Annotated in this window: 84 protein-coding genes, 1 tRNA gene and 2 pseudogenes; 54 read left to right on the top strand and 33 right to left on the bottom strand. The window is 63.7% G+C overall.

All coding sequences use genetic code 11. From position 1 onward, the window contains the following. Window positions 1–534 precede the first annotated feature (534 nt). The 4 genes from NKI50_RS26660 to NKI50_RS26645 are packed head-to-tail and all read left to right on the top strand — an operon-like array spanning window position 535 to window position 4,920. On the top strand, window positions 535–2,040 hold the full coding sequence (locus NKI50_RS26660) for a COG4223 family protein (RefSeq protein WP_023721374.1): 1,506 nt from the start codon (window positions 535–537) through the stop codon (window positions 2,038–2,040). An 8-nt stretch (window positions 2,041–2,048) separates the two neighbouring features. Next, window positions 2,049–3,665, top strand: coding sequence for a heme biosynthesis protein HemY (locus NKI50_RS26655; RefSeq protein ID WP_352481013.1), 1,617 nt, complete (start codon window positions 2,049–2,051; stop codon window positions 3,663–3,665). 39 nt (window positions 3,666–3,704) lie between these two features. Further along, window positions 3,705–4,184, top strand: coding sequence for a tellurite resistance TerB family protein (locus tag NKI50_RS26650; RefSeq protein ID WP_352481012.1), 480 nt, complete (start codon window positions 3,705–3,707; stop codon window positions 4,182–4,184). Between the two features lie 19 nt (window positions 4,185–4,203). Further along, window positions 4,204–4,920 (top strand): glutamine amidotransferase, encoded by a 717-nt coding sequence (locus NKI50_RS26645; protein ID WP_352494083.1) that lies wholly within the window; start codon window positions 4,204–4,206, stop codon window positions 4,918–4,920. 82 nt (window positions 4,921–5,002) lie between these two features. Here NKI50_RS26645 and NKI50_RS26640 read toward each other — a convergent pair whose 3' ends face one another. The 6 genes from NKI50_RS26640 to NKI50_RS26615 all read right to left on the bottom strand — a co-directional run bounded on the left by NKI50_RS26640 (window position 5,003) and on the right by NKI50_RS26615 (window position 12,636). Next, window positions 5,003–6,244: an MFS transporter gene (locus NKI50_RS26640; protein WP_352641260.1), complete on the bottom strand. Its 1,242-nt coding sequence runs from the start codon at window positions 6,242–6,244 to the stop codon at window positions 5,003–5,005. Window positions 6,245–6,426: 182 nt separating this feature from the next. Then, a complete protein-coding gene (locus NKI50_RS26635) occupies window positions 6,427–6,891 on the bottom strand; it encodes a Ros/MucR family transcriptional regulator (protein ID WP_023721369.1) in 465 nt (154 codons plus the stop codon). 164 nt (window positions 6,892–7,055) lie between these two features. Next, on the bottom strand, window positions 7,056–7,760 hold the full coding sequence (locus NKI50_RS26630; protein WP_023721368.1) for an ROK family protein: 705 nt from the start codon (window positions 7,758–7,760) through the stop codon (window positions 7,056–7,058). A gap of 19 nt (window positions 7,761–7,779) precedes the next feature. Continuing rightward, window positions 7,780–9,156, bottom strand: a complete 1,377-nt coding sequence (gene zwf, locus NKI50_RS26625; RefSeq protein ID WP_023721367.1) for a glucose-6-phosphate dehydrogenase — start codon at window positions 9,154–9,156, stop codon at window positions 7,780–7,782. A 22-nt stretch (window positions 9,157–9,178) separates the two neighbouring features. Then, window positions 9,179–10,195: a phosphogluconate dehydrogenase (NAD(+)-dependent, decarboxylating) gene (gnd, locus tag NKI50_RS26620; protein WP_352588112.1), complete on the bottom strand. Its 1,017-nt coding sequence runs from the start codon at window positions 10,193–10,195 to the stop codon at window positions 9,179–9,181. A 14-nt stretch (window positions 10,196–10,209) separates the two neighbouring features. Next, complete coding sequence (locus NKI50_RS26615; protein WP_352718058.1) at window positions 10,210–12,636, bottom strand: glucan 1,4-alpha-glucosidase; 2,427 nt, start codon at window positions 12,634–12,636, stop codon at window positions 10,210–10,212. Window positions 12,637–12,854: 218 nt separating this feature from the next. Here NKI50_RS26615 and NKI50_RS26610 point away from each other — a divergent pair, with 218 nt between their 5' ends. The 5 genes from NKI50_RS26610 to NKI50_RS26590 all read left to right on the top strand — a co-directional run bounded on the left by NKI50_RS26610 (window position 12,855) and on the right by NKI50_RS26590 (window position 19,552). After that, on the top strand, window positions 12,855–13,868 hold the full coding sequence (locus tag NKI50_RS26610) for an ABC transporter substrate-binding protein (RefSeq protein ID WP_023721363.1): 1,014 nt from the start codon (window positions 12,855–12,857) through the stop codon (window positions 13,866–13,868). A 113-nt stretch (window positions 13,869–13,981) separates the two neighbouring features. Continuing rightward, window positions 13,982–15,436 (top strand): sugar ABC transporter ATP-binding protein, encoded by a 1,455-nt coding sequence (locus NKI50_RS26605; protein ID WP_352494087.1) that lies wholly within the window; start codon window positions 13,982–13,984, stop codon window positions 15,434–15,436. 1 nt (window position 15,437) lies between these two features. Next, a complete protein-coding gene (locus NKI50_RS26600; RefSeq protein ID WP_352494089.1) occupies window positions 15,438–16,412 on the top strand; it encodes an ABC transporter permease in 975 nt (324 codons plus the stop codon). Between the two features lie 2 nt (window positions 16,413–16,414). Continuing rightward, entirely contained in the window at window positions 16,415–17,362 is a 948-nt protein-coding gene (locus NKI50_RS26595; protein WP_352641265.1) for an ABC transporter permease, read from the top strand. A gap of 120 nt (window positions 17,363–17,482) precedes the next feature. Beyond that, window positions 17,483–19,552 (top strand): 3-hydroxyacyl-CoA dehydrogenase NAD-binding domain-containing protein, encoded by a 2,070-nt coding sequence (locus NKI50_RS26590; RefSeq protein WP_352718055.1) that lies wholly within the window; start codon window positions 17,483–17,485, stop codon window positions 19,550–19,552. Between the two features lie 8 nt (window positions 19,553–19,560). On the opposite strand, the gene NKI50_RS26585 is transcribed toward NKI50_RS26590, so the two are convergent. Beyond that, window positions 19,561–20,373 carry a response regulator transcription factor gene (locus NKI50_RS26585; protein ID WP_352481005.1) on the bottom strand — a complete coding sequence of 271 codons (813 nt, stop codon included), beginning with the start codon at window positions 20,371–20,373 and terminating at the stop codon, window positions 19,561–19,563. Between the two features lie 114 nt (window positions 20,374–20,487). Between NKI50_RS26585 and NKI50_RS26580 the strand changes: the two genes are divergently transcribed. From NKI50_RS26580 to NKI50_RS26535, 10 genes are all read left to right on the top strand, one after another. Then, on the top strand, window positions 20,488–21,618 hold the full coding sequence (locus NKI50_RS26580; RefSeq protein ID WP_023721357.1) for an ABC transporter ATP-binding protein: 1,131 nt from the start codon (window positions 20,488–20,490) through the stop codon (window positions 21,616–21,618). After that, window positions 21,599–22,762, top strand: coding sequence for an ABC transporter substrate-binding protein (locus NKI50_RS26575; RefSeq protein ID WP_023721356.1), 1,164 nt, complete (start codon window positions 21,599–21,601; stop codon window positions 22,760–22,762). The genes NKI50_RS26580 and NKI50_RS26575 overlap by 20 nt, the downstream gene beginning before the upstream one ends. Before the next feature lie 76 nt (window positions 22,763–22,838). After that, window positions 22,839–23,702, top strand: a complete 864-nt coding sequence (locus NKI50_RS26570; RefSeq protein WP_352481004.1) for an ABC transporter permease — start codon at window positions 22,839–22,841, stop codon at window positions 23,700–23,702. Continuing rightward, window positions 23,702–24,514 (top strand): ABC transporter permease, encoded by an 813-nt coding sequence (locus NKI50_RS26565; RefSeq protein ID WP_023721354.1) that lies wholly within the window; start codon window positions 23,702–23,704, stop codon window positions 24,512–24,514. The genes NKI50_RS26570 and NKI50_RS26565 overlap by 1 nt, the downstream gene beginning before the upstream one ends. An 11-nt stretch (window positions 24,515–24,525) precedes the next feature. Next, window positions 24,526–25,287, top strand: coding sequence for an SDR family NAD(P)-dependent oxidoreductase (locus NKI50_RS26560; RefSeq protein WP_023721353.1), 762 nt, complete (start codon window positions 24,526–24,528; stop codon window positions 25,285–25,287). A 140-nt stretch (window positions 25,288–25,427) separates the two neighbouring features. Further along, window positions 25,428–26,633 carry a 3-oxoadipyl-CoA thiolase gene (gene pcaF / locus NKI50_RS26555; RefSeq protein ID WP_352494090.1) on the top strand — a complete coding sequence of 402 codons (1,206 nt, stop codon included), beginning with the start codon at window positions 25,428–25,430 and terminating at the stop codon, window positions 26,631–26,633. Window positions 26,634–26,800: 167 nt separating this feature from the next. Further along, window positions 26,801–27,832, top strand: a complete 1,032-nt coding sequence (locus NKI50_RS26550) for a BMP family protein (protein ID WP_023721351.1) — start codon at window positions 26,801–26,803, stop codon at window positions 27,830–27,832. A gap of 183 nt (window positions 27,833–28,015) precedes the next feature. Continuing rightward, the gene (locus NKI50_RS26545; RefSeq protein WP_352857113.1) at window positions 28,016–29,521 is read left to right on the top strand and encodes an ABC transporter ATP-binding protein; all 1,506 of its coding nucleotides are present in this window, start codon (window positions 28,016–28,018) and stop codon (window positions 29,519–29,521) included. Then, window positions 29,521–30,576, top strand: coding sequence for an ABC transporter permease (locus tag NKI50_RS26540; protein ID WP_023721349.1), 1,056 nt, complete (start codon window positions 29,521–29,523; stop codon window positions 30,574–30,576). Before NKI50_RS26545 ends, NKI50_RS26540 begins: the two co-directional genes overlap by 1 nt. Beyond that, window positions 30,573–31,517: an ABC transporter permease gene (locus tag NKI50_RS26535; RefSeq protein ID WP_352480999.1), complete on the top strand. Its 945-nt coding sequence runs from the start codon at window positions 30,573–30,575 to the stop codon at window positions 31,515–31,517. Before NKI50_RS26540 ends, NKI50_RS26535 begins: the two co-directional genes overlap by 4 nt. Before the next feature lie 14 nt (window positions 31,518–31,531). Here the strand turns inward: NKI50_RS26535 and NKI50_RS26530 are convergent, their stop codons facing one another. Next, a complete protein-coding gene (locus NKI50_RS26530; protein ID WP_023721347.1) occupies window positions 31,532–32,299 on the bottom strand; it encodes an SDR family NAD(P)-dependent oxidoreductase in 768 nt (255 codons plus the stop codon). Between the two features lie 266 nt (window positions 32,300–32,565). On the opposite strand from NKI50_RS26530, the gene NKI50_RS26525 reads away from it, so the two are divergent. Both NKI50_RS26525 and NKI50_RS26520 read left to right on the top strand, forming a co-directional pair. Continuing rightward, entirely contained in the window at window positions 32,566–32,721 is a 156-nt protein-coding gene (locus tag NKI50_RS26525; RefSeq protein ID WP_023678176.1) for a hypothetical protein, read from the top strand. Window positions 32,722–32,851: 130 nt separating this feature from the next. Continuing rightward, a complete protein-coding gene (locus tag NKI50_RS26520) occupies window positions 32,852–33,799 on the top strand; it encodes an LLM class flavin-dependent oxidoreductase (RefSeq protein WP_023721346.1) in 948 nt (315 codons plus the stop codon). A 36-nt stretch (window positions 33,800–33,835) separates the two neighbouring features. Here the strand turns inward: NKI50_RS26520 and NKI50_RS26515 are convergent, their stop codons facing one another. From NKI50_RS26515 to NKI50_RS26505, 3 genes are read right to left on the bottom strand one after another with little or no spacing between them, the layout of a single operon-like run. Beyond that, window positions 33,836–34,786, bottom strand: coding sequence for a dihydrodipicolinate synthase family protein (locus tag NKI50_RS26515; protein ID WP_352718052.1), 951 nt, complete (start codon window positions 34,784–34,786; stop codon window positions 33,836–33,838). Beyond that, entirely contained in the window at window positions 34,776–35,771 is a 996-nt protein-coding gene (locus tag NKI50_RS26510) for a Gfo/Idh/MocA family protein (protein ID WP_352641274.1), read from the bottom strand. The genes NKI50_RS26515 and NKI50_RS26510 overlap by 11 nt, the downstream gene beginning before the upstream one ends. Next, entirely contained in the window at window positions 35,768–36,739 is a 972-nt protein-coding gene (locus NKI50_RS26505) for a Gfo/Idh/MocA family protein (RefSeq protein WP_352480996.1), read from the bottom strand. The genes NKI50_RS26510 and NKI50_RS26505 overlap by 4 nt, the downstream gene beginning before the upstream one ends. A gap of 97 nt (window positions 36,740–36,836) precedes the next feature. On the opposite strand from NKI50_RS26505, the gene NKI50_RS26500 reads away from it, so the two are divergent. From NKI50_RS26500 to NKI50_RS26470, 7 genes are all read left to right on the top strand, one after another. After that, window positions 36,837–37,550 (top strand): FadR/GntR family transcriptional regulator, encoded by a 714-nt coding sequence (locus tag NKI50_RS26500; RefSeq protein WP_031194640.1) that lies wholly within the window; start codon window positions 36,837–36,839, stop codon window positions 37,548–37,550. Window positions 37,551–37,582: 32 nt separating this feature from the next. Beyond that, the gene (locus NKI50_RS26495) at window positions 37,583–39,163 is read left to right on the top strand and encodes an ABC transporter substrate-binding protein (RefSeq protein ID WP_352494093.1); all 1,581 of its coding nucleotides are present in this window, start codon (window positions 37,583–37,585) and stop codon (window positions 39,161–39,163) included. Between the two features lie 66 nt (window positions 39,164–39,229). Further along, window positions 39,230–40,189: an ABC transporter permease gene (locus NKI50_RS26490; protein WP_352494094.1), complete on the top strand. Its 960-nt coding sequence runs from the start codon at window positions 39,230–39,232 to the stop codon at window positions 40,187–40,189. Beyond that, complete coding sequence (locus tag NKI50_RS26485; RefSeq protein WP_502900387.1) at window positions 40,186–41,091, top strand: ABC transporter permease; 906 nt, start codon at window positions 40,186–40,188, stop codon at window positions 41,089–41,091. The genes NKI50_RS26490 and NKI50_RS26485 overlap by 4 nt, the downstream gene beginning before the upstream one ends. A gap of 18 nt (window positions 41,092–41,109) precedes the next feature. Further along, window positions 41,110–42,027, top strand: a complete 918-nt coding sequence (locus NKI50_RS26480; RefSeq protein ID WP_352494095.1) for a dihydrodipicolinate synthase family protein — start codon at window positions 41,110–41,112, stop codon at window positions 42,025–42,027. Beyond that, a complete protein-coding gene (locus NKI50_RS26475) occupies window positions 42,024–43,034 on the top strand; it encodes an ABC transporter ATP-binding protein (RefSeq protein ID WP_352494231.1) in 1,011 nt (336 codons plus the stop codon). The genes NKI50_RS26480 and NKI50_RS26475 overlap by 4 nt, the downstream gene beginning before the upstream one ends. Continuing rightward, the gene (locus NKI50_RS26470) at window positions 43,034–44,002 is read left to right on the top strand and encodes an ABC transporter ATP-binding protein (RefSeq protein WP_352718049.1); all 969 of its coding nucleotides are present in this window, start codon (window positions 43,034–43,036) and stop codon (window positions 44,000–44,002) included. Before NKI50_RS26475 ends, NKI50_RS26470 begins: the two co-directional genes overlap by 1 nt. Window positions 44,003–44,018: 16 nt before the next feature. On the opposite strand, the gene NKI50_RS26465 is transcribed toward NKI50_RS26470, so the two are convergent. From NKI50_RS26465 to NKI50_RS26455, 3 genes are all read right to left on the bottom strand, one after another. Then, the gene (locus tag NKI50_RS26465; protein WP_023721334.1) at window positions 44,019–44,732 is read right to left on the bottom strand and encodes a haloacid dehalogenase type II; all 714 of its coding nucleotides are present in this window, start codon (window positions 44,730–44,732) and stop codon (window positions 44,019–44,021) included. A gap of 290 nt (window positions 44,733–45,022) precedes the next feature. After that, window positions 45,023–45,355: a DUF167 family protein gene (locus NKI50_RS26460; protein ID WP_352641282.1), complete on the bottom strand. Its 333-nt coding sequence runs from the start codon at window positions 45,353–45,355 to the stop codon at window positions 45,023–45,025. After that, window positions 45,352–45,654, bottom strand: coding sequence for a YggT family protein (locus NKI50_RS26455; protein WP_352718047.1), 303 nt, complete (start codon window positions 45,652–45,654; stop codon window positions 45,352–45,354). The genes NKI50_RS26460 and NKI50_RS26455 overlap by 4 nt, the downstream gene beginning before the upstream one ends. A 164-nt stretch (window positions 45,655–45,818) precedes the next feature. Between NKI50_RS26455 and NKI50_RS26450 the strand changes: the two genes are divergently transcribed. The 6 genes from NKI50_RS26450 to NKI50_RS26425 all read left to right on the top strand — a co-directional run bounded on the left by NKI50_RS26450 (window position 45,819) and on the right by NKI50_RS26425 (window position 49,910). Beyond that, window positions 45,819–45,894 (top strand) — tRNA-Ala (locus NKI50_RS26450). Between the two features lie 629 nt (window positions 45,895–46,523). After that, window positions 46,524–47,423, top strand: a complete 900-nt coding sequence (locus tag NKI50_RS26445) for a DMT family transporter (RefSeq protein WP_352718045.1) — start codon at window positions 46,524–46,526, stop codon at window positions 47,421–47,423. Continuing rightward, window positions 47,420–48,049: a LysE family transporter gene (locus tag NKI50_RS26440; protein ID WP_352480989.1), complete on the top strand. Its 630-nt coding sequence runs from the start codon at window positions 47,420–47,422 to the stop codon at window positions 48,047–48,049. The genes NKI50_RS26445 and NKI50_RS26440 overlap by 4 nt, the downstream gene beginning before the upstream one ends. A 66-nt stretch (window positions 48,050–48,115) precedes the next feature. Next, the gene (locus NKI50_RS26435) at window positions 48,116–48,847 is read left to right on the top strand and encodes a hypothetical protein (protein WP_352718043.1); all 732 of its coding nucleotides are present in this window, start codon (window positions 48,116–48,118) and stop codon (window positions 48,845–48,847) included. Between the two features lie 158 nt (window positions 48,848–49,005). After that, window positions 49,006–49,692 (top strand): LOG family protein, encoded by a 687-nt coding sequence (locus NKI50_RS26430; protein WP_084642899.1) that lies wholly within the window; start codon window positions 49,006–49,008, stop codon window positions 49,690–49,692. After that, window positions 49,689–49,910: a hypothetical protein gene (locus NKI50_RS26425; protein ID WP_023721327.1), complete on the top strand. Its 222-nt coding sequence runs from the start codon at window positions 49,689–49,691 to the stop codon at window positions 49,908–49,910. The genes NKI50_RS26430 and NKI50_RS26425 overlap by 4 nt, the downstream gene beginning before the upstream one ends. Here the strand turns inward: NKI50_RS26425 and NKI50_RS26420 are convergent. The 4 genes from NKI50_RS26420 to NKI50_RS26405 form a co-directional block, all read right to left on the bottom strand. Further along, the gene (locus NKI50_RS26420; protein WP_023721326.1) at window positions 49,907–51,961 is read right to left on the bottom strand and encodes a M3 family metallopeptidase; all 2,055 of its coding nucleotides are present in this window, start codon (window positions 51,959–51,961) and stop codon (window positions 49,907–49,909) included. The two genes, NKI50_RS26425 and NKI50_RS26420, sit on opposite strands and share 4 nt — an antisense overlap. Before the next feature lie 90 nt (window positions 51,962–52,051). After that, window positions 52,052–52,462, bottom strand: coding sequence for a hypothetical protein (locus tag NKI50_RS26415; RefSeq protein ID WP_023721325.1), 411 nt, complete (start codon window positions 52,460–52,462; stop codon window positions 52,052–52,054). An 11-nt stretch (window positions 52,463–52,473) separates the two neighbouring features. Next, window positions 52,474–53,118 (bottom strand): carbonic anhydrase, encoded by a 645-nt coding sequence (locus NKI50_RS26410; protein ID WP_023721324.1) that lies wholly within the window; start codon window positions 53,116–53,118, stop codon window positions 52,474–52,476. 155 nt (window positions 53,119–53,273) lie between these two features. Then, window positions 53,274–54,062, bottom strand: coding sequence for a 3-hydroxybutyrate dehydrogenase (locus tag NKI50_RS26405; RefSeq protein ID WP_352481115.1), 789 nt, complete (start codon window positions 54,060–54,062; stop codon window positions 53,274–53,276). A 211-nt stretch (window positions 54,063–54,273) separates the two neighbouring features. Here NKI50_RS26405 and NKI50_RS26400 point away from each other — a divergent pair, with 211 nt between their 5' ends. Both NKI50_RS26400 and NKI50_RS26395 read left to right on the top strand, forming a co-directional pair. After that, on the top strand, window positions 54,274–55,059 hold the full coding sequence (locus tag NKI50_RS26400; protein WP_352641288.1) for an acetoacetate decarboxylase: 786 nt from the start codon (window positions 54,274–54,276) through the stop codon (window positions 55,057–55,059). Then, window positions 55,052–56,208, top strand: a pseudogene (locus tag NKI50_RS26395) (patatin-like phospholipase family protein). Before NKI50_RS26400 ends, NKI50_RS26395 begins: the two are co-directional and overlap by 8 nt. Before the next feature lie 24 nt (window positions 56,209–56,232). On the opposite strand, the gene NKI50_RS26390 reads toward NKI50_RS26395, so the two are convergent. The 3 genes from NKI50_RS26390 to NKI50_RS26380 form a co-directional block, all read right to left on the bottom strand. Beyond that, complete coding sequence (locus NKI50_RS26390) at window positions 56,233–57,258, bottom strand: transporter (RefSeq protein WP_352641290.1); 1,026 nt, start codon at window positions 57,256–57,258, stop codon at window positions 56,233–56,235. A gap of 84 nt (window positions 57,259–57,342) precedes the next feature. Beyond that, window positions 57,343–58,953: an inorganic phosphate transporter gene (locus NKI50_RS26385; protein WP_352718040.1), complete on the bottom strand. Its 1,611-nt coding sequence runs from the start codon at window positions 58,951–58,953 to the stop codon at window positions 57,343–57,345. A gap of 113 nt (window positions 58,954–59,066) precedes the next feature. Further along, complete coding sequence (locus NKI50_RS26380) at window positions 59,067–59,603, bottom strand: TetR/AcrR family transcriptional regulator (protein ID WP_352641294.1); 537 nt, start codon at window positions 59,601–59,603, stop codon at window positions 59,067–59,069. A 150-nt stretch (window positions 59,604–59,753) separates the two neighbouring features. Between NKI50_RS26380 and NKI50_RS26375 the strand changes: the two genes are divergently transcribed. After that, on the top strand, window positions 59,754–61,031 hold the full coding sequence (locus NKI50_RS26375; RefSeq protein WP_502896878.1) for an efflux RND transporter periplasmic adaptor subunit: 1,278 nt from the start codon (window positions 59,754–59,756) through the stop codon (window positions 61,029–61,031). Further along, on the top strand, window positions 61,028–64,111 hold the full coding sequence (locus NKI50_RS26370; protein ID WP_352718038.1) for an efflux RND transporter permease subunit: 3,084 nt from the start codon (window positions 61,028–61,030) through the stop codon (window positions 64,109–64,111). The genes NKI50_RS26375 and NKI50_RS26370 overlap by 4 nt, the downstream gene beginning before the upstream one ends. Before the next feature lie 70 nt (window positions 64,112–64,181). Here the strand turns inward: NKI50_RS26370 and NKI50_RS26365 are convergent, their stop codons facing one another. After that, entirely contained in the window at window positions 64,182–64,646 is a 465-nt protein-coding gene (locus NKI50_RS26365) for a L,D-transpeptidase (protein WP_352641297.1), read from the bottom strand. Window positions 64,647–65,247: 601 nt separating this feature from the next. Here NKI50_RS26365 and NKI50_RS26360 point away from each other — a divergent pair. Next, window positions 65,248–65,415 carry a hypothetical protein gene (locus tag NKI50_RS26360; protein ID WP_352641299.1) on the top strand — a complete coding sequence of 56 codons (168 nt, stop codon included), beginning with the start codon at window positions 65,248–65,250 and terminating at the stop codon, window positions 65,413–65,415. A gap of 78 nt (window positions 65,416–65,493) precedes the next feature. Here NKI50_RS26360 and NKI50_RS26355 read toward each other — a convergent pair whose 3' ends face one another. After that, window positions 65,494–66,180 carry a winged helix-turn-helix domain-containing protein gene (locus NKI50_RS26355; protein ID WP_352588153.1) on the bottom strand — a complete coding sequence of 229 codons (687 nt, stop codon included), beginning with the start codon at window positions 66,178–66,180 and terminating at the stop codon, window positions 65,494–65,496. A 46-nt stretch (window positions 66,181–66,226) separates the two neighbouring features. Here NKI50_RS26355 and NKI50_RS26350 point away from each other — a divergent pair, with 46 nt between their 5' ends. Both NKI50_RS26350 and NKI50_RS26345 read left to right on the top strand, forming a co-directional pair. Further along, window positions 66,227–67,006: a response regulator gene (locus NKI50_RS26350; protein WP_198030534.1), complete on the top strand. Its 780-nt coding sequence runs from the start codon at window positions 66,227–66,229 to the stop codon at window positions 67,004–67,006. Between the two features lie 39 nt (window positions 67,007–67,045). Next, a complete protein-coding gene (locus NKI50_RS26345) occupies window positions 67,046–69,133 on the top strand; it encodes a PAS domain S-box protein (protein ID WP_031194628.1) in 2,088 nt (695 codons plus the stop codon). Between the two features lie 93 nt (window positions 69,134–69,226). On the opposite strand, the gene NKI50_RS26340 is transcribed toward NKI50_RS26345, so the two are convergent. Next, on the bottom strand, window positions 69,227–69,631 hold the full coding sequence (locus NKI50_RS26340; protein WP_352480982.1) for a hypothetical protein: 405 nt from the start codon (window positions 69,629–69,631) through the stop codon (window positions 69,227–69,229). A 420-nt stretch (window positions 69,632–70,051) separates the two neighbouring features. On the opposite strand from NKI50_RS26340, the pseudogene NKI50_RS26335 reads away from it, so the two are divergent. Next, window positions 70,052–71,255: pseudogene (locus NKI50_RS26335) on the top strand (aromatic ring-hydroxylating oxygenase subunit alpha). A gap of 10 nt (window positions 71,256–71,265) precedes the next feature. On the opposite strand, the gene NKI50_RS26330 reads toward NKI50_RS26335, so the two are convergent. The 3 genes from NKI50_RS26330 to NKI50_RS26320 all read right to left on the bottom strand — a co-directional run bounded on the left by NKI50_RS26330 (window position 71,266) and on the right by NKI50_RS26320 (window position 73,273). Then, window positions 71,266–72,018, bottom strand: coding sequence for a DUF429 domain-containing protein (locus tag NKI50_RS26330; protein WP_502895840.1), 753 nt, complete (start codon window positions 72,016–72,018; stop codon window positions 71,266–71,268). Between the two features lie 107 nt (window positions 72,019–72,125). Beyond that, on the bottom strand, window positions 72,126–73,010 hold the full coding sequence (gene pdxY, locus NKI50_RS26325; RefSeq protein ID WP_023721311.1) for a pyridoxal kinase PdxY: 885 nt from the start codon (window positions 73,008–73,010) through the stop codon (window positions 72,126–72,128). 11 nt (window positions 73,011–73,021) lie between these two features. Further along, entirely contained in the window at window positions 73,022–73,273 is a 252-nt protein-coding gene (locus NKI50_RS26320; RefSeq protein WP_023721310.1) for a hypothetical protein, read from the bottom strand. Between the two features lie 162 nt (window positions 73,274–73,435). On the opposite strand from NKI50_RS26320, the gene NKI50_RS26315 reads away from it, so the two are divergent. From NKI50_RS26315 to ppa, 6 genes are all read left to right on the top strand, one after another. After that, a complete protein-coding gene (locus NKI50_RS26315; RefSeq protein WP_023721309.1) occupies window positions 73,436–74,074 on the top strand; it encodes a LemA family protein in 639 nt (212 codons plus the stop codon). Between the two features lie 85 nt (window positions 74,075–74,159). Continuing rightward, the gene (locus NKI50_RS26310) at window positions 74,160–74,969 is read left to right on the top strand and encodes a TPM domain-containing protein (protein ID WP_502900386.1); all 810 of its coding nucleotides are present in this window, start codon (window positions 74,160–74,162) and stop codon (window positions 74,967–74,969) included. A gap of 52 nt (window positions 74,970–75,021) precedes the next feature. Next, window positions 75,022–75,864 carry a TPM domain-containing protein gene (locus NKI50_RS26305; protein WP_352588424.1) on the top strand — a complete coding sequence of 281 codons (843 nt, stop codon included), beginning with the start codon at window positions 75,022–75,024 and terminating at the stop codon, window positions 75,862–75,864. Window positions 75,865–75,874: 10 nt separating this feature from the next. Further along, window positions 75,875–76,513: a TPM domain-containing protein gene (locus NKI50_RS26300; protein ID WP_352480980.1), complete on the top strand. Its 639-nt coding sequence runs from the start codon at window positions 75,875–75,877 to the stop codon at window positions 76,511–76,513. A 117-nt stretch (window positions 76,514–76,630) separates the two neighbouring features. Further along, a complete protein-coding gene (locus tag NKI50_RS26295) occupies window positions 76,631–77,137 on the top strand; it encodes a GNAT family N-acetyltransferase (protein ID WP_023678138.1) in 507 nt (168 codons plus the stop codon). Between the two features lie 115 nt (window positions 77,138–77,252). Next, window positions 77,253–77,783, top strand: coding sequence for an inorganic diphosphatase (gene ppa / locus NKI50_RS26290; RefSeq protein ID WP_023721304.1), 531 nt, complete (start codon window positions 77,253–77,255; stop codon window positions 77,781–77,783). Between the two features lie 17 nt (window positions 77,784–77,800). Here the strand turns inward: ppa and NKI50_RS26285 are convergent, their stop codons facing one another. After that, window positions 77,801–78,391 (bottom strand): hypothetical protein, encoded by a 591-nt coding sequence (locus tag NKI50_RS26285; RefSeq protein ID WP_352641304.1) that lies wholly within the window; start codon window positions 78,389–78,391, stop codon window positions 77,801–77,803. 97 nt (window positions 78,392–78,488) lie between these two features. Next, window positions 78,489–79,094, bottom strand: a complete 606-nt coding sequence (locus tag NKI50_RS26280) for a TetR/AcrR family transcriptional regulator (RefSeq protein WP_352641306.1) — start codon at window positions 79,092–79,094, stop codon at window positions 78,489–78,491. Between the two features lie 82 nt (window positions 79,095–79,176). Here NKI50_RS26280 and NKI50_RS26275 point away from each other — a divergent pair, with 82 nt between their 5' ends. Both NKI50_RS26275 and NKI50_RS26270 read left to right on the top strand, forming a co-directional pair. Further along, window positions 79,177–80,460 carry an MFS transporter gene (locus NKI50_RS26275; protein WP_031194621.1) on the top strand — a complete coding sequence of 428 codons (1,284 nt, stop codon included), beginning with the start codon at window positions 79,177–79,179 and terminating at the stop codon, window positions 80,458–80,460. Window positions 80,461–80,825: 365 nt separating this feature from the next. Then, the gene (locus NKI50_RS26270) at window positions 80,826–82,400 is read left to right on the top strand and encodes an alkaline phosphatase D family protein (RefSeq protein ID WP_352641308.1); all 1,575 of its coding nucleotides are present in this window, start codon (window positions 80,826–80,828) and stop codon (window positions 82,398–82,400) included. Between the two features lie 46 nt (window positions 82,401–82,446). Here NKI50_RS26270 and NKI50_RS26265 read toward each other — a convergent pair whose 3' ends face one another. Further along, a complete protein-coding gene (locus NKI50_RS26265) occupies window positions 82,447–82,728 on the bottom strand; it encodes a hypothetical protein (RefSeq protein ID WP_023719739.1) in 282 nt (93 codons plus the stop codon). A gap of 198 nt (window positions 82,729–82,926) precedes the next feature. Between NKI50_RS26265 and typA the strand changes: the two genes are divergently transcribed. Then, window positions 82,927–84,756, top strand: coding sequence for a translational GTPase TypA (gene typA, locus NKI50_RS26260; protein ID WP_023719738.1), 1,830 nt, complete (start codon window positions 82,927–82,929; stop codon window positions 84,754–84,756). Window positions 84,757–84,813: 57 nt separating this feature from the next. Here the strand turns inward: typA and NKI50_RS26255 are convergent, their stop codons facing one another. Next, entirely contained in the window at window positions 84,814–85,440 is a 627-nt protein-coding gene (locus NKI50_RS26255; protein ID WP_352641310.1) for a DUF1062 domain-containing protein, read from the bottom strand. Between the two features lie 393 nt (window positions 85,441–85,833). Between NKI50_RS26255 and NKI50_RS26250 the strand changes: the two genes are divergently transcribed. Beyond that, a complete protein-coding gene (locus tag NKI50_RS26250; RefSeq protein ID WP_352480973.1) occupies window positions 85,834–86,448 on the top strand; it encodes a LysE family translocator in 615 nt (204 codons plus the stop codon). A 9-nt stretch (window positions 86,449–86,457) separates the two neighbouring features. Here NKI50_RS26250 and NKI50_RS26245 read toward each other — a convergent pair whose 3' ends face one another. Further along, window positions 86,458–86,781: a YciI family protein gene (locus NKI50_RS26245; protein ID WP_352494112.1), complete on the bottom strand. Its 324-nt coding sequence runs from the start codon at window positions 86,779–86,781 to the stop codon at window positions 86,458–86,460. Between the two features lie 123 nt (window positions 86,782–86,904). Then, a complete protein-coding gene (locus NKI50_RS26240; RefSeq protein ID WP_023719735.1) occupies window positions 86,905–87,468 on the bottom strand; it encodes a peroxidase-related enzyme in 564 nt (187 codons plus the stop codon). 134 nt (window positions 87,469–87,602) lie between these two features. On the opposite strand from NKI50_RS26240, the gene NKI50_RS26235 reads away from it, so the two are divergent. Both NKI50_RS26235 and NKI50_RS26230 read left to right on the top strand, forming a co-directional pair. Further along, entirely contained in the window at window positions 87,603–92,387 is a 4,785-nt protein-coding gene (locus NKI50_RS26235) for an NAD-glutamate dehydrogenase (protein WP_352641313.1), read from the top strand. Window positions 92,388–92,572: 185 nt separating this feature from the next. Next, entirely contained in the window at window positions 92,573–93,949 is a 1,377-nt protein-coding gene (locus NKI50_RS26230) for an MFS transporter (RefSeq protein ID WP_352480971.1), read from the top strand. Window positions 93,950–94,058 lie beyond the last annotated feature (109 nt).

Genomic DNA, 94,058 nt, shown 5'->3' with positions numbered 1-94,058 from the left:
CGCGCATTGCCCGCCTGCGCCCGCCGGTGGGCCCGCGGCGCCCAAAACCCGGGGGGCGGCGGGGCGGACACGCCGACGTCACAGCTACTGCCACGCCATTTTTGCCGAACTTGACGCACACAACTCCTGTCAGCCAATCGAGCCCTCCATTGCCGGTTGGGGGATGGGTTTAGGTAGACGTTGGTGCTCTGTCACACCCCCCTCTGGCCTGCCGGCCATCTCCCCCGCAAGGGGGGAGATCGGCAGCTTGGCGGGCAGCCACCAACCTGAGACAATTGCGCTCGGGCACATTTTGTTCTTGCTTTGTGCCGGCAGCTATGCTAATAATTTCAGCATGGTGCTGATTCGCCCCAACGACCCGCCGCCGAGGCGGGTTTTTCATTTCTGGTTCCGCATGCCGTGTCCCAAAACCGCTGCGGCGTTTTGCCAAAACTGAACTCCAAGCCGTGGCGTCATCACGCCGCCCCTTTTCACCGCTTGGTGATGTGCTAGACCCTTCAAACCATCCCGAAGCGAATTTTGCGGAGCCCGAGCATGGTCAAGACGCCGAAGATGCGGCATTCCAAGAGCCGCCGTGAGCCGGTGACCATCGATCTCGAGCCCGGCGCCGTCTCGCGAGTCGCCGACGAACAGGATGCCAGCTCGCAGCAGCCGGCCGCGGCGCAGACCTACGAGGCGCGGGCCGAGGAAGCGGCGAACGCATCGCAGCCGGAGCCGCCTGAGGAGCCGGTGCATGCCGACCAGACCGATCTCGAACCATGGGAACATGCCGACGCAGCCGCGCGGGCCGGCACGCAAGAGCCGACGGACGCAGGCGCCGATTCTGCCAGGGAAGCGGAAATCCCTTATCCGGCCGGTTCGGATGCGCCGGTCGGTCGCTTCACGGCTTCCGACTACAGTTTCGAAGATGCACCCAGCGGAACCGGGGCCAACGAACCGAGGATACCAGGTTCCGGCGAGAAGACAGCTGAGACGAGGGACGACCATATGGCAGCGCAGCCGAAGCGGAGCGGCATCAACGGCATCGCCGCCGGTATTGTCGGCGGCGTCATCGCGCTGGCCGCCGCCGGCGGGCTGCAATTTGCCGGCCTGCTCGGGGCGCCGGGGTCGGGCGGCGTGTCGCTCGACCCCGTCAATAGTGAGATCGCTTCGCTGAAACGCGAGGTCGCGGACCTCAGACAGGCCGACGCCAACAATGACGCATCAGCCAAGGTGGACGGGCTGTCGTCGGCGCTGGATCAGGTCAGGGCGGACGTCACGGCGCTCAAATCGGCGGTCGAGCAAGGCGGCGCCGGCGACAATGCCGGGCTGGCCGCACTTGGCGACAAGGTCCGGCAGATCGAGACGGCGGTCGCGGGCCTCGGCAAGGCCGGCGGCACGGCGCCGGTCGATCTCGAGCCGCTCAACGAAAGGCTGGCCGCGCTCGACGCGCTGGTGAAATCGGCCGGCGAGACGGCAAAGGCGCAGGAAGGCCGGCTTGCGGCGCTGGAACAGTCGGTTTCACAGCTCTCGGGCAAGGTCGATGCACAGGCTTCGCAGCCGAAGATCGCGCTGGCCATTGCCGCCTCGGCGCTCAAGGCAGCGCTCGACCGCGGTGCGCCGTTCGCGACCGAACTCGAAACCTTTGCCGCGATCTCACCCGATGCACCCGAGATCGCGACGCTGCGCGCCTATGCCGAAAAGGGCGTCCCAACGCGCGCCGAGATCGCCGCCGAAGCGGACGCCACCGCCAACGCCATGGTCGCTGCCGCGACGCCTGTCGACCAGAATGCCGGCATCCTGCAAAAGCTGCTGTCGAGCGCCGAATCGCTGGTCAAGGTCAGGCCGATCGGTGCGGTCGAGGGCGCCGGCGCCCCGGAAACCGTCGCCCGCATGGAGGTCGCCGTCAATCAGGGCGACTACGCCAAGGCGCTCAGCGAATACGAAACGCTGCCTGAAGCGGCCAAGGCCGCCGGCGCCGACTTTGCCGGCAAACTGAAAGCGCGGATGGAGGTCGAGACGCAGATCGATTCGCTCATCGCTGGCGCGATGAAGGCGTGAGGAACCCGATGATCCGCATCCTCGCCTTCCTTGCCGTCGTCTTTGCGCTCGGGCTCGGGTTCGCCTGGCTGGCCGACCGGCCGGGTGAAATGCTCGTCACCTTCAACGGCTATCAATACCAGGTCAGCCTGATGGTCGCGGCGGTGGCGATCGTTGCCGTGGTTGCCGCGGTGATGATCGTCTGGTGGCTGGTCAAGGCGCTGTGGACCAGCCCCTATACGATCTCGCGCTATTTCCGCGTGCGGCGCCGCGACCGCGGCTATCAGGCGCTGTCGACCGGCATGATCGCCGCCGGCGCCGGTGACGGCGCGCTCGCCCGCAAGAAGACCAAGGAAGCGGCAAAGCTGATCCGCTCCGACCAGGAGCCGCTGATCCAGCTGCTCGACGCGCAGGCCTCGCTGCTCGAAGGCGACCATGAGGGCGCCCGCGAAAAGTTCGAGACCATGCTCGACGATCCCGAAATGCGGCTGCTCGGCCTGCGCGGACTGTATCTCGAAGCCGAGCGGCTCGGCGACCGCAACGCAGCCCGCCACTATGCCGGCCGTGCGGCGGCGGTGGCGCCGCAGCTGGCCTGGGCGGCCGAATCGACGCTGGAAGATCTGACCGGGCGTGGCGACTGGGATGGTGCGCTGAAACTTGTCGACGCCCAGAAGTCAACGCGGCAGATCGAGCGCGACGCCGCTAACCGGCGCCGCGCTGTGCTGCTGACCGCCAAGGCGCAGGCGCTGATCGACAGCGATGCCAATGCCGCCCGGACGGCGGCTCTCGAAGCCAACCGGCTGCGGCCGGATTTCGCGCCGGCGGCGGTCGCCGCGGCGAAATTGCTGTTTCGGCTGAACGACGTGCGCAAGGGCTCGAAAATCCTCGAGGCGGCGTGGAAGGCCGAGCCGCACCCGGAGATCGCCGAGCTCTACACCCATGCCAGGCCCGGCGATGCCGTGCTCGACCGGCTGAACCGGGCAAAGAAGCTGCAGGACCTGAAGAAGAACCATGCCGAGGCCTCGCTTGCCGTGGCGCGCGCCGCGCTCGATGCGCAGGACTTTTCAACCGCCCGCCGCGAGGCCGAAGCCGCCATCCGCATCGATCGCCGCGAAGGCGCCTATCTGCTGCTGGCCGATATCGAGGAGGCTGAGACCGGCGACCAGGGCAAGGTGCGGCAGTTGCTGTCGAAGGCGGTGAGAGCGCCGCGCGACCCGGCCTGGGTCGCCGACGGCGTCGTCTCCGACCGCTGGGCTCCGGTATCGCCGATCACCGGCAGGCTCGATGCATTCGAATGGCGAGCGCCGATGGAGCGGCTCGGCCAGTTGATCGACAGCGATGAGGATACGCAGGAGGCATCGGTGCCGGCAATTGCGGCTTCAGCCAAGCCGGTACAGGAAACAGCCGAGGCGATCGAGCACACAGCGGTTGCTGCCGAGACACCGGGCACCGCGACCGAAGCAGAGACCGAAAACCGTGCCGGCGAGGATCATGTGACACCGGTCGCCGCGGCGGCGTTTGCCGCGGTGCCGGACGATGCCGAAGCCGTCGAGCCGGCGCAGGAGTTGACGCGGCTGCCCGACGACCCCGGCGTCGACCCCGACGACGAGGCGGGTAAATCGACGCGCCGGTTTCGTTTGTTCTGATCCGGGTCGAGTGGACCCGGTCTTATTGGGAATGATTTGATGTTCGAACGCGTTCTGTCGTTTCTAAGGGACCTGCCGTCCGGTAGTGGCGCCAGCGCCAGCGCCGACGATCCGCGCGTTGCCGCATCCGCCCTCCTTTTCCACGTGATGAACGCCGACGGCGTGCGCCAGGATACCGAATGGGAACGGTTCAAGAAGGTGCTGGCGGAAAGCTATTCTATCAGCGGCGACGAACTCGATGCGTTGGCGGCTGCCGGCGAGCGGGCCGACAATGAGGCGATCGACCTTTACGCCTTTACCAGCGTGCTCAAGCGCCATCTCGACGCCGAGGCGCGAAAGGCCTTTATCGGCCTGATGTGGGAGATCGTCTATGCCGATGGCGAGCTGCACGAACTCGAGGACAATACCGTCTGGCGGGTCGCCGAGCTGATCGGCGTCGAACGCCGCGACCGCGTCGAGGCGCGCCTCAAGGCGGCGGCCGCGGCTCCTGGTGCTGCCGGAACGTCAAGCGACGAATAGAACAGGATCCCGCCTTCCAATGCCGCCCAAGCCAAGCCCGAGACCAAAGATCCTGATCGTGCTGCATCAGGAGCATTCGAGCTCGGGTCGGGTCGGCCATATGCTTATCGAGGAAGGCTTCGATCTCGACATCCGCCGCCCGCCGCTCGGCGAGGCCTTGCCGCAGACGCTGGATGGCCATGCCGGCGCCGTGGTGTTCGGCGGGCCGATGAGCGCCAATGACGGCGACGAGTTCGTCCGCCGCGAGACCGACTGGCTCAAAATTCCACTCAACGAGAACCGGCCGCTGCTTGGCATCTGCCTCGGCGCGCAAATGCTGGTCAAGCATCTCGGCGGCAGGGTCGAGGGCCATGGCGAGGGCCTCGTCGAAATCGGCTGGTATCCGCTAAAGGCGACTGAAGCAGGCAGCAGGCTGATGCATTGGCCGGAGATGGTCTATCAGTTCCATCGTGAGGGCTTTTCGCTGCCGAAGGACGCAACACTTTTGGCGACGGCCGAAACCTATCCCAACCAGGCCTTCCGCTATGGCGACAATGCCTGGGGCATCCAGTTCCATGGCGAATTGACCCGGGCGATGATGCAGCGCTGGGTGGTGCGCGGCGCCCATCGCTTCGAATTGCCCGGCGCGCAGCCCGGCCGCGACCATCTCGGTGGCCGGCTGATCTGGGACATGCACCTCAAGCGCTGGCTCGGCGAGTTCCTGCCCATGATTTTTGGCAAGCCGGCGCTGCGGTGAAGTCGGTGCATGTCGCCCAAAAGTGTGCAGCGGTTTTGGGAAAACGACATGCACAAACAAACGAACTAAAGCGCGTCGCGCTTTAGTTTCGCCCCCTGAGATGACGCACCTTGCGCAGCTGTGGGAACAGCACCGCCCATAGACCGGCGACAGCGATCGCGCCGACGCCGCCGACCACCACGGCCGGAACCGTGCCGATCAGCGCGGCCATGGTGCCGGCGCGGAATTCGCCGAGCTCATTGGAGGCGCCGACAAACACCTGGTTGACGGCGTTGACGCGGCCGCGAACGTCGTCCGGCGTCCACAGCTGGATCAGCGTCTCGCGGATATAGACGCTGAACATGTCGGTGGCGCCGAGCAGGGCAAGGGCTGCGATCGACAGCCAGGTGATGGTCGAGAGGCCGAACAAGACGGTGAACGCGCCGAACAGCGCAACGAAGCCGAGCATGACAAGGCCGGCATGGTTGCGGATCGGGTGTCCGGCCAGCCAGATGGCGACGCAGATGGCGCCGACGCCGGGCGCCGAGCGCAACAGGCCGAGCCCCCATGGGCCGAGTTCGAGGATATCGCGCGCATAGACCGGCAGCAGCGCCGAGGCGCCGGACAGGAGCACCGCGAACAGATCGAGCGAAATCGCGCCTAGCACGATCTTTTCGCTCCAGATATAGCCGAAGCCGGCGAACAGGGTCCGTACCGTCGGTCTGTCGGTCCGGCTGCGCTGGGCGGGCTTCGGGATGGTGAAGATCAGCACGGCGGCGATGAGCATCAGCGCGGCCGCGGTGGTGTAGGCGGCTTCGGCCGAAAGCCCGTAGAGCAGACCGCCGGCGACCGGCCCGACGATGGTTGCCGTCTGCCAGGCGGACGAGTTCCAGGCGATGGCGTTGGCGAAATCCTCGGGCGGCACCAGATTGGCGAACAATGATGACGAGGCCGGCCCGAAGAAGGCGCGCGCGATGCCGAACATGGCGAGCACGATGAAGACCGGCATCGGCCCGGAGAGGCCGCGCAGCGTCAGCAACAGAAGCGCCAAAGCGCAGCCCGCCTCGACCAGCACCGCCAGCGCCATGATCAGGCGGCGTCCAAAACGGTCGGCAACGTCGCCAGTGACCAGCACCAGCAGCAGCGAAGGCAGGAACTGGACGATGCCGACAAGCCCAAGGTCGAACGGGTCGCGGGTCAGATCGTAGATCTGCCAGCCGACGGCGACCGACACGATCTGGGTGGAGAATGTCGAGAGGAAGCGCGCCGCCCAGTAGCTCAGGAACGGCCGATGGCGAAAGGCGGCATAACGCTGGTCAGGCGGTACTTGGGATTCTGTGGTCATGGATCAGGCCCCGTGGCGGCGATGTCGGCCGGCGGGGCACTTCCACGATGGGCGCTGGTCCGGCCAAGAGAGCCTTTAGCGCAGTTCAGCGCAGGGCGCGCGCAAAAATCCGGCCTGGATCAACAATTTCCGCTCCGCCGGGCGTTGCCGCTGGCGGAGCGACCGGACCTGCTCCGAACGCTTTAGGCCGTCGCCTTGGCCTTCCTGCCCCTGCCCTTGACGGGCGCGGGCGGGGCGGCCTTGCGGCCGAGACCGATTGCCTTGGCCAGCTGCGAACGCGAGGCCGCGTAGTTGGGGGCGACCATCGGGTAGTCGGACGGCAGGCCCCATTTGGCGCGATAGGCGTCGGGCGTCAGCCCGAAATGGACGCCGATATGGCGCTTCAAGGATTTGAACTTCTTGCCGTCCTCGAGACAGATGATGTAGTCCGGCGTCACCGATTTCTTGGGATTGACGGCAGGCGTCAGCGGCGCGGCGACCGGCACTGCCGGTTGCCCGAGCCCGCCTATGGAAGCGCTGACGCTGGCGATGAGATCGCCGAGGCCGGAAGCCGGCAAGCGGTTCTTCTCGACATATGCGGACACGATATGGGCGGTCAGCTCAAGCAGGTCGATGTCTTTGCGAGCGTTGTTGTTGTCGTCGGTCAATCTATTTCTCCGTCCGTGGGGGTCGCAGAAATTCCTAGTCGGCAAATCTGCGCAATGCAATGACGCCGCACCACGTCACACATTATTTTGAATAATAATACTAACGGCAGCGCGGGATTAACAACCCTGAGCCGGTGCTCGATAATATCAGACAATCAGCAATATCAGATAATCAGGGATTTGTCGCGCCACAGTCGAAATCCGCCCTCGAAGGCGCGTGTATTGTCGCCGCGTCTGCAATCGGCGGGCAAGTCGGCGAGTTCCTCGACATTGCCGCCGCCGATGACCACGTAATCCGGCTGCATGGCGGCGCGAAGCCGGTCGACCACGTCAAAGACGTGTTTGCGCCATTTCTTCTTGCCGCGCTTTTGCAGGCCGCGTTCGCCGACATAGTCTTCGAAACTGCCGCGCTTCTTGTAGGGAAGATGGGCAAGCTCCATCGGTTGGGCGACGTTGTCGACGATCATCGCGGCCCCGAGGCCGGTTCCGAGGCCGAGGAACAGCATGCGGCCGCCTTCATAGCTGCCGACGGCCTGCATCAGCGCATCGTTGACGACCTTCACCGGTTTGCCGAACTCAGCGGCGAAATCGCAGCCGACCCAGCCCTTGCCGAGATTGGCGGGTTCGGTGAGCGGCCGGTTGTGGTGCACCGGACCCGGATAGCCCATCGAGACGACATCGTATTGCAGCCCTTCGGCCAGCGTCTTCACCGCCGCGACCATCTGCTGCGGCGTCAGCTCCGGTCCGGAAGCGGTCTTGCGCTCGTCGCCGCCGGCGCTGGTGCGGATCTTGACGTGCGAGCCGCCGATATCGATCGCAAGCACGATCTTTTCGGCGTCGGGTGCCGGTCGCTTCACCGCTTTGGCCATCGCTTTCGCCTCCCAGAAATCATTTCGATGGATTGATCCAGCCGTTCGGCGGGCCGAATCCAGTCATCGCTTCGGTCGGCCCCCAGGTCTTTGGCGCGTAGATCGCGGGCGGCGTGGTGTCGCCGAGCACCGGGCCGACGATGCGCCAGGCGAGCTCGCTGGCGTCCTGGCGGGTGAACAGCTGGCCGTTGCCGTTCATAGCGTCGCCGATCAACCGCTCGTAAGGCGGCATGTCGCCCTTCGAATCGTCGAGCGCGGTGAGCTCGACCTGCTCGCCGACCATGTCGTCGCCGGGCGCCTTGCGCCGGGCTCCGATCGAGATCGCCACCTGCGGATCGATGCGGAAGCGCACGTGATTGCAGTCGCCGGGCTTGATTGGATCGAAGACGTCGAGCGGCGGCCGTTTCAGCCGCACGATGACCTCGGTGGCGTGCACCGGCAGGGATTTGCCGGCGCGGATGAAGAACGGCACATCTTGCCAGCGCCAGGTATCGACGAAAAAGCGCACCGCCGCGAAGGTCTCGACCGGCGAGTTCGGCGCCACGCCCGGCTCGTTGAGATAGCCGTCGAACTGGCCGCGCACGACATCGTCCCTGGTCAGCGTCCGGATCGCCCGCAGCACCTGCACCTTCTCGTCGATCAGATCGTCGGCCGAGCGGCCGACCGGCGGCTCCATGGCGAGCAGCAAGAGGATGTTGAGCAGATGGTTTTCGATGACGTCGCGGATGCAGCCGACCTCGTCATAGAAGCGGCCGCGGCCCTCGACACCGAAATCCTCGGCCATGGTGATCTGCACGCTCTCGACGAAGTTGCGGTTCCAGATCGGCTCGAGGAAGGAATTGGCGAAGCGGAAATAGAGCAAGTTCTGGATCGCCTCCTTGCCGAGATAATGGTCGATGCGGAAGATCGACTTTTCGTCGAAGACCAGATGCAGTACCCGGTTCAGCCAGCGCGCCGATTGCAGATCATGGCCGAACGGCTTTTCCACCATCAGGCGTGCGCCCTGGGCGGCGCCCGACTGCTCCAGTCCCTGGACGACGACCTCGAACATGGCGGGCGGCACCGCCAGATAGTGCAGCGGCCGCTGTGCGCTGCCGAGCGCGGTCTTCAGTTTATCGAAGGTCGCAGGCGCCCGGTAGTCGCCGCTGACATAGCGCAGCAGCGACGCGAGCCTTGCGAAGATCTTCTCGTCGATGCTGCCGATGGCGTTGACGATGCCGTCGCGGGCGCGCGCCTGCAGCTTGGCGATATCCCAAGGATCGAAGGCGACGCCGATCACCGGCTCGTTCAGCGTTCCCTTGGCCACCATGGCGTAGAGGGCGGGGAAGATCTTCTTGTGGGCGAGATCGCCGGTGGCGCCGAAAAGCACCAGCGTGTCCGATCGTTCCTGGCTCATGGGCGTGCCTCCCTGTCGCCCGTCACGAGCCGGCCTTGGGTTTTTCGACATGGCCGCCAAAGGCATAGCGCATGGCGGACAGAAGCTTGTCGGCGAATTCGGACTCGCCTTGCGAGGAGAACCTGTCGAACAGCGCCGACGACAGCACCGGCGCCGGCACGCCGGTGTCGATCGCCGCCTTCAGCGTCCAGCGGCCTTCGCCGGAATCCGAGACCCGCCCGCCGAACTGTGTCAGCGACGAATCGGCCTTCAGCACGCCGGCCGTCAGGTCGAGCAGCCACGAGCCGATGACGCTGCCGTGCCGCCAGACCTCTGCCACCTCAGCGATGTCGATGTCGAACTGGTAATATTGCGGGTTCTCGAGTGGACTGGTTTCGGCGTCGGCGGTGCGCTGCCGCTTGCCGGCGTTCGCCGATTTCAGGATGTTCATGCCCTCGGCATAGGCGGCCATGACGCCGTATTCGATGCCGTTATGGACCATCTTGACGAAATGGCCGGCGCCGCTTGGTCCGCAGTGGAGATAGCCGAAGGGAGCGGTTCCGGCGTCCTTGCCGGGCGCAGGCGAAGCGGCGTCGGCGCCGGGCGCCAGCGTTGCGAAGACTGGATCGAGATGCTGCACCGCGCTGTCGGGGCCGCCGATCATCAGGCAATAGCCGCGCTCGAGGCCCCAGACGCCGCCGCTGGTGCCGACATCGACATAGCTCAAGCCTTTCAAGGCCAGGCGTGCGGCGTGGTCGACGGCCTCATGATAATAGGAATTGCCGCCGTCGATGATGATGTCGCCCGGCTCCATCAAGGCGGCCACCTGGTCGACGATCCGGCCGGTGATCGCCGCCGGCAGCATCAGCCAGGCGCTGCGCGGCTTCGCCAGCTTGCCGACGAACTCCTCCATCGAGGGGGCTCCGACCGCGCCGGCGGTCACAAGCGCCGCGACGCTCGCCGGGTTGATATCGTAGACGACGCATTCGTGGCCATCACGCAGCAGGCGCCGAACCATGTTGGCGCCCATCCGGCCCAGTCCCATCATTCCTATCTGCATGGTCTCGTCCTGCCTTACTTGAGGGATCGATGATCTAGTGGCTGTGCGGCATCGTCGATGCCGACAGAAAAGTCAGCATTCTCCCAACGGCCGGCATCGGACCAGAAGAATGTGAAGACAATGCTATTGCCCGGAGCGGCGTCGGCAACCGGCAACTCTGCGAGATGGATACCGAAAAGGTTCGCAGCGGTCTCGCTGTCATGGACGGTGGCCCAATTGTCGCTGCTCCAATGAACCACCGCCCGAGCCAGAAGTTCGATGCGCAGCGCCTTGCCTGCCGGTATGGTACGGATCTTGTGGTTGAAGCGCCATGCCCTGAGGCGCGACACCGTCCTGCCCTCGATATAGCGCTTGACGCCTTGCGGCGGCATGTCGAACACGGCGCCGTCGCGCAGCGACCGCAGCAGCTTGATGTGCTCGGAATGCGCCCAGACCAGCGGCTTGGCGCTGCCGGAGGGGCCGCCATGCCGCAATTCGCGCTCCGGCATATCGGGACCATCCCAGACCTGCTCCGGCAGCAGGCCGCCCGGCCCGGCAGAGTTCTCGAACGTGTTGAGAAGGCTTGCCGCTCTGTCCTTGCGTCCCGCCGCCAACTCGTAATGGGCGCGCTCGCCGACCAGCAGCGGCCCGGGCCGGCCCGGGCCGGTTCCATCGAAGGGTGCGCCGTCGGCATGCTCGCCATAGCCGTCGCCATTGTAGCGGTACCAGAGCGGCCCCTGCGGCAGTTCGCAGCGTAATTGCGCGTCGATGACCTTGACCGTGTCGAGGATGCGCGGATCGTCGGCTGCCCTCAGGCCGAAGCGGACCAGCGCCAGCGCATCCGGGCTGACGATCGCTTCGGCTGGGCGGTCCGCATCACCGGGCGGGCGGTTCTTGATCGGCACAAAGCCGTCCTTCGGCGATGCGGCGCCGGCGGTGTCGGGCGGGGCGATGCGGACATAGTAGCCTTCGACGCCGGCTTCGTCGCATGCGGCGGTGCCGGCGACGTAGGTCCAGCGCTCGATCTGATCGTTCCAGATATCGGCGGTTTCGCGCAGATAGTTTGCCGGCTCTGTTTTGCCGGCGGCATCGAACATGTCCGCAGCCGCAAGCAGCGCGGCGATCTCGACGGCAAGCGTGAACGGGCTGTAGCCGGCGTCTTCCTCCCAGCGGTCCTCGCCGGTGACGGGGCCGTTGCGTACGACATAGGCGGCAGCGCGCTCGATCATCGGCATGAAGGAGGAGAGTACCGCAGGCGGCAAATGCCCGGCGCGGCGCAGCGCGTCGGCGAGCAGCAGCGGAAAGGCGCACTCGTCCATCTGGATGCCCGGCCAATAGACCGACCCGTCGAGCCAGGCGTTCTGCGGCCAATGGCCGTCCGGCTGCTGGATCGAGCGCAGATAGCCAAGGATGCGCAAGGCTTCCGCCGGGTCGCCGGCGGCGAGGAATCCGCCGGCGGTTTCGACCAGATCGCGCGGCCAGACCAGGTGATAGCCGCCGAGATCGTCGTCGCCCTTGTTGAAGCCCCACGGGATCGACAGGCTGGCCACGGCTGCTCCGGTCGACGAGCGGTGTGTCGCCAGCACCGCCGTGCTGAGGCGGTAGGGATTGAGGGCGGACACCGCATGCCGGTCCAGCGGCAGCAATCCGGCCTGCCATTGGCGCCATTTGTCGACGTAGGATCCGGCTGCGGGCCCAAAACCTTGGTTCAGGCTGGCGAAAGCAGTTTCCGCCGCCTGTTGCGGCGTCGTGCCGAAGCCCAGCGCCAGCAACATTTTTGGGTTCGCAGCCGAAAAGGCGATCTCACCGGTCAGCGCGACATTGCCGTCCTCGGCCCTGCGGCAGGCCGGATCGAGCCGGCCGCTTTGACGAAGCTGCTGCCAGCCGTCGGAGACGCCGACATAGCCGGCCGCGCACGCCTTCCACGGCCGCGACGAGGCGAGCGCCAGGCAGACGCCGCGTCCCGATGCAAACAGAACAGGCTGTCCTTCATGGTCGTCGATCCAGGCAGTGTTGCCCATGCCGGCATTGACGAGGTGCGGCGCCAGCAGCGCGTAGACGCGGTAGTCGCTGGCGGCACCCTTGAGCGACGTGAACATGATCTCCTGCAGCAAGACGGGACGTTCCGGATCGGTGAGGACGCGCTTCTCGATCCGGTAGCTTCCATCGGCTGCGGTGTTGACCAGCCGATAGGCAGGCACCCCGTCCTCGAGGGGTTCGATGCGATGTTCGGCGTCGCGCTTCTCTTCGGAGAAATAGCCGTCGGGTCCGGTGACGATCAGCCCCAGATCGCGGGTGCATGCGCTGTCGAGGCGGGAATAGTAGATCTCGTTGAGGATACCGTGGCTGATGGTGAACCAGATCGGGCAGGCCGGCGACAGCGCGGTGCCGACGCCGCTCTTGGCGCTCGACGTCCAGCGCGCCGGAATGCCGGGTGCACCCGGGGCAAGGTTCACTGCCATTTAATCGGTCTCCATCGCCATCCCTAGACCAGGAGTCGAACCGGTTTCAATGATTGCACCGCAAGTTGATCGTCGGCCATGGATTGATGTTGACAGCTTGCTGGCTATCTGCATTTGTCTGATAATAGATAAAAAACAGCATTGTGAGCGTATCAGCCATTAGCCACCAGCCAGCCATTAGCCACCAGTAAGACAGCAACTCACGGGAGGAGTATGACATGAAGAAAATATTCGTTTTGGGCGCCCTTGCAGCGATGCTTGCCGCAGGCACCGCGCTTGCCGATACCAGCGGCAAGAAGATCGCTTTCTCCAACAATTACGCCGGCAATTCGTGGCGGCAGGCAATGCTGGACAGCTACGGCATCGTCACCAAGAAGGCAGTCGCCGACAAGGTGGTCGGCGCCGCCGACGTCTTCACGACGGCCGACAAGGAAGTGCCGACGCAGGCAGCCCAGGTGCAGAACCTGATCCTGCAGGGCTATGACGCGATCGTCATCAACGCGGCATCTCCGGATGCCCTCAACGGCGCCATCAAGCAGGCCTGCGACGCCGGCATTGTCGTCGTCTCCTTCGATGGCATCGTCACCGAACCCTGCGCCTACCGCGTCGTCGTCGACTTCAAGGACATGGGCAAGCAGGAAGTCGAGCAGATGGCCAAGTTCCAGCCCAAGGGTGGCAATCTGCTGGAAATCCGTGGCCTTGCCGGCACTTCGATCGACGATGCCATCCATGCCGGCATCCTCGAAGGTGTCGCCGCCCATCCCGAGTTCAAGATCGTCGGCTCGGTGACCGGCGACTGGGACCAGACCACGGCACAGAAGGCCGTAGCGACGATCCTGCCGTCGCTGCCGGATGTGGTCGGTGTCGTCGACCAGGGCGGTGACGGCTACGGCGCGGCGCAGGCCTTTGCCGCCGCCGGCAAGCCGCGCCCGACCATCATCATGGGCAATCGCCAGGACGAGTTGCAATGGTGGAAAGAGCAGAAGGAAAAGGACGGTTACCAGACCTGGTCGGCTTCGATCGCGCCAGGCGTATCGACGCTTGCCTTCTGGGTGGCGCAGCAAGTGCTCGACGGCCGCACCGACGTGCCGCACGACCTGCTGGTTCCTTATCTCGCCTTCACACAGGACGATTTCGAGGCAGCGTTGCCGAAGATTCCGAAGGGCGGCGTCGCCAGCCACGAATACACGCAGGAAGACGCCGTCGCGGCGATCAAGGCCAACATCAAGTGAGCATGGCACTATTGTTGCCGCCACAGATAACCGGGTATCGTTGAGGGATGCCCGAGGCCAGTGCAGACATCATCAGGCCTGACGGCGCCGAAAAACATTTCGGTGCCGTCAGTATGGACATCATAAGACTGGGCGGCGCCGAAAAACATTTCGGTGCCGTCAGGGCGCTCGACGGTGTCGATTTCAGCGTTCGTGCCGGAGAATGCGTCGGTCTCGTCGGCCATAACGGCGCCGGAAAGTCGACGCTCATGCATATGGTGGCCGGCACGCTTACCCCCGACAGCGGGCAGATCGCGGTCCGCGGCGGCGTCGAGGCAAGTTATTCGGTGCCGCGCGCACAGCAGCTCGGCATACGTTGCGTTTTCCAGGAACTGTCGCTCTGCCCGAACCTCAGCGTCGCCGAGAATACGCGGATCAACCACGCCTCGCTTAATGGCTTCGGCTGGCGGCGCAAGGCCGCCCATCTGATTGCCGCCAAGCTCGACGAGATATTCCCCGGCCACAGCATCTCGGCATCCGACATCGTCGGCGATCTTTCCATCACCAGCCGGCAGATGGTGGAGGTGGCGCGCGCCTTCACGGTCACGCAGGAGCCGCTCGAACTGGTCATCCTCGACGAGCCGACATCCTCGCTCGATGCGCATACCGCCGGCCAGCTGCTGGCGTTCGTGCGCCGCTTCATCGCCGCCGGCAAGAGCTGCATCCTGATCTCGCATGTGCTGGGCGAAGTGCTCGGAAATGCCGATCGCATCGTGGTGATGCGCGACGGCAAGGTGGTCGCCGCCGGGCAGGCCGACGCCTTCGACCGCGACAGGCTGGTGACGGCGATGGGCGGAGCGGAGGCGCGCGAGAAGGCCGCCGCAGAGATTGCGAGCGGCAAGCCGGAGCCCGGTCCGCTGCGGGTCCGGGCGCGGCCGGCGCGACAGCAGGACGGCAATGAGCTCATCGCCCGTGCCGGTGAGATCATCGGCCTTGCCGGACTTGCCGGGCATGGCCAGACCGACCTGTTGCTGGCGATCTTTGCCGCGGCTTCCCGCGCCAAGACCGGCATCGAGGTCACCGCGCCGGTGGCGCTGGTTGCCGGCGACCGCCAGTCGGACGGGATTTTTCCGCAATGGTCGATCGCCGAGAACATCGGCATCCGTTCGCTGGCGCGATTGCGCAACGGCCTCTTGATCTCGCCGCAGCGCGAAGCCGAGCTCGCCCAGCTGTGGCAGCGGAAAATCGGCATCCGCACGCCCGACATGAACAACAACATCTTCTCGCTGTCCGGCGGCAACCAGCAGAAGGCCTTGTTCGCGCGGGCGCTCGGCTCCGACGCCAAGATCGTGCTGATGGACGATCCGATGCGCGGCGTCGATATCGGAACCAAGCTCGAAGTCTACGATCTCGTGCGCGAAGAAGCTCGCCATGGCCGCACATTCCTCTGGTACACCACCGAAACCGAAGAGCTCGACAATTGCGACCACATCTATGTGTTCAAGAACGGCCGGATCGTCGCCAACCTTCGTCGCGACGAACTGACGGAGGAAAAGATCATCCAGTCCTCGTTTGGCGACGCGGCCTGAGATGACGGCGGCATCCATCGAGAATGGGCTAAAATCGTCGGCTCGCGCCACGAGGCGGGCGCGCATGCTGCGCAGCCTGCTGCCGGCACTGTCGTTGGCGCTGGTGCTCATCGCTATCGCCTGGCTCAACCCGCGCGCCATCAGCTATTTCGGCTTCAGCCTGATGCTCAATCTGGCGATCCCGATCGCGCTGGCGACGATCGCGCAGATGTTCGTCATCGCCGGCAACGAGCTCGATTTGTCAATCGGCACCTTTGTCGGCTTCGTCGGCTGCGTCACGGCGACATGGCTGAAGGACGCGCCGTTGCTCGGCGTCGTCATCCTGCTCGGGTCGATCGGTGTCTACGCGCTGCTCGGCGCGCTGATCCATCTGCGCAACCTGCCCTCGATCGTGGTGACGCTCGGCATGAGCTTCGTCTGGCAGGGCCTGGCCATCCTGATCCTGCCAAAGCCCGGCGGCAAGGCGCCGGACTGGCTGCTGGCGCTGATGGCCTTCAAGCCACCCGTCATTCCGTTCCCGATCATCGCGGCATTGCTGATCGCGGCGGTCGTCCACTTTGGCCTGATGCGCACCTCCTATGGTGTCATCCTGCGTGGATCGGGCGGCAATTCAGCCGCACTCAAGCGCGCCGGCTGGTCGCTGCTCCGTACCAAAATCGCGCTGTTTGCGCTGACCGGCCTGTTCGGCGTTTTGTCCGGCATGGCGCTGATCGGCATCACCACCTCGGCCGATGCCAATATCGGCAATGGCTACACGTTGCTTTCGATCGCCGGCGTCATCCTCGGCGGCGGCGAGTTCGTCGGCGGCCGGGTGTCGCCGATCGGCGCCGTCATCGGCGCGTTGACGCTGGCGCTGGCCGCATCGCCACTGCTGACGTTCATGCACATTCCGCCCGACTGGCAGGTTGCCGCCAATGGCGCCATCCTGATCATCGTGCTGGCGGCCCGGGTGCTGATCAGCCGCAGGGAGAGGTGAGCATGGTCTCGCTGCGGACACTGCTCGCCAGACCCTGGATCTGGTCGTTCTTCGGGGCGCTGCTGGTGTGGTTGGCGACGATCGCCTTCACCGGCGGCTATGGCGGAGGCGGGATGATCACGGCGGCGCTGTCGCTCGCCGTCTTCACCGTCATCGTCGGCGTCGGGCAGATGTTCGTTATCACGCTCGGGCCGGGCAATGTCGACCTGTCGCTGCCGGCCAATATCGGCCTTGCCAGTGCTGTCGCCATGAAGGTCATGGACGGCAATGAGGCGATGATCGCGGTCGGGCTGCTGGCCGCGCTTGCCTGCGGCATGGCGATCGGTGCCGTCAACTACCTGCTGATATGGGCGCTGCGCATTCCGCCGATTATCGCGACGCTGTCGGCCAGCTTCGTCATCCAGTCAGTCGATATCAGCTATGGGCGCGGCTTGCAGATCAAGCCGCCGCCGGGCTTTGCCGATTTCACCAACTGGCAGGTGTTCGGTATCCCGGTGCTGGCGATCCTGACCGTGCTGTTCACCATCGGCGCCGGCATCGTTTTGCAGCGCATGATCTACGGACGCTCGGTGCTGGCGATCGGCCAGAACATCCGCGCCGCCTGGCTGGCAGGCGTCAATGTCGGCCGCACCCGCTTCCTCACCTACACGCTGTCGGGCGCGCTCGGCGGCCTCGACGGTGCACTGCTCGCCGGTTATTTCCGCGGCGCCAATGTCGATATCGGCAATGAGTATCTGCTGGCGTCGATCGCGGTCGTCGTCATCGGTGGCACGTCGGTAGCCGGCGGCAAGGCCAATGTGCCGGGGGTCTGGGGCGCGGCGCTGTTCCTCGTGCTGCTGTTGACCATGCTCAACACGTTCGGCGTAAGCGTCGGCGTGCGCCTGGTGCTGACCGGGCTGATCATCGTCGGCGTCATCACCGCGGCCGGCGGGCAGAAGGCGCTGCGCTAAGGCAAGGCCACCCGGCGGCGAGAGGATATCGATCCGGCCCGCAAACATGTGGTTCCCATCCGCATGCCAGCGCTGTAAATCCCGTCGGGCTCCTGGCCAACATCATTGTATGAGGTTTGCGTGCCCGATTTCGTCAGCACTACAAGGCACGGCAACGTCGCGCTGGTGACCATCGACAATCCGCCGGTCAACGCGCTGAGCTTCCATGTGCGCGAGCCGTTGATGCGGGCGCTCGTTTCCCTGCGGGACGAGCCGTCGGTGGGAGCAATCGTGATAGCCTGCGCCGGGCGGACCTTCGTCGCCGGCGCCGACATCACCGAATTCGGCAGACCGGCGCAGCAGCCGGAATTGCGCGCCATTGTCGCCGTGCTGGAAACCATCGCCAAGCCGACGGTCGCCGCCATTCACGGCACTGCGCTCGGCGGCGGCCTGGAACTGGCGCTCGGCTGCCATTTCCGTGTTGCCGACCGAGCGGCAAGGCTCGGCCTGCCGGAAGTCAAGCTCGGCCTGCTGCCGGGCGGCGGCGGCACGGTTCGCCTGCCGCGCTTGGTTGGTCCGCTGAAGGCACTCAGCATGATCGTTTCGGGAACGCCGATCAATGCGGCCGAGGCGCGCGCCGCCGGTCTGGTGGATGCCGTCTTCGATGGCGACCTGACCGCGCAAGCGGTGAGTTTCGCCAGCGAAACGGCCGCGAAAGGCGGTCCGTTCACGCCGGTGCGCGACCGCAACGATCGCCTCGACCAGGCCGACTTGCCGGCCTTCGACAAGGAGGCGGCAACGCTTGCGGGCAAAGCGCGCGGTCTCGAGGCGCCGATAGCCTGTGCGCAGTCGGTCCGCGACGCCCTCACGCTGCCCTTCGACGAAGCGCTGGCGGCCGAACGCGACCTGTTCGTCAAGCTTGTCGCCGGCGACCAATCACGCGCGCAGCGGCATTTGTTCTTCGCTGAACGTGAGGCGGCAAAGCTTGCCGGCAAGGATGTCGTCAGGCGCAAGATCGCCCGGGTCGGCGTCATCGGCGCCGGCACGATGGGCGGCGGCATCGCCATGGCGTTCGCCAATGGCGGTCTTCCCGTGACCTTGCTGGAAACAACGCAGGAAGCATTGCAACGCGGGCTGGCGACGATCGACAAGAACTATGCCGTTTCCGTCACCCGCGGGTCGCTGAGCGAAGACGCCAAGCGCCAGCGGCTGGCTTTGTTCAGGGGCAGCACCGACTATGCAGACCTCGCCGATTGCGACCTGATCGTCGAGGCTGTGTTCGAGGAAATGGCGGTCAAGAAGGAGGTATTCGGCAGGCTCGATGCGGTGGCCAAACCGGGCGCGATCCTTGCCACCAACACCTCTTATCTCGACGTCAACGAGATCGCCGCTTCGACGTCGCGGCCGCAAGATCTCCTTGGCATGCATTTCTTTTCGCCGGCTAACGTCATGAAGCTTCTGGAAATCGTCCGCGCCGACAAGACCTCGCCGGACGTGCTGACGACCATCGTCGATCTGGCGCGGCGGATCGGCAAGGTGCCGGTCGTCGTCGGCGTCTGCCACGGCTTCGTCGGCAACCGCATGCTGGCGGCGCGGGGTGCGGAACTGGAGGCGCTTCTGCTCGAGGGTGCAATGCCGCGCCAGGTCGACCAGGTGTTCACCGATTTCGGCTGGCCGATGGGGCCGTTCCAGATGAGCGATCTCGCCGGCCTCGACATAGGCTGGCGCAACCGCAAGGCGCGTGGCCAGACGGCTGACATCGCCGACACGTTGTGCGAACAGGGCCATTTCGGCCAGAAGACCGGCAGCGGCTTCTATCGCTATGAGAACGGTTCGCGCACGCCGCTGCCCGATCCGGAGGTCGAAGCGCTCATCCACAACAAGGCTGCTGAACGCGGCATTGCACCGCGGGCAATCGGCGCCGAGGAGATCATCGAGCGCACGCTCTATCCGATGATCAACGAGGGCGCCAAAATCCTCGAGGAACAGATTGCCGCCCGCGCGTCCGATATCGACGTCGTCTGGGTCAACGGCTATGGCTTCCCGGTCGGCAAGGGCGGGCCGATGTTCTGGGCAAGCCGCGAAGGCGTGGACAAGATCATCCGGCGGTTGGATCACTGGCACCAGCAGACCGGCGAGGACGTCTTCCGGGCGGCACCTCTGCTCAGGCAAATGGCCGAAACCGGTTCCTGGGACGGCGCTGCCGGCTGAACTTGGGACTACCGAATCCGTGCATCCATGATCTCGACAAAACGCGCGAATAGGCCCGCCTGCGATTTGATCTTGAGCTTGCGGTAGATGTTACGGCGATGGACTTTTACGGTTCCCGGCACGATGCGCATCGCCCTGGCGATTGATTCCGTGGAATGGCCCTGAAGCACCAGGTCGACGACATGCTGTTCGCGCGGCGTGAGCGAAAGGCTCTTCCAGATGTGAGCACGTTCGAACTCGCTGACTGGAGCAATCGTTTCGTCCTGCTTCGTCTCTGCCGGTTTGTCGGCCGGAAGATCATGCCAGCGCAGCCTGATGAGATTGATCACCGCAGGCGCCATGTCGCGCAGCAACCTCGCATCGGCGGTTCCGAAAGGTCCCGAAGCGCGCAATCGCATCAGCGAGAGCACCAGTGCGTCCTTTCCCGGCAGCGGCACAAAAAAGCCGACCTCCTCCGCAAGTCTGGTCTGGCTGTAATAGGAGCGGTAATATTCGCTGGCATAGAAGCGATCCGGCGCCAATTCGCGCATGCGCCAAAAGCCTTCCTTGCGCTCGACCGCAGCATGGTGGAACGGATCGAGCAGATAAGGCCCTTCCTGATAGAGCGCGACGAAGACGTGGCTGTCGGCCGGCGAGAATGTCTCGAACAGCAGCGGCGGGCGTAAGGCGCCGCGATAGCCGAAGATCACGCAATGATCGAAGCTGACATGCTGCCGGAGCCAGGCCACCATTGCCTTGCCGAAAAGCTCGCCGCTGGTCTCCCGCGTCGCTGCGATGAGCGCAGCGAGCCGGCTGTATTCATCGCTGCGCGAAACGCCCAATTCATACCCCTCCAGACGAGAAAATAGACAAAATATACCACCTGGGAGGTATATACTAGCCGCCATTGGCTCTGATAGCGTTTCGAGATCAACTAGCCGCTGGAGCCCGCAGCTTTGACCGCAGTGCCCGACATCGAGTTTCGCGGGGTCACCAAACGCTACGGCAGCGTGATCGCGGTCAGCGGCATCGATCTTGCCATCCCGCCGTCTGCCTTTGTCGCCTTGCTCGGGCCGTCCGGCTGCGGCAAGACAACCTGTTTGCGCATGATCGGCGGCTTCGAACAGCCAAGCGAAGGCGCGGTATTCATCCGTGGCCACGACATGGCCGGCACGCCGCCCTATCGGCGGCCGGTCAACATGGTGTTCCAGCAATATGCGTTGTTTCCGCATCTGGATGTCGAGGACAACATCGCCTATGGCCTGCGCCAGGCGCGGCCGCGCCTGTCGTCGCGCGAGATCAGCCTGAAAGCAGGCGAGGCGCTCGCCATGGTGCGGCTTGCCGGCTATGGACGCCGCAAGATCCATGAGCTTTCCGGCGGCCAGCAGCAGCGTGTCGCCCTGGCGCGGGCGCTGGTCAACAAACCGGCGGTGCTGCTGCTCGACGAGCCCCTGGCGGCGCTCGACAAGAAGCTGCGCACCGACATGCAGATAGAGCTGCAGAACCTGCAGCGCGAGATCGGCATCACCTTCGTCCTGGTCACCCACGATCAGGAAGAAGCACTGTCGATGAGCGATTTCGTCTGCGTCATGAATGGCGGGCGTATCGTCCAGCTTGGGCAGCCGAGCGAAATCTACGACGAACCCGCCGACCTCTTTGTCGCCGATTTCGTCGGCAAGACCAATCTGTTGAGCGGCAAGGTCGTCGGGCTCTCGGGCAAGCTCGTCGAGGTGGCGCTTGCCGATGGCACTGTCATTGCCGCGCGCAAGCGGACTTCGATGGCTCAGGGTGAAGCCGTTTCGGTCAGCCTGCGCCCTGAATCGCTAAGCCTCGGCGCGCCCGGAAGCGGCCGGCTGAACGGGCTTGTCCGCAACCGGATCTTTCTCGGTTCGACCGCGGAATATGCAATCGAGGTCCAGGGCATCGGGACGCTGCTCGCAAAGGCCGATCATCTGATTGGCGGTGGAAATCTCTTCAAGCCGGGTGAACCCGTTGCCATCGGCTTTGCAGCCGGAACGCCGCTGGCGTTTCCGGAGAATAACGGGACCAACCAGAGGGAAAACAAAAATGTCGAAATCATATCGTGACGGACTGCCGATAAGCCCTGAAAAGTTCGTCGATCAATTGATGCGCCTCAAGCGGGGTTCCATCGGCCGCCGCGAGTTCCTTGGCCTTACCGGCCTGGGCATCGCAACGGCGGTGATGGCCCGCGAGCTCGGCATCATGCCGACGCCGGCTTTCGCCCAGGAAGGTCTTGGCGACCGCATGTCGATTGCCACCTGGCCCAATTATCACGACCCGGCGACGTTCGAGAATTTCCAGGCCGAGACCGGCGTTGCCGTCGAGGTCAATGTGTTCGGCTCAAACGAGGAGATGCTGGCCAAGCTGCAGGCCGGCGCCTCGGGCTGGAGCCTTTTCGTTCCAACCAACTACACGATCTCGACTTACAAGAAGCTCGGCATCATCGAAGCGCTCGATATGGCCAAGCTTGCCAATTATGACGGCTCGCAAGAAGACCCGCGCTTCACTGGGGAAGGCACCATCGACGGCGTGACCTACGCTGTGCCGAAGAATTGGGGCACCACCGGCTTTGCCGTCAACACCAAGAAACTGGCCAAGCCGATGACGAGCTGGAAGGAATTCTGGGACACGGCGATGGCGGAGGGCGACGGCCGGACCATGGTTCATGATTACCAGCTGACCACGATCGGCAACGCGCTGAAATATTTCGGCTTCTCGTTCAACTCGCTGAAGCCGGACGAACTCGCCAAGGCGGAGGAATTGCTGCTGAAGGTCAAGCCGCATCTGTTCGCGGTCTCCAGCGACTACCAGCCGTCGATGCGTGCCGGCGACGCCTGGATGACGATGTGCTGGACCAATGACGGGGCGCAGCTCCACCGCGACATCCCCGAAATCGCCTACGTGCTTGGCAAGGAAGGCGGCGAGATCTGGACCGACTTCTACGCAATCCCCAAGGATGCGCCCAACAAGCCTGCGGGTTATGCCTTGCTCAACTATTTGATGAACCCGAAAGTCGCGGTCAGGGAGCACCTGGCCAACGGTGCGCCTTCCACCGATGCGCGGGTCAATGCGCTGCTGCCCAAGGAGGTGCTGGAAAATCCGATCCTCTATCCGGCGGCGGATCTGCTCAAGCCACTCGAATTCGGTGCAGCCGCGACCTTGACCGACCCGGGCCGGGCCGAATTGATGGCACGCTTCAAGTCGGCTTGAACCGGGCCGACCAAAGGTCCGATGCAGGCAACTCCCCCGGCGGACAGATGTCCGCCGGCATCGGGGCGATTTTTCAATGCGCAGCAATGTTCTTCGTCACAATCTCCTGACCGCCCTGCTGCTCGGTCCGGCGACCGCATGGCTGTTGGTGTTTTTAGTTTTGCCGTTCGTGGCGATCGCCGTTTTCAGCGTCGGCGAGCGGGCGCCGGAAGGCGGCTATCAGGCCGCTTTCACCTTGGCGCAGTATGCCAATCTTCCGGCGCGGGCGACCGCCTTCTGGAACACCATGGTGCTGGCGCCGGCCGGTGCACTGGCCTGTCTTCTCGTTGCCTATCCGGTCGCCTATTACCTCGCCTTGCGCGCGCCGGAGCGGTGGCGGCTGATCCTGCTTGCGCTTGTCGTCATCCCGTTCTGGACCAGCCTGCTGATGCGGACTTATGCCTGGATGTATGTGCTTGGCGGGCGCGGCGTCCCAGCTCTGCTGGCCTATGTCGGGATGGAGGATGTGCGGCTGATCAATACGCCGGGAGCGGTTCTGCTCGGCATCGTCTATGGTTATCTGCCGCTGATGATCCTGCCGATCTATGTCAGCCTCGAGCGGCTCGATCGCCGGCTGCTGGAGGCCTCCGCCGATCTCGGCGCGACGCCGATCTCGACATTCCTCGGCGTGACGCTGCGGCTGTCGCTGCCAGGTGTGATGACCGGCTTCTCGCTGGTCATGATCCTGTTGCTCGGCGAATATCTGATCCCAACGCTACTCGGCGGCGGCAAGGTCTTCTTCATCGGCAACGCGCTGGTCGATCTGTTCCTGCAATCGCGCAACTGGCCGTTCGGATCGGCAATCGCCATAACCCTTGTAGCGGTTTCCGTGGTCGTGCTGCTTGCCGCGAACCGCATTTCGACACGGCTTTCGGGTGCCCGCCGGGTGGACCTGATCTGATGCGTGCCTTCGTCGTTGCGGTCTTTGCCTTTCTCTACCTGCCGATCGCGCTGGTGGTGCTGTTCTCGTTCAACGCCGGCCACCACGCCAGCGAGTTCACTGGCTTCTCGGTGCAATGGTACGGCAAGGCACTGGCGAACCCGTTCCTGGTCGAAGCGCTGAAGAACAGCCTGTTAATCGCCACGACCAGCGCCTTGCTCGCGGCACTCTGCGGCACCGCGGCGGCGCTTGGCCTGGCGCGTGTCGGCGCGCGGACGCGAGCCGTCTTCGATGCGCTTTTGGGTGCTGCGATCGTCGTTCCTGGCGTCGTCATCGGCATCTCGACGCTGGTCGCGCTGGTCCAGCTATTCGGGGTGGTCAACCCGTTTGTCGCTTCGCTGTGGCCGAACGATCAGCCACCGCGCCTGGCGCTCGGCTATGGCTCGATCATCGCCGCGCACGGGCTGTTTTCGATGGCGCTGGTGGCGATGATCGTCGGCACGCGCCTCGGCAGCCTCGACCGCAATCTGGTCGAGGCTTCGAGCGATCTTTACGCCACCCCGCTGACGACGTTCCGCAGCATCGTGTTGCCGCAGATCATGCCGGCGGTGGTCGCCGGCTTCCTGCTCGCCTTCACATTCTCCTTCGACGATTTCATCGTCGCTTTTTTCGTCGCCGGCGCGCAGACGACATTGCCGATCTATGTCTTTGCCTCGATCCGGCGCGGGGTCACGCCGGAGATCAATGCCATCGCGACGATCGTGCTCGTCGCCTCCGTTCTGCTCGTGGTGCTCGCCCAATGGCAATTGCGCCAGCGAAAACCATCCCACTGAAAGACAAAAACATGATTCTGAAAGATCGCATCGCCGTGGTGACGGGCGCCGGGTCGGGGATCGGGCGTGCCGGCGCCATGATAATGGCCAGGGAAGGCGCGCTCGTGGTGATCGCCGACAGGGACCAGGCGGCGGGGGAAGCAACCGCTTCCGACATTCGTGCGTCCGGCGGTCGGGCCGAAGCCGTCGCCACCGATGTCGGCGACGATGCGGCGGTCGAGCAGCTCGTCGCAGGAACGCTGGGCCGGCATCGGCGGATCGACATCCTGCACAATCATGCCGGGATCCAGGTCGGCGGCACGCTGACCGAAGTCGGCGCCGACGGCATGGATGCCTCCTGGCGGATCAATGTGCGGGCGCAGTTCCTCGCGGCCAGGCTGGTCATGCCGTCGATGATCGCGCAAGGCGGCGGGGTGATCCTGAATACCGCCTCGAATTCGGGTGTGTTCTACGACCGCGAAATGATCGCCTACGCGACCTCAAAACATGCCGTGGTGGCGATGACCCGGCAGATGTCGCTCGACTATGCCCGGCACAATGTCCGCGTCAACGCGTTGTGCCCCGGCTGGGTCGACACGCCCTTCAACGAACCGTTTATCGCGCAGATGGGCGGGCGGGCGGCGATCGAAAACTATGTCCGCACCAAGATCCCCATGCAGCGCTGGGCCAGCGCCCAGGAAATCGCCGAAGCGATCCTGTTTCTCGTTTCCGACCGCTCGTCCTTCATGACCGGGCAGGCGTTGGTGATCGACGGCGGTGAAAGCATCGGCTGATCCGCAGCTCCCGGCGGGCGGGAGCTGAAATTCCCTTTGGCCTAACGGCCGGCGGCAAGATGTGCTTTCGTCTCAAGGAGAATGCGGCCAACATGGCTGGGCCGGGAGCAGAAATCGTCAGCGCAAAGGGAAGCTGCATAATGGCCGAGGCCTATATCTGCGACTATATCCGCACGCCGATCGGCCGCTTCGGCGGTTCGTTGTCGGCGGTGCGTGCCGACGATCTCGGCGCAATCCCGCTGAGGGCGCTGGTCGAGCGCAATCCCGGCATCGACTGGGCTGCCATCGACGACGTCGTCTATGGCTGCGCCAATCAGGCCGGTGAGGACAATCGCAATGTGGCGCGCATGGTACTGCTGCTGGCCGGCCTGCCGAAGGAGATTTCCGGCTCGACCGTCAATCGCCTCTGCGGTTCGGGCATGGATGCCGTCATCATCGCAGCGCGCGCGATCAAGGCCGGCGAGGCGGAGCTGATGATATCCGGCGGCGTCGAATCGATGTCGCGCGCACCGTTCGTGCTGCCGAAGGCCGAGACCGCGTTTTCGCGCAATGCCGAAGTTCACGATACCACGATCGGCTGGCGCTTCGTCAATCCACTGATGAAGAAGCAATACGGCGTCGATTCGATGCCGGAGACGGGCGAGAACGTGGCGGAAGAGTTCGCCGTCTCTCGCGCCGACCAGGATGCGTTTGCCGTGCGCAGCCAGGACAAGGCGGTCGCCGCACAAGCCAATGGCCGGCTGGCAAAGGAAATCACGCCGGTGACGATCGCGCAGCGCAAGGGTGACCCGATCGTCGTCTCGAAGGACGAACATCCGCGCTCGGGTACCACGATCGAGGCGCTGGCCAAATTGCCGACGCCGTTCCGGCAAGGCGGCACGGTTACGGCCGGCAACGCGTCGGGCGTTAACGATGGTGCCGCGGCGCTGATCGTCGCCTCGGAAACCGCCGTGAAAAGATACGGGTTGACGCCGATCGCCCGCATCCTCGGCGGTGCCACCGCCGGCGTGGCGCCGCGCATCATGGGCATTGGTCCGGTGCCGGCCACGCAGAAGCTATGCGCCCGGCTCGGCCTGGAGCCGCAACAATTCGATGTCATCGAGCTCAACGAGGCCTTCGCCTCGCAAGGCATCGCCGTGCTGCGCCAACTCGGCATTGCCGAGGATGCGGAGCACGTCAACCCGAATGGCGGCGCCATCGCGCTCGGCCATCCGCTCGGCATGTCCGGGGCGCGCATCACCGGCACGGCGGCATTGGAACTGCGCGAACGCGGCGGCCGCTACGGCCTCGCGACCATGTGCATCGGTGTCGGCCAGGGCATAGCGGTGGCGCTGGAGAGATTGTGAGCGAGCAACTCCGGCCGTTCTGAAGGTGCGGCTGCGCGAATTCCCACGTCGTTCCGCCCTTCAAATTTGACCATGTGGACAAAAGCCGGGCACCGTTCCATAGTTCCTTCGCTGATATTCCAGAGAAGAGAGCCGGCTCGACACGGCGCCAATCAGAGGGGCATGCAATGGACAACGGGAAGAGCAGAATCCAATCGAAACGCGAAGGGCTTTCGCGACGCAACGTGCTGGAGCTGGGCGCGCTCGGCCTTGCGGCGGCGATGCTGCCGGGCAGCGCCTTTGCTAAGACCAAGAAGCTGAAAGTGGCGGCGATCTTCGCCACGCCGATCGAGGAGCCGTGGGACAACCAGATCCACGTCGCCCTGCAGAAGGCCGAGAAGGAACTCGGCATCGAGTACAAATGGTCGGAGAAGGTGCAGACCGCCGATTTCAGCCGTGTCATGCGCGAATATGCGCAAGGCGGCTATGAGCTGGTGCTGGGCGATGCCTTCGCCGCCGAGCGCGAATCCCGCAGGACCGCCAAGCAGTTCCCGAAGACCGCCTTCCTGTTCGGCTCCGGCGCCGGGCCGGCCGAGCCGAACTTCGGCGTTTTCGACAACTGGATTCACGAGCCGGCCTATCTGTCCGGCATGATCGCCGGAAAGATGTCGAAATCGGGCACGATCGGCGCGGTCGCGGCTATGGGCATTCCGGAAGTGAACCGGCTGGTCAACGCCTTCTTTGCCGGCGCCAGGGAGGTCAATCCCAACATCAAGAAGAAGGTCGCCTTCATCGGCTCGTTCTTCGATCCGCCAAAGGCAAAGGAAGCGGCTGTTGCCCAGATCGACGCTGGCGTCGACGTCATCTATGCCGAGCGCTTCGGCGTCATCGAAGCGGCGGCGGAGAAGAAGATCCTCGCCATCTCCAACATGTCGGACCAGTCGAGCCTCGGCCCCGACACGGTGATCACCGGGCCGGTCTGGGACATGTATCCGACCGTCGAGCAGGCGATCAAGCTGGTCAAGGCCGGGGTCTTCACCGCGCAGGATTACGGCGATTTCTCGCGCATGGCCAAGGGCGGCTCCTACCTCGCGCCGTACCATAAATTCGACAAGACGCTGCCGGCCGAGGTCAAGGAATTGGTCGAGAGGAAGAAGGCCGAGATCCTCGACGGCAATTTCCGAGTCGACGTGGACGAGAATACGCCGGTCTCGGACTGAGTGCGCCCGCCCCTCCCCCTTGAGGGGAGGGTGGCCCGCAGGGCCGGGTGGGGTCCTCCGCGACGCGCTCCGTCTCTTAAGTCAAAAGTCGAGGCGGTTGAGGCGACCCCTCCCGCCTCGCTTCGCTCGGTACCTCCCCGCAAGGGGGAAGGGTATCCGCGCCATCTCTCACCAGGAGTGCCCTTGCCCGCCCCTCTCATCGAAATGCGCGGCATCACCAAGAGCTTCGGCGCCGTCAAGGCGAACGAGGCCGTCGATCTCAGCGTCGCGCCGGGTGAAATCCTCGGGTTGCTCGGCGAAAACGGCGCCGGCAAGACGACGCTGATGAACGTGCTGTTCGGCGCCTATGCGCCCGACGCCGGCGAGATCCTGGTGCAGGACCGGCCAGTGGCGATCAACAGCTCGGCCGATGCGCTGGCCGCCGGCATCGGCATGGTGCACCAGCATTTTCATCTCGCACCGCGACTTTCGGTGCTGGAGAACCTCTTGATCGGCATTCCCGGCAGATCGGGCCGGATCGACCGCGCCGGGGGGCTGGCGCGGCTCGCCGAGATCGGCCGCCAGCATGGGCTGGCGCTCGACCCGGACCTTCCCGTTTCGGCGCTGTCGGTCGGCGAGCAACAGCTGCTCGAAATCGTCAAGGCATTGTTTCGCGGCGCAAGGCTGCTGATCCTCGACGAGCCGACGGCGGTGCTGGCGCCAACCGAGGTCGACGGACTGTTTTCGGCGCTGCGCTCGATGGCGGCACAGGGGCTCGGCATCATCTTCATCTCGCACAAGCTCAACGAGGTGCGGGCGCTGACGCATCGCTGCGTCGTGCTCAGGCACGGGCGCGTTGCCGGCCGCGTCGATACGCCGGCCAGCACGATATCTTCGGAGATGGCGCGGCTGATGTGCGGCCACGAGATCGTGCCTCCGGCCAGGGGACCGTCGACACCGGGTCCGGCGGTGCTGACCCTCGATGGTATCTCGACATCGCATCATTCCGGCATGGCGCTGCGCGATGTGTCGCTGTCGGTACGCGGCGGCGAGATCCTCGGCATTGCCGGCGTCTCCGGCAACGGCCAGCGGGCGCTTGCCGAGGTCATCTCCGGCGTGCGAGCGCCCGATGCCGGCCGCATGACGATAGCCGGCAAAGCCGTTTCGCGGTTCTCGCCGAGCGCAGTGCAGGCGCTCGGCCTTGGCCGCATCCCAGAAGACCGTATGACGACCGGGCTGGTCACCAATCTGCCGCTTGCCGATTCGATGGTGCTGCCGCGCATCGGCACGGTGGCGTTCAGCCGCAACGGCCTGCTCAGACAGGATGCGATCCGCACCTTCGCCGAGGCGCAGATCAAGGCCTACGATATACGTTGCCCCGGGCCGATGACGCGCGCCGGGGCGCTGTCCGGCGGCAATCTGCAGAAGGCGCTTTTGGCGCGCGAACTCGCCTTCGACCCAAAGGTGCTGATCGTTTCGCAGCCGACACGCGGCCTCGATATTGGTGCCGCGCGCTTCATCCACGAAAAATTCCTCGACATGCGCGCCAAGGGCTGCGGCATTATCGTTATCGGCGAGGACCTGGAAGAGTTGCTGATGCTCTGCGACCGCATTGCCGTGATGTATGAGGGCCGCATCGTCGGCACGCTGAACAGCGCCGATGCCAGCGTCGCCAGACTCGGGTTGATGATGACCGGGGCGGAGGCCTGATGTTCCGTCTCGAGGCCCGCACCTCAACGCCCGCCTGGTTCAATCTGGCGCTGCCGCTGCTCGCCATCGGCGCGACGCTGATCCTGTGCAGCGGCCTCATTGCATTGGCCGGCGCCGGCGTCGTCGAGGCATATGGCGTGATGTTTTCGGCGTCGTTGGGCGACAGCTACGCCATCACCGAAACGCTGGTGCGTGCCGCGCCGATGATCTTCACCGGTCTTGCCGTGGCGGTCGCTTTCCGCGCCAAATTCTGGAACATCGGCGCCGAAGGGCAATTGCTGGCCGGTGCGGTGGCGAGCTGTGCCGTCGGCGCCATCCCGATGCCGGGGCCGCTCGCCATGTTGCTGATGGCGCTGGCGGGCGCCGCCGCCGGCGCGGCCGTCGCCCTGATCCCTGCCACACTGCGGGTAAAATTCAGGGTCGATGACGTGGTCAGCTCGCTGCTGCTCAATTCGGTCATTTTCTACGCGCTGATGGCGCTGATCGAGGGCCCATGGAAGGATAGTTTCAGCGGCTACCCGATCTCGCCGCCGATCGAGGATTCAGCGAATTTCCCAGTGCTGCTCGAAGGCACGCGACTGCATCTCGGCGTCGTCGCGGCGCTGGTCGCCGCACCGGTCATCTGGTTCGTGGTCGCGCGCACGACGCTTGGTTTCCGCATCAGGGTCACCGGCGAGAACCCGGAAGCCGCGCGCTATGGCGGCATCAATGTCGAGCGGGTGCTGATTTCGACGGCGCTGCTATCAGGCGCGCTGGCCGGCCTTGCCGGCGTCGGCGAGGTCGGCGGCGTGCATTTCCAGGTGATGAGCGACATCTCGCCGGGCTATGGCTATTCCGGCATCGTCGTCGCCATGCTGGCGAGGCTCAATCCGCTCGGCGTCGTGCCGGCGGCGATCTTCCTTGCTGCCGTCATGACCGGCGCCGAGGCGATGTCGCGGGCGACCGGCGTTCCGGCCTTCCTCAGCGATGTCATCCAGGGAACGGCGCTGCTCGCCATGCTGGTGGCGCTGCTGTTCACCGCCTATCGCATCCGTCGCGTGGGAATAGCCAAATGAGCGTGGTGCTGGAGCAGATATTCCAGGTCGGCTTCCTGGCCGCCATCATCCGCATCGCCACGCCGCTTGCCTTCGCGACGCTGGGCGAGATGTTTTCCGAGCGCGCCGGCGTGCTCAATCTCGGCATCGAAGGCATCATGCTGTTGTCGGCAATGACCGGCTTCACCGCGGCGAGCCTCAGCGGCAGCCTTTGGCTTGGCGTGCTCGCCGCCGTGCTGACCGGCGCGCTGATGGGCGCCGTGCATGCGCTGTTCACGGTGGCGCTCGGCCTCAGCCAGCATGTCTGCGGCATCGGCGTGACGCTGTTCAGTTCAGGCCTTGCCTATTTCCTCTACAGGCTGATCTTCGGCCAGCAATCGGTACCGCCGAACATCAAGGGGTTCGAGACGCTGCCGATCCCGATATTATCCGGTATTCCGGTGCTTGGGCCGGCGGTGTTCAACCAGTTTTCGCTGGTCTACATGGCAATGCTGTCTATTCCCCTGGCCGCCTTCGTGCTCTACCGCACGCCATGGGGCCTGTCGGTCCGCATGGTCGGTGAAAACCCGCGCGCCGCCGATTCGGCAGGCGTCAGCGTCATCGCGACGCGCTCCCAGGCGGTGATCCTCGGCGGCGCCTTGATGGGGCTTGCAGGCGCCTTCCTGTCGATGGCGCAATTCAACGCTTTCACCTTCGGCGTGGTTTCCGGGCGTGGCTGGGTGGCGATCGCACTCGTCGTCTTCGGCCGCTGGGATCCATGGCGCTCGGCAGGCGCCGCACTGCTGTTCGCCTTCGTCGACGCGCTGCAATTGCGCATGCAGGCAAGTGGGCTCGGCCACATTCCTTATGAGGCGTTCCTGATGCTGCCCTTCATCTTCACCATCGTCGCCATGGCGGTGATGTCGCGCAATGCGGTGGCTCCTTCGGCACTGCTCAAGCCGTTCCGGCGCGAAGAGCGGTAGCGGCGCGCCGTCGTTCACATCGCGGTAAAGCCGTTATCCACGAACAGATGGGCGCCGTTGACGAAGCTGGCCTCGTCGCTGGCCAGGAACAGGGCTGCCCTCGCCACCTCTTCCGGCTCGCCGATCCGGCCTTGCTGCGCGGCCATTGCCGCGTCTGAAACATCGACGCCAAGTTTGTCGAGATCGGCGACCTCGCGCAGGCCATGCGGTGTCCTGATGAAGCCGGGGCAGACCGCATTGCAGCGGACGTTGCGGTCGCGGAATTCGACGGCAATGGCACGCGCGAACATGTGGCAGGCACCCTTGGTGGTGTCGTAAAGCACCTCCATCGGCGTCGCCGCCACCGCCGAGATCGACGAGGTGCAGACGATGGAACCGCCGCCGGCGGCGATCATGCCGGGCAGCACGGCGCGCGTCATCAGGAACATCGAACGCACATTGACGGCATGCAGCCAGTCCCATTCCTGCAGCGTGGTCTCCAGGAAGGGTTTGATGACGATGGTGCCGGCATGGTTGAACAGAACCGTAACCGGGCCGAATTTTTCCATCACGCCCTTCACCGCCGCTTCGACCTGCCGCTCGTCCGATACGTCGGCGACCCAGTGCTCGGCGATATGGCCGCGTTGCCTGATTGCCGCTGCGGTGGCAGCCGCCGCTTCGCCGTTGCGGTCGACGATCGCCACCTTGGCGCCCTCGGCCGCGAAAAGCTCCGAGGCCGCACCGCCCATTCCCGTCGCGCCGCCCGAAATGATGGCGACCTTGCCGGCCAGTCTTGTGCCCATGTTTTGCTCCCTGCTGCCTTGCCGTGACGTCGCGGCTTCCGCTCAAGCAGCGATGCTATCCCGCATCCATTGGATGGCCAAGGAGCCACACACACATGGACCTGACGTTTTCTGCCGTCTTCCCCGGCACGCCCAAAAGCCAGCGCTAAGCAGCAAAAACACCAATTTGTCTGCGGTTTGGGGAAAATTGTTCTAAAGATCGCGCGAAAATAGCACTCGACAAAGTCTACTGATTTTATAGATTAAGCGCCGAGACGGAGGTCGATATGTCCTATAGCCAGAACGCTCAGACTGCCCGCAAAGGCCAAAGGCTGGGTTCCGACCAGGTGTGGCGGCCGGCCTATGCCGGCGCTTTCGCCTATCTCGTCTTTGCCCTTGCGTTCGTATTCACCGGGGCAGTGGTACTGGGGCTGATCCCCTGATTAGTAAGGCTCTGATCGTCGAGGCTTGCTCGGGATAGCGGCCTGCCGTTTGCAGAAATTCCGGAGTTGAATGAACCGAATGCCGGTGCGCTTTTGCGTGCCCTGATTCAACGTGATGGAGGAGATGGCAATGCCGATCGAGTTCACGCATGTTCCCGGTAAGATCCACGCTGCCGACGCCAGCTTTTTCTACGACTTTGTCGAGACCGCGACGAAGCTGTCGCTGATCGAGGATGCCGGATTCCAGAAGATCGTCATCGACGACCAGGCCGGGCTGCTGACCAATATGGACCTTGCCGCCCAGACGCTGGACCGGACCTCCTCCCTCGAGGTCGTGCTCACCCATTGGGCAGGCGTGATCGAACCAACCGTGGCGGCGCGGCAGCTCGCTGCCCTCGACGCGAGAAGCCGTGGCCGGCTGTCGCTCAGGATGCTCAGCGAGCCGCTGAACGACGACGATGCCGAGGCACGTCCGGCCGGCCATACGGTGGTCTGGCAACGCATCGACGAATATCTGGTGCTGCTGAAGCGGTTGTGGTCGAACGACAGGCCGTTCGACCATGAAGGCGCCTTTTACAGCGTCAACGGCGGCTATGTGCCGCGCAAGGGGCTGCATGGTGCCGACGTGACCATCCGCATGGGCGGACAGTCGGGCACGGCGCTCAGGGTCGCGGGCAGGCATGCGGATGTGTTCGAGCTGGCGCCCGGCTCGCTTGCAGAAATCCGACAGTCAATGGAGCGCGTGCGCGGCGCTGCCGCCGAACACGGTCGGGCCGGCAAGCTGCGTTTCGCGCTTCCCGTCCGAATCCGTTCGGCAGACAAACCTGCCGCTTCCTGCCAGAAGGCGGTCGAACTTGCCGGGCCGCCGGCGCAGGTCGCGCTGTCGCTGCTTTCCTACGCCGCTTTGGGGATCAAGGAGTTCATGATCGTCGGCGTCGACAGGCCGCGCGAGATTGCGACTGCCGGCCGCGAGGCGATCGCACTGCTGCGCAACTCACTGGCACGGCGCGAGGCGGATGCCCCTGCATCGGGGACGTTTGTGTCACGCGCGATACCGGGCCTGCGAGCCGAGTGCTGAAGAGCCGCCGTCGTCACGCACCTTGGCTGACGGATCCTACCACCATTCCGGGAAAGCCGCGTGAGCGGCCCTGGCCAGCGTCGGGATTTCCTGATCGGGAACGGAGCTGTAGGGCCAGAGCAGTCGCGGGCCGAGTGGCGCCCAGCCGCCGGCCGCCGCCATCGCCTTGTCGAGCGCTGCATCGCTGACATTGTAACGGGTGCGAAACGGTAGGACATGTGCGGCGAGGAAGGCCTGTATGCGGGCCTCGACCTCGGCAGCGGCGGCCATGTCGGTGCGGATCATCTGCCACCACTGTACCGCACCCTTCGGGTTGAGGCAGGCAACGTTGGAATAGCTGCCATGGGCTTCCCCAGCATAGCCTGTCGCCAGCGTGTGGCCGGGGACGAAGACGGAGAATCCGTCCAGTTTGTGGCGCATATCGGCATACCAGTCGGCGTCACCGCCCGGCAGTTTGGCGCCGACCAGCGACGGCACCGCCGCGCGCAGCCGGGCGATGCCTTCGAGTGTCAGGCGACGCTTGGCGTGCGGCGGGTTGTAGAGCACCAGCGGCGTTTCGGGCGCGGCCTCGCAGAGGCGGCCGACAAAACGCATGACCTCGTCGTCGCTGGGCGGCCACCAGTCGGGCAGTGTGAATTGCACCGCCGCCGGGCCAAACGCCGAGACCCGCGTCAGCCGCTCCAGTGCGACGCGCGGATTGGACTGGCTGATGCCGATCTGGAAAGGAAGGCGCGCGCCGCCGGCTGTTGCGGCGACCAGCCCACAAAGCCGGTCGAATTCGGGCTCGGTCTGGCAATGGAATTCGCAGGCCGTGCCATTGGAATAGACGCCGTCGACGCCTGACGCGCAAAGCCGCGCGATCGTCTCTTCCGTCGCCTGCCAGTCGATCGCTCCGCGATCGTCGATGGCCAGCATCACCGCGCCCCAGACGCCGCGCGGTGCGTGTGCGGGCAAGCGGGCCAGATGGTCGTCGAGGTCAGCGTGCACCGGCGATCTCCTGTTCGTGGCGGGTTTCGTTCGACGCGAAGGCAGCCTCGATAATGCCGATGATCTTGCGTGCATAGAGACCGTCGACCGGCACCGGCGTGTCGTCGGCAATGGCATCGCGCATCGCGCTCCATTCGCGCACCAGCGCGTTGTGCATCCAGTTCGGTTCGAATGAACCGGGCAACTCGGTCCAGACCGTATCGCGTCCAAGCATCGTGCCGCGATCCATGTCGATGCGCAGCGTTCCCTGCTCGCAGACCAGATCCATGGCGTAGGTGGTAGCGCCGGTGCGATAGCCGATGCTCTGCACCTGGCCGATGCCGCCGCCGGCGAAGCGCAGCCCAAGCAAGGCGCTGTCGTCTGCTTCCTGGTCATGGAACTTGGCGCCGAGCATGCCGCTCACCGACACGACATCGTCATCCATCAGCCAGACCAGGCGGTCGAGCGCGTGGATGCCGGCCGTCAACAGCATGCCGCCGCCGGTCGACTTGCGCAGATGCCAGTCGCGGCGATTGTGCTCCATCCATAGCTTGATGATCCAGCTCGATCCGATGAGCGGCCGGCCGAGCTCTCCTTGCTCCAGCTTCTGCCTGGCTGCCATGCAGGGCAGGGCGAAATGCATGAGATGGGCGACCATCAGCTTGACGCCGCTATCGGTTACGGCGGCGTTGATCGCGTCGCAGGCAGCCGCCGTCGGCGCCATCGGCTTTTCGAGCAGGATGTGCTTGCCGGCGTTTGCTGCGCCGATGGCCATTTCGGCATGGAGATGGTGCGGGGTGGCAATGAGGACCGCGTCGACCTCCTTGTCGTCCAGCAGCTTGCGCCAATCAGTGTAGCCGCAGCCGCCATATTCGGCGGTGAAGCGCTGCAGCGCATCGGCATTTCCACGAGAGGCGGCGACGAGACGAATGCCTCCCACCTCACGGATTGCCCGCGCATGGGCTGCGCCGAAATCGCCGGCGCCGATAATTCCTATCCCAATCATGATCCTGCCTTTTCATAAGCGGCGTCGATCAGAGACATCGCCGCAACATAATCCTCGATGGACACCGGCGGAGGCGCCTTTCTGGCCAGCCGGTCAAGCGTATCGCGCATGAACAGACGATAGCGCGTTGCCGGCAGTTCGACCGGCAAATCGGCAACGGCCGCATCGTCGAGCGTTGCGCAGGTGGCATGGTCGCCATGATCGATGAGGGTGGCATTGGCACTGACGATACGCCACTCGAAGTCACCGCCGGGGCGCATCGAGGCAAAGGTGTAACCGGCCTCGACGATGAACACCGCGCCGGCCTCGTCTTCCAGCACCAGCAGCGCATGGTCCTCGACCGGGCCGGGATGAATGCGGTTCGCGATCGAAACGCTTTTCAGGCCGAGCTTGCCGGTTGCGAGGCTGAGTGCCGCGTCGACGCCGTGTATGCCGAGATTCCTCAACGCACCCCCGCCGCCAACCGCCGGATCGACGACCCAGGCGACACCGTCGGCGATGTAGCGTTGCGGCGGGCCGTTGACCAGCCGGAACTGGCAATGCGCCACCGGCCCGGCGCGACCTTGCCGGCGCAGCCGTTCGAAGCCGGCAACGGCCGGCCCGAAACGGTTGGGCAGGGGAACAGCGACAAAAGCCTGGTGCTGCCTGGCAAGCTCGCGCAGCGCCATCAGTTCCCTCGTATGGCTGGCCGCCGGCTTCTCCAGGATCAACGGTATCCCTGCCGCGATGATCGCGCGTGCCCGCGCCGGCACCCTCGAAGGGTGCCCCATCAACAGGATCGCATCCGGCGGGCTGGAGAGTATCTCCGTGAAATCTTTGATAAACGGCAGATCGTGGTGCGCGGCGAACCCATGCGCTTGGCCAGGATCCTCGTCCCAGATGCCGGCGATCTCCGCACCGTAAAAGCGTGCGGCGTCGAGGTGCATTTCGGCGTGCCAGTGGCTCGAGCCGGCGAGGGTAATCTTCATTCGAAGGCAGCAGGTTTGTTATGGGCTTGCAGGATATCCTACAAGTAGCTATACGACAAGCGGGCAGGCTAATCCGGCGGATGATGAAAGCAGTGGGATGGCGGAACTGAAGTCGATCGAACCGTTGAGCAGACCGCCGCTTCTTCACGTCACCGTGCAGGAAAGCCTCAGGGCCTATATCGAAAGCAACCAGCTCAAGGCAGGCGATCCCTTGCCGCCGGAAACGTTCCTGGCGCAGCGGCTCGGCGTCGGCCGCAACTCCGTGCGGGAAGCCATCAAGGCGCTGGAATCGATCGGCATCCTGGAGACGCGGCGCGGCATCGGCGTCTTCGTCAAGGAGTTCTCGTTCAAGCCGCTGCTGGATAACCTGGCATACGGCTTGCAGGATTCGCTGCGCGATGTCGAAGAGCTGCGCGAAATCCGCCGCGTGCTGGAAACCGGCCTCATCGCCAAGACGATCGAGATGATCAGTGCCGAGGATATCGAGGCGCTGCGCCAGTTGACCGAGCGCATGCGGCAACGTGCCGAGCGCCATGAGAGCTTCGCCGAAGAGGACCAGCAATTCCACCAGCTGCTGTTCCGCTGCCAGAACAATCACATGCTGAGCGCACTGATCGACATCTTCTGGACGGCGTTCGACAAGGCCTCGAATTTCACCAATCTCGATAATCCGACGCCGCTGGCGACATGGCGCGACCATCACGAGATCGTCGAGGCTGTCGCCGCCAAGGATGTCGACCAGGCGCGTCGGCGGCTCGACGACCATTACCGGGGGATCCAGCAGGTTATCGCCAAAAACCGAGCAAGCTGAAGAACAACCTGAATATGCCAAGGGAGGAAACCATGCGCATCAGGACCATCGCATTCTCAGTCGCCGGGCTGCTGCTCGCCAGCATTGCCCCATTGACCAATGTCCAGGCACAAAGCGCCAAGACCATTGCGGGCGGCTTCGACGTCGGCCCGGGCGGTTTTCCCAAGAACTTCAACCCGCTGGTCGCGACCGGCGGCTACACCTGGCTCAGCACCTATTTCGAACCGCTGGTCATCTTCAATGCCGGGCTGACCGAGATCGAAGGCGACCTCGCCAAGGACTACAAGATCAGCGACGACCAGCTGAGCTATACGTTCAACCTGGTCAACGAGACCTGGCATGACGGCAAACCGTTCACCTCGAAGGACGTCAAGTTCACCCTCGAGCTTGCCAAGAACAAGGCCTCCGGCAGCCTGTTTGCCGCCCGCCTCGCCAACATCGCCTCGGTCGATGCACCGGATGACCACACCGCAGTGGTGAAGCTATCGAAACCGAACGGCTCGTTTCTATCCATCCTCTCGCAGCTAATGATCCTGCCGGAGCATGCCCTGGCCGCTCTGCCGCCGGAATCACTGGCGACAAGCACCTGGTGGTCGACCGCTCCGGTTGGCACCGGCCCGTTCAAGTTCAAGCGCTACGTGACCGACCAATATGTCGAACTGGCAGCCGATGACGACTATCGCAGCGGCAAGCCGAAGGTAGACGTGCTCATCAACCGCTATTTCGAGTCGCCGGCGGCGGCCGTCGCCGCGCTCCGCGCCGGCGAGATCCAGTTCACCTATGTCGAGCCCGACGATGCGGCATCCTTCAAGAGCGACAGCAATTTCAAGGTGATCGAAGGTGCCTCGTACGTGGTCAACTATATCGGCCTGAACCAGAAGGTCGACCTGTTTAGGGATATCCGTGTCCGCCAGGCGATTATGTATGCGATCGATCGCAACGCCATCATCGACAGCCTCTACGGCGGTGCCGCCAAGCCAGCCAATTGCGGCTATGTCGCGCCGCATCTCGTTCCGGCAGACCTCGAACCCTATGCCTACGATCCGGCAAAGGCCAAGGCGCTGCTGACCGAGGCGGGCTGGGACAAGATCAATGGCGACAAGCCGATCACCTTGCTGACCTATTACGGCTCGCCGCAAGCCGCCAACGTGATGGCCGCTGTCCAGTCGATGCTGGCCGAGGTCGGCATCAATGTGGTGCCGCGCGTCGTCGATACGCCGACCTACAATGGCATCGTCTACAAGCAAGGCACGCCGGACTGGAATGCATTTCCGATGGTTTATGCCGGCCTGCAGAACGGCCCCAACCCGGCCGGCCTCAATCCCGGCCTCAACAAGTCGCAGATTCCGCCGGCAGGCTTCAACACCATGCGCATCGAGTTCGACGACCTGAGCACCGCGTTGGACGCCGCGCTCGGCCAAACCGATCCGGCCAAGCTCGATCAATCCTGGCAGGAGGTCTGCAAGGTCATGAACAAGGAGCTACCCTGGGCGACGTTGTGGGTGGCCAACCGCTATGGCGTGGCCTCCAACAAGCTGCGTGACTTCGTCTGGACGCCGGCGCCGGGCGGCGGTCCTTATGCAGCTCACCCCGAGCGCTGGGACATCCAGTAAGAACTCCGCAACCAAGCGAGCAGGCGGAACCACTTTGGCGCCGCCTGCCACGGCCACGGAAAGCCCATGTTGAGCTTCATCGCCCGCCGCAGCGCCACAGGACTGCTGATGCTGGTCGCGCTCAGCGTCCTCATCTTCATCCTGCTGCGGCTGGCGCCGGGCGATCCGATCGACGCCTATATCAACCCGTCGGTCCCCATGTCGGCTTCCGACCTCGAGGGCCTGCGCGAACGGCTCGGGCTCGATCGGCCGCTTCCCGTGCAATATCTCGCCTGGCTGCGCGCGGCGCTGAGCGGTGACTTCGGCTATTCGATCCAGCGCAGCGGCGTTGCCGTGCTGCCACTGGTCATGGAACGCATCGGCCCGACGGCGCTGCTGATGGGCACGGGCCTGGCGATCGCCATCGTGCTCGGCATTTCCGCCGGCATTTTCAGCGCGGTGCGCCGTAACGAACCGTCCGACATCGCGCTGTCGGTGCTGTCGTTTATCGGTATCTCCAGCCCGGCTTTCCTGACGGCGCTGCTCGGTCTCTATTTCTTCTCAGTGCTGCTGCGCTGGGCGCCGTCCGGCGGCATGCACACGGCCGGCGCGCCGTTCTCGATGACGGATGTGCTAGCGCACCTCATCCTGCCCGCCTGCCTGCTGTCCATCGGCCATGCCGCGCTGATCATGCGCTACATGCGCGCTTCGCTGCTGGAAGTGCTCAACCAGGACTACGTGCGGACGGCGCGCGCCAAGGGCGTGCGCGAGTTCTGGGTGATCATCAAGCACGCCACCCGCAATGCGCTCTTGCCGGTCATTACCCTGATCGGCTCGACCGTCGGCATCGCCGTCGGCGGCGCCATCTTCCTGGAAAGCGTGTTCAACTGGCCGGGCATGGGACTGCTTCTGGTCAACGCCGTCGGCACCCGCGATTACCCGGTGATCATGGGCGCTACCCTGGTGATCGGCGTTTGCGTCATCCTGGTCAACCTCTTGACCGACGTCGTCTATGCCGTCGTCGACCCGCGCATTCAGGTGGCATGATGGCAATCACCGCGCCAGATCCTACAGTTGACCCGACAGCCGTGCCGCAAACCAAAGGCCCGCTTCGCCGCGCGTTCGACCGCTTTTTTGAAAACCGAGCGGCACGCGCCGGGCTTTTGATCGTCATCCCGATCCTGTTGGCGGTTTCGACCTATCCTCTGTGGTGGCCGTTCGGCCCGAACGCCATCGACCTCAGGGCGATGAACAAGGCGCCGTCCGCCATTCATTGGCTGGGCAGCGATGGCGTTGGGCGTGATGTCATGGCACGGTTGCTGCAAGGCGGGCGGATCTCACTGCTGGTTGCTATCTGTTCGGTTGCCATCTCGACCGTCATCGGCTTCCTGATCGGCGCCGTCGCCAGCTTTGGCGGGCGTCTCGTCGACGGAACGGTGATGCGCCTGGTCGATCTGGCGATGACGCTGCCGCCGGTGATCTTCCTGCTGGTGCTGGCTTCGATTGCCGGCACCGGCATCGCCCCGACCATCCTGGTGATCTCGCTGCTCTCCTGGCCAGTGCTGTCGCGCATGGTGCGCGCCCGGCTGCTCGAACTGCGCGAGCGCGATTTCGTCGTTGCGGCCCGGGGCATGGGCGCGGGGCTGCCGCATCTGCTGTTCCGGCATGGCCTGCCCAACTGCGTCGATATCCTGGTCGTCTACGCCACCTTGCAGATCGCCAACGCTATCCTGCTCGAAGCCGGCCTGTCCTTTCTCGGCCTTGGCATCGCACCGCCAGAAGCCAGCTGGGGCAACATGCTCAATCTCGCCCGCTCCACCGTCGTGCTGGAAAATTACCCGTGGCAATGGATGTTCCCGGGCGCCGCACTGGTGCTCACCGTCCTCGCCATCAATTTCATCGGCGACGGCTTGCGCGATGCATTCGATCCTCGCTCCGATCTCAACTGACCTCAAAGGTTCATCAAAATGCCCCTGTTTACCGGCGTCGTGCCACCTGTCGTCACCCCGCTCAATGCCGATTTCAGCATCGACTTCCCGTCGTTCACCCGCACCATCGAGAACCTGCTCGACGGCGGTGTCCACGGGCTGTTCGTGCTCGGCTCGACCAGCGAGGTGGTCTTCCACGACGAGGCAGGCCGCAGGGCCATCCTCGAGCATGCAGTCAAGGTCAATAACGGCCGGGTTCCGATCTTCGCTGGGGTCATCGACCCGACGACCGATCGTGTCATCAACCACGCACGCATCGCCAGATCGGCCGGCGTCGACGCTATTGTTGTCACCGCGCCGTTTTATACCCGCACCAGCCAGCCGGAGATCGGCGACCACTTCCGCTATATCAAGGATGCGATCGACATTCCCGTCATCGCCTACGACATCCCGGTCTGCGTTCACGTCAAGCTGGAGCGCAAGACCACGGTCGGCCTCGCCAGGGAAGGCGCCATCGCGGGCATCAAGGATTCCAGCGGCGATGACGGCAATCTGCGTTACGTGCTCAAGGATATGGCCGACGATCCGGGTTTCTTCGGCATGACCGGCTCCGAGATCCTGGTCGACAGTGTGCTGGCCATGGGCGCGCATGGCGTCGTGCCGGGCCTCGCCAATGTCGATCCGCACGGCTATGTCAGGCTGTGGAAGCTGATGCAGGCCGGCCAGCATGCCGAAGCTCGCCTGGAGCAGGAGCGGTTGTTGAAGCTGTTCGAGATCGTCTGGATATCGCTTGGCAGGACAAGTGCCGGCTCGGCCGGCGTCGGCGCCTTCAAGGCAGCGATGAAGAGCCTCGGCATCATCGCCTCGAACACCATGGCGCGGCCGCAACGCAGCCTGAACCAGGAGGAAACCGCGAAGATCGATATGATCCTTCGCGATGTGGGGCTGCTCCGCTGAGTGTCGCGCCGATCCTCTCGATTTCCGGCCTGCGCGCGGTGTTCCGCATTGCGGGGCGCGACATCGCGGCGGTAAGGGATGTCGACCTGACGATCGGCGCCGGCGAGACGGTGGCGCTCGTCGGCGAATCCGGATCCGGCAAATCCGTCACCAGCCTGTCGATCATCGGCCTGTTGCCAAAGAGGGTCGGACATATTGCCGAGGGGTCGATCGCGCTGCGGCGCAAGAACGGCACGGTCACCGAGTTGACCGGCCTCGATGCCGAGTCGCTGCGCAAGATACGTGGCAACGAGATCGGCATGGTGTTCCAGGAGCCGATGACCAGCCTCAACCCGGTCTACACGATCGGCGAGCAGATCGCCGAGCCGATCCGCATCCATCTCGGCAAATCGCACCGCGAGGCAGAGGCAGACGCGGTGCGGCTGCTGGAGCAGGTCGGCATTCCCGATCCGAAGCGGCGGGCGCGACAATATCCGCACGAACTTTCGGGCGGGATGCGCCAGCGCGCCACTATCGCCATGGCCCTGTCCTGCGATCCAGGCTTGCTGATTGCCGATGAGCCGACGACCGCGCTGGACGTCACAATCCAGGCCCAGATTCTCGATCTTTTGGCCGAGCTGCAGGCGCAGCGCGGCATGGGCATCCTGTTCGTCACCCACAATCTCGGCGTCGTCGCCGAAATCGCCGACCGGGTAGCGGTGATGTATGCCGGGCGTATCGTCGAAACAGGTCCGGTGAGCGAAGTGTTCACCCGCCCGCGTCATCCCTATACGGTGGGGTTGATGCGCTCGGTGCCGAGGCTCGGCGAGGCCACGGCGCTGAAGGTGGCGGGAACGCCGCTGCCGACCATTGCCGGAAATGTTCCGTCGCTCGCCTTGCTACCCAAAGGCTGTTCCTTCGCGCCGCGCTGCCCGATGGCTATCACTGCCTGCCGCGCCGCGGTCCCGCCACTATTTGCGGCGACGCCGACCCAGCAAAGCCGCTGCCTGCGCTGGGAGGAGCTCTGATGGACGGCGCCCCCTTCCTATCGGTCAAAAACCTGACCAAGCATTTTGCGCCGACCGCGTTTTCGCGCGGCCCCATCGTCAGGGCACTGGAGGATATTTCGTTCGAGGTCAGGCGTGGTCAGGTGGTCGGGCTGGTCGGCGAATCCGGCTCCGGCAAGACCACTATCGGCCGCTCGGTGCTGCGTCTGATCGAGCCGACATCCGGCCAGATCAGCTATGACGGCACCGACATCACCAGGCTGGGTGCCGCCCAGTTGCGCCGCCAGCGCCGCAAGATGCAGTATATTTTCCAGGATCCCTTCGCCAGCCTGTCGCCGCGCATGACGATCGGGCAGATCCTCACCGAAGGCTTGGACATTCAAGGCATTGGCAGGAAATCCGAGCGGCGGGCGAAGGCCGAGAATGCACTTGCCGCGGTCGAGTTGCCGGTCGACGCCTATGATCGCTACGCCCATGAATTCTCGGGCGGCCAGCGCCAGCGCATCGGCATCGCCCGGGCGCTGACGCTCGAGCCGGAATTCATTGTCGCCGACGAGCCGGTCTCGGCGCTCGACGTCTCGATCCAGGCCCAAATCATCAATTTGTTGCGCGACCTGCAGCTCCGGCTTGGGCTGACCATGCTGTTCATTTCGCACGATCTGGCCGTGGTCGAGTACATCTGCGACACGGTCATCGTGCTCTATCTCGGGCGCATCATGGAGGTTGCGCCGGCGGCCGAGCTCTATGCCCGGCCGCAGCATCCCTATACGCGCGCGCTGCTGTCGGCCATTCCGTCGCTCGATCCGTTGGCCAGGCAAGACCGGCAGGTGCTCAAGGGCGATATTCCCAGCCCGGCAAACCCGCCGTCGGGCTGTGTTTTCCGGACCCGTTGCCCGTTTGCGCTGGAGGCTTGCGCCGGGGCTGTGCCGCCGCTGAGGGCGACAGCCGAGGGTCATCTGAAGGCTTGCATCCGCGACGACATCGCTTAGGTTTTTTGCCCTGTGCCTACGCGAGAACTTGGGCGAGATGGACAAGGTCGTCGGCCACAAAGTCCCAGCTCTCAAGAGGCGAGAGATCGGTCGTCTGCGCCGGACCATGCTCTTTCGGCCGAGCAACAAAAGCGGTTCCGATACCGCACCTTCGTGCCGCAGCCAGGTCGTCGTTATGCGCGGCGACTAACACGGCCTCCGAAGGTCGCACCCCCAGGATCTCCACTGCGCGGAGATAAGCCTGTGGCGCAGGCTTGTAGGTGCCGAACACATCCGAGCCAAGGACGGTGTCCCAAGGCAGGCCGGCGCGCTTGGCAATATCCAGTAACAGCCGGGTATTGCCCCCGGACAACGGCGCGATGATGAAGCGTTCCCTCAGCCTCGCAAGGCCTTTCAGCGAATCGGGCCACGGCTCCAGCCGATGCCAGGCGAGATTGAGTTCCTCAACTTCGGCGGCCGGCAGCTCGGATGGGGTCAGCCCGAACTGGACGAGAGCGGCGTCCAGATTCTCCCGGTTTATCCCGTCGAGTGAAACGAAAGGCCGGTGCCCTGTCCGCACCGCTTCGGTCGAGGCGTCATAACGCAACGCCCATGCATCGGCGAATTCACCGGGATCGACCTGCTGTGCACCATTTCGCGCGAGGAAGGCGCCGGCCTCCCTTGCGATACCGCTGCGCCAGTCAACGACGGTTCCCAGAACATCGAAGAATAGGACTCGAATAGTGGTCATATTGAGCTTCCGGTCGGGGTTGCGGTGCGTGTCCTGCCGCATCGGTCGCGATAGGACGGATCGACCTCGTCGAGCTGCTGATCAGATAGTCGAAATGTTTAAAAGCCTGATCGCGAAGGTGGTTCCCCCAACCTCATTGAAACGTCATCGACGCCAACCCATATGCAATCGGCGTCGGATGTTTCCTCCCATTCGTCCGGCGCGTTCCCCTCTGAAGGTTTTCGACCTTCACATCTGGCCGGGCTTGCAGCCCGGCCTTTTTTCTGCCGGGCTCGGTGAGCGAGCCGAGATCATGGCGCAGGCGTGCCGGGCGTATCGATGCGTTTGGTCAGCGCCGCGGGATCGCCAAGCACGCGCAGCGTCTTCAGTCGCGCGGTGCCGCCGGCGACGACCGAGACGGCTGATGCGGGTACGTCAAGCGCCTTGGCGACCAGCCTTTCCAGCGCTCGATTGGCGGCCCCGTTTTCCGGCACGGCGCGGACACGGGCTTTTAAATAGCTTCGCCCATCCGCCGATGTCTCGATGCCTTCCAGCCTGTCCATCGCTGATTTCGGCGTCAGCCGGACGAACAGGTCGATGCCGTCGGCGCGAAGTCGAAAGAGACGGTTCGTCCCGTGACTCACATCGATCCGATACCGAATATCGGCTGAACCGTCGTGTCTAGGAAGACGCTGATAAATGTCAGCGCCAGCAACAGGATGATCGGCGAGATATCGATGCCGCCAAGGTCCGGGAGAATGCGGCGGATCGGCCGCAATGCCGGCTCGGTCAGTCGATAGAGCATGTTGCCGATCGAGTCGACAAGCTGGTTACGCGAATTGACGACGTTAAAGGCGTAAAGCCAAGAGAAGATAGCCGCGCCAATCACAATATACCAATAGATATTAATCGCGGCATGCAGCGTGTAAAAGACTGCGATCATCGGTTGCTCCTTGCGAACGCCCGACATGTAGCCACTGCAGGGGAAAGCGGCAAGAGCCGCCTCTGCCGCATGGCGAAGCCGGACCAGCGGCAGACGAGAATTCGGCGACACGCACAGCCTTGACAGGAAACCTCAGCGGCCGATAAAAGCCCCATCCGCTGGACGGGGCTGTAGCTCAGCTGGGAGAGCGCGTCGTTCGCAATGACGAGGTCAGGAGTTCGATCCTCCTCAGCTCCACCAGCGGATTTTTCGAATCCCCTTGCCTGGTTGCATGCCGAAGACAGCGGCCTTGGGCGCTGTTCCGCTTGCGCAAGCTTACTCGGGCAGGGGCGATTTCGCGACGCCGAGAGAAGGCCGCTCGCGACTTGCGGCCATCGACCGGCGTTTACGAACGCGTTAGGCATCGGGCGGCAAAGATCAGCCTCTCAGGTCGCTCGTCCGGCAGGCCAGAGGGCGTTGCCTCCTTCTCCAACCTTCCGAACGACCCCCTAACCTTGCTGCGCTGAGCGTCGCTTCGGCACCATGACCACCTCGAAAAACGCCCCGTAAGCCATCCGTAAGCCACGTTATCGGAACGTCACCCCGTCGATAAAAGTCGATTGCCGCAGGCCCTTCGCCTGTGTCCATCGATCAGGCGGCGGGGGTTTGAAATGGCGGCTACTTCAGCACTTCGAGACAAAATCCGCGACGCCGGACCGAGCGCGCAGAGCGGTTCCAAAGGTTCTCAGCGCAGCCGGCACACAGCACCACCGGCAGCCTGCAAGCGCAGTTCCAGCGCGTCTTCAGGGCGTGCCGCCCGAAGCCCGCCAGGCTCTCGCAAACAGCTTGAATCGGCACATGCCTGCAATCGGCTCTAGGGGGAAGAGCCGATGTCGAAGCTTCACGCCAACCTGCTTCTCCTGCTTGCCGCCGCTTTGTGGGGTTTCGGCAATGTCTCGCAGAAGACTGTGCTCGGATATCTCGACCCGCTGAGCGCGGCCGGCATGCGCTGCCTGATCGCCGGACTTCTGGTGCTGCCGCTGATGATTGGAGAAAGCCGGGTAGCGAAGACCAAAGGTTTTCGCGCCAGCTTGGCAAGGGTCGGCGCGCTATTCGCCATTTCGATCGTTCTGCAGCAGATTGCCTATCTCGGCACCTCGGTCACCAATGCCAGCTTCCTGATCAGCACCGCAACCGTGATGACGCCGGTTGCAGCGTGGGTTCTGGTCGGGGAGCGGCTGACCGCGACGGTCGGGTTTGCCGCCGGCATGACCCTGATCGGCGCGCTGCTATTGCCTGGCGGCATCGCCGGCTTCAATGGCAGCGACACGACGGTGGTGCTGTCGGCCGCATGCTATGCATTGTGGACGGTCGAGCTCGGCCGCCACATGCAAACCCATGGGCGCCCGTTTGCCACCATGGCGGCGCAGTTCCTCGGCACTGCGGCGGTCACCCTGCCGCTAGCCCTCTCGCATGGCAATTTGTCGGTCGCGACGGCACTCGATGCCTGGCCGCAACTGCTTGTGCTCGGCGTGTTCTCGACTGCCGCCGGCTTCGGCATCCAGACCGTTGCCCAGCGCTTTACCTCTGCCAGCCACGCAGCGGTGATCGTCAGCGCCGAAAGCCTGTTCGGCGCGACTGGCGCCGCCCTTTTTCTCGGTGAGCGGATCTCGCCCATGGGGGCTCTCGGCGCGATGATGATGCTCGGCACCATCCTCTATCTCGTCACCTCGCCCGGGCCGGCGAATCCGGCCGATCCCGTCATATCATCGCTGGAGGGAGCTCCATGAGCTTTGCCGACGCGAGCGGATTCCAGGCTGGGCTTGCGCTCGGCATGGCCTCGATGGCCTCGATAGGGCCGAACAACCTGATGATGATCAGGGAAGGCTTGCTGCGCGGGCGGGTGATGTTCGTGGCGAGCCTGGTGTGGGCGACCTATGTCGCCCTGATCGCCATCTCCTATATGCTCGGCAGCTCGATCGCCGGCCTCGATCCCTCACTCGGAACGGCGCTCTCCTGGCTTGGCCTGGCGGCGGTCTCCTGGTTTGCGGTGAAATCCTTTCGTGCAGCATTGGCCGTCGGCGAGGCCGAGGACCGCTCCGGCAAGGCCGAGACCAGCCGCTCCTGCGTAGCCCGCGTCATGGGCGTGGTCGGGATGAACCCGCTGACCTACGTCGAGCGGCTGTTCGTGCCGGCGGCGTTCGGCCAGTCTTTCGCTGCGAGTGGTACGCAGCTCGAATTCATGGTGACGCTGATCCTGATGTCGGCGCTCGGCTGTTACGGCTATGCGCTCGGCGGCGGCCTCTTGGCGCCGCTGCTGCGCAGCCGTGCCAGCCTGCGCATCTTCGATCTCATCTCCGGGCTCATCCTGTCCACCGTCGCATTGGTCATGGCCGTGGGGCTCGTCTCGCCATGACCGCCCGTAGCAAACGCCCGCTCATCGTGCCGTCAAATGCCACCGCAGCTGAAAAGGAGGATCCAAATGCAATTCGACAACGACCGTGCGCCGTTCGGCCGGCATTTCGCGCTTTCAATCTGGAACGACGCGCCGGCCAGCTGGCGTGATGCCTCCGGGCTGGTCGATCGCCTCTCCTTCGAGCCGTCGATTATCGACTTAAAACCGAAATCTGCCGGCCCCAGTCGGACCGCCCGGGCGGTGTCGCGATTTGCGGCTGCCATCCGGGCGCGCATTTCCGGTCCGGGCGGCTACTACAATCTTGGCAACGCGCTGGGGCTGGCAATGGGCGTGGCGATGCAGCTCGCCACCGGCCCTGAATGGGGTGCCGGCACCCTGTTCGACTATTTTGCCGGCAGCGGCAGCGCCGTGGCGTTGACGCTGGCGACGTCGATCTTCTTCTGCAGCGGCGAAGTCTATCACCGCGCCTGGGCTGGCCGCGATGTCCCCGATCCGGCGCTTAACCGGCGCGCCGATCTCCTGTCGGGGCTCGGCGCGATCGGGCTCGGCGTAGCGCTGTTCCTGCTCGGCCAACCGGTGCTGGCTGCGACTGCCGGACTGCTGCATGCGTTGGGAAAATTCGGCAGCGCCGTGTCCGGCATGATTGTGCCCGGTTGGCCGGCCAGGTGGCCCGATCCGTTCCGCAGCGCAGTGTTGGCCAGCCGCCTGCCTGCGGCATTGGCGGCAGCCCTTTCGGCCGGCTCCGCCGTGCCTGAAGTGTGGTCGGGGGCCTCACCCGCCCTGTCACCGCGCCGCTGACATTGCTCGCCTGCTACGCGCTGTGGGCGAGGGCCGACCTTCTGCTGTTTGCCGACGCCGGCGAAAGCCCACCAACCCGTTCCGCCGCGGCGGGGCAGGGCGACTAGAGCCGCGCCCGCAGGACCATCGTTCAACTGAAGCCAAATGGAGACAGAGCCATGTTCGGAATTTTCAATGACGACGATGCGCCTTCCCTGGAGGGGCTGTTCTATCCGACGCAGACCCGTATCGGCACCGTCTGCGTGTTCGGCGGCGCCCGCGCCGGCAACGACCGGCGCCTCGCGCAAGCGGCCGCGGCGCTGGGCCGCGAAATCGGCAGTGCCGGCATCCGCCTCGTCTATGGCGGCGGCGGTGAAGGGTTGATGGGCGCCGTGGCTTCCGCGGCGGCAGACGCCGGCGGCGAGGTGATCGCGATTGCGCCGCACTTCCTTCTGGAGCGGATGCGGATGCCGCGCGGCGTCGCCCAAATCATAGCGGTTCCGTACATGCACATGCGCAAGCGGCTGATGTTCGACTATGCGGATGCATTTGTAGCGCTGCCGGGCGGAATCGGCACCATCGAGGAACTGGCCGAAGTGATGACCTGGCGCAAGCTCGACCGGCACGACAAGCCGATCCGGGTCGCCGACTTCTTCGGTTTCTGGTCGCCCTGGCTCGACCTGCTCGATCATCTCGAGGAGCCGGGGTTTCTCAGCGGCCACGTGTCGACGGCATGTCTTGTTGCCGACGTGCCGGCGGCAATCCTGCCGATGCTGCAGCGCGGCGTCTGCTTCACGCAAACGCAGCAAGGCGCGAGTACCGTCGGGCGCACCGCTCAATCTCTGGCACCCGTGGCGACACCATGACCGGAGCTGTCGATATGAAGGACCGCTTCGAAGCCATAGCGAACCCAAGCTGCCGGTTCGATATCTGGGACAATGAGAGCGGCGAGCCCGTGGTCCATCGCGGCCGATTGCTCTCCTTTGCCACGACCAAGACGGCGGAGCGGATCGCCGGCTTCCTCAACGAGACAGCCGCGGCCGGTGAGGCCGAGCCGGCCCGAGAAGGGCCGGGCAAGGCTTAGACCAGTCCGCGCTTGGCCATCATTGCTTCCGGTGAAGGCATCTTGCCGCGGAAGGCGGTGTAGAGTTCTTCGGGGTCCTTCGAGCCGCCGGCGGCGTAGATGTTCTTGCGCAGCCGCTCGGCCAGCGCCGGGTTGAACGGATCGCCTGCTTCCTCGAAGGCGGCGAAGGCGTCGGCGTCGAGCACTTCCGACCACATGTAGGAATAATAGCCGGCCGAATAGCCATCGCCGGCAAAGATATGGCCGAAATGCGGAGTGCGGTGACGCATCGCGATGGTGTCCGGCATATTGAGCCTTTCGAGCGTTTCGGCTTCGAAACGAAGCGGCTCTTGCGGCGCCTCCGGGCGCGCATGGTAGGCCATGTCGACCAAGGCCGAGGCGGTGAACTCGACCGTGGCGAAGCCGGCGCCGAAGGTGCGCGCCGCCAGCATCTTGTCGACCAGCGCCTTTGGCATCGGCTTGCCGGTCTTGACATGCAGCGCATGTTTTTCCAGCACCGCCGGTACCGTCAGCCAGTGTTCGTAGAGCTGCGAGGGCAGCTCGACGAAATCGCGGCTGACCGAGGTGCCAGCGACCGATGGCCAGGTGACGTCGGTCAGCATACCGTGCAGGGCATGACCGAATTCGTGGAACAGCGTCTTGGCTTCATCGACCGACAGCAAGGCGGCCTCGCCGGCCGGCGGCTTGGCGAAATTCATGATATTGTAGATGACCGGCTTCGAGCCAGGACCAAGCTTATAGCCGGATTTGAGTGCACTCATCCAAGCGCCGGAGCGTTTCGAGGGTCGCGCGAAATAATCGGCGAGGAAAAGGCCGCGCTCGCTGCCGTCGGCATTCTTCACGACGAAAACACGTGCGTCCGGATGCCAGGTGGCAATGCCCTTCTTTTCCTCGAAAGAAATGCCGAACAATCGTGTCGCCACGTCGAAACAGGCGTCGATGATGCGGTCGAGCTGCAGATACGGCTTCAGTTCGGCCTCGTCGAAAGCGAATTTCTCGGCGCGCAGCTTCTCCTGATAGAAGCGCCAGTCCCAGGCGGCGAATTTTTCATTGCTGCCGGCCTCGGCCGCCAGCCGCTGCAATTCGGCCTGGTCGGCGGCGGCCTTCTCCAATGCCTTTTTCCAAACCGGGTCGAGCAGCGTATGCACCGCCTCCGGCGTCTTGGCCATTGTGTCGTCGAGCTTCAACGCGGCATATGATTCGTAGCCGAGCAGCTTCGCCTTTTCGGCGCGCAGGCGCAGCATGTCGCGCACTACGTCCGTGTTGTCGGTGGCGCCGCCATTCTGGCCACGCATGATGAAGGCGCGGAACGCCGTCTCGCGCAGGTCTCGGCGTTCTGAGAAGGTCGAGAACGGCTCGTAGATCGAACGCGACAAGGTGACGGCGTAGCGGCCCTTCTGGCCGCGCATCTCGGCGGCTTCCGCCATCGAGCTTTTCAGGAATTCCGGCAGGCCGGCAAGGTCAGCCTCGTCGAGGAACAGCGCCCAGTCGCGCTCGTCGGCAAGCAGGTTCTGGCCGAAATTGGTGCCGAGCGACGACAATTCCTCGTTGATCGACGCCAGCCGCTTCTTGCCTTCGGCGTCGAGCTTGGCACCGGAGCGGACGAAGTTTTTCCAGGTCTTTTCCAGTACGCGCAGCGTTTCGGCATCGAGCTTCAGAGTCTCGCGGCGTTGATAGAGATCGTCGATGCGGGCAAAGAGGCGCTCGTTCATCGAGATCGCCGAGAAATGCCGCGACATCTTCGGCGAAATGTCGCGCTCCAGCGCCTGGATTGCCTCGTTGGTGTGGGCGCCAGCGCGGCACCAGAAGATCGACGAGACATGGTCGAGAGCCTCGCCGGCGAGTTCGAGCGCGGCAAGTGTATTGTCGATGGTCGGCGTCCCGGTGTTGCCGGCAATCGCCTCGATCTCGGCCTCATGCGTCTTCAGGGCGGCGTCGAACACCGGAGAAAAATCACCGTCGCCAATGCGCGTGAAATCGGGCAGGCCGAGCGGCCCTTGCCATTCAGTCAGCGGATGGGCGGCGAGGTCGACGGCGGACGGCATGGGCAAACTTTCGCTGGATGGCGGGAGGAGGCGGATCGTCACCGATGTAGGACGCCGGCCGGCTCCACGCAACAGCACGCCCCGTTCATGATTTCCTCAGTAGCCGTCGCAGTTTTCCGCGATCGCGGCTTGCGAACTGGCGGTGATCTGGTCGTTGGCGACCGCAAAGGTCTCCTGCATCAGCATGTCGTTGCTGGGAAAATCATAGCAGGCGATCACAGTGGTGACGCCGCCCTCGGTCTTCTCGATCCGGTGGCGGATTTCGGCGCCGGCGACGGCGCCTTGCCACTCGGCGATCGAAGCGATGAATTCCTGCTTGCTTTGCACGACGCCGAGGTCGTCGAGCTTGATGCGGACGTCGTCGGCGAGCAGGTCCGACAATTCGGTGCGGTCGGCGACGAGCAGTGCCGAATACCAGCGGTCGATGATCGCGCTGTCGTCGGCGCGGGCGAAATCTGCCGAGCACAGCAGTGCTGCCGCCGCGAACGCGACCGGAATTCGCACCATGCCCTTGTCTCCTACTCCGTCTCCGGCCGCTCGAAATCGCCGGTCTCCTTGTTCATCACCCAAAGCTCACCGGTCGAAATATCGAACCAGGCGCCGTGCAGCGATAGCCGCCCCTTGCCTTCGAGGATCGAGACGCAAGGGAAGGTACGCAGATTGGCGATGGAATATCGGATCGATATGCGCTCCAGCGCGGTCTGGCGCTCGGTCGCGGTCATGAAGGTGCTGGACGATACGGTCTCGGCCGCCGGCGCGATCAGGCTCATCCATTTGCCGATGAAATCACCCGGCGACAACGGCGCGGCCGTGGTGTCGAGTGCCGCGCGGATGCCGCCGCAGCGGCCGTGGCCCATCACCACGATGTTCTTGACCTTGAGGCTCTGCACGGCAAATTCGAGCGCTGCCGATGTCGAGTGGAACTGATCGTCGGGCGCATAGGGCGGCACCAGATTGCCGACATTGCGCAGCACGAACAGTTCGCCCGGCCCGGCATCGAAGATCGCTTCGGGCGCAGCGCGGGAATCGCAGCAGGCGACGATCATAGTTTCCGGTGCCTGGCCTTCCCGGGCCAGTGCGCGATAACGCCCGCTTTCGGTGAGATAGCGGCCACTCATGAAATTGCGGTAGCCGGTGAGAAGATGCTCGGGAAGATGGGGCATGGGCAGCGGCGGGAGCCTTTCCGGGTTAAAGGCACGGTTCAATCCCGAAAGGCTCTAGCGCATCGGCCCGAAAATCGGAACCGATTTTCGGAGGCGCGGAGACGCAGGTTCAAAGCATTGCAGCGTACTTTGTAGGCAGGCTCTCTCCAGAGTGCCTATTGCGCCGTCCACCCGCCATCCATCGGCAAGGTCGTGCCGGTGATCTGCTTGGCCGCATCCGAGCACAGGAACAGCGCCAGTGCCGCAAGCTCCTCGACGGTGACGAATTCTTTGGTCGGCTGGGCCGCGAGCAGCACGTCGTGCTTGACCTGTTCCTCGGTCATGCCGCGTGCCTTCATGGTGTCGGGGATCTGCTTTTCGACCAGCGGCGTCCAGACATAACCAGGTGCGATCGCATTGACGGTGATGCCGGCTTGCGCTGTCTCCAACGCCACTGTCTTTGTCAGGCCAGATATGCCGTGCTTGGCCGCCACATAGGCGGACTTGAAGGGCGAGGCGACCAGCGCATGTGCCGACGCGGTGTTGATGATGCGGCCCCATTTGCGCGCCTTCATGCCGGCCAGCGCCGCCTTGATGGCATAGAAGGCCGCAAGCAAATTGATGCGGATGATGGCTTCCCATTTTTCGTCGGGAAATTCCTCGATCGGCGCGACATGCTGGATGCCGGCATTGTTGACCAGGATGTCGAGGCTGCCGAAGGCTTCCTCGGCCTCGCGGACCATGGCAGTCACCGCCGCGCCGTCCATCATGTTGGCGCTGGAGTAGCGGCACTGGACGCCGAAATCGGCTTCGATGCCGGCGCGCTCCTGTTCGATGGCGGCCGCATCGCCGAGACCGTTGATGGTGATGTTGGCGCCTTCGGCGGCAAGGGCGCGGGCAATCGCCAGACCGATGCCGCTGGTCGAGCCGGTGACGAGGGCGTTCTTGGAAGACAGGAAACCCATGATGATCTCGCGAAAGGTAGGAGGGAACGGCGATGCTGGTGTGCGTCGCAGCATGACCATGCCATCGCCGTGTGTCGGCGCGATTACAGCGCTGTGGCAGTCCAACGGCCTTCAGCTGCTGGCGGCAGGCTGACACGGCGTTGTCATGGTGCCGTGCAAGATAACCGGTGCGCACTCGCGCGGTCATTCCTGCAGTACATGGGGGAGCAGCTTGGAAATCGCCGATGTCGTGAAGCGCGCCTATGCGATGCCGCTCACCAACCCGTCCTTCCCGCCCGGGCCCTACCGTTTCTTCGACCGCGAATACGTCATCATCACCTATCGTACGACGCGCGAAGCCCTCGAGGCCGTCGTGCCGGCGCCGCTGGAAATCGACGAGCCGCTGGTCAAATACGAGTTCATCCGCATGCCGGATTCTACCGGCTTCGGCGATTATACCGAGACCGGGCAGGTCATCCCGGTCCGCTTCCAGGGCCAGCATGGCACCTATGTCCACTCGATGTTTCTCGACGACGATGCACCGATTGCCGGCGGACGCGAGCTCTGGGGCTTTCCCAAGAAGCTTGCCAGCCCGAAGATCGTGCATGAGGGCGAGGTGGTTGTCGGCACCTTGCATTACGGCAGCGTTCTGTGCGCCACCGGCACGATGGGCTACAAGCACAGGCCGGCCGATCACGGCCAGATTCTCGCCTCGCTCGCGGCGCCCAATTTCCTGATCAAGATCATCCCGCATGTCGACGGCACGCCGCGCATTTGCGAGTTGGTGCGCTGTCACCTCACCGACGTGACGTTGAAGGAGGCCTGGACAGCGCCGGCGGCGCTCGATCTCAGGCCCCATGTCATGGCCGACGTGGCGCGGTTGCCAGTGCTCGAGATCGTCTCGGCGGTTCACTTCATCGCCGACCTGACGCTCGGCCTTGGCGAGGTGGTTTACGACTATCTCGCCGGACGCGAGCGGTCAGTCAGTCCAAATCTGGAGGCATTCAGCCGTGCTTGAACGCAACACCAAGAGGGCCGTCGCCACCATCGAGGAAATCTCGGCGCAGTACGACCGCGTCGCGCTGGTGTTCCAGGGCGGCGGTGCGCTGGGCGCCTATCAGGCCGGGGTGTACCAGGCGTTGGCCGATGCCGGCTGCGAACCGACCTGGTTCTCCGGCGTGTCGATCGGTGCGATCAATGCAGCGATCATAGCCGGCAACGAGCCGAGCCGCCGGCTGCAGCGGCTCGAGCAGTTCTGGCAGACAATCTCCGGGCGCAAGATCTGGGCCTATACGCCGGAGGGCGACGTCTACCGGGACATCCGCAACCGCACCAGCTCGTGGATGACGATGACGATGGGCCAGCCCGGCTTTTTCAAGCCGCGCCATCCCAATCCGTGGTTCGAGCAGCCAGGCACCGAGGGCGCTACCAGCTTCAACGACACCGTCGAGCTTAAAGAGACGCTGGAGAGCCTGATCGATTTCGACGTGCTCAATGACGGCAAGAAGCGGCTCAGCGTCGGCGCGGTCAATGTCAGGACCTGCAATTTCGTCTATTTCGACACCGAGAAGGTGCGCATCGGGCCGGAGCACGTCATGGCAAGCGGCGCGCTGCCGCCGGCCTTCCCGTCGATCCTCATCGAAGGTGAGCATTATTGGGACGGCGGCATCGTCTCCAACACGCCGCTGCAGTATTTGCTCGACCAGGAAGAGGACCGCAGTTCGCTGGTGTTTCAGGTCGATTTGTTCAGCGCCCGCGGCGCCTTGCCGCGCGGCATGGCCGATGTTCTGTCACGGCACAAGGACATCATGTATTCAAGCCGCACACGCCAGAATACCGACAACTTCCAGCGCATCCATGCGCTGAAGATGAAGCTGCTCGATGCGCTGAAGCGCGTCCCCGTCGAGTTACTGAAAGAAGGGGAGCAGGAATTGATCGCGGACTATCGGATGCCGGCGTGGTCAACATCGTCCACCTGATCTACCAGCACAAAGGCTATGAGGGGCACGCCAAGGATTACGAATTCTCGGGCACCTCGATGCGCGAGCATTGGGAGATGGGGCTGGAAGACACGCAGCGGACGCTGCGCCATCGCCAATGGCTGACACTGCCGACCAATGTCGAGGGCGTCGCCATCCACGACCTGCACCGCGAAGATCCGACTTAAAGCGCGCCGCGCGCCTGACCGGCCTCAGAACCGCAGTTTGGCGCCGGCGCGCAGCAAAAGCCAGTAGAACAGGCCGGTCGCGCCGACCGCGAGCAGCATCGTCAGGATGAAGCCGCTGGGGCTGTCGGTGAATGGCAGCCCGCCGGTGTTCATGCCGAATATGCCGACGATCAGGGTGCCCGGCAAAAGCAGCGCGCTCATCACCGCCAGCGCCTTGAGGCTGCGGTTCGATTCGTCGGCAAGCTCGGCCGCAAGCTCCTCCTGCAGCAGCCTTGCCCGGTCGTTGATCATGACGACCTCGCGGTCGAGCCGTTCCAGGCGGGCAGCAAGCCGGCGCAGAACTTCATGTGCGCCGGCGGAAAGGTTCCAGGCGGAACGGTCTTCATCCTGGAAAAGTGCTGCCAGGGCCGAGATCGGCCGATGCAAGGATACGACAAGGCGGCGCACATCCTTCAGCTGTCGTCTTTCGTCGGCAAGTCGCTCGGTCACGAGATGGTCCTCGACCGCATCGAGCCGCTTCGTCGCCGCGGCGAGCCGCAGGCTGGTGGTCTTGCAAAAAGCCATGACCAGCGTTTCGAACAGCTCGAATGCTGTGGCGGGCCGCAGCCCCGCGGCAAGGGCGGTGTGCACTTCCTCCACCGCCGCCAGCGGATGGCGCCGGCCGGTGACCAGCAGCCGCTCCGAGACCGCAAAATGCAATCTGCCGATGGTCGTCGACTGATGGGCGATCTCGCCATGCAGGTCGGCGGAAATGCCGTGGACGACGCCATTCTCATGCGCCAGCACCAGGCTGTCCTCATGTCCTTCGAGGATTGCGTGAGCCGACGCCGGCAGCGCGCAGGCATGGCTGACCCAGGAATGGGCGCGCCGGTCGACAAGGTCGACATGCAGCCAGACCCAGCCGTCCAGTGAGGCCAGCGCGGCCTCTATGTCCCGGGGCGCCAGCGATTCGGGAGCTTTGCCGGGAGCGGCATGATAGGCCCAGACCAGCCCGGGGGCATGATGCTGGTCGTCCGCGGCACGCAATGTCAGATGCGATGCGTCATTCATGGCCGCCGCCGAGACAATGCACGTTCAGGATCCGGGCGGCGCCGGCGCCGGCGCCGCGACATTCTGGCCAAGTCCTATCCCCGCTCAGAATATCTGGCGGAAGATGACGAACAGCACGAAGGCAAGACAGATGGAGACCGGAAGGGTCAGTATCCAGGCCATCAGCATGTTGCGCACTGTCGACCATTGCAGGCCCGAGCCGTTCGCCGCCATGGTGCCGGCAACGCCCGACGACAGCACATGGGTGGTCGAGACCGGCAGGCCGAGATAGTCGGCCGATGCGATGGTCGCCATTGCAACAAGCTCTGCGGACGCACCCTGGCCGTAGGTCAGATGGCTTTTGCCGATCTTCTCGCCGACGGTGACGACGATGCGCTTCCAGCCGACCATGGTGCCGAGGCCGAGCGCCAGCGCGATGGCGACCTTGACCCAGAGCGGGATGAACTTCGTCGCGTTGTCGACCGCCTTGTGATAGGTCGTCACCGCCTTCAGGTCGTCGACCTCCATCGGCAGCAGCTTCTTCTTGTCGATCAGTTTCAGCGCTTCACCGATAAGATAGATGTTGTTGCGGGCGTTGCTGACCAGCGTTGTCGGCAGCTTTTCCACGGACGGATAGGGCGACAACATTGCGCTAGTGTCGTGGATGAAGCTCTGCAGGGCAGGCGTGGTTTCGTCCTTCCAGGTCTTGGTGCGAACGGCGTCACCGACCACGGTTGCCGCGTCGGTCACGGCGACGCCGGGCTTGACGTATTTGCCGAGTACCGTTTCGACCTGCGTCGCTGCGGACTTGTAAGCTTCGAGATAGTTCACGTCCGGTGTGCGGTTGAGCGCGAAGGCGGTCGGCACCACGCCGATCAGGATGAGCATGATGAGGCCCATGCCCTTTTGCCCGTCATTGGAGCCGTGGGCAAAGCTGACGCCGGTGCAGGTGAAGATGAGCAGCGCCCGGATCCACAGCGGCGGCGGAGCGCTCGACTTCGGCGCCTCGTAAAGCTCGCGGTTCCTGACCAGCAGCTTCATCACCAGAAGCAGCAGCCCAGCCAGGCAAAACCCGACCAGCGGCGAGATCAGAAGCGACAGGCCGACATTGCTCGCCTGCGACCAGTCGATGCCGCTGGTGATGGAACCGGCCGGCGCCGTGAACTGGTTGGCGAGGCCGACGCCGATGATCGAACCGATCAGCGTGTGCGAGCTCGAGGCAGGCAGGCCGAGATACCAGGTTCCGAGGTTCCACATGATCGCTGCGACCAGCAGCGCAAAGACCATGGCCAGCCCGGAGCTCGATCCGACCTGAAGGATCAGTTCGACCGGTAACAGCGAAATGATGCCGAAGGCGACCGCCCCGCTGGCGGTGAGCACGCCGAGGAAGTTGAAAAAGCCGGACCACATCACTGCAAGCTCGGCCGGCATGGAATGGGTGTAGATCACCGTTGCCACCGCATTGGCGGTGTCGTGAAAACCGTTGACGAATTCGAAGCCGAGCGCGATCAGCAGCGCCAGGCCAAGCAGAATCCACGGCACCGCGACGGTGCTGGTCAGGTCCTGGCTGAGCGCGTAGCCGACATAGGCAAGGCCGCCCAGGATGATGACGGCAAAGGCCGGCAGAAACCATTTGCCGGTGCTGTTTGGCCGGTCGAGCGGATCTCCGGCCTTGGAATTCCTGCTTCGCTGGAAACAATATCGACCATACCCCACTCCTCTTGCGTTGCAGCAAAGAATGGGAGGACGCTATGTCGGCACAATGAAGCCTGTGTGACGGCAGAGCACTTTGAGATTGGAGCAGATAGTGCTGGACGGTGGTTCCTGATCTATTCCGCGATCTCCAGCAGGGTCGATATCAGCAACCGGCGCTCGTCGGCGGAGAGAATGTCCGAACCGAACAGGTTCATGCTGCGAAGCCCTTCGATAGCGAGATAGCAGACCAGCAGCGCCTTGAGATTCGGCGTCTCCTCCTTCAGCCGCTCGAACACTTGCCGCCTGAACGATTTTATCGGCGTCAGGAAATCGGGATCCTCGGCAATCGCCGAAAATATCCAGGTCGCCGACGGTTTCGACTCCTCGGCATGCTCGGCCGAAAGCCTGATATAGGCCGCAAGCGGGCTCTCACCGCTGACGCCGTTGGTGCGGGCGGCCTCAAGCGCCTGTTGGAACGCGCTGAGATAATCCTCCACCAGCGCCTGCATCAATTTCGCCTTGGTCGGGAAATTGTAGAGAAGACCACCCTTCGACACGCCGGCACGGCTGGCGACCGCATCCAGCGACAGGCTGCCGGGACCCGTCTCGCGCGCCACGTCGGCGGCGGCGGCGAGGATCTTCTCGCGCGAATTTGTTCTGCGGGCCTTCATCAATCGTTCCCCATTCATTAGCTTAAGCGGAATTGACAAGACCGTCCAGACGGTACAGTAAGATTGCCGTCATTTGAAATTGGGACCAGTCACAGGTATGTGTTCCGGTCATCCGACCGTTATGCTGGGCCATGGCCGAGGGGACTGTTCGTGATCAAGCGCTTCATCATCGCCTTCATTCTGCTCGTGCTGGTGTGCGGCGGCATCGTCGGCTTCAACCTGTTCCGCGACAATGCGATCAAACAGTTTTTCGCCACCATGAAGCCGCCGGCCGCGACCGTGTCGACGGTCATCGTCAAACCGATGTCCTGGACGCCCGGCGTCGAGGCGATCGGTACTGTCAGTGCCGTGCGCGGCGTCGACCTGACCGTCGAAACCGCGGGTATCGTCAAGGACATCCAGTTTCATGCCAATCAGAAGGTCGCCGCCAACGCCGTGCTGCTGCAGCTCGACGATGCCGTCGAGCGGGCCGACCTCGTGGCGTCGAAGGCGCAAGCCACATCCGACCAGACGACGCTGATGCGCGCTCTTGAGCTGCAGAAGCGCGGGGTCGGCACCGACGCTACGCTGGACACGGCGCAGGCGGCAGCATCGGTCTCCTCCGCGCAGGTAAACAAGCTGCAAGCGGTGCTCGACCAAAAGCAGTTGACGGCCCCTTTCAAGGGCACCGTCGGTATTCCGAAAATCGACATTGGCCAGTATCTCACACCCGGCACCGCCGTGGTGACCTTGCAGGACATGGACACGATGCGTGTCGATTTCACCGTGCCGGAGCAGCAGCTTCCGCTGCTGAAGATCGGACAGACGGTGCGGCTGGGCATTGGCGGCGGCGACATGCCGTTCGCCGGCATCATCCGCGGTATCGATCCGAAGATCGACCCGACGAGCCGGCTGGTGACGGTGAGGGCGGAGGTCGCCAATCCTGAAGGCAAGCTGACGCCCGGCCAGTTCGTCCAGGTGCGTGTCGAACTGCCGGAGGAGAACAACGTGCTGGCGCTGCCGCAGACTGCGCTGACCTCCAGCCTGTACGGTGACTTCGTCTTCGTGGTGCGCCCGGCCAAATCCGCAGAAGTCAACGGCGCGGCTCCCGAGGCAAAGCCGGAAGAAAAACCAGCCGCGGATGCTGCCACGCCCGCTGCCGAAGCACCCGCGGCAAAACCCGAAGAAAAGCCGGGCGCTACCCCAGCCAAACCGGCAGCGGAAGCCAAACCGGCAGCGGAAGAACAGAAGCCGCAGCTCGTGCTCGCCCAGGTGTTCGTCAAGCCAGGCCGCCACAACGCCGGCCTGGTCGAGATCCTGGAAGGCATCCAGCCCGGCGACGAAGTCGTTACCGCCGGCCAGAACCGGCTCTCCAACGGCATGTCCGTTGCCGTCGACAACACAATCGATCCGAGCAAGCCGGGGAACCAGCAGGCAGCCCAGCAATGAGCTTTTCCGACCTCTTCATCCGCCGCCCGGTCCTTTCGACCGTGCTTGCCTGCATGATCCTGCTTCTGGGTTTTCAGGGCATCTTCAACCTTTCGATCCGGCAGTATCCAGAGGTTGAAGAAACGGCCATCACGATCACCACGGCCTATCCCGGCGCCAGCGCCGACCTGATCCAGGGGTTCATTTCCGCGCCGATCGCGCGTGCTGTCGCTTCGACCGAAAACATCGATTATGTCACGTCGGCGAGCCGGCCGTCATCCAGCACCGTGACAGTGCAGATGAAACTCGGCTCCGACCCCGACGTTGCGCTGAACGAAGTCCTGTCGAAGGTTCAGAGCGTTCGCGGCGATCTGCCGGACGAAACCAAAGACCCGGTGATCGTCAAGGGCACCGGCCAGCAGTTCGCGATGATGTACATCTCGATGCAGAACCCGAACATGACGCCGGAACAGCTCACCGAATATATCGAGCGCGTCGTGCGGCCGCGTATGTCGACGGTCGAAGGTGTTGTCGACGTGCAGATTTTCGGCGCCGCCGAATATTCGATGCGTGTCTGGATCGACCCGATCAAACTGGCGGCGCGCGGTGTGACGGCGGCGGAAGTGCTGACCGCCATTAACGAATCGAATTTCCTCTCCGCGCCCGGCGATACCGAAAACGAATATGTGGCTTCCTCGATCACGGTTCGCTCGACCCTGCAGACGCCGGAGGCTTTCGCTGCCCTTCCGCTCCGCTCGAAAGACGGCAATGTGGTGAGACTGCGCGACGTGGCCCGCGTCGAACTCGCCGCGGTGAACACCGACACCAGGGTCACCTTCAACGGCAAGCCCGGCATCTTTCTCGCCATCTTTCCGACGCCGGCCGCCAATCCACTGACCACCGCGGCGGCGATCCACAAGATTGTGCCGACGATCCAGGAGACGCTGCCGCTCGGCATGACGATCGAGATCGTCTATGACTCGACCGAGCAGATCAGCGCGTCGATCGAGGAGGTGTTCAAGACCATCGGCGAGGCGGTCGCCATCGTCATCGTCGTCATCCTGCTCTTCCTCGGCTCGTTCCGCTCGGTGCTGATGCCGATCGTGACCATTCCGCTGTCGCTGATCGGCGTCTGTTTCCTGCTGTTTTCTTTGGGTTATTCGATCAACCTTTTGTCGTTGCTGGCCATGGTGCTGGCGATCGGACTGGTTGTTGACGATGCCATCGTGGTGGTGGAAAACATCCACCGCCACATGGAGGAAGACGGCTTGTCGCCGATGCAGGCGGCTTTCAACGGCATGCGGGAGATCTCTTCCGCCGTCGTCGCCATGACGATAACGTTGGCCGCCGTGTTCGCGCCGCTGGCCTTCACCGGCGGCCTGACAGGCGCACTGTTTCGCGAATTCGCAGTGACGCTTGCCGGCTCGGTGGTCCTTTCGGGTGTCGTTGCCCTAACCGTCACGCCGATGATGTCGGCACGCATCCTGAGGGCCGGCTCGCACAGCCGCTTCCAGCGCATTGTCGACAACACGTTCGGGCGCGTCGAAAACGTCTATGAGCGGCTGGTCAGCGGCTCGCTGAAATATCGCCCGGTGACGCTGATGATCGTCATCGCACTGGTCGCCACGACCGGCTTCATGTTCACCAAGACCGCGAGCGAACTGGCGCCGGAAGAAGACCAGGGCTTCTTGCTGTCTATTGTGAACGCACCGCGCTATGCGACGTCGGACTACACCGAGACCTATGTGAACCAGATTCTCGGGCTAGTGAATGATATCCCCGAAACCAGGGCGCGGTTCTCCGCCGTCGCGTTCCAAGGCCCGACGAACAGCGCTTTCGTCGGCTTTGCGTTCAAGGACTGGGCCGAGCGCGCGCGCAGCTCGAAGGAACTTCAGGAAGACATCACTGCCCGCCTTGCCAACGTGGCGGGCGTCGAGGCTTTCGTCTTCGCACCGCCGACACTGCCCGGCTCCGGCGGCGGCCTGCCAATCACGATGGTGGTGCGCTCGACCGGCGAGGCCTCCCAAGTGTACGAGGCGGCCGAGAACATCAAGAACAAGGCGCAGGCCTCCGGTCGCTTCCTCGCGGTGCAGAATTCGATGTCCTACGATGCGCCGCAAGTGACGGTGACGATCGACCGCGACCGCGCCGCGGCACTCAACCTGCCGATCGCCGATATCGGCCGGACGCTGACCCTCTTGGTCGGTGGCGCCGAGGTGGCGCAATTCGACCGCGAATCCAACAGCTACGACATCATCCCGCAGGTGCCGCAGAGCTTTCGCGACAATCCCGAAAAACTGGGGGAGTATTTCGTGCGCAGCGTCTCGGGTGAGATGGTGCCGCTCTCTGCGGTGGTGAAGATCTCGACCAACGCGTCGCCGGCGGCGATCGAGCAGTTCAACCAGTTGAATTCCGCAACGATTTCCGCCCTGCCGCTGCCTGGCGTCACCACCGGCGACGGTTTGAAAGCGATCGAGGATATCGCCAAGGAGAGCCTGCCCGACACTTTCTTCATCGACTATACCGGCCAGTCGCGGCAGGAGAAGCAACAGGGCTACACGATCATCATCGCCTTCGCGGCAGCCGTTCTCGTCATCTATCTGGTGCTGGCGGCGCAGTTCGAAAGTTTCCGCGATCCGTTGATCATCATGATGGCGGTGCCACTCTCGATCTTCGGCGCGATCGTGCCGCTTAATGTCGGGCTCGGCACCCTCAACATCTACACCCAGGTCGGCTTGATTACGCTGATCGGCCTGATCACCAAGCACGGCATCCTTCTGGTCGAGTTCGCCAACCAGCAGCGTGAAATGCACGGCATGCGGCGGCGCGATGCGATCATCGCGTCGGCCAAGGTGCGGCTGCGGCCGATCCTGATGACGACGGCGGCGATGGCGCTCGGAGTGGTGCCGCTGATCATCTCCAGCGGCGCTGGTGCCGCGGCACGCTATTCGATGGGCCTGGTGATCTTCACCGGCATCCTGGTCGGAACCATGTTCACGCTCTTCGTGGTGCCGATGTTCTACACGTTTATCGCCAGCAAGGACCTGCCGCATCACGCCGAAAAGCCGGACCCCAAGCTGATGCCGGTGATGCCGGATTAGATTGTACTAACATTGCACAATAAAGAAGGCCGGATTTCCGGCCTTTCTTGGGAGCTACGAAAAGCATCGCTCATTTGACGATGACGATGCTGGTGTTGGCCGGGCCGAAGACCTCGACGAGCTGATAGAAATCGGCGGCGTTGTCCGGATGCAGACGCACGCAGCCATGCGAGGCCGGCTGGCCGAGGCGCTTGATGGCGCTTGTCGCATGTACGGCGTAGCCGCCGCTGAAGAACACCGAATGCGGCATCGGGGCGTTGTCGTATTTCTTCGAATACCACATTTCATGCATGCGGGTCGGCTTGAACGAACCGGTCGGCGTGACGTGCGTCCTGTCGCCGGTCGAGACTTTCCAGGCGAATGTCGGCCGGCCGTCGACCAGGATTTCCATGGTCTGCTGCGATAGCGACACACGCGCGACGATCTTGTTGGCGGCGGCGTAGGCTGCGCTGTTGCCGGCACTGACAAGCAAGTCAGCACCGGTGATGACGGCGGCGGCGATGTTGATGAGCTTGGCGGAAATGGCGGTGTACATGATGTCTCCCCTATTCTGCCGGTCGGGGCCGGCTCAATTCGATGACCGGCTTATCGGGGCGTCATGTTTCGAGCCGATTTCGCTAGATGCTCGTTTGTGTTTCGATTCTGTTTCCCCTGGTTAACAGAAAACGCCGTGCAAAGCGGCTTACAGCTGTTGGACGTCGTCATGACAGCGGCGGCGTGTTTGCCTAAGCGGATCAGCCAAACCGCGGCACGAATACGCGATTGTTTTCGTTTGAGAGGAATTCCACCTGACTCCGAAACCGAGCTGCAACAAAGCGCGGCCTCGGCGGCATGATCCGGATACAGCGAACGGGCAAAGTTGACGTAACGAAAACAGCGGGCAACGAACGATCGGAAGCCAACACTGTTTTCGCTACGGTCTGGATTGTCTGGACAGTTTCCAGCCTGCGCGTCGACCGGCTCAAGCCCCTCTGGCGGGGGCGGCTTAGAGCCGTTGAGGATGCGCGGCGCCTCCGGCAACTTGCAGCCGAGAGGACCGAAGGCCCGCGCCGCAACGGGGGGCTCCGCTGGCGGCGCGGGCGCTTCGGGGGTTCCCCTGAAGCGCCCGTAAATCCCAATTTTGAGGAAAGAACAGGATGAAAACGAAATTCGCCGCTTCCGTGCTTTCTGCCCTGCTCTACGTGCAGGGCCTGCTCGGCATTGCCGGCCTCGCAACCGTGCTGCTGAAGGAACGTGCGCATGCCGGCGAGGTCAGCACGAACAGTGACATGCCGTCAGGCCCGTCGCTTCTCGTGGCGCGCTGAGGAAAGAGCATCGGACCCAAAAGCGGGAACCGGTTTTAGGAAAATCCGATACTCAAAAAAGGGGTGGCTGTCCTGCATTCAATCGGCGAATTGCGTTGGCGGATCGAACCGGTAACCCGCACCCCGTATGGTGGTGATGGTTTCGGTGTCGAGCTTGCGGCGCAGCCGCACGATGCGCGAATCGATCGACCGGTCGAAGGCTTCGGCATTTTCGGCGGGCGCGGCGGCGATGATGTCGTCACGCGTCAGCACCTTGCGCGGGCTGGCCAGGAACAGCCTGAGCAGCGCCACCTGCCCGGCGGACAGCTGTTCTTCCGTGCCCGAGCGGTGCATGACGATGGCCGACCGGAGATCGACGGTCGCGTTCTCCAGCACGATCAATTCCCCGGCGCTCCTGCCGCGCCGAGCCAGCAGGCCGCCAACGCGGGCGGCAAGCTCCCTGACATTGAGCGGGCTTTCGACGACGTCGGCGGCGCCGAGCTCGAGCGCCAGCACCTTGTCGACCAGATCGGCCGGGCGGCAGATCAGGATGAAATCCGGTCCACCTTCGCCGCCATGTCGCCTGAGCAGGTCGCGCCCCTCCGCCTGGCTGACGCTGTCGCCGACAACCACGACATCGATACCCTTTTCAGAAAGCAGCGATTCGGCTTCCCACGGCTGTCGCGCGGCGCGGACGTCATGACCGCGTCGCTTGAGATGATCGGCGAGATCGGTCGCAATTACTTCAGCGACGGAAACAAGCGCGATGACGGATCGTGCAGCCATGTTTTTCTACCCCGCATACGGCAACCCAAGAAGAGTGCTGGACATCATGTTTATACCCAATCTACTTTCCGCTGAAAGCGGGAGCGAACGCATCGTGCGGGCACGAATTGTCATTGTCGAGGACGAGCCCGACCTGAGGGACGCGGTCGCCGAGTATCTCGGCGCCAGCGGCTATGATGTGGCCACGGCCGAAAGTGCGGCGGCGGCGCGCGACCTGTTGGAAGCCCAGTCCTTCCATCTGGCCATTCTCGACATCGCCATGCCGGGCGAGGACGGCCTGTCGCTCGGCCGCTGGATGCGGTCGAAAATGCCGATCGGCATCATCTATGCGACGGCCGCCGGTACCGCGCTCGACCGCATCGTCGGACTGGAGCTCGGCGCTGACGACTACATCGTCAAGCCTTACGAGTTGCGCGAAGTGCTGGCCAGGGTGCGCAGCGTGCTGCGCCGCGTTCCGGAGCCGACCGAACCACAAAAAGCCAAGGCTGAAACATCCGGTGGCCGCCGGTCCGTGAGCTTCGGCGCCTTTCACGCCGACCTCGACGGCAGGCTCGTCACCGGCGCCAACGGTGCGGTCATCGACATGGCCAAGAGCGAGTTCGACGTGCTGGAGGTGTTCCTTACCCGCGCCAACCGGCTGTTGACGCGGGCGGCGATCTCCGAGGCGATCGGTTTCGTCGAGGACGCGGAATCGTCCCGCGCCGTCGACATCCGCATCATGCGGCTGAGAAAGAAGATCGAGGCGGATCCGGCCAATCCGAAATTCCTGCGCACGGTGCGCGGCGAAGGCTATATCTTCTCGCTGCCAGCCGGCGAAAATAACTGAGGCCTGGCGGCTTGAGCAAGCCACTGCCAGGAAATGACCATGACGGCTGAAACAGCACGCGCGGACTCGCAGGGCGCCAGGCAGGGCGCGGCGATGGCGGCCGTGCATGTGGTTCGCCGGCTGCGCGAAGCCGGCGACTGGCAGCGCGAGATGGAGGGTATCCTCCAAACGCTTTGCGAAGCCATGGATTGTCACCGCGGCATCCTGTTTCGCCTGCGCGAACTGCCCGGCCAGGGCTTCGCCCAGTCGGTCGCCGCTTATTGGATCGCCCCCCGGTTTGGCGGCGAGCTGGCGTCACCGACCGTCATCATGCAGTCGGTCGTCGATTCGGACCCATTGCTGGAACAGCTGGCGGAGGACGAGCGCCAAGGCAAGATATTCGCCGGGCACACACGCGATCTCGAAGGCTTTCTGCGGACCGATTTCGAAAAGCAGAACATCAAGTCGTTCCTGTCGGTGTCGGTCTTTTCGCACGGCAATTTGTGGGGCACGCTGGCGGTCAACGACTGCGTCAACGAACGCGAATGGACCGACCAGGAAGAGGCGGCGCTGCACATGGTGGCACTCGCCATTGGCGACGCCATCGAACGGTCGCCCTCCGACGCGCATGCCAGTGACGTCATTCGCCGCACCATGCTGCAGGCCTCGCTCGACGCCATCATCGTCATCGACGAGACCGGCTCGATCATCGAATTCAATCCGGCGGCCGAGAAGATGTTCGGCTATCGACGCAGCGATATCCTCGGCAAGGACCTGCTCGACACGGTCGTGCCGGAATATTACCGCAAAGGCTATGCGTCGGGCGCCGAATACATGTCGGGCCGCGGCGCGCCGATGGTCGGCCAGCGGCTCGAAACGGTCACCCAGAATGCCGCCGGCGAGGTTTTTCCGATCGAGCTGACGGCGACCGAGATGCGGGTCGCCGATCGCCATCTGATCTTCGGCTCCATCCGCGACCTGCGCGACAGATTGCGCGCTGAGGAGGAAATCAACCGTCAGCGCGAAAAACTGCACCAGAACGAGAAGATGGCGGCGATGGGCTCGCTGCTTGCGGGGGTTTCGCACGAGCTCAACAACCCGCTGGCCGTGGTCGTCGCCCAGTCGACGCTGCTGCATGAATTCGCCGCCGATCCGCAGACCAAAGTACGCGCCGAAAAGGTGCGCGCCGCTGCCGAGCGCTGCGGCCGTATCGTCAAAAGCTTCCTGTCGATGGTCCGCCTGCACCCGACGGCGCAGGCCGAGACCGACCTCAACCAGGTGATCCGCGCGGCACTCGAAGTGACCGCCTATGGCGCGCGATCAAGCGGCATCATCATCGACACCGATTTCGCCGGCGGCCCGCTGCTGGCCATGGCCGATGCCGACCACGTGACGCAGGTAGCCGCCAACTTCCTCATCAACAGCCAGCATGCCTTGGCCGGCATTGCCGGCGACCGGCGGATCAAGGTCCGGACGTTTCGCAGCGACCGCGGCAATCCCGGATTCTCGGTCGAGGACAACGGGCCAGGCGTGCCGGAAGCGATACGCTCACGCATATTCGAATCCTATTTCACCACCAAGCCAGTCGGCGTCGGTACCGGTATCGGCCTGTCGATTTCCAAATCGATCATCGAGCGGCACAATGGCAATATCTGGTTCGAGGAGGTTTCGCCGAGAGGCGTGCGTTTTGTCGTGCAGTTGCCGGCGATCGCTGCCGGCGCGGTCGCCGCCGGCGACAGTCCGTCGCGGTCGAGCGGCTTGCGTCACGCGCTGATCATAGACGATGAGCCGGATGTCGCGGCGTCGCTGTCCGACATTCTGGAGTTGATGGGCATCAAGTCGCGGATCGTGCCGGCCTGGGTCTCGGCCGCCGCGACCCTGAGCGGCCACATGCCGCCGGACATCGTGTTTTCCGATTTGCGCATGCCCGGCACCAGCGGCATAGCCGCCTATCGCGAGCTGCTTGCCGAAATGCCGGATCTGGCGCGGCGTTTCGTGCTTGTCACCGGCGATCTGATCGGCGCAAAAGGCGAAATCGAGGCGCTGCCGGCGCCGCAGCGGCCGCCAATCCTCGAAAAGCCGTTCAGCACGCTGGATGTGCGCGGCGTGCTCTCGGCCATTGCCGAGCAGGTCGCTTTGGGCGGCTAGACTCCCAGAGAGACAAAAAGGAAAGAAAAAAGGCTCCCAGCCGACATTGCGGCGGGAGCCTGACTGGAGTGCTGGAGGGCGCTCGCGAAAAGATCAAAAAACGTTCGGCGTATCGGCCAGCGGGGCGGCGTTGGCGATCATGCGGACGGGCCGTGCCTTGCCCGACTGGGCAGCGATGGCGCGCAGGCAGTCCAGGCTCTCGGCGCCCCAGGCCTGACCCTTGCAGGCAAAATCGATGTCCGGGATCGGCAGGCGCGCCGTCTTGGTCGTGGTCGTCGCGCCGTCGATGAGGTTGACCGGCGGGTTCAGCGAGGCGAAGGCCGGACCGACGGTCGGCGTGAACGCCATGCCGGCAAACGCGGCAGCGGCAAGCAGCAGGAACATCGCCATCGGGTGATCGCTGGCGCGCTGGCGCAGCGCCAGCTTCGGGCGCCGGTCGTTGCGCTGCGGACCCTGCAGGCGATGGTCGTTGTCGGTGATCTGGGTTTTCGTAGGCATCGTCGTTTCCTTCGGTGTTCTTCTTTTCCCTGTTGAAACGAACTTAACCGCACCTTGTAACGGGCCAACGATGATGGATTAACGATTGTGTAACCGGCATGAAACCAGGCCCGCGGCCATTCCGGGGGCAAACCGACGATGCGTAGCTGGCCGCACCGGTGACATTCAGCGCTCGTTTTCCGCTATCCACGGCACCGGATCCACGTCGACTTTTCCGGTCCACGGAGGGCTGGGCGCTCAACAAGCGTAAGGGGATTAACGCCCGGAATTCCCGGGATTTTCCCGGCTTCGATCGTTCGAGCTCGGCTCTCAATTGCCGATCGGTTTCGCGTCGGGAATTCGCCCTATTCTCGCAAGCTATTGCATTTCAACAGAAAATATGCTTGTATTGAACGGCCATTCAATAAATAAGAGCCTTTTATGAACCCGCATCTGCGTGACGTGGCAATCCCCAACGATTGGGATCGGCGGGGCCTGCCGGGCTGGAGCTATCATTCCGACGCCTTGCTCGAACTCGAGAAAGAGCACGTCTTCCGCAATCACTGGCAGATCGCCGGCCATGTCTGCGACCTGCCGAACGCCGGCGACTATCTGACGATGGATGTAGTCGGCGAGCGGGCGCTGATCGTGCGCGGCAAGGATGGCGTGGTGCGCGCCTTCAACAATATGTGCCGCCACCGCGGCAGTCGCGTCGTTGCCGATAGCCAAGGCACTTGCAAGAATGCGCTGGTCTGCCCCTTTCATGGCTGGGCCTACAATCTCGACGGCACGTTGCGCGGCGCTGCCCGCCCGCGGTCCTTCCCCGACCTCGACAAGACCGAATTCGGCCTGATGCCGCTCGAGCTCGAAATCTGGATGGGCTTCATCTTCATCCGCTTCCGCAAGGGTGGCCCCGCAGCCATCCGTGGCCGAGCTGTTGAAGCCGATCGAAGCCGAGATTGCCCATTACGGCGTCGCCGAGATGGTGCCGTCCTGGGGCATCTGGACCCAAAAGACGCCGGTCAACTGGAAGTCGGTGCGCGACGTCGACAATGAAGGCTACCACGTCGCCATGGCGCATCCGGCGCTGCAGGATCTTTATGGCGCGACCTACTTCGACGAGCCGTTCGTCAACGGCGTGTCGCGCTCGTTCGCCACTTACAACCCGCATGCCGGACGGCGCTGGAGCGTCGCGCAATACATCAAGCTCGCACCCGAGGCGAAGCAACTGCCGGAGCACCTGCGCAAGGCCTGGATCTATTACGGCATCTTCCCGAACAACGCGCTGTCGATCATGCCGGAGTCGGTGCAGTTCTATCAGGAGTTCCCGCTGTCGACGGGTGAGACGCTGCTGCGCGGCGCCATCTACCGCTATCGCGACGAGAGCAGGGAGCAGGCGGCTGCCCGCTACCTATCCTACCGCATCGACCGCGACACGCTGGCCGAAGATGTACAGCTTTCGATATGGTCCAACGAATCCATGCTGTCAGAAGCCTTCGGAGGTTTTTACCTCTCCGATCTCGAATATGGCGTGCGCACCCACCACGACCATTTGCGCAAGCAAATTCCCGTGCTCGGATTGGAGACCGCGCCCGAGGAGAAGGATATGTGGGCGCTCAACGAGGCGCTCAGATCACGCTCCTGACGCCTGGTCCTCAAGCCCAGATGGCGACGGGAATGCCGAAACGATCGGCGAGCGGCGGATCCGGAAACGGCATTGCCTCGCCTCTGGCGATGCGGCCGGCAATCAGCATCATCGCCGCGGCATCGAGGAAATCGTCGGTGGCCGCGCCGCGCGGCGGCCTCTGGTCGAGAAAATGCTGGCCATAACCATGCCGGGCAAGCAGCGCCTTGCGTTCGGCCATGCCGGCCGGATTGATGTTGCCCTTGATCTTCTTCGGCAGACGCATCGCCCGGTCGCCGTTCAGTCTGCAGAAGGCAACTTCCGGATGCGATTCGAAGACGCGGCTGCGCAGTTCGGGCCGCGCGATCAGCAGCGAATCGATCTCACGGATCTTGGCAAAGATGCCGAAGGCCTGGATCGAGACACCGCGCGGCGGATCTGAGGTCGTCTTGGCCACGTCACTTGCCCTGCGATGTGCCGCGTACCAGGCTTCGACCGTGGTGAAGGCTTCGATCTCCGCATAGAGCGCGGCGCGGGAGGGGATGGCAAAGACACTGGATTGCCGGGCGCCAAGAAATGGCCGCACCAGCGCCTCCGGACCGCGACCGCCTCTTTGCGAGAAATCGGGCAGGCCGATCGGCATATCGACCGCTACGATTGCATTGACGGGTAGCTGGTCGAGCAACGCCGCGAAGCTTGGGAAAACGGCTGTCGACGGTGCGGCACCGGAATCGCGGCGGACGGCTATCCAGCCGGTCTTGCAACCGTCGACGCCGACAAGCACAACATCCCTACGCGCAACATCCTCGGGCACAACATCCCCAGGCACAACATGGTCGAGCGCAGCACCCTTGGGCGCATCATCCTGGGGCACGGCGTCTTCGGCCTGCGTCACGCCCGGCGATCCCGTCCCGGATGCAGGAGATGGCGAAGCTGCACCATCGCCATCGGGTGCGACAGGCTCTGGGCATCGGTCTCGAGCTGCAATTCGTCGCCGCCGCGCTTGGCGGTGCGCGCCAGGATCTCGTAGACCGCTGCCGTGGTCGATTGCAGCGCCTTGGCGGCCGTTTGGCCGGACAGGATGCGCGCCAGGTAGACGGCCGCCGTCAGGTCGCCGAGCCCATTCGGAGGCTTGTCGATTAGCCGGTGTTCGGCAAGCAGCGCCTCTCTGCCGTTGAGCAGCAAATTGCCGATGCCGCCGGCCATCATCGCCGGTGCCGAAGTGACCAGCATGGCCGGTGGGCCGGCTTGCAGGGCAGCAGCCATTGCCGATTTCAGGTCGGGCAGCGGCGCTCCGGCCATCCATTCCAGCTCGTAGCGGTTGGGCGTGGCGATATCGGCGATCGGCATCAGCCGGTCGCGCATGGCGATTGCGGTCGGCTCAGGTACGTAGAGGCCGCCCGAATCGCCCATCACCGGGTCGCAGATATAGAGGGCGTCCGGCGTCTTCGCCTTGACGGCGCCGACCAGCGAAGCGACGGCTTCGGCCTGGCCAGCCTCGCCGAGATAGCCGGACAGCACGGCGCCGACCTCGCCCAGCCACGGCGCGCGCTCGAGGTCGGTCATCAGCGCCTTGAACTGGTCCAGCGGCGGCACGATGCGGGTGGCCCGGCCGTGCCCCGGATGCCAGGGCAGAATGACGGTCGGCACCGCCCAAACCGGAAACCCCAGCGTCTCCAGCGCAAACACGGCGGCACGGTTGCCGACCGAGCCACGTGCGACATGGCTGGAGACGACGATGACCGCGCGCGGCGCGTCGGCTTTTTCGGCGCTCATTGATCTTTGTCCTAACCGCCCCTGGTGATGAAAAGCACGAGCCAGATCAACAGGCCGATGGCAATAAGCAAGCCTGCCGCCCGACCAATACGGGTGCCCCAATATTCGATCGGGTCCGATCGGTCGGCATCGGCCGCTGTGACGTGGTCGCGCGCGCCTCTGGCGGTTCGTGCGAGGAACGAGGTGCCGCCCGGGTCGGTCTCGCGCGCCACCCGTTCGATGATGCGGCGCGATTCCGCGTCGCTGTCGTGGCGTTTCGCCATGGTGATATCCCGTTTCATCCCGAGCTTAACCCGTTCGCCTCGTCTGTCACAGGGCCTGACGGCGAATGGTAGAAACCAGTAACGCTTCTCGGCCGAAGTCATTTTCTTGCGCAAGGATTGTGCTAATGCTTCGCGTGCCAATGCTATCGAGGGGACCTTATCATGCTTGTCCAGCGCCTTGCTTTACCGCCAATCTTCCGTAATTTAGCTGCGTTCCTGGTGATGGCCGTCATGCTGCCGCTGCTTGCCGGCTGCGGCTACAACACCATCCCGACGGCTGAGGAAAACGCCAAGGCCGCATGGAGCGAGGTGTTGAATCAATACCAGCGCCGCGCCGATCTCATCCCCAATCTGGTCAACACGGTCAAGGGCTATGCCGCGCACGAGAAGGACACGCTCGATGCCGTGGTCGAAGCGCGCGCCAAGGCGACGCAGGTGACCGTGACGCCGGAAACGCTGAACAATCCGGAAGCCTTCAAGAAATTCCAGGACAGCCAGGCCGGCCTGACCAGCGCGCTGTCGCGCCTGCTGGCGGTGGTGGAGAACTATCCCGATCTCAAGGCCAACCAGAACTTTCTGGCGCTGCAAGCACAACTCGAAGGCACCGAGAACCGCATCACGGTCGCCCGCCGCGACTATATCCAGGCGGTGAGAGAGTACAATCTGACGCTGAGGACCTTCCCGTCGGTGATCTGGGCGACCTTGTGGTTCCGCGGCAACCAGCCGTTTGCGAATTTCACCATCGAGGAGGACAAGATGCAGCCGCCGAAGGTCGATTTCGGCACGCAGCAGGGCGGGTGAACGGCGCTTAGCGGGTCTGTTCCCGTTGGCCTTGTACTCCGTCCCACCCCCCTCTGTCCTGCCGGCCATCTCCCCACAGAGGGGGGTGGGAAGAAATGCCGGCCGGATTTTTTTTGGCTTCGTTCTAAGCTTTCTCCTCCTCCCTCTCACCGTTCTCGCGGCCGAATTGCCGGCGCTGACCGGACGGGTCATCGACAATGCCGGCATCATCGATGCCGCGACCAAGGCGGCGCTGACGCAGAAGCTTGCCGATTTCGAGACCAAGGGTTCGGACCAGATCGTCGTTGCGACCATTCCCAGCCTCGACGGCGAGGAGATCGAGCCTTACGCCAACCGGTTGTTTCGCGCCTGGAAACTCGGCCAGGCGAAGGAGAACAACGGCGTGCTTTTGCTGGTGGCGCCGAACGACCGCAAGATGCGCATCGAGGTCGGCTATGGGCTTGAAGGCACGCTGACTGACCTGCACACCAAGTTGATCATCGAAAATGACATGGTGCCGGCCTTCCGTGCTGGCGATTTCTCCGGCGGCATCAGCAAGGCCCTCGACGACATGATCATGGTGCTGGAAGGCAATCCCGAAGAGCTGGAAGCGCGCGGCGAACGCAACCAGCAGCCGCCGTTCAACAGCGACGATCTGTTCTTCACCATCTTCATAGCCATCTGGGCAATCATCTTTTTCGGCGGCCTCGCAGCCTCCATCCTGCCGCCGATCTTCGGCCAGAAGATCGGTCCCGGCCGCTATCGCTGGCTGGGCATGACCTTCGAGCCGAGCCGGCGGTCGTCCGGCGGCTGGTCGGGAGGTTCCGGCGGGGGATGGTCGTCGGGTTCAAGCGGTGGCGGGTTTTCCGGCGGCGGCGGTTCGTCCGGCGGCGGCGGCTCCTCGGGAAGCTGGTGACGAGATGACAAGACACGCCGTCAGCCCGGTGGAATCCGGCCGTTTCATCAAAATGACCGGCACCGCGCTGTTGGCCATAGCGGTGCTGCTGTTCGGCTTCGCGGCCTTCGCCGCCGAATTGCCGGCGCTGACCGGACGGGTCGTCGACAATGCCGGCATCATCGATGCCGCGACCAAGGTGGCGCTGACGCAGAAGCTTGCCGATTTCGAGACCAAGGGGTCCGACCAGATCGTCGTCGCGACCATTCCCAGCCTCGACGGCGAGGAGATCGAGCCTTACGCCAACCGGTTGTTTCGCGCCTGGAAACTCGGCCAGGCGAAGGAGAACAACGGCGTCCTGCTTCTGGTGGCGCCGAACGACCGCAAGATGCGCATCGAGGTCGGCTATGGGCTTGAAGGCACGCTGACCGACCTGCACACCAAGTTGATCATCGAAAACGATATGGTGCCGGCCTTCCGTGCCGGCGATTTCTCAGGCGGCATCAGCAAGGCCGTCGACGACATGATCATGGTGCTGGAAGGCAATCCCGAAGAGCTGGAGGCGCGCGGCAAGCGCAATCCGGCGAATGACAATCCTGTCGATCCCATCTTCATGCTGTTCATCATCCTGTGGGCGACGATGTTCTTCGGCGGCTTGGCAATGGCGTTCCTGCCGCCGATCTTCGGCACGAAACTGTCGCCGGGCGTGTACAAGTGGCTGGGCATGACGTTCCGCTACGGCCGCGGGCCAGGTTCGTCACCCTCCGGTGGCGGTGCCTGGACGTCGGGGACCTCGTCCGGCAGTGGCTGGTCGTCGGGAAGTTCAGGCAGTGGTTGGTCGTCAGGAAGTTCCGGCGGCGGGTTTTCCGGCGGCGGCGGTTCGTCCGGCGGCGGCGGTTCTTCAGGAAGCTGGTGAGACATCAATCATGGCAACACGACCGATCAGCCCCGAGGATCATGAGCGCATCGCCGATGCGATCCGCGCTGCCGAATCAAAGACCGACGGCGAGATCTACTGCGTCGTGGCGCATGCAAGCGACGGCTATTTCTTCCCGGCCGCCTTCATGGCGATGCTCGGCATGCTCGTCGTCAGCCTCGCCGTCGGTTACGGGCTGGAAGCCTGGTGGCTGTCGATCCGCTTGCCGCATTTCGTCATAGCCGAGCTTCTGGCGCTTGCCAGTGTGCTCATCCTGTTGTGGGCATTGCCCGCATTGCGCATCCATTTGGTGCCGAGGCGGCTGCGCTACCAGGCCGCCCACGCCAATGCGATGAAGCAGTTCCTCGCCCGCAACGTCCACCGCACCGCGGCGCGCACCGGCGTGCTGGTGTTCGTCTCGATCGCCGAGCGCTATGCTGAAGTGGTCGCCGACAGCGGCATCGATTCTCGTGTCGGCCAGCATGTCTGGGACGGTGTCGTCCGCGACCTTACGGCGCATGCCGGCGACGATCGGATTGCCGACGGCTTCGTCAGGGCGGTCGAAGCGGTCGGTGCGGTACTGGCCGAGCATTTTCCGATGTCGACCGGCGACAGCAACGAACTGGACGACCATCTGGTCGAGATTTGATCTCGCTAAAGGCGGTTTTGCAGCGTCTCAAGGACGCACCGTTCGGCTGTGCGAAAGCATCGCAGTGGCTGACCGGACTCTTGCAATCGGGCGCCGCGGGTTTATGGTTAACCAATCATGAATACGCTGAGCATCGACATCAGGAAAGCCGAGCCGCGCGATGCAGCCGCCATTGCCGACGTGCATCTCGAGGCCTGGCGCGGCGCCTATTCGGGCATCATCCCACACCGCACTCTGACATCGATGATCAACCGCCGCGGTGCCGACTGGTGGGCGAATGCCATTCGCCGCGCCGCCACCGTCCTGGTCGTCGAAATCGGCGGCAAAATTGCCGGCTACGCGACGATCGGCAAGAACCGTGCCCGCGAACTCAGGCAGCAGGGCGAGATCTACGAGCTTTACCTGCGGCCGGAATATCAAGGCATCGGGCTCGGCAGCCGGCTGTTCTCGGCGGCACGGGCACGGTTGGCCGACCATGGCTTGAAGGGCATGGTGGTGTGGGCGCTGGAAGACAATCAGAACGCACTTGCCTTCTATGCCGGCGCCGGCGGTCGCGATGTGGCCGAGGGCGTCGAGATATTCGAGCAGAAGGCGCTGAAGAAGGTCGCTTTCGTCTGGGAATGACGGCCAGCGCATGATCCGACCGGTTTCGGTTCGGACGATCCCCCAGTACCATTCGCCGCATTGCACCATTCGCCGTCGCCCGCTATCGATCTTCAATCGAGAGAGGGATAAAGCGATGCGTATCGAAGCGATTGCCAGCGGAAAGAACCCGCCCGAGGACGTCAACGTCATTATCGAGGTGCCGATCGGCGGTGAGCCGATCAAGTACGAGATGGACAAGGAGGCCGGCACGCTGTTCGTCGACCGCTTCCTGCACACGTCGATGCGCTATCCCGGCAATTACGGTTTCGTACCGCACACGCTGTCGGGCGACGGCGACCCGATCGACGTGCTGGTCTGCAACACACGCGCGCTGGTGCCGGGCTGCGTCATCAATGTGCGGCCGATCGGCGTGCTGGTGATGGAGGACAATGCCGGCCAGGACGAGAAGGTCATCGCGGTTCCTTCGCCCAAGCTGACCTTGCGCTATGAGGACGTTCACGAATACACGCAGCTGCCTGATATCACCCGCCAGCAGGTGCAGCATTTTTTCGAGCACTACAAGGATCTCGAACCCGGCAAATGGGTCAAGATCGAGGGCTGGTACGATGCCGCCTATGCCAAGAAGATGATCGTCGAGGCAATCGAGCGGGCCAAGCGCAAGTAATTGACGGGCGCAAATAGTCAGTTATCGACGCGGCCGAAATCGGGCGTGTTGCCCAGCATCACACGCTTGTCCTTGCCGCAGGCGAAGGTGCGTGCCTTCTCGTCGGCAAGCTTACGCGCCTGATCGTTGGCGGCGGGATTGCCGGTGGCGAGCACAAGAGCGATCGTGCAGCCTTCGTGGGCGCCAGGCTGGGCAACCTTGGCGACGATCAGCACTTCCGTCGACTTGTTCTCGCCCTCGCTATCGCTGATCGAGCGACGATGGATGACTGCGATAGGAACGGCCATATCGCCCTTGGTTTCGATACGCCACTCGACTTTGGGTCCAGCCGAGTTGAGGCCGGAAAAGCTTTCCCAGACCGTGGTCATGTCGCCAGGTGGAAACCCGTAGAACAGCGATTCCCGCGCATCGTCGTAAGAAACCATCACCGGGTAGCCGCCATAGCCCGAACAGGCGAGGTCGGCCCAGTCGCCGTCGCCTTCCTCCGCCTGGGCATAAGTCACGCAGTCCTTCTCCCAGACGAGATCGGTATAGACGCTGGATATGCCGCCAGCCCGGGCCGCCTGGCAGAAACCGGCGAGGGCAAGCGGGATCAAAAGAGCGCGCATGGCGGACAACTCCGTTCGGGCTGCCGCAGCGTACCGTCAAATTCAGCAGCAGCCTAGACGAAGTCAGGCTGCTCACAGTGACCTGGTAAACGGAACGCTATTTCCTCAAGCTTGCCTCGATCAGAAGATCGGCGTTGCGGGCCACCGACTGCGCCGGTCCGCCGGCACCGAACAACTGGCCGCTGATATAGGCTCCCTCGATCAGGAGCAGCAGCCCGTCACCCAGCGTGTCGGCGTCGCCGGCGCCCATCGCCGCCGCCATAGCACGCAGGCGCCGGCGCAATTCCTGCTTGTTGGCCTCGCTCACGACGCGGGCCGGATGGCCGTGTTCGGGATATTCGACCGCGGCATTGGTCATGCCGCAGCCGCGATAGTCGGGCCTTTGCGTGCGCTTGCCGACACGCGTCAGGAAGGCGACGATCTGCGCGCGCGGATCGCCGGGATGGGCATTCACCGCCTCGTCGAAGCGCTCCCAGAATTCGAGGTCATAGTGCCGAAGATAGGATGCGGCCAACTCATCCTTGGACGGAAAGCTGCGGTAGAGGCTTGGCTTGGTGACGCCGGCACGCCGTACGATCTCGTCGACGCCGATCGCCCTGATGCCTTGCCGGTAGAACAGGTCGCGCGCCACCTGGAGAATCCGTTCGGCGGCGCGAGGCAGCGGTGCGCCATTCTCGTTGATCGTTGGTTCAATGCTTTTCATGTCTGGTTTGCCGATTGCCTGGTTGACAATGTTACCGGTCGGTACGTATGTTCCGCACATCTGAAACGTACCGGTCAGTAACATGATAGCTCAATCCCGCCCGTTTGGCCAGCGCTACGCTTTCGTCGTGGTCGCCGTCATCTTCCTCTGCCTGCTGATCGCCGCGGGCCTGCGTTCGGCGCCGGCAGTCATGATGCTGCCGCTGGAGAATAGTTTCGGCTGGCGGCGCGACGTCGTCTCGCTGGCCGCGGCCACCGGCATCTTCCTCTATGGCCTGACTGGGCCGTTTGCCGCGGCGCTGATGGAGCGGATCGGGCTGCGCCGCACCTTGCTTGCCGCGCTGCTGTTGATGTCGGGATCGACCGCGCTCAGCCTGCTGATGACCAAGCCGTGGCATCTGCTCCTCACCTGGGGCGTGTTTTCCGGCATCAGCTCGGGCGCCGTCGCCACCGTGCTCGGCGCCACCATCGTCAACCGCTGGTTCAAGACCAATCGCGGCCTTGTGATGGGACTGATGTCGGCGTCCAGCGCCACCGGGCTGCTGGTCTTCCTGCCGCTGCTCGCCTCGCTCGCCCAGTCTGGCGGCTGGAAGCCGGTCGCTATTGCCATTGCCGTGGCCACCGCCGCCTTGGTGCCGCTGGTTTATATGCTGGTACCGGAGCGTCCGGCCGCGATCGGCATGGTCCGCTATGGCGCCGAGCTCGACGATGTGCCGCCCGCGCCGCCGGCCGCGCAAGGCAATTTCCTCGCGCATACGCTGAGCACGTTGCGCCGCGCCGCCGGTACGCGTGTGTTCTGGTACCTGTTCGCCACCTTCTTCGTTTGCGGCTTCACCACCAACGGGTTGGTCGGCACGCACCTGATCGCCTTTTGCGGCGATATGGGCATCGGCGAAGTGCAGGCCGCGGGCCTGCTCTCGATGATGGGTATCTTCGATCTTATTGGCACGACGCTGTCGGGCTGGCTCACCGACCGTTTCGACCCGCGCAAGCTGCTCGGCATCTATTACGGCATTCGCGGCCTGTCGCTGATCTATCTGCCCTATTCCGGCTTCTCGGCGACCAGCCTGATCATCTTCGCCGTATTTTACGGACTGGACTGGATCGCCACAGTGCCGCCGACGCTGCGGCTTTCCAACGAGGCGTTCGGCGACCGCAGCGGGCCGATCGTCTTCGGCTGGATCGTCGCCGGCCATCAAGTCGGCGCAGCGACAGCGGCCTTTTTCGGTGGCACTATGCGTGAGTTGCAGGGCAATTACGAGCTTGCCTTCCTGATCGCCGGCATGACGGCAATAGCCGCCGCCTGCATCTCGCTGCTGATCAACACCAGCCGCCCGGCGTTCGATCCTGAACCGCAGGCGGCATAGCTTCTCGTTGCAGGAGAGATGCCGTCGGCCAAATTGCCGATCTCCCCCCTCGCGGGGGAGATGCCCGGCAGGGCAGAGGGGGCGCGAAGGTTCGCCAGCCTCCGACTTTACGCAATGTTCTGCCCAAACTCCGCTGCTCCGTCTGATTTCTTTCTGATTTGTACGTCGGCGGGACAGCGCCCCCCTCTGGCCTGCCGGCCATCTCCCCCGCAAGGGACCCGCAAGGGGGAGATCAGCAGCTTCGCCGCCGAGCGGTCCAGCCTTCCCGCTTGTTGATGTCAGAAAACCTTCATCGTTTCGAAATGTGCCTGAAACATTGAAGCTGGAGCTTGGCGGCGACGTTCAACGCCATCCAGGAGACAGCCATGAACAAGATTTCAATGACGCGGCGCGCTTTCGTCACGTCGGCCAGCGCCGTTGGCCTGGTCGGCGCCTCGGGTCTCGCCCTTCCCTATTACTCGCGCGCCAATCAGCGCCCGGCCTTCACCCATGGCATTCAGTCCGGCGATGTCGACGCGACCAGCGGCATGGTCTGGACGCGCACGGACCGGCCGTCGCGCGTCATGTTCGAAGTGTCGTCGACGGAAAATTTCGCCAATGCCGTCCGCCTGGCGCCGCTCGATACGTCGCCGGCCAGCGACTATACGGTGAAGCGGCTGCTTACCGATCTCGCCTCCGACCAGGACATTTTCTACCGCATGGTGGCGGCCGATCTTGCCGACATCAACGCCGTTTCGGAGCCGATCGTCGGCCGCTTCCGCACGGCACCTGCCTCGAAGCGCGACATTCGTTTCGCCTGGTCGGGCGACACCGCCGGCCAAGGCTGGGGCATCGACGAGACCGGCATGAAGACCTACGCCACGATCGCCAAGCACACGCCCGACTTCTTCCTGCATTCGGGCGATACGGTCTATGCCGATGGTGCGATGAAGGACGAGGTCGACCTGCCCAATGGCGACAAGTGGAAAAACACAGTGCTGATCGACGAAAAGCGCAAGGTTGCCGAGACGCTGGACGAATACCGGGCGCAGTGGAAATACAACCTGATGGACAAGAACGTTCTTGCGCTCAGTGCCATCTGCCCGACTTTCTATCAGTGGGACGACCATGAGGTGCTTAACAACTGGTCGGACTCGAAGGACCTGACCGCCGACGACCGCTACACCGAAAAATCGATCCATGTGCTGGCGGCACGTGCTGCGCGCGCCTTCCACGAGATGACGACGATCCGCTACGAACTGTCGGAGCCGGGCCGCGTCTACCGCAAGATCGCTTATGGGCCGCTGCTCGATGTGTTCTTCCTCGACATGCGTTCCTACCGCGGCCCCAACGGCCCGGATATGCAGGAGACGATGACGCCGCAATCGCGCATCCTCGGCGAACAGCAGATTAAGTGGTTGAAGCGTGAGCTGGCAAATTCCAACGCGACGTGGAAAATCATCGCCGCCGATATGCCGCTCGGCCTCGTGGTCTGGAATGACGGTACCAAGAAGGTCGGGGCCGAGGCAGTCAGCAATGGCGACAATGGCCCGGCCAAGGGGCGCGAGCTGGAAATTGCCCACCTTCTTCGCTATATAAAGAACGCGGGCATCAGCAATACCGTTTGGCTCACCGCAGACGTGCATTACACGGCCGCGCATTACTACAATCCGGACAAGGCGCAGTTCCAGGACTTCAATCCGTTCTGGGAATTCGTTTCGGGTCCGATCCATTCAGGCACATTCGGACCGAATGGTTTCGACATGACCTTCGGCCCGGAGCTGAAGTTCATCAAGGCACCGACTGCCGAGCAGGGTCAGAACCTGCCGCCGTCGGCCGGCCTGCAGTTCTTCGGACTTGTCGATATCGATGGCGCTACAGAGCAGCTGACGGTGCGGCTGATGGATCGCGACGACAGCGAACTCTACAAGGTCACGCTCGATCCGGTCCGGTCGGCGTGAGCGACTGCACCATTATCCTCGGGCCAGCCCGAGGGTAGGACGTGTATCAATCGGGATAGCAGACGACGGGAATGTTGGGCCAGACGGCGCTGTCGCATCCGGCATTTTGCTGCCTTTGCTTGAAGGCGGCGCTGACTGGCCCGGTCACCACCGGGTCGACGCCATCGGGAGCATCGGCAAAAAGCTGCTCCGCCGACCGCTTGTCGGACGGCAGGGCAGTCCGCGTCTCCTTGAACGACGCGGCCGACTGCGCCGCGCCTGCCGCGAGGAGGACGGCGAGTGCGCTACATGCCAAAATCGGCCGGAGTCTGCTGCCTGCGTCGATCATGAAATTCGAACTGCCCGGACCATGAAAGGTTCCGCCTTGGTTAATAATTCCACTTCACACCAAGACATTTAAGATTTGGTGACTTTATTTGGTGACTCGCCTCCTCTTTCGCAATTGCGAAAAACCCTGTATGAGCCGCCCAACCGAAAGAGGCAGCGCCTTTTGGCCTGCTGCCTGCAACGCTCCCGAGACCAAAACATGAAAATCCGCAATATCGCGATCATCGCGCACGTCGACCATGGAAAAACCACCCTCGTCGATCAGCTCCTGAAACAGTCCGGCTCGTTCCGCGACAACCAGCGCGTCGCCGAGCGCGCCATGGATTCGAACGATCTCGAAAAGGAACGCGGCATCACCATCCTGGCCAAGGCGACCTCGGTCGACTGGAAGGGCACCCGCATCAACATCGTCGACACGCCCGGCCACGCCGACTTCGGCGGTGAGGTCGAGCGCATCCTGTCGATGGTGGATTCGGCCATCGTGCTGGTCGACGCCGCCGAGGGGCCGATGCCGCAGACCAAATTCGTCGTCGGCAAGGCGCTCAAGGTCGGACTGAAGCCGATCGTCGTCATCAACAAGATCGACCGGCCGGATGCCCGCCACGTCGAGGTGGTCAACGAGGTGTTCGACCTGTTTGCCGCGCTTGACGCGACCGACGAGCAGCTCGACTTCCCGATCCTTTACGGTTCGGGCCGTGACGGCTGGGTCTCCGAAAACCCCGAAGGTCCGAAGGACCAGGCTCTGGCGCCGCTGTTCGACCTCGTCATCAAGCACGTGCCGGCGCCGACCGTTCATCCTGGCCCGTTCCGCATGATCGGCACCATTCTGGAAGCCAATCCGTTCCTCGGCCGCATCATCACCGGCCGTATCGAATCCGGCACGCTGAAATCCAACCAGGCGGTCAAGGTGCTGCACCATGATGGCACCCAGGTCGAAACCGGCCGCATCTCGAAGATCCTTGCTTTTCGCGGGCTCGAGCGCCAGCCCATCGACGAAGCGCAGGCAGGCGACATCGTCGCCATCGCCGGCTTGTCGAAAGGCACCGTCGCCGACACGTTCTGCGACCTGTCGGTGACCGAGCCGCTGCACGCGCAGCCTATCGATCCGCCGACGGTGACGATGTCGTTCCTGGTCAACGATTCACCGCTGGCGGGCACCGAAGGCGACAAGGTGACCAGCCGCGTCATCCGGGACCGCCTGCTGCGCGAGGCCGAAGGCAATGTCGCGCTGAAGATCGAGGAATCGCCGGACAAGGATTCGTTCTTCGTCTCCGGACGCGGCGAATTGCAGCTGGCCGTGCTGATCGAGACGATGCGCCGCGAAGGTTTTGAGATCGCCGTGTCGCGGCCGCGCGTCGTCATGCAGAAGGGCGAGAACGGCGAATTGCTGGAGCCGGTCGAGGAAGTCGTCATCGACGTTGACGAGGAGCATGCCGGCGTCGTCGTGCAAAAAATGTCGGAGCGCAAGGCCGAGATGGTCGAGCTGCGCCCTTCGGGCGGCAATCGCCAGCGCATCGTCTTCCACGCGCCGACGCGCGGCCTGATCGGCTACCAGTCGGAACTGCTGACCGACACGCGCGGCACCGCCGTGATGAACCGGCTGTTCCACGCCTACGAACCCTATAAGGGTGAGCTGCCCGGCCGCACCAACGGCGTGCTGATCTCAAACGAACAGGGTGAATCGGTGGCCTATGCCATGTGGAACCTGGAAGACCGCGGCCCGATGGTCATCGACCCCGGCGTCAAGGTCTATCAGGGCATGATCATCGGTATCCATTCCAGGGACAACGACCTCGAAGTCAACGTGCTCAAGGGCAAGAAGCTGACGAACATCCGCGCCGCCGGCAAGGACGAGGCGGTAAAACTGACGCCGCCGATCCGCATGACGCTGGAACGCGCGCTGGCCTGGATCCAGGACGACGAGCTGGTCGAGGTGACGCCGAAGACCATCCGCCTGCGCAAGCTCTATCTCGACCCGAACGAGCGCAAGCGTTTCGAGAAGTCGGCGAAAGTGGTCGGCGCGGCGTAAGCCACTTTTCTCAGCCACTATGAGGGAGGGAGCACGTGCGTGCTTCCTCCCTTTATCTTACCCGCCGGCAGCCGCGATAATGCCGTCCCGGTCTGGATCGCTAGACAGGTCGATGCGGATCGCCGTTCCCGCCCGGGCCGGCCTGCGCAAGGCTTTGGCCCCATCCGGACCAACCACCAGCAATCGCTTCTCTTCCCAAACCTGAAGCCGCGATCGCGAGACACCGAGTTCGTTGGCGAGCAACCGGTCGAGCCGCAGCGCTGTCGGCATTTCGAGCTCGAACTGGAGTTCGAGGGCGGCGGTGTTTTCCGGCCTGTCCCCGAGCACCTGCTTATGAACGGCGGCTTCAGGAAACTCCTCGACGCGCCCGATCCTGCTTCGCAGTGCGGCAGTATCGAAAGCATGGCGCCGCGCCAGGACCGGATCGTTGCGTTCGAGCGCCTGCAATATTGCCGGTTCGATATCGCGGCGACTGCATCGCTCCAGAATGCCGAAATTCCAGGAATTGTCGCAATCGATGCAGCGGTAGATCAACCAGGCATCAATGCGTTTGCCATTGGCATTGACCCGGAATTTGCCGCTGCAGCGATAGGCTTTCAGACCGCCGCAGCGATTGCAGTTGAGGTGAGGTCGCGGTGCGGTCTTGGGCGCGATCGTCCAGCGGATACGCAGTGTCGAAGGCATGCCGAAAAGCCCTTCCCGTCGGGAAGTTCGTCAGATCGGCGATGTCGAGATGCCCCTGCGGGCACGGCGTGGCGAGAGACTGCGGCAGTTGGAAATCAGGTGTCGCGGGTTATGCGCGACAGCGGTTCAGCAGTGCCAAACCGGTCTCGAACCGCCACCCTGAAGAACAGATGATGTGAAAACAGGCACCGCGACTGCGACGCCCTGCTCTGTGTCGGGGGAGTTGGCGAGACCGGCGGTTACGTAGGCAAAGTGAAGCTCGGAAAGGATTTCGAGACGACACTTCTAGCCGCGAGGTGCCTGGCCGACAAGCCTTCTTTCGGTGGACGCTACCGTCGCCGGAACAGTTGGGTTATGTTGAAGCGTCCAAAAATTTCTAACGAGATCCGCGTCATGCATTTCACGTCGCTTCTGATTTTTGCCGGCGCCCTGCTTGTTGCCGCCGGCTCGCCGGGCCCGTCGATTGCCGCACTTGTGGCGCGGGTCATCGCAAAAGGGTTTCGCGACGTGTTTCCGTTCCTGCTTGCCATGTGGATCGGCGAAGCGATCTGGCTATCACTGGCGGTGTTTGGCCTCGCCGTGGTGGCGCAGACGTTCCACTTCGCCTTTGTCGTCGTGAAATGGGTTGGCGTCGTCTATCTCGCCTGGCTTGCCTGGAAGATGTGGACCGCACCGGTCGAGGCAAAAGAAGGTTCGCTGCCGCGCGAAGATTCGCCCGTCAGACTGTTCTTTGCCGGCATGGCGGTAACGCTCGGCAACCCCAAGATCATGATGTTCTACCTGGCGCTGCTGCCGACCATCATCGATCTCGGTTCAGTCAGCGTGATCGGCTGGGTCGAGCTGACGGCGACCATGGCCGTGGTGCTGGTCGCCATCGATTTGACCTGGGTGCTCGCCGCATCGCAGGCGCGCAAGCTCTTGAGGAGCAAACGGGCGATGAAGATCGCCAACCGCGTCAGCGCCGGCACCATGGCCGGCGCTGCGGCGGCGATCGCGGCGCGGTCTTGAGCCGCCGCGTCAACCCATTTCGATTATCGGTGCGATCTCGACGCTGAAACCCGGGTCCGTCAGGATAGGACAATCCTTGGCTTTGCGGACGGCATCGTCGATGTCTTTCGCTTCGATGATGGTGTAACCGGCGGTCGGATTGCTGCCGCCATTGTTCTCGACCTTGCCGCCGGGCAGCAGGGTCTTCGACATGCCGACTGGATTGCCACCGTCGACCACGGCTGAGCCAAGCTTGCCGTACCAGCCGTTCCAGGCATCCATCGCTGCCTTCCGTTCGGCCTCCTCGGTCGGCATCTTGCCCGAGCCGTGATAGACGTAGAGAAATTTCGCCATGTTCTCCTCCTTTGATCGGCGGCATCGAACCGGCATGCGGTCATGCCGCATGCCGATCATCGGACCAAACCGGCAAACAAGCAACGAGAATGCGATGTAGCTAATATATACGACCGCGGTGCCCTATCGCGCCATCGCGTGATATTCATCGTTCGGCCGCATATCGATCGCCGATGCCAGCCGGTTCGACATGTTGAAGAACGCGGCAGTCGAGGCGATATCCCAGATGTCGCGGTCGGAAAAGCCCACTTGCCGCAGCGCCGCCCGGTCGGCTGCGACGATCTTTGCCGGCTGCTCGGTCAGCTTCACCGCGAATTCGAGCATGGCGCGCTGCCTGTCTGACAGCTCGGCGGCGCGAAAATTCATCACCATCATCTCGCCGAAGGCCGGGTCGCCGGAAAGCTGGCGCACCGCCGCGCCATGTGCAACCAGGCAATAATAGCAATGGTTGACCGATGAGACGACCACCGCGATCATCTCTCGCTCCAGCTTCGACAGGCCGGATTCACCCAGCATCAAATCATTGTACATGTCGGTGAAAGCGCGCAGCTTCTTCTCGTCGAAGGCGTAGGCGAGCAGCACATTGGGAACGAGGCCGAGCTTCTCCCGGCATTTGGCGAAATAGGCGTTGGTCGCTTCGCTCAGCTCCGCCGGTGCGAGGTCAAGCGCGGTGATTTTGTCTGTCATAGGGGATTTCTCCTCGTTTTCCGCCAGGCTGCCGGTGAATTCCGACATTTCGTCGCAAGCCGTCAAACCTTTGTCGCCAAATACCCGTCATCTGCTACGATAGTTGTAAAAACATGACGGGAGGGAATTAGCTCATGGCCGGCCTGAAATCCGCAAGCCAGTTGAAAAAGATGAGTCCGGCCAAGGGCAGCGAAAAGCCCGGCAGGCTTGCCGACTACTTGCTGGCCCGAGCTCCGGCCGAAGATGTCGCCGCCTACGACGTCATCGATCTCGAACGCGCTGCCGAACTCGCCGGCCGCGCTGTCGCCCGGCACAAGAAGGACGACTGCGTCGTTGCCATAGACGTCGATTCCGGTGTCGTCCGCCAAGGCCGGCCGATGACGGTGATCACCGTCGTCAACGACAACATGCCGTTCCTGTTCGATTCCGTCCTCGGTGAGATTACAGAGAGCGCCGGCGAGCCGCTGCTGGTTACCCACCCGGTCATCGTGGTCAGGCACGGCAAGAACGGCGTCGAGGAAATCCTCGGCGATGGCGGTTATGCCAAGGGCGAGCACAGCCATGACCGGCTGAGCGTCATCCATGTCCATATCGGCCGCCTTTCGGCCGAGCAGGCCGAAGGCCTTTCCGCACGCCTGACGAAGCTGCTCGGTCAGGTGCGCGCCGCCGTCATCGACTGGAAGCCGATGCTTGCCCGCCTCGACCAGGCGATCTCGGAATTCCGCTACTCGCCGGTGCCGCTCGACAAGGCCCATGTCACCGAGGCGATCGCCTTCCTCGAATGGCTGCGCGACGACAATTTCACCTTTCTAGGCATGCGTGAATTCAAATACACCGGCGGCGAGAAGAGCGGCATGCTCGAGCGTGCCGAAAAGCCCGGCCTCGGCATCCTTTCCGATCCCGACGTGCTGGTGCTCAGGCGTGGCACCGAAGCGGTGAGCACGACGCCGGAAATCCGCGCCTTCCTGCATGGGCCGGAACCGCTGATCGTCACCAAGGCCAACGCCAAGTCATCGGTGCACCGCCGCATCTACCTCGACTACATCGGCGTCAAGACCTACACCGGCAAAGGCGTGCTTTCGGGCGAGCTGCGCATCGTCGGACTGTTCACCTCGACTGCTTATACGCGCTCGGTGATGAAAATCCCCTATCTGCGCTCGAAGGCCGAAACCGTCATTGCCAAATCCGGCTTCAATCCCGGCGACCACTCCGGCAAGGCATTGATCAACGTGCTGGAGAGCTATCCGCGCGACGAGTTGTTCCAGGTTCCGGTGCCGATCCTGCGCAAGCATGCCGAAGCCATACTGGGATTGATCGAGCGGCCGCGCGTCAGGGCATTGGTGCGTGTCGACCAGTTCGACCGCTTCGTCTCCGTGCTCGTCTTCGTGCCGCGCGACCGCTACGACAGCGTCGTGCGCGAGAAGATCGGCACCTATCTGAAGACCGTCTTCGAAGGCCGGCTGTCGGCCTATTATCCGGCCTTCCCGGAAGGCGGGCTGGCGCGCGTCCACTTCATCATCGGCCGCTCCGGCGGCAAGACGCCGAAGGTCGAGCAGGCGACGATCGAGGCGGCGATTCGCGACATCGTACGGACCTGGGACGATGCACTGCGCGAGACCGCGACCGAGACCGGGGCCGACGCGAAGCTAACGGCCATCGCCTCGCGCTTTTCGGAAAGTTATCGCGACAGTTTCCCGCCGGCCGTGGCGCTGGCCGATGCCGGGCGCATCGCCAGGCTCGATGCGTCAAATCCGATCGCCATCGACTATTACCGTCACGCCGACCAGAAGCCGCATCAGGCGGCGCTGAAAATCTATCACCATGGCAGCCCGGTGGCGCTGTCGCGGCGCGTGCCCGTGCTGGAAAACATCGGTTTCCGCGTCATCAGCGAGCGTACTTTCGAGGTCGGCGACAATCAATCCGGCATGGTCTTCATCCACGACATGGAACTTGAGAACAGCTACGGCAGGCCGATCGACCTCGGCAATGGCGGCGCGCTGTTCGAGGACGCGTTCCTTTCCGTCTGGCGCGGCAATGTCGACAATGACGGCTATAACGGCCTCGCCCAGACCGCAGGCCTGTGGTCGGGCGAGATCACCGTCCTGCGCGCCTATGGCCGCTATCTGCAGCAGGCCGGTATCCCGCAGAGCCAGGACTTCATCGCCGCCGCACTCAACCGCTATCCCGAGATCGCCCGCGGACTGCATGCGCTGTTCGTCGCCCGCCTCGGCCCGACGGATGAGACGGAAGGCGTCGTTCAGGCCAAACATCTGAAGGCCAAGATCACGGATGCGCTGGAAGACGTTCCCAACATCGACGACGACACCATCATCCGACGTTATCTGAACCTGATCGAAGCCTCGCTGCGCACCAATCATTTCGTTGCCGATACGAAAGAGAAGGGCCAATCACTGGCGATCAAGCTCGATTCGCAATCGGTCGACGGGCTGCCGGCGCCGCGGCCATGGCGCGAGATCTTCGTCTATGGCTCCGAGGTCGAGGGCGTGCATCTGCGCTTCGGCCCGGTCGCGCGCGGCGGCCTGCGCTGGTCGGACCGTGCGCAGGACTATCGCACCGAGGTGCTTGGCCTGGTCAAGGCACAGCAAGTCAAGAATGCGGTGATCGTGCCGGTTGGCGCCAAGGGCGGCTTCTACCCGAAAAAGCTGCCGATGAGCGCCGGGCGCGACGCCATTTTCGAGGCCGGCACGGCCGCCTACAAGAATTACGTTTCCAGCCTGTTGTCGATCACCGACAATATCGGCCTGGACGGCGTCATCCCGCCAGCCGGCGTGGTGCGGCGCGATCAGGATGATCCGTATTTCGTCGTCGCCGCGGACAAGGGAACGGCGACCTTCTCGGACACCGCCAACGCCATAAGCGAAAGGCACGGCTTCTGGCTCGACGACGCTTTCGCCAGCGGCGGTTCGGCCGGATACGACCACAAGAAGATGGGCATCACCGCGAAGGGCGCCTGGGAAGCAGTCAAGCGGCATTTCCGCGAGATGAACCGCGACATCCAAACCACGCCGTTCACTGTCGTCGGCGTCGGCGACATGTCGGGCGACGTGTTCGGCAACGGCATGCTGCTGTCGGAGCAGACCCGGCTGATCGCCGCCTTTGATCATCGCGACATCTTCATCGATCCCGATCCCGACATGGCGGCTTCGATGGCCGAGCGCCGGCGTATGTTCGCTCTCGCCCGTTCAAGCTGGCAGGATTACGACAAGACGAAGCTGTCGGAGGGCGGCATCATCGTCTCGCGCAGCCAGAAGTCGATCACCTTGCCGGCGCCCGCGGCTGCGGCGATCGGCCTCGGCAAGACAACGGCCACGCCAGTCGAGATCATGAGTGCCATTCTCAAGGCGCCGGCAGACCTTTTGTGGTTTGGCGGCATCGGCACCTATGTCAGGGCATCGGGCGAGACCAACCAGGACGTCGGCGACCGTGCCAATGACGCGATCCGCATCACCGCGCTCGACCTGCGTGCCAAGGTCATCGGTGAGGGGGCCAATCTCGGCGTCACGCAGCGGGCGCGCATCGAATTCGGATTGAATGGCGGCCGCTGCAACTCAGATGCGATCGACAATTCGGGCGGCGTGAATTGCTCCGACGTCGAGGTCAACATCAAGATCGCGCTGGCTTCCGCCATGCGCAAGGGATCGCTGACCCGGCCGGCGCGCAACAAATTGCTGGCCGAGATGACCGATGAGGTCAGCGCCCTGGTGCTGTCCAACAATTACCAGCAGACGCTGGCGCTGTCCCTTGCCCGTAAGCGCGGGCTCGCCGACATCGCCCATCAGAGCCGCTTCATGGCGACGCTGGAGGCGCGCGGACTGCTCGACCGTGCCGTCGAGGCGCTGCCGTCGCCGGCGGCCTTTGCCGAGCGCGAGACGCGCGGTGAGCCGCTGACCCGGGCCGAGCTCGGCGTGCTGCTCGCCTATGCCAAGATCGTGCTGTTTTCCGATATCGTCGCCAGCGACGTGCCGGACGATCCGCATTTCGACCGTGATCTGATGGGCTATTTCCCCGATCGCATGGCGAAGAAATATGCGGGAGAAATCCACGGCCATCGGCTGCGCCGCGAGATCATCGCCCGTGTCGTCGCCAATGATCTGGTCAATCGCGGCGGCCCGTCCTTCGTCAACAGGCTGCAGGAAGCGACTGGCCGCAGTGCCGCCGATGTCGTGCGCACCTTCGCCGTGGTGCGGGATGGCTTTGCGCTGCCGGCGCTCTACCGGCAGATCGACGCGCTCGACAACCAGATCGACGGACAGATCCAGCTCGACCTCTATCAGGCGGTCAGCCGGCTGATCTATGTGACCAGCGGCTGGTACCTGAAGAACGATGCCGGCACCGCACCGCTCGGGCAGCGGATCGCCGAGTTGCAGGATGCGCGCAAGGCGCTGGAGCCGAAGCTCGTTTCGCTGCTGCCGGCCTTCTCTCGCGAGCGGATCGAGGAGCGGCGGCACGGCCTGTCGAAGGGCGGCGCGCCCGAGAGCCTTGCCGAGCAACTGGCGTTGACCGATGTGGCGGAGCTCATCCCCGACATTGCGCTGACGGCGCGGACGGCAAATGCCAGCATCGTCGCTGCCGCCAAGGCGTTTTTTGCAGTCAGCGATGTCTTCCGCATCCCGCGCGTCGAAGATGCGGCGCGCTCGATCACGCCCTCGGATTATTATGATCAACTGGCGCTTTTCCGCGCCACCGACACGATCGGCGCGGCCAGGCGCGGCATCGCCGTGGCGGCACTCACCAGTCATGCCGAGGCGGCGGATCCGGTGACAGCATGGCTGGAGGCCGGCGGCGAACGGGTCGGACGCATCCGCGAGCGACTGCAGGCTCTGACCGAGGGCGGCGACATCACCGTGTCCCGGCTGTCGGTGGCGTCCGGCCTGATGAGTGATCTGACGGCGCTGTGAGACGTCTTCACATCGCGCGGGATTGCCGGGAAGAACTGCGCTATAGAGCGAACGGCGCGCTGCTTTGGGGCGCCGGAGCATGATCGCGAACGTAACGATCGGCTTTTGGACAAGATCGTGCTCAACAACAAGACGGAGCATCATGCCGATTCGATCGGCACGGAGCAAGCTCCAGCGGAGGGGACATGGCTGAGATCGCAGTGCAGCGTGCGTCGGGACGCGGCATCTGGGGATGGATGCTGTTCGACTGGGCGGCCCAGCCGTTCTTCACGGTCGTCACCACCTTCATCTTCGGTCCTTATTTCGTCTCGCGCATGGCCAGCAATCCGGAGACGGGGCAAGCGGCCTGGGGCTACGGCATTGCCGCCGCCGGCCTCGTCATCGCCGTTTTGTCGCCGATCCTCGGCTCGATCGCCGATCAGACCGGACCACGCAAACCGTGGATAGCCTTCTTCGCCGCGGTCAAGATCACCAGCCTCACCTTGCTGTGGTTCGCCGCGCCCGGCTCCAACCTTTTTCTGGTCGTGGCGTTGTTCTCGCTGGCATCGGTCGCGGCTGAATTCTCGACCGTGTTCAATGACTCGATGATGCCGCGCCTGGTGCCGAAGAGCGACATCGGCAGGATCTCGAACATGGCTTGGGGGCTCGGCTATCTCGGTGGCATGATCGCGCTAATCTTCGTCGTTACCGTCATGGCCGGCTCGCCTGAAACCGGCAAGACCGTCGTCGGGCTCGACCCGATCTTCGGCCTTGACCCCAGGCTCGGCGAGGACGCGCGCGCCACCGGACCGTTGTCGGCGGCCTGGTATTTCCTGTTCATCCTGCCGATGTTCTTTTTCACGCCTGATGCGATCAAAGGCATTCCAATCGGGCCGGCGGTGCGCGAGGGCCTGTCGGAACTGAAGTCGACGCTAGCCGAAGTAAGCAAGCGCAGCGGTATTTTTCGCTTTCTCGTCGCCCGCATGATCTATCAGGACGGCGTCAACGCGCTGCTGGCGCTGGGCGGAACGTTTGCGGCGGCAATGTTCCATTGGTCGATCACAGAGATCGGCCTGTTCGGCATCATCCTCAACGTCGTTGCCATCGTCGGCTGCGTGGTTGCCGCACGGCTCGACACTGCACTGGGTTCCAAGACCATAGTGATGATTTCGCTGGTCATGCTGAGCATTGCCACGATCGGCATCGTCTCGACCGGCCCGGGCTATACGCTGTTCGGCGCCTGGGTGATGCCCGGACTGGACGGCGGCGGATTGTTCGGCACGGCGGCGGAAAAAGCCTACATTTTCTACGGCCTGCTGATCGGGCTTGCCTTCGGGCCGGTGCAGGCATCGTCGCGCTCCTACATGGCGCGCAGCGTCTCCGCAGCCGAATCCGGCCGCTATTTCGGCATCTATGCGCTGGCCGGTCGGGCAACAAGTTTTGCAGCGCCCTTCATGGTGGCCACGATCACCCTGGCCAGCGGCTCGGCGCGGCTCGGCATGGCGGCGATCGTGCTGTTCCTCGGCGCCGGCATGGCGATCCTGATCGGCACGCCCTATCCGGCGGATCGGCCGGCAGAGTGAGCTGCTCTTCCCCTCTCCCACAGCGGGCCTGTTGCGTAATTCGCTGATTGTGATTCTCTGAGGTGGACGGTCTGAGGGAATCGCGATGGCAGTGAAGCAGACGGGCCAG

This window comes from Mesorhizobium sp. M0563 (genome assembly GCF_040321065.1).
Taxonomy (GTDB): Bacteria; Pseudomonadota; Alphaproteobacteria; order Rhizobiales; family Rhizobiaceae; genus Mesorhizobium.
Note: the sequence above shows the minus strand (reverse complement) of the source record. Positions and strands in the feature narration are given on the sequence as shown.

Bases quoted from the DNA above. Each gene is read 5' to 3' on its own strand.
- NKI50_RS26350 (WP_198030534.1), top strand. From the start codon at position 66,227: ATGTTTATACCCAATCTACTTTCCGCTGAAAGCGGGAGCGAACGCATC.
- NKI50_RS26485 (WP_502900387.1), top strand. From the start codon at position 40,186: ATGATGGCAATCACCGCGCCAGATCCTACAGTTGACCCGACAGCCGTG.
- NKI50_RS26645 (WP_352494083.1), top strand. From the start codon at position 4,204: ATGCCGCCCAAGCCAAGCCCGAGACCAAAGATCCTGATCGTGCTGCAT.
- NKI50_RS26570 (WP_352481004.1), top strand. From the start codon at position 22,839: ATGCGCAGCAATGTTCTTCGTCACAATCTCCTGACCGCCCTGCTGCTC.
- zwf (WP_023721367.1), bottom strand. From the start codon at position 9,156: ATGAGCCAGGAACGATCGGACACGCTGGTGCTTTTCGGCGCCACCGGC.
- NKI50_RS26525 (WP_023678176.1), top strand. From the start codon at position 32,566: ATGTCCTATAGCCAGAACGCTCAGACTGCCCGCAAAGGCCAAAGGCTG.
- NKI50_RS26595 (WP_352641265.1), top strand. From the start codon at position 16,415: ATGGTCTCGCTGCGGACACTGCTCGCCAGACCCTGGATCTGGTCGTTC.
- NKI50_RS26295 (WP_023678138.1), top strand. From the start codon at position 76,631: ATGAATACGCTGAGCATCGACATCAGGAAAGCCGAGCCGCGCGATGCA.
- NKI50_RS26445 (WP_352718045.1), top strand. From the start codon at position 46,524: ATGTCGAAGCTTCACGCCAACCTGCTTCTCCTGCTTGCCGCCGCTTTG.
- typA (WP_023719738.1), top strand. From the start codon at position 82,927: ATGAAAATCCGCAATATCGCGATCATCGCGCACGTCGACCATGGAAAA.
- NKI50_RS26540 (WP_023721349.1), top strand. From the start codon at position 29,521: ATGTTCCGTCTCGAGGCCCGCACCTCAACGCCCGCCTGGTTCAATCTG.
- ppa (WP_023721304.1), top strand. From the start codon at position 77,253: ATGCGTATCGAAGCGATTGCCAGCGGAAAGAACCCGCCCGAGGACGTC.
- NKI50_RS26490 (WP_352494094.1), top strand. From the start codon at position 39,230: ATGTTGAGCTTCATCGCCCGCCGCAGCGCCACAGGACTGCTGATGCTG.
- pdxY (WP_023721311.1), bottom strand. From the start codon at position 73,010: ATGAGCGCCGAAAAAGCCGACGCGCCGCGCGCGGTCATCGTCGTCTCC.
- NKI50_RS26495 (WP_352494093.1), top strand. From the start codon at position 37,583: ATGCGCATCAGGACCATCGCATTCTCAGTCGCCGGGCTGCTGCTCGCC.
- NKI50_RS26370 (WP_352718038.1), top strand. From the start codon at position 61,028: ATGAGCTTTTCCGACCTCTTCATCCGCCGCCCGGTCCTTTCGACCGTG.
- gnd (WP_352588112.1), bottom strand. From the start codon at position 10,195: ATGCAGATAGGAATGATGGGACTGGGCCGGATGGGCGCCAACATGGTT.
- NKI50_RS26425 (WP_023721327.1), top strand. From the start codon at position 49,689: ATGACCGGAGCTGTCGATATGAAGGACCGCTTCGAAGCCATAGCGAAC.
- NKI50_RS26650 (WP_352481012.1), top strand. From the start codon at position 3,705: ATGTTCGAACGCGTTCTGTCGTTTCTAAGGGACCTGCCGTCCGGTAGT.
- NKI50_RS26530 (WP_023721347.1), bottom strand. From the start codon at position 32,299: ATGGGCACAAGACTGGCCGGCAAGGTCGCCATCATTTCGGGCGGCGCG.
- NKI50_RS26315 (WP_023721309.1), top strand. From the start codon at position 73,436: ATGCTTGTCCAGCGCCTTGCTTTACCGCCAATCTTCCGTAATTTAGCT.
- NKI50_RS26480 (WP_352494095.1), top strand. From the start codon at position 41,110: ATGCCCCTGTTTACCGGCGTCGTGCCACCTGTCGTCACCCCGCTCAAT.
- NKI50_RS26465 (WP_023721334.1), bottom strand. From the start codon at position 44,732: ATGACCACTATTCGAGTCCTATTCTTCGATGTTCTGGGAACCGTCGTT.
- NKI50_RS26230 (WP_352480971.1), top strand. From the start codon at position 92,573: ATGGCTGAGATCGCAGTGCAGCGTGCGTCGGGACGCGGCATCTGGGGA.
- NKI50_RS26275 (WP_031194621.1), top strand. From the start codon at position 79,177: ATGATAGCTCAATCCCGCCCGTTTGGCCAGCGCTACGCTTTCGTCGTG.
- NKI50_RS26505 (WP_352480996.1), bottom strand. From the start codon at position 36,739: ATGAAGATTACCCTCGCCGGCTCGAGCCACTGGCACGCCGAAATGCAC.
- NKI50_RS26360 (WP_352641299.1), top strand. From the start codon at position 65,248: ATGAAAACGAAATTCGCCGCTTCCGTGCTTTCTGCCCTGCTCTACGTG.
- NKI50_RS26435 (WP_352718043.1), top strand. From the start codon at position 48,116: ATGCAATTCGACAACGACCGTGCGCCGTTCGGCCGGCATTTCGCGCTT.
- NKI50_RS26575 (WP_023721356.1), top strand. From the start codon at position 21,599: ATGTCGAAATCATATCGTGACGGACTGCCGATAAGCCCTGAAAAGTTC.
- NKI50_RS26470 (WP_352718049.1), top strand. From the start codon at position 43,034: ATGGACGGCGCCCCCTTCCTATCGGTCAAAAACCTGACCAAGCATTTT.
- NKI50_RS26300 (WP_352480980.1), top strand. From the start codon at position 75,875: ATGGCAACACGACCGATCAGCCCCGAGGATCATGAGCGCATCGCCGAT.
- NKI50_RS26640 (WP_352641260.1), bottom strand. From the start codon at position 6,244: ATGACCACAGAATCCCAAGTACCGCCTGACCAGCGTTATGCCGCCTTT.
- NKI50_RS26600 (WP_352494089.1), top strand. From the start codon at position 15,438: ATGACGGCGGCATCCATCGAGAATGGGCTAAAATCGTCGGCTCGCGCC.
- NKI50_RS26455 (WP_352718047.1), bottom strand. From the start codon at position 45,654: ATGATCGCAGTCTTTTACACGCTGCATGCCGCGATTAATATCTATTGG.
- NKI50_RS26615 (WP_352718058.1), bottom strand. From the start codon at position 12,636: ATGGCAGTGAACCTTGCCCCGGGTGCACCCGGCATTCCGGCGCGCTGG.
- NKI50_RS26560 (WP_023721353.1), top strand. From the start codon at position 24,526: ATGATTCTGAAAGATCGCATCGCCGTGGTGACGGGCGCCGGGTCGGGG.
- NKI50_RS26235 (WP_352641313.1), top strand. From the start codon at position 87,603: ATGGCCGGCCTGAAATCCGCAAGCCAGTTGAAAAAGATGAGTCCGGCC.
- NKI50_RS26655 (WP_352481013.1), top strand. From the start codon at position 2,049: ATGATCCGCATCCTCGCCTTCCTTGCCGTCGTCTTTGCGCTCGGGCTC.
- NKI50_RS26510 (WP_352641274.1), bottom strand. From the start codon at position 35,771: ATGATTGGGATAGGAATTATCGGCGCCGGCGATTTCGGCGCAGCCCAT.
- NKI50_RS26610 (WP_023721363.1), top strand. From the start codon at position 12,855: ATGAAGAAAATATTCGTTTTGGGCGCCCTTGCAGCGATGCTTGCCGCA.
- NKI50_RS26265 (WP_023719739.1), bottom strand. From the start codon at position 82,728: ATGATCGACGCAGGCAGCAGACTCCGGCCGATTTTGGCATGTAGCGCA.
- NKI50_RS26250 (WP_352480973.1), top strand. From the start codon at position 85,834: ATGCATTTCACGTCGCTTCTGATTTTTGCCGGCGCCCTGCTTGTTGCC.
- NKI50_RS26660 (WP_023721374.1), top strand. From the start codon at position 535: ATGGTCAAGACGCCGAAGATGCGGCATTCCAAGAGCCGCCGTGAGCCG.
- NKI50_RS26340 (WP_352480982.1), bottom strand. From the start codon at position 69,631: ATGCCTACGAAAACCCAGATCACCGACAACGACCATCGCCTGCAGGGT.
- NKI50_RS26520 (WP_023721346.1), top strand. From the start codon at position 32,852: ATGCCGATCGAGTTCACGCATGTTCCCGGTAAGATCCACGCTGCCGAC.
- NKI50_RS26240 (WP_023719735.1), bottom strand. From the start codon at position 87,468: ATGACAGACAAAATCACCGCGCTTGACCTCGCACCGGCGGAGCTGAGC.
- NKI50_RS26270 (WP_352641308.1), top strand. From the start codon at position 80,826: ATGAACAAGATTTCAATGACGCGGCGCGCTTTCGTCACGTCGGCCAGC.
- NKI50_RS26280 (WP_352641306.1), bottom strand. From the start codon at position 79,094: ATGAAAAGCATTGAACCAACGATCAACGAGAATGGCGCACCGCTGCCT.
- NKI50_RS26605 (WP_352494087.1), top strand. From the start codon at position 13,982: ATGGACATCATAAGACTGGGCGGCGCCGAAAAACATTTCGGTGCCGTC.
- NKI50_RS26390 (WP_352641290.1), bottom strand. From the start codon at position 57,258: ATGAATGACGCATCGCATCTGACATTGCGTGCCGCGGACGACCAGCAT.
- NKI50_RS26565 (WP_023721354.1), top strand. From the start codon at position 23,702: ATGCGTGCCTTCGTCGTTGCGGTCTTTGCCTTTCTCTACCTGCCGATC.
- NKI50_RS26440 (WP_352480989.1), top strand. From the start codon at position 47,420: ATGAGCTTTGCCGACGCGAGCGGATTCCAGGCTGGGCTTGCGCTCGGC.
- NKI50_RS26285 (WP_352641304.1), bottom strand. From the start codon at position 78,391: ATGCGCGCTCTTTTGATCCCGCTTGCCCTCGCCGGTTTCTGCCAGGCG.
- NKI50_RS26535 (WP_352480999.1), top strand. From the start codon at position 30,573: ATGAGCGTGGTGCTGGAGCAGATATTCCAGGTCGGCTTCCTGGCCGCC.
- NKI50_RS26630 (WP_023721368.1), bottom strand. From the start codon at position 7,760: ATGGCCAAAGCGGTGAAGCGACCGGCACCCGACGCCGAAAAGATCGTG.
- NKI50_RS26410 (WP_023721324.1), bottom strand. From the start codon at position 53,118: ATGCCCCATCTTCCCGAGCATCTTCTCACCGGCTACCGCAATTTCATG.
- NKI50_RS26430 (WP_084642899.1), top strand. From the start codon at position 49,006: ATGTTCGGAATTTTCAATGACGACGATGCGCCTTCCCTGGAGGGGCTG.
- NKI50_RS26345 (WP_031194628.1), top strand. From the start codon at position 67,046: ATGACGGCTGAAACAGCACGCGCGGACTCGCAGGGCGCCAGGCAGGGC.
- NKI50_RS26380 (WP_352641294.1), bottom strand. From the start codon at position 59,603: ATGAAGGCCCGCAGAACAAATTCGCGCGAGAAGATCCTCGCCGCCGCC.
- NKI50_RS26500 (WP_031194640.1), top strand. From the start codon at position 36,837: ATGGCGGAACTGAAGTCGATCGAACCGTTGAGCAGACCGCCGCTTCTT.
- NKI50_RS26255 (WP_352641310.1), bottom strand. From the start codon at position 85,440: ATGCCTTCGACACTGCGTATCCGCTGGACGATCGCGCCCAAGACCGCA.
- NKI50_RS26355 (WP_352588153.1), bottom strand. From the start codon at position 66,180: ATGGCTGCACGATCCGTCATCGCGCTTGTTTCCGTCGCTGAAGTAATT.
- NKI50_RS26405 (WP_352481115.1), bottom strand. From the start codon at position 54,062: ATGGGTTTCCTGTCTTCCAAGAACGCCCTCGTCACCGGCTCGACCAGC.
- NKI50_RS26550 (WP_023721351.1), top strand. From the start codon at position 26,801: ATGGACAACGGGAAGAGCAGAATCCAATCGAAACGCGAAGGGCTTTCG.
- NKI50_RS26365 (WP_352641297.1), bottom strand. From the start codon at position 64,646: ATGTACACCGCCATTTCCGCCAAGCTCATCAACATCGCCGCCGCCGTC.
- NKI50_RS26245 (WP_352494112.1), bottom strand. From the start codon at position 86,781: ATGGCGAAATTTCTCTACGTCTATCACGGCTCGGGCAAGATGCCGACC.
- pcaF (WP_352494090.1), top strand. From the start codon at position 25,428: ATGGCCGAGGCCTATATCTGCGACTATATCCGCACGCCGATCGGCCGC.
- NKI50_RS26415 (WP_023721325.1), bottom strand. From the start codon at position 52,462: ATGGTGCGAATTCCGGTCGCGTTCGCGGCGGCAGCACTGCTGTGCTCG.
- NKI50_RS26320 (WP_023721310.1), bottom strand. From the start codon at position 73,273: ATGGCGAAACGCCACGACAGCGACGCGGAATCGCGCCGCATCATCGAA.
- NKI50_RS26305 (WP_352588424.1), top strand. From the start codon at position 75,022: ATGACCGGCACCGCGCTGTTGGCCATAGCGGTGCTGCTGTTCGGCTTC.